We start from the raw sequence: 114,035 nt of genomic DNA on the forward strand, positions 1-114,035 counted from the left end.
ATCGATCGGCGTCGAACGCCGCGTCTATACGGCGGGCGAAAACAAGGTGATCCTCGATCCTTTCCAGCCGGAAAAGGAAAAGGATATCGAGTATCTGAAGAGCCTGCAGCTCGAAATCCATCAGGTCTTCATCTCAATGGTGCGCGAACGTCGCGCCGGCAAGCTGAGGGATGATGCGGCGGTGTTTTCCGGCCTGTTCTGGAGCGGCACGCGCGGCCTCGAACTCGGCCTCATCGATGGCCTCGGCGACATGCGCCAGGAACTGAAGAGGCGCTACGGCCAGAAGACCAAGCTGGAGCTCGTCACCGCCGGCCGCGGCCTGTTCGGCCGCCGGATTCCAGGTGTGTCGCCGGTCTCGCTCGAGGGTGCTGCATCCGGTCTCGCAACGGGGCTTGTCGAAGCGGCGGAAGAGAGAGCATTGTGGAGTCGTTTCGGGCTTTGAAGGGAGCAAGAGAGGGGCATGCCGCAACTAATTACCATCCTGATTCTGGTTTTCTCCGCCTGGTGGCTCTACCGACGCTTCGTCTCCGATGCCCGTAAGCTCGCCGAAAAGTCGCGCCGCGCTGAAAAGGAGCGCCAGACCGGCGCAATCGGCACGCTGGTCAAGGATCCGGCGACGGGAGAATACCGGCTGAAGCGCGAGGGCGAATAAGAGGCGTCGCCACGCACTGCCGCTCACCCGGTTGGTGAGGGGGAGGGGCAGCGCAATTCCTCTTCCCCATCGGCATTCGACGCCTCGTCATCGCTGCAAAAGTCTTGACCCCCGCCGCCCTCCATGGCACCTGTCGCGCCGATAATTCCCAAGCAATCGGTGCCGTTCGATGTCAGCTATTCCAGACCATATGAACCCGAAGCGCTCTTTCCAGGCGCTGATCCTGACCCTGCATAGCTATTGGGCGGACAAGGGTTGCGCGGTGCTGCAGCCCTACGACATGGAAGTCGGCGCCGGCACCTTCCACCCGGCCACGACGCTGCGCGCCCTCGGCCCCAAGCCATGGAAGGCGGCTTACGTTCAGCCGTCCCGCCGCCCGTCCGACGGCCGCTATGGCGAGAACCCGAACCGGCTGCAGCATTACTACCAATACCAGGTCATCCTGAAGCCGAACCCTGCAAATCTGCAGGAGCTCTATCTCGGCTCGCTGGCGGCGATCGGTCTCGATCCGCTGCTGCATGACATCCGTTTCGTCGAGGACGACTGGGAAAGCCCGACGCTCGGCGCCTGGGGCCTCGGCTGGGAATGCTGGTGCGACGGCATGGAAGTCTCGCAGTTCACCTATTTCCAGCAGGTCTGCGGCATCGAATGCTCGCCCGTCGCCGGCGAACTCACCTATGGTCTCGAACGCCTCGCCATGTATGTCCAGGGCGTCGACAATGTCTACAATCTGAACTTCAACGGCCGCGACGGCGACGAGAAGATCAGCTATGGCGACGTCTTCCTGCAGGCCGAGCAGGAATATTCGCGTCATAATTTCGAGTTCGCCAATACCGAGATGCTGCATCGCCATTTCGTCGATGCCGAAAAGGAATGCCGGGCGCTGCTCGATGCCGGCGCGCCGGGCGACAACGCCAACCAGCGCCTGCACAAATGCGTCTTCCCGGCCTATGACCAGTGCATCAAGGCAAGCCATGTCTTCAACCTGCTCGATGCCCGCGGCGTCATTTCGGTCACCGAGCGCCAGAGCTATATCCTACGCGTTCGCACGCTCGCAAAGGCCTGTGGTGAAGCCTTCCTGCTGACCGATGCCGGCGGCGTCAACCTGGGCAAAGAGGCGGCGTAACGCAACAGCCTGCCAGCCGTATTGTCGATATCGACGGCTGGTCGGGCACCCCGAATCGTCGCGGATATCGGCGTTTGACGCCAGCCGGCAAACCCGCGTAGTCTCCGCGCGGACATTACTTCGCTGCGGGGGAATTCGCGATGTTTATTGCGCTTGGCGTCATCGTTCTGGTCGCGCTCTATCTCATCTTCATCTACAACGGCCTGGTTCGCGCGCGGCAGATGGCGGAAGAGGCCTGGTCGGGCATCGACGTCCAGCTCAAGCGCCGCGCCGATCTGATCCCGAACCTGATCGAGACGGTCAAGGGCTATGCCGCCCATGAAAAGTCGACGCTTGAAGAGGTGGTTGAGCTCCGCAACAAGGCGCAGGCCGTGCCATCAGGCGATGTCGCCGGCAGGGCGCAGGCGGAAGGGCTGCTGGGCCAGGCGCTCGGCCGGGTCATCGCGCTCGCCGAGGCCTATCCCGATCTCAAGGCCAATCAGAATTTTGCCGAGCTCCAGGCTTCGCTGGAAACCATGGAAGGCGAGTTACAGATGGCGCGGCGTTACTACAACGGTGCGGCCCGCGACCTGAACGTCAACGTCGAAAGCTTCCCGTCCAATCTCGTTGCCGGCCAGTTCGGATTCTCCAAACGGGAATATTTCGAAATCACCAACGAGGCCGATCGCGCCGTCCCCACCGTGAAATTCTGACGATCCGGCATTTTGCCTTTGCCGGAAAGCGATTAAGAGCAAGGGCAGATTTGCGGCCGGCTAGAGCATTTCGCGCTTTAAGGTCGCCCCATGGACGGAAGAAACAGCATGACACGCACAGCCAAACTCACGATCATCCCGCCTGGCAAGCCGCTTTCCGGCCGCGCCATGCCGCCTGGCTCCAAGTCGATCACCAATCGCGCCCTGCTGCTCGCCGGCCTTGCGAAGGGCACCAGCCGGCTGACCGGGGCGCTGAAGAGCGACGATACGCGTTATATGGCCGAAGCGCTGCGTGCCATGGGTGTCGCGATCGACGAGCCTGACGATACCACCTTCGTCGTCACCGGCAGCGGCAGGCTGCTGCCGCCCAAGGCGCCGCTCTTCCTCGGCAATGCCGGCACGGCGACACGCTTCCTGACAGCGGCTGCGGCTCTGGTCGACGGCACCGTCATCGTCGATGGCGACGAACATATGCGCAAGCGCCCGATCGGCCCGCTGGTCGAGGCGATGCGCACGCTCGGCATCGATGCGACCGCCGAGACCGGCTGCCCGCCGGTCACCGTCAGGGGCACCGGCCGCTTCCAGGCTGACCGCATCCGCATCGATGGCGGCCTGTCCAGCCAGTATGTTTCGGCGCTGCTGATGATGGCGGCCGGCGGCGACCGACCGGTCGATATCGAGCTCGTCGGCGAGGATATCGGCGCGCTCGGCTATATCGATCTGACCACGGCGGCGATGAAGGCCTTCGGCGCCAAGGTCGAGAAGACCAGCCCGGTCACCTGGCGCGTCGAGCCGACCGGCTACCGCGCTGCCGATTTCATCGTCGAGCCCGATGCCTCGGCCGCGACCTATCTCTGGGCTGCCGAAGTCCTCACCGGCGGCGCGATCGATCTCGGTGTTCCCTCCGATACCTTCTCGCAGCCCGATGCGCGCGCCTATGACATCATTGCCAAATTCCCGCATCTGCCGGCAGAGATCGACGGCTCGCAGATGCAGGATGCCGTTCCGACGCTTGCCGTGCTTGCCGCCTTCAACGAGGCGCCGGTTCGCTTCGTCGGCATCGCCAATCTGCGCGTCAAGGAATGCGACCGCATCCGGGCGCTTTCGACCGGCCTCAACCGCATTGTTTCAGGGCTTGCCCACGAAGACGGCGACGATCTGATCGTGCAGTCGGACCCCGCACTTGCCGGCAAGCGTCTGCCGGCGGATATCGACAGCTTCGCCGATCATCGCATCGCCATGAGTTTTGCGCTCGCCGGGCTGAAGATCGACGGCATCACCATTCTCGATCCCGATTGCGTCGGCAAGACCTTCCCCGCCTATTGGCGGACGCTGGCGGCACTCGGCGTGACCTATCAGGACAACGATTGACGAAACGCGCAGCCGAGGCTGCCGGCGGGAGACAGGGATGGGGCGTCGGTTTTTCGGATTTTGCTTTGCACTGCTGTTGATGCTCGCCGCCCCGGCGGCCTTTGCCGCCGAGGTGATCGACAGTTTTGCCTCCGACATCGCGCTCGAAAAAAGTGGCGCGATGACGGTGACGGAAACGATCACCGTCAATGCGGAAGGCAATCAGATCAACCACGGCATCTTCCGTGATTTCCCGCTCTATTTCACCGATGCCGCGGGCCGCCGCCGCAGCGTCGATTTCGATATGGTGTCGGTCCAGCGCGATGGCGATAACGAGCCCTGGCACACCGAATCGATATCAGGCGGCATCCGCATCTATGCCGGTTCTGCCGACGTGACCGTGACGCCGGGCCGTCATCGATACGTCTTCACCTACAGGACCAATCGCCAGATCCGCTATTTCGACGATCACGACGAACTCTATTGGAACGTCACCGGCAATGGCTGGATCTTCCCGATCCGCTTGGCCACCGCGACGGTGAAGCTGCCGCCCGGCGTCGGCGCGACGGAGACGGCCTTCTTCACCGGCCCCCAAGGTGCGACGGAAAAGAATGCCCGCGTCAGCGAAACCGGCGCTGGCCTGGTCTTTTCCACCACCGCGCCGCTTGATGCCCACGAAGGCCTGACCTTCGCGATCCGCTTGCCGAAGGGTTCGATCGATCCGCCGAGCGCGGATATGGAAAGCACCTGGTGGTTGAAGGACAACCGCAATTATTTCATCGGCTTCGGCGGCCTGATCCTCGTTTTCGCCTATTACACGCGCTCCTGGCTGAAGGTCGGCCGCGATCCCGCCCGTGGCGTCGTCGTGCCGCGCTGGGACGCGCCTGATGGTATCTCGCCGGCGCTGGTCAACTATATCGACAATAAGGGCTTCTCCGGCGAGGGCTGGACGGCGCTCTCTGCCACCGCCCTCAATCTTGCCGTCCGCGGCTACGTCAAGCTCGAAGACCTGAAGAATTCGATCGTCATCCAAGGCACCGGCAAACCGCTCGGCAAGGAGAAATTCCAGGCCGGCGAAATCGAACTGCTGAAGGTTGCCGGCGGTGCCGGTTCGACGCTGACGATCGACAAGGCCAATGGCGAGCGGGTGAAGTCTGTCGGCCAAGCCTTCCGCTCGGCGATCGAGAAGGAGCATCGCGGCAAATATTACAATTCCAACCTGGCTTATACCGCAGGCGGCATCGCGCTCAGCGCCGCAGCCCTGGTGATCCTGTTCGTCTTCGGTTCGCTGGCGCCCGACACCATCGCGCTGATGCTGATCCCGAGCGCCATCTCGGTCTTCGTCGCGGTGTTCGCCGCCGGCCTCGTCAGGTCGTTGCATCGCGGCAAATCACTGTTCGGCAAGATCATCGCCATCATCGCCGCCGCCGTCGGAGTTTTCGTCGGCATCAGCATTCTGGCGACCATGGTTCTGGCGCTTGCCTCCTCGCTGGTGGAACTGCACGAAACGCCGATGCTCTTTGCCGTCGGCGGCATCGTGCTTTTGAACATCCTCTATTTCTTCATCATGGGCGCGCCGACCCCCCTCGGCGCCAAGATGATGGATGGCATAGACGGCCTGCGCCAGTATCTGACGCTTGCCGAGAAGGACCGGATGAACACGGCAGGCGCTCCGGAAATGTCGCCGCGGCATTTCGAGACGCTGTTGCCCTATGCGGTGGCGCTCGGCGTCGAAAAGCCTTGGTCGCGCACTTTCGAAACCTGGCTTGCGGCGGCCGCTGCCGGCGCGGCCGCTGCCTATGCGCCCACCTGGTATTCCGGCAACTTCAACAGCGGCAGCTTTTCCGATCGCATCGGCGGCTTTTCCTCGTCCATGGCCTCGACCATCGCGTCGACGATTCCCGCGCCGCCGCCATCGAGTTCCTCCTCCGGTTTTTCCGGCGGCGGCTCGTCGGGAGGCGGCGGCGGAGGCGGCGGAGGCGGGGGCTGGTAAGCTTTCCCGCTTGACCTTTTAGCCCTTGGCCCTTAACCGCCAGACAGAAAAGGAAAGGGTCGCGCATGAAGGTTCTGTTGATCGGATCGGGCGGACGCGAGCATGCGCTCGCCTGGAAGCTGGCGCAATCGCCGTTGATGACGGAATTCTACGCCGCACCCGGCAATCCCGGCATTGCCGAACACGCCGTCCTCGTGCCGGTTGACATCGAGGATCACGAAGCGGTCGCGGCCTTCTGCAAGGACAAGGCGATCGATTTCGTCGTTGTCGGCCCGGAGGCGCCGCTGGTTGCCGGCCTCGCCGACCGGCTGCGCGCCGATGGCCTTGTGGTTTTCGGTCCTTCCGCTGCCGCAGCCCAGCTCGAGGGCTCCAAAGGCTTCACCAAGGATATCTGCGCCCGCTACGACATTCCGACAGGCGCCTACCAGCGTTTCAACAATGGACCGAAGGCCAAAGCCTATATCCGCGCCGAGGGCGCGCCGATCGTCGTCAAGGCCGATGGTCTTGCCGCCGGCAAGGGCGTGACGGTTGCGATGACGCTCGACGAGGCGCTGGCGGCGGTCGACGACTGTTTCGAGGGCGCCTTTGGCGCTGCCGGCGCCGAGGTCGTCGTCGAAGCCTATCTCGATGGCGAGGAAGCGAGCTTCTTCTGCCTCTGCGATGGCAAACATGCGCTGCCGCTTGCAACCGCCCAGGATCACAAGCGGGTGGGCGAGGGCGATACCGGCGTCAATACCGGCGGCATGGGCGCCTATTCGCCGGCGCCTGTCATGACCGCCGAAATGGTTGAGCGGACCATGAAAGAGATCATCGAGCCGACGATGCGTGGCATGGCCGAGAGCGGTCATCCCTTCTCCGGCGTCTTTTTCGCCGGGCTGATGATCACCAAGAAGGGGCCGGAGCTGATCGAATACAATGTCCGCTTCGGCGATCCCGAATGCCAGGTGATGATGATGCGGTTGAAGAGCGATCTCCTGCCGCTGCTGCTCGCCACCGCCAATGGCACGCTCGATCAGGTCAAGGCCGAATGGAACGACGATCCGGCGCTGACGGTGGTCATGGCCTCCAAGGGTTATCCCGGCGCCTACGAGAAGAACACGCCGATCCTCTCCCTGCCTGACGCGGGCGAGGGCGAGAAGGTGTTTCATGCCGGCACGGGTCTGAAAGACGGTGCACTGGTTGCGACTGGCGGCCGCGTCCTGAACGTCACCGCGTCAGGTGGCACGGTCGCCGATGCCAAGAACCGCGCCTACGCGCTGCTCGACAGGGTGAGATGGGAAAACGGCTTCTGCCGGCGCGACATCGGCTGGCGGGCGATCGAACGCGAAACGGGCTCGGAGTGAGTATAAACCGGCCCGTTCTTTAAATTTTTACCCTTTCCCCTGACGGGATGGAAACAAAGCTGCGCTATACCGCTCCCAAGATGAGACGGAGTGGCATTGATGCGTCAGATTTTCCTCGGTGCGGCAATCCTGCTGATGGCAGGCCCCGTGATGGCGTCCTCGATAGAAGTGGTCGGCAAGATTGCGCCGCGCGCTGAAGGCAGCATCGTCACCGAAAGCTGTGCCGATTGCCCGCCGCTCCAGGCCGAACTGACCAAGAAAGACTATACGGTGCCGGAGCTGAAGCCCGGCGCTTTCCAGGCAAGTGAAGTCCGCGACGTCGGCGGCGAAAAGAAGGTCTATCGCACCGAAGGCTGGATGGGCGGCTCGCCCGTCGTCTTCGTCAGCAAGGCGACGCCTGAATCCATGATTGCGGCCGCGCCGCCGGCGGCGCCGGTAGACGGCATCGACATGAATGCAACCACCGCGGCCGTCATTGGCGGCGACGCCAGGCCCGTTGCGGCAGGTATGGCGGAACAACCAGCAGCGATTAACGTTTCCGAGTTTAAGCTGCGTTTCTAAAAAAGTTCCCTGCCCCTGCCTGATCAAGGTTTCGATCGCTTGGGGTTCCACCACCGGTGGACGAATGCACCCTCGATGAGCAGCGGGGGTGCATTCCTGTTTTGAAGTGCAATTATAAGCGGCATCGAGAAGTCGTCGTCGGAAATTACCAAGATCATCGGCGTCATCGACGAGATCGCCTTCCAGACCAATCTGCTGGCGCTGAATGCCGGCGTCGAGGCAGCCCGCGCCGGCGAATCCGGCAAGGGTTTTGCGGTCGTCGCCCAGGAAGTCCGCGAGCTTGCCCAGCGCTCGGCTGTTGCGGCCAAGGAGATCAAGGATCAGATCGCCCGCTCCTCCAGCCAGGTCGACCATGGCGTCCGTCTGGTCGGCGAGGCAGGCGAGGCGCTGAAGCGCATCTCCGACCAGATCAAGGCCGCCAACGAGATCGTCGCCAAGATCGCCCACAGCGCCTCCGAACAGGATACGACGCTGCGCTCGATCTCCTCGTCGATGAACCAGCTCGACGCCGCCACCCAGCAGAACGCCGCCATGGCCGAGGAGACCACGGCATCGGCCGAAACGCTGGCCACCGACACCGACGAGCTGATCGATCTCATCCGCGGCTTCCGTGTCGGTGCGCCACAGCACCGCCAGGCCGAACCGATGCGCCGGGCCAGCTGAGAACTTTAGAAGCAAATGATATGGACCGCCGGATGAAAATCCGGCGGTTTTGCTTTGTAAAGCACCCCTCGATTTTTAGGGAAATGCGCGGTGGGAACAATAAAATTAAAGCTTTTTTATAGGGTGGGCATCAATTGTTACTTACCCGGTCGCAGCATGTTTATTTTAGCAGCGGTAGACGCGTCGTCTAGTTTGGCGCGCTCGCACAGGCGGTAGAAAACCGCACCGGAATGCAGCTATCCATTCCCGTTGCGAGGCGTCATGAAAAATTTGAAGATATCGAAGCAGCTCATATTGCTGGTCGTCGGCCTGATGATCGCCTTTGCGATCGCCACCTCCCTGCAGATCCGATCCTCGGTCGATGCGATCTACAAGGAGCGTTATGACATGCTCCGCGCCGAGGTTCAGTCGGCGGTCTCGGTTCTCAAGCTTTACCAGGCCAAGGTAACCGTGGGCGAAATGACGCTCGAGGATGCCCAGAAGCAGGCCTACGCCACCGTCAACGGGATGAAATACGATCCGGACGGCTATTTCTTCGGTTATAGCTACGACGTCCAGATGGTATTCCACTACGACGCCTCGAAAGTCGGGCAGATCAACAAGGGCCAGCCGGACAGCAAAGGCAAGCTCTATCGCGATGAGCTGGTCAAGCTCGGGCAGCAGGGCGGCGGTCTCGTCGAATATTATTCCACGGTCAAACCGGGCCAGCCGGCCGGCGATTACCGCAAGACGGCCTATGGCCAGGCCTTCGATCCCTGGAAGGTCGTCGTCGTCACCGGTGTCTACATGGACGATCTCGATGCTCAGATAAACAGCACGATCCTCACCGCGCTCTCCGGCAGCATCGTTCTGTTCTTCCTTGCCATGACGGCCGCCTACATCGTCATCCGCGGCATATCGGGACCTCTCAACAACGTCCATGCCGCCCTGAAGGCTGTCGCCGAAGAGGATGTTTCGATCGCCATCCCGCATACCAGCATGAACAACGAAGTCGGCATGATGGCGAAGGCGACGCAGTCGCTGCAGGAAAAGATCAGGGAACGTCATGCGATGTCCGATCGCGAGGCGGCCCAGCAGCTGGCACTGGAAAACGAGCGCGAAAACAATCTGCGCCAGCAGCAGGATGAAGCCACGCTCCAGGCGCGGGTGGTGACGACGATCGGCCAGGCGCTGGAAATGATCGCCCGCGGCGATCTCACCGTCCGCTGCGCCGATCTCGGCCAGAAATACGCCGCCCTTCGCGACAACTTCAACGATGCGCTGTCGCATCTCGAAGCCGCCATGGCCAAGGTCAGCGCCAAGGGCACCGACATCGGCACCAGCAAGGAAGAGATCCGCCGCGCTTCCAACGAGCTGTCGCAGCGCACCGAACGCCAGGCCGCCAGCCTTGAGGAAACCTCGGCCGCGCTCGACGAACTCACGGTCGCCGTCCGCCAGACAGCCGATGGCGCCCATGAAGCCAGCAAGCGTGTCCACGCGGTCAGCACCGAAGCCACCCATAGCGATGCGATCGTCACCCAGGCGATCGAAGCGATGAGCGGCATCGAGAAGTCGTCGTCGGAAATTACCAAGATCATCGGCGTCATCGACGAGATCGCCTTCCAGACCAACCTCTTGGCGCTGAATGCCGGCGTCGAGGCAGCCCGCGCCGGCGAATCCGGCAAGGGTTTTGCGGTTGTCGCCCAAGAAGTCCGCGAACTTGCCCAGCGCTCCGCCGCTGCCGCCAAGGAGATCAAGGACCAGATCGCCCGCTCCTCCAGCCAGGTCGACCACGGCGTCCGTCTGGTCGGCGAGGCAGGCGAGGCGCTGAAGCGCATCTCCGACCAGATCAAGGCCGCCAACGAGATCGTCGCCAAGATCGCCCACAGCGCCTCGGAACAGGATACGACGCTGCGCTCGATCTCCTCGTCGATGAACCAGCTCGACGCCGCCACCCAGCAGAACGCCGCCATGGCCGAGGAGACCACGGCATCGGCCGAAACGCTGGCCAGCGATACTGACGAGTTGATCGACCTCATCCGCGGCTTCCGGGTCAGTGGCGAAAGCGCCGCTCCGGCCATGCATCAAGGTCGCCGCGCCGCTTAAACGGCGCGGGGACAAAAGCGTTTTTATCACCAAATATTTAGCGGCCGTCGGTTCTCCGGCGGCCGTGCCTTTTGAGGCTCATTGCGCGATACGGTCGATCAGTTCCTCGATCTGGTGATCGGAAAACACCTCGACGCCATCAGCTTTCAGCGCCGCCGCCGTCACGCCGTGGCCGGCCTGCTTGCGGCCGGAAAACGTGCCGTCATAAATGAAAGCCGAACCGCAGGAGGGGCTGCCGTCGATGAGCAGCGCATAGCGGCAGCCTGCCTGTCGTGCGAGCGCCACGGCATTTTCCGCCGCCTGCAGGAATTCTTCCGTCACGTCGGCGCCCGTCAGCTCGACAACCCGCGCCGTGCCGGCCAGCACCTCTTCGCCGGTTGCGGCATTTGCGATCTCGGCCGGCGGCCGCGGCACCTTCATGCCTGCCGACATCTCCGGACAGATCGTCACCAGCCGGCCCTCGGCCTGCCATGTCTCGATCACAGGATGAAGCAACGGCTTCGCCCGGCCGTCATAGCGGACGGCCTGGCCCATAAGACAGGCGCTGACAAGAATCTTGCTCTGCATGTCTCTTGAATAACGCGATGACGGCGGCAATGCCAGACCGCCGATGGCGGCCGAATATCACCCCGAGATCTTCGAGAAATCCGCAACCGTTCCGGTCGCTTCGCGGATCAGCCGCAGCAGGGCGAGACGGTTGGCGCGGATGGCGGCGTCCTCGTCATTGACGAGCACGTCTTCGAAGAAGCGGTCGACCGGGCCGCGCAGCTTGGAAAGCGCTTCCATTGCCGAGCGGAAGTCTTCCCCGGCGACGGCGTCCGAGGCATCCTTCGAGGCGCTGGAGATTGCGGCGAACAGTTCCTTCTCAGCATCGAGCTTCAGAAGCGCTTCCGAAACGCCATCGGCGATCACGGTGCCCTTCTTTTCCTCGGCGGCGAGCAGCTGCGTCGCGCGCTTGGTGCCGGCGAGCAGGTTCTTGCCGTCCTCCGAGGTGATGAAGGCCGTCAGCGCTTCGACGCGGCGCGCCACCATCAACAGGTCGTCGGCATCTGAAGTCAGCACGGCGTCGATGAGATCGTGGCGGGCGCCCTGGTCGCGCAGATAGACCTTGAGACGGTCGTGGAAGAAGGAGAGCAGGTCGCCATCCCTTGTCGTTGCCAACAGCGGCAGGCGGATCTTTCGCTCGAGCAGGATCCTGACGACACCGAGTGCTGCCCGCCGCAGCGCAAACGGATCCTTCGATCCCGTCGGCTTTTCATCGATCGCCCAGAAGCCGATCAGCGTATCGAGCTTGTCGGCAAGCGCGATCGTGATCGCCACTCTGTCCTCCGGCACGCGGTCCGACGGACCCTGCGGCTTGTAGTGGTCCTCGATCGCTGCGGCAACGGAGGCATCCTCGCCCTGCAGCGCCGCATATTTGCGGCCCATCAATCCCTGCAGTTCCGGGAATTCGCCGACGGCTTCGGTGCGCAGATCGGCCTTGGCGAGCACGGCGGCGCGATCGACCAGAGCCGCGTCGGCACCGGTGATCTTTGCCAGCTCCTTGGCCAGCGCCTGGATGCGAGCGACGCGCGCGCCCTGTGTGCCGAGCTTGGCATGGAAGGTCACGTCAAGCGCATCGAGCTTGGCCATGCGCTGGTCGAGCGGCTTCTTGATGTCGAGGCCGAACTTTGCCGCCGACGCGGTCAGCGTCTCGAGATCCGGCAGATTGCCCTGGTCGCGTTTCCAGAAATGCAGCGCATCCGAAAGCCGGGCCCGCACCACCTTGCCGTTGCCGTGGACGATTTCCTTGCCGCCGTCGCTTGCCTGGATGTTGGAGACGAGGATGAACTTGTTCGAAAGCGTCTCTTCACCCTGTTTGCGGGTGACAAAACACTTCTGGTTGGTCTTGATTGTCAACCGGATGATCTCGGAGGGGATCGAGAGATAATCCTCCTCGAAACTGCCCATCAGCACCTGCGGCCATTCGACGAGGCCGGAGACTTCCTCCAGCAGGCCTTCGTCTTCCACCAGCTCCAGCCCGTTGGCAAAGGCGATGTCGCGGGCGTCGTGCAGGATGATGTCCTTGCGCCGCTCGGCGTCGAGGATGACCTTGGCCCTTTCCAGGTTCGCCGCATAATCGTCGAAGCGCCGGACGGTGATCGCCTCGGGCGCGTGGAAGCGATGGCCGTAGGTGATGTTGGAAGCGGTAATGCCGTCGATCTCGAAGGGGATGACCGTGGTCTCCTCATGCTCCGGGCCGAAGGTGCAGACGACCGACTGCAGCGGCCGCACCCAGCGCAGCGCGCCGGGCTTGGACGAGGCCTTGCCCCAGCGCATCGATTTCGGCCAGGGAAAATCGCGGATGATGCCGGGCATGACATCGGTGACGATCTCTTCCGTCGCGCGGCCGGGCTTGGAGATGACCGCGACGTAGAAATCGCCCTTCTTCGCATCGCTCACCACCTGCGCCTCGGAGACCGAGGAAAGGCCGGCGCCGCGCAGAAAACCCTCGATCGCCTTCTCGTTGGCGTCGGTGCGCGGCCCCTTGCGTTCCTCGCGCACATCGGCGGAGCGGGCCGTCAGGCCGTGAATGTCGAGCGTAAGCCGCCGCGGCGTCCAGTATTCGCGCGCCCCCTCATAGGACAGACCCGCTTCGACAAGCGCATCGGTGACGAGCTTCTTCAGGTCGCCGGCAGCCTTGCGCTGCATGCGGGCCGGAATCTCTTCGGAGCGGAGTTCGAGAAGAAGGTTTGGCATGTCGAATTTCCTTGCCTCCCGCGACAGGGGAGGGATGGCATGGGCGCCGGGTCAAAACGTTGCTTCTGCTAGCAAAGAATGGCGCATCTGCACAACCGCAAAATCGCCGCCTTTCCGGCATGCTTATCCTGTGGATCGGCGCTTAGCCGTAAACTCCAACATTGCCTTGCCGCTTTTCGCCGCTATGGTCCCGCCACCTCTGACGAAACAGGAAATCCCATGGCCGCAGACCTCCGTTTTCTCGCAGCCCGCATCTCCGCCGAAATCAACGCCCGGCCCGAACAGGCCAAAGCCGCCATCGAGTTGCTCGACGAGGGTGCCACCGTGCCCTTCATCGCCCGCTACCGCAAGGAAGTGACGGGCGGGCTGGACGATACGCAGCTGCGCAATCTCGCCGAGCGGCTGGTCTATCTGCGCGAGCTCGAAGCCCGGCGCGACGCGATCGTCGAATCGATCACCGGCCAGGGCAAGATGACCGACGAGCTGATGACCAAGGTCACTGGGGCCGAAACCAAGGCCGAGCTCGAGGATCTCTATCTGCCCTATAAGCCGAAGCGCCGCACGCGCGCCGAAATCGCCCGTGAACGCGGCCTCGGCCCGCTCGCCGAGACGATCCTCGTCGACCGCGCCAGGGAACCGGCGGTCTTGGCCGAAGGCTTCGTCACAGCTGATGTGCCCGATGTGAAGACGGCGCTCGAAGGCGCGCGCGATATCATCGCCGAAGGCATTGCCGAAAATGCCGACCTGCTCGGCAAGTTGCGCGCCCATATGCGCCAAGCCTCGTTGCTGAAGGCGAAAGTCGTCGACGGCAAGCAGGCGACCGGCGAGAAGTTTTCCGACTATTTCGACCATTCCGAACGCTGGGCGACAGCGCCGGGCCACCGCGCGCTCGCCATGTTGCGCGGCTGGAACGAGGAGGTGCTGACGCTGACGATCGAGGCCGACGCCGAGACCGCCTCTCCGAACAAGCCGGTCGAACGCATGATCGTGGCGGCCTACGAGATCGGTACCAGCCGTCCCGGCGACCGCTGGCTGATGGAGGTCGCAAGCTGGACCTGGCGCGTCAAGCTTTCCATGTCGCTCTCGCTCGACCTGATGCGGGAACTGCGCGAAAGGGCCGAGGAAGAGGCGATCCATGTCTTCGCCCGCAATCTCAAGGACCTGCTTTTGGCAGCGCCCGCCGGCTCGCGCGCGACGATGGGCCTCGATCCCGGCATCCGCACCGGCGTCAAGGTCGCCGTCGTCGACGGCACCGGCAAGGTGGTGGCGACATCGACCGTCTATCCCTTCCAGCCGAGGAACGACGTGCGTGGCGCCCAGGTCGAGCTCGCATCGCTGATCCGCAAGCATAATGTCGAGCTGATCTCGATCGGCAATGGCACCGGCAGCCGCGAAACCGAAAAGCTGGTGGCCGACATGCTGGCCGAGTTGCCGGCGCCGAAGCCGACCAAGGTCATCGTGTCGGAAGCCGGCGCCTCGGTCTATTCCGCCTCGGCAACCGCAGCGGCAGAATTTCCCGATCTCGACGTGTCGCTGCGCGGCGCCGTCTCCATCGCGCGGCGCCTGCAGGATCCACTGGCCGAACTCGTCAAGATCGAGCCGAAGTCGATCGGCGTCGGCCAGTATCAGCACGACGTCGACCAGCAGAAGCTGTCGCGTTCGCTCGATGCCGTGGTGGAAGACGCGGTGAATGCCGTCGGTGTCGATCTCAACACCGCGTCTGCGCCGCTGCTGTCGCGCGTCTCCGGCCTCGGCCCGTCGATCGCCGACGCCATCGTCCGCCACCGCGACAGCGAAGGCCGTTTCGAGACGCGAAAGGATCTCCTGAAGGTCGCCCGCCTCGGCGGCCGCACCTTCGAGCAATGCGCCGGCTTCCTGCGCATTCCCAACGGCAAGGAGCCGCTCGATTCCTCCTCGGTGCACCCGGAGGCCTACGGTGTCGCCAAGAAGATCGTCGCCGCTTGTGGCCGCGAGCTGCGCGCGCTGATGGGCGATAGCGCGGTGTTGAAATCGGTTGATCCGCGCCAGTTCATCGACGAGAAATTCGGTCTGCCGACGGTCAAAGACATCATCGCGGAGTTGGAAAAGCCCGGCCGCGACCCGCGTCCGAGCTTCAAGACCGCGACCTTCGCCGAGGGCGTCAACGAAATTTCCGACCTCCAGCCCGGCATGGTGCTGGAAGGCACGGTGACCAATGTCGCCGCCTTCGGCGCCTTCGTCGATATCGGCGTGCACCAGGATGGTCTGGTGCATGTGTCCCAGCTTGCCGACCGCTTCGTCAAGGATCCCCACGAGGTCGTCAAGGCGGGTGATGTCGTCAAGGTGCGGGTTGTCGAAGTCGATGCCAAGCGCAAGCGCATCGGTCTTTCCATGCGACGCGATGACGGCTCATCAGCGCCGCCGCCGCGTGGTGATTCTCGCCCAAGCCAAGGGTCGCGGCCGCAGAACGAGCGCCGGCCCGCGGCTCAGAAACCGGAGAGCCAGGGCGCATTCGGCGCGGCACTTGCCGAAGCCATGAAGCGAAAATAAGGGTTTAACCGGCATTTCGGCAAAAATGCAACAGTTTGGCAGCGTTCTGAACGGAGTGCTAAATCCGGCGCTTGTAAGGCGAAAGAGAGCTACTAAGTTGATGTGACCATCCTGTCACATTTGCGAGGCGTGCATGGCGTCGGCATTCTTATCGATCGTCCAGCAAATCGTCCGCAAGGGTTCGTTGAAACTTACCCTTGCCAATGGCGAAACCCATACTATCGGCGACGGCACGGGTGAACCCGTTGTCGCCCGCCTTGCCGATCAGGAGGCCGAGGACGCCATCCGGCGCGACCCGACCATGAAGCTCGGCGAAATGTACATGCAGGGCCGGTTCATTCTCGAACAGGGCAACATTTACGATTTCCTGTCGCTGGTGAAACAGAACACCACCAACGAAATCTTCGATTTCAAGATGGCGGCTCTGCTCCTCGGCCGCATTGCCTGGCAGCAGTTGAAGAGCCGCGTGCCGGTCAATCGCAACAAGCATAATGTCGCCCATCATTACGATCTGTCGGCCAAGCTCTTCGATCTTTTCCTCGACGAGGACTGGCAATATTCCTGCGCCTATTTCGAGCCGCCGGGCATTGGTCTAGACGAGGCGCAGCTCGCCAAGAAGCGCCATATCGCCGCCAAGCTTCTGCTCGAGCCGAACCAGCGTATCCTGGAGATCGGCTCCGGCTGGGGCGGCATGGGCATGTATCTGACGGAAGCGACCGACGGTGCAGATTTCACCGGCATCACGCTGAGCGAGGAACAGCTCAAGGTCTCGCGTTTGCGCGCCGAAAAGCGCGGCCTTGCCGACCGTGTGCGATTCGAACTGCAGGACTACCGCACCATGACGGGCAGGAAGTTCGACCGCATCGTCTCGGTCGGCATGTTCGAACATGTCGGTATCGGCAATTACGGCAATTTCTTCCGCAAAGTATCGGATCTGCTCGATGACAACGGAGTCATGGTGCTGCATTCGATTGGCCGTCCGAAGCCAAGCTTCGGCACCAATGCCTTCATCGAGAAGTACATCTTCCCCGGCGGCTACATCCCCTCCGTCGGCGAGGTCGTGCCGCCGCTCGAAAAAGCCGGGCTGCTGGTCAAGGATATCGAAATCCTGCCGATGCATTATGCCTATACGCTGCGCCATTGGCGCGAGCGTTTCGTGGCGCGCAAGGCTGAAGCGGTGGCGCTTTACGACGAGCAATTCTTCCGCATGTGGGAATTCTATCTTGCGGGTTCCGAAATGGGCTTCCGCTGGGACGAGCTCTTCATCCTGCAGATCCAGGTCGCCAAGAACCAGTTTGCCGTTCCCGACAATCGCAATTACATCGCCCGCAACGAAGCCAAGCTGAAGGAGTTCGAGGCGAGGCGCGCACCGTTGGAAAAGGTGACGTTCTTATCCCGCGGAAGGGCCGCTTCCGCTGGCGGTTTTGCCGAGGGACCGCTTCCAATGAAAGGACGTGCCGATGAGCAGTGCGTTTCCCGAGATCTACCTGGTCCGCCACGGTGAAACCGAATGGAGCCTGTCCGGGCGCCATACCGGACGCAGCGATATTCCCCTGACGGCGAACGGCGAGGAGGCCGCCCGCAAACTCGCCGACCGGCTGGCGGGCCCTACCTTCTCCGCCGTCTGGTCGAGCCCGTCTGCGCGGGCCCGCAAGACCTGCACGCTCGCCGGATTCGGATCGGGCGCGGTGATCAAGGACGATCTCGCCGAATGGGACTACGGCGCTTATGAAGGTATCACCACCAAGGCGATCCTTGCCGACCGGCCCGGCTGGCAGCTCTTTCGCGACGGCTGCCCGAATGGCGAGTTCGCCGCCGATGTCGGTGCCCGCGCAGACGCCGTCATCCATGCGCTTCGCGAAACGGGCGGCACCATTTTGATCTTTTCGAGCTCGCATTTCCTGCGGGTCCTTGCCGCCCGCTGGCTCGGCCTGCCGCCGGAAGATGGCTCCCGTTTCGTGCTCGATACGGCCAGCATCAGCGTGCTCGGCTACGAACACGATCTGACCGAACCGGTCATCCGCCGCTGGAACCAGCGTTAGTATACAATCGTCTCCCTCCCCCGCCGTGGTTAACATTGGGGTAACGAGATCGGGATAAATGTAGCGGCCGCCGCCCTCCGCGGCTTTGTTTTTGCGTTTTCTGGAGTGCGGACGTGTCTCATCGATCAGTCGTATCGATCTCTTTGGCTATTGCCCTTTTATCTGCCAGTTCCGCCGCCGCCCAGGAAAGCGGCCAGCACTTCTGGTCCGGCGACTGGTATCTGAGCGTCGGCGTCGCCGGCTTTTCCGCCCCGAAATTTGAGGGCTCGTCGCATAATGAATTCAAGTTCAGCCCGCTGATCTCGGTCGGCCGCCAAGGCGCCGGCCCGCGTTTTTCCTCGCGCAATGACAATCCTTCTTTCGCCCTCATCGACAAGGGCGCCTTCCGTGCCGGCATCGTCGGCAGGTTCGTCCCGTCGCGCGATGACGGCGACGGCAGCGAGCTGAAGGGCTTGAAGAAGGTCAAATGGGGGGCGGAAGTCGGCGGTTTTGTCGAAGTTTACCCGACCGATTTCCTTCGCGCCCGCGCCGAAGTCCGCCAGGGCATCCGCTCGCATGACGGTATCGTTGCCGATCTCGCGGTCGATGCCTTCACCGATATCGCGCCCGACCTGCAACTGTCAGGCGGCCCGCGCGCGACCTTCGCCACCAGCGGCTATTACGACGCCTATTATGGCGTCAACGCCAAGCAGGCGGCGGCAAGCGGCCTTGATCCTTATAAGCCCTCGTCGGGCATCCAGTCCTATGGCGCCGGCACGGCGCTCACCTGGAAGGCGACGGAAAACCTCTCGGCCAGTTCCTTCCTCGAATATAAGCGGCTGGCAGGTCCTGCCGCCGACAGCAGCCTCGTGCGCGAGCGCGGCTCGAAGAACCAGGTCCTGATCGGCGTCTCGGCGACCTACAAGTTCAATTTCTCACTGCAGTGATTGACGGCGCCGCGGGTCCCTTCAGGCGCGCGGCGCTGTAACGCTTTGAATTTACGTATAATTTCATCCTTAAATCGATTTCGATCGAAGGAATGATGCAACTGGCAACACAATGATCGCTTCTTGACCGGATCGGCGGCCCGCCGCTAGATGAGCGGCATGCACGATACTGGCGACTTCAACGATCGCGTCTCCGACGCACCTTCCGATAACTGGGTCTACCGGATCCTGCCGCCATGGCTTTGGCCCTATGCGCAGCTCGCGCGCTGGGATCGCCCGATCGGCTGGCAGCTCTTGATGTGGCCGTGCTTCTGGTCGGCAACCCTTGCCGCCAATGCGGCGATCGGCGAGGGGATCTATTCCGGCAGCCTGCTGGTATCTCACCTGTTCCTCTATTTCATCGGCGCGGTCGCCATGCGCGGCGCCGGCTGCACCTACAATGATCTCGTCGACCACGAGATCGATATGGAAGTGGCGCGCACGCGGTCACGTCCGCTCCCCTCCGGCCGTGTCACCCGCCGTCGGGCGAAGATCTTCATCGGCTTGCAGGCGCTGGTCGGCCTCTTCGTGCTGCTGCAGTTCAACTGGCTCAACGTCTTCCTCGGCGTGCTCTCGCTTGGGATCGTGGCGTTTTATCCTTTTGCCAAACGCTTCACCGACTGGCCGCAATTCTACCTGGGGCTTGCCTTTTCATGGGGCGCGCTGATGGGTTGGGCCGGCATTTTCGGCGGCCTCTCCTTTGCAGCCATCCTGCTCTACGCCGCCTCCGTCGCCTGGACGATCGGTTACGACACGATCTATGCGCATCAGGACAAGGAGGATGACGAGCTGATCGGCGTCCGGTCCACTGCGCGCCTGTTCGGCGACAGGACGCGGCAATGGCTGATCGGCCTTTATGGACTGACGCTGGTGCTGATGTTCATCGCTTTCGCTCTGGCCGGCGCCAATCTCATCGCGTTTCTGGGTCTGCTCGGTGCGGCCGGCATGTTCGCCTGGCAGATCGTCCGGCTCGATATCGATGATGCCGACCAGTGCCTGGCGCTCTTCAAGTCAAACAACCGCGTCGGCCTGATCATCTTCTTCGGCCTCTTCATCTCGCTGTTGTTTGCCATTCCCTGATTGGGACGACGAATGAAACGATAAACCCGGCGCGGGCGCCGGGTTTCAAAATGGTTCCGAAGCGACGTCGCCAAATGGAACTGTCGCGTTTTTGTTCAGTTGCGGGCGATGATTTCCTTACCTTCGATCTTCATCGCGACGCCCAGCCGGCCGGTTGTACGGCGCACGAGGAAGCGCGGACGGCGATTGGCGAAGTAGGAATGACGGCGGCGAGGCTTGAGGTCGCTGGTGCGCAAGGCACCGATATGGTCTTCGAGCGGCCGGGCGACGCCGTCGGCCTCGACCATCAGCATCGGAATGCGGAAGGCTTCGGACCAGCTGCGCCAGTCGGCGGCGATGTCGCTGAGATCATGGGCGACGAGCAGCGGAATGCAGAGCTCCGGATCGGCGTGATGGAGTTCCAGGGTTACGGTGACATCGCCGTCGCCATGGTCGATGGCGCGGGCGGCGACGCCCTTGAAAACGCGCTTCGGCAGCGCAATCGAGAGCGGCAGGCCGCTGGAGGGGAGGACCTTGCGCAGGACCGCACCGCGTTCGTCTATCGTGATATTGACGTCATCCGAACAATCGTGGATGGCGTAGCTGACCTGCTGGGGAAAGCGGGACGGATCGAGGCGTAACGTCGTGCCAGCCCAAGCGGGCTTCATAACGGGATTGTTCATTTCATTCTACCCTTGTCTTACCTGAGAGCCGATTTCCGGTCTTCTCCTTGGGACTTTTCGTCCTCTATGGCCGACAATAGGCAGCCGCCCTTCCGTACAGCTTAAAAATTGCGGTTAAGAAAACTTTGCCTCCTCTGATGGTTATCAAAACCGAATCCGGCAGGGTTTCCGGAAGGTGAACGGCGTGGTGTCCTGAAATGATGCATCCAGAGGTAAGCCTCAGGTAAGTTTTCCATGGCAAAATGTGCTCACCAGCAGTTCGTCGTTCTTTTAGAGATTTTGCCGAAAAGGGCGCTTTTTATGATCACGGCTTCCCTCGCTTACACGATCCTGTCGCGAGATATGACGTCCAGCCTCAACAAGGTTGCGTCGCAAGCGACGGTCAAGAAGGATGCCCAGTATTACGCTGACCATATCAACAAGGTCACGTCAGTCGACGACTTCCTTGGCGACTACAAGCTCTACAGCTATGCGATGAAGGCCTATGGTCTCGAGGACATGACCTACGCCAAGGCCTTCATGAAGAAGGTGCTCGAGAGCGATCTCACCGATCCCAACAGCTACGCCAACAAGCTTTCCGATACGCGCTACCGCGAGTTCGCCGCCGCCTTCAATTTCAACGAGCCGGCCAAGGACGTGCAGACGGACGCGCAGGAGGACGACCTCATCGGCCTCTACAAGCAGTCCTTCATCGATGCCGACAAGGCCGCGACCGCCGAGAGCACCTATTACAGCAACAATATCGATAGCGTGCAGACCGTCGACGACCTGGTCAACAACACCCGGCTGCGCACCTATGTGCTGAAGACCTTCAAGATCGATCCGACCTATGCGTCGAAGGATTTTCTGCGGCAGGTGCTGACGAGCGATCTCAGCGACCCCACGAGCGTCGTCAACACGCAAGGCGGCGACAAGTACAAGGCGCTTGCCGCCCAGTTCAGCTTCAATGCGGATGGCACCGTCAACGGCACGGCGCAGACCGCCGCGCAGAAGGCCTCGGTCATCGAGTCCTACACTCTGAATTCCCAGTCCCTCATCATCGACAATTCGGTCGGTTCGGATGTCTACTACGTCGGCCAGACGGCAGCGGACTACAACAAGGCCTATTACACCGCGAAGATCGGCACGATCACCAATGTCGACGATCTGGTCGCCGACAAGCGGCTGACCTCCTACATCACGACGGCCTATAGCATGGGCGCCGACTTCACCGCGGCAGCGCTGCGCGCGGTGCTGACCGATCCCGGTTATGCCCAGCTGATGGGCTTTACCAATGTCTACAATGCTTTCAACTTCAAGGCTGACGGGTCGACCTCCAGCACGGCGCGCGTCCAGTCGGTCGACCAGGCAAACAGCCTGAAGGCGGCGGCATCGAGCACCAACAACTATTATACCGTCACCTCGCAGTCGACCGGCATCACCAATGTCGACGACCTGCTCGCCGACAGTGTGCTGGCCCGCTACATCAAGGATGCCTATGGTCTCGGCACGAGTTTCAGCAATGCCGACCTGAAGAACATCCTGACCGATTCCGCCTATGCAGCGGCCCAGGGCCATGCCGATCTCAATGCCGACTTCAACTTCCAGGCAGACGGCTCGATCAACGGTTCCGTGATCCAGACCGCGGCGCAGCGGAAGTCGACCACCGACAAGTCGGCGGCGAACGCAGCGCATTTCAACAGCATGATCGGCAATGTCACCAATGTCGATGACATCATGTCCGATGCTGTTGCGGTCAGCTATATCAGAAACAGCATGCAGATCGCCGACAGCGTCTCCGATGCGACGTTGAGGACTTTCCTCGTCGACCGCACGGCTGCCAGCGCCCAGGGCTACAGCGACGTTCACGACCTCTTCAATTTCAAAGCGGACGGTTCGGTCGCGACCCTTTACGCGTCGCAGACGGCAACCCAAAGTGCCAGCACTGCCAGCAAGGCCGACAATGCGGCAGTCTACTACCAGTCGACCATTGCGGGCATCTCAAACGTCGATCAGTTGCTGACGGACCAGAAGCTGAACAATTTTGTGCGCAACGCCTACGGCATCCCGTCGACGATCAGCGACGTCGCTCTTCGCAATATCCTGACCGATCAGAGCGGCACCGGCACCTATGCCGACGTTGCCGCCGCCTTCAACTTCAAGGCGGACGGCACGCTTGAGGACGGTATGGCGGCGCAGACGGCCAGCCAGATCAGCAGCACGAAATTTACTGCCTCAGCGCGGACGGACGACTATTCCGCCCGGATGGCGACGATCGGCAATGTCGATGACCTCATCGCCGATGGCACGATCACCAATTTCCTGAAGAGCACCTACAATCTGCCGTTCGATATCTCGGACGCCGATCTGAGGAGCATCCTGACCGATGCGACGGCGGCTGCCGCAGCCGGCCACGCCGATCTCAACGCCGACTTCAACTTCGCCGCCGACGGATCGCTTCCTGTCGTCAGTTCGGTCCAGACGGCCGACCAGGCGCAGACCACCAACGACAATTACGCGGCGCGTTATGACGACGAACGCGACGAGGCGATCGACGAGGTCGCATCCAACTACCAGAAGCTTATGGCCGACAGCAGCAGCCTGCTGAACTTCTCCGACGTCAAGACCGTCAATGATTTCCTGCGCAGCAATTCGTCCGCCGATTTCAGCAAGGGCAATGACAATCTGCCGGATCTCTACCATGTGGCGCTGCAGGCTTTCGGTCTGACCGACCAGGACGTCCCGCGCTCGATGATGCGCAAGATCTTGACGAGCGATGCCTATGATCCGGATGGCTATATCGCCTCGCTCAAGGATGAACGCATCACCAACCTTGCCCGCGCCTTCAACTTCGGCCCCGACGGGAAGGCGGCATCGCCCTTCCAGGCGCTTCCCGACGCGACCATGGCCAAATACGCCACCGACTATAAATCGCATATCACCATGCTGATGAAGGACGGTCCGGTGAAGGACAAGGCCTCGAAAGATGCGACGGCCGAAGTCGACTATTTCGCCAAGGGCATGGCGAAGGTGAAGTCGCTCGACGATTTCCTGGATGATAGCCGCCTGACCGACCTGGTGCTGAAGGCGAACAACCTTGACCCGAAGGATTACGACAAGGCCACGCTGAAGAAGATCTTCACCTCGGATCCCGACGACAAGAAGAGCTACCTCAACACCAAGGCCGATGCGCGTTTCCAGGATATCGTCGCCGCCTTCAACTTCGACAAGGACGGCAATCTGACCCGCGCCAAGATCGGCACGATCCAGAACAAGGCGGCCGAGGACCACACCCAGGAACTTTACGTCCAGCAGACGATGGAAGCCCAGCAAGGCGAAACCAACGACGGCGTGCGCCTGGCGCTCTATTTCAGCCGCAAGGCCTCGAGCATCACTTCGATCTATTCGATCCTCGGCGACAAGGCGCTTTATCAGGTCATCACCACAGCCTACAGCCTGCCATCGCAGATCTCGGGCATGGATGTCGCCAAGCAGGCCGATCTGATCAACCGCTTCGTCAAGCTCGAGGATCTCCAGGATCCGAAGAAGGTCGACAAGCTGCTGCGCCGGTTTACCGCCATGTACGATGTCCAGAACGCTGCCCAGCAGTCGCCGGCGCTGATGATCCTGACCGGCGGCGGCACGCAGCAAAGCTGATCGCCCCGACCTGCTGCACGCAGCAGGCCTGATCGCTCTGACCGTCGGCCTCAAGGATCGAGGCTGACAACCTTTTCCGGGTTCATGATATTGGCGGGATCGAAGGCGCGCTTGATACGGCGCATCAGCTCGATTTCGATCGCCGGCCGAATCGTCACCAACTCGTCGCGCTTCAGCTGGCCGATGCCGTGCTCGGCCGAGATCGAACCGCCATGCGCCAGCACCAGCCCATGCACGATATGGTTCATTTCGCGCCAGCGGGCGATGAAGGCGGTCTTGTCGGCGCCAACCGGCTGGGAAATATTATAATGAATATTGCCGTCGCCCATATGGCCGAAGGCGCAGATGCGGGCGCCCGGCATCGCCGCCATCACAGCTTCTTCAGCCTCGGCCATGAAATGCGGGATGTTCGATACCGGCACGGAAACATCGTGCTTGATCGACCCGCCTTCCGGCTTCTGAGCATCCGACATGCTCTCGCGCATGTGCCAGATCGCTTTCTGCTGGGCCACGGATGCGGCGATCGCGGCATCCAGCACCAGCCCGGCCTCGAAGCCCTGTTCCAGCACGCCATTCATCATCCGCTCCGCCGTCTCGGCCGAATCCGAGGTCGAAATGTCGATCAGCACGTACCAGGGATAGGCCGCATCCAGCGGATCGCGCACGCCGTCGATGTGGCGGGTGGTGATCTCGACACCGAAACGCGGCATCAGCTCGAAACCGGTGAGCGAGGCGCCGCAGAGGCTGGAGGCCAGGTTGAACAGAGCAAGCGCATCCACCACCGAATTCAGGCCGGCGAAGGCCACCTGATGGCCGAGCGGCTGAGGAAAGAGCTTCAGCACCGCGCCGGTGATGATGCCGAGCGTGCCCTCGGCGCCGATGAAGAGATCGCGCAGATCATAGCCGGTATTGTCCTTCTTCAGGCGGCGTAAGCCGTCCCAGATCTCGCCGGTCGGCAGCACCACTTCGAGGCCGAGGCAGAGCTGGCGCATATTGCCATAGGCAAGCACGGCGGTGCCGCCGGCATTGGTGGAAAGATTGCCGCCGATGCGGCAGGAACCCTCCGAGCCGAGCGACAGCGGAAACAGCCGCCCATGCGCCTCGGCTGCCTTCTGCACCTCGGCCAGGATGGCGCCGCCATCGGCCACCAGCACGTTGGCCACCGGATCGACATCACGGATCTTGTTCATGCGCTCGAGCGACAGGATGATATCGGACTTGCCCTGACGCGGCGTCTGGCCGCCGACGAGACCGGTATTGCCGGTCTGCGGCACGATCGCCGTTCCGGTCTCCGTCGCAAGCTTCATGATATCAGAGACTTCCTCGACCGAGCCGGGTTTCAAGAGGAGAGGGGAGGAGCCGTGATAGAGCCCGCGGTTTTCGATCAGATGCGGCGCAAGATCGGCTTCGCTGCGAAGCGCGTATTTTTCGCCGACGATTGCGGCGAAGCGGTTGAGGAGTTCGGTGGAAATGCTGGAATTGCTCATTCGGACTCGGTCCTCCATCGTCATGCGCAGTCTTTTCAGTCGCGGGGTGCCGCCGCCCGCTGCAGCCGGTCGTTGATCGCTTCGCCCAGCCCCTCCTCGGGAATCGGCGAAAAGGCGATGCTCTGAGCGCCGCTGGCATCGGCCCGCTTCATGTAGTCGAAGAGATTGGCCGCCGCCTCTGCCAGGTCGCCGCGCGGGCTGAGATCAAGCACGATCCGTGCACTGTTTGCGCCGGAGACCGCAGCGCTGCCGAAGGCAATCAGTGCCTCGCCGGGTTCCACCGCCGTCGCATTGAGTCGCACGGAAGCGCCCGGCGCGTAATGCGAGGCGAGCATGCCTGGCGCCTCGATTGCCGCCGATGCCGTTTTCGCCCGCAGCAGCGGTTGGCCTGCGACGCGCTCGATCTCGCGCGCCGCCAGTCCACCCGGCCGAAGCAGCCTCAGGCGGCCGCTCTCTGCCTTGACGATCGTCGATTCGACGCCGACAGCGCTTGGACCCGCATCGAGGATCAATGGGATCCTGGCCCCGAGATCGGCTTCGACATGGGCGGCACTCGTGGCGCTTACCCCGCCCGAGGTGTTGGCGCTGGGGGCTGCGAGCGGCCGTCCGAAGGCGCCGATCAACGCGCCCGCGAAACCCTTCGGCACACGGATGCCGACGCTGTCGAGTCCGGCGGTCGCCAGCGAATGGATCGAACTCTGAGGCTTCAGCGGCAGCACGAGGGTCAGCGGGCCGGGCCAGAAGGCCCTGGCGAGCGCCCGCGAGACCGGGTCGAATTCGGCATGCTTTTCGGCCATGGCGAGGTCGGCCATATGGCAGATCAGCGGGTTGAAGCGCGGCCGCCCCTTTGTCTCGTAGATACGGGTGATGGCTGCGGGATTGGTGGCGTCGGCTGCCAGGCCGTAGACGGTCTCAGTCGGGATAGCGATGGCAAAGCCGTCGGCAAGAGCGGCTGAGGCCGCCTCGAGCGCTGCTTGCCTGTCGGTCCTTATGTCGATCGTGCGTGCCATGTTCTGCCCAGCAATCCAAAGTGCCACAGCGTCCTTTGCGCGTCTGGAAAGACGCACGGCGCTGTAGGTCGGCAGTCATTAGGCTTTCCGCCGCCGGCGATCAATCGCTTTAGAGCTGCCGGATGATTTCGCGCAGCTGTTCGTTGCGGGCGCCGAGCAAGAGGATGTTGCGGATCGCAGCCTGCGGATCATGGGTGCGGAAGAGCAGGCCGTTGCCGCGCACCGACCGGTCGATGGTCATCTTTTCGGCGGAATTCTCGCCGGGTTTGATCGCGACGGCGAAATACATGCGGGAATAACCGACATCGATGCGCTCGAAGAAATTATCGTTCTCGCCGATGTCGGAATAGAAATTGGAGATGTAGAAGGCCCAGCTAACCTCTTCGTAATGGGCAAATTTCGTCCGCGCGGCGGTGACGTGGCAATAACCGAGATGCGGGCTGTCCTCCAGCGTCCGGTGGAAGATCATCTTCGGAAACTGGATCGAGTGGTGAAAGCCGTTGATGTGCTGATGCGTCTTCTCGCCGGCGACCTGCAGCTTGCGGCCGGTCTTTGCCGCGACCTCATCGTGGGTGAAATAGCGTTTTTCCTCGGCCAGCCAGTGCCGCCGCTCGCGGGGGATGCGACCAGTGCGCAAGAATTCGGAATGCGCGGCAATCAGCTGCGGCTCTTGCAGTTTACTTGCTTCTTTCGCGTCGAAATAACGGAGTTTGGCCATGGTTCGCGTTCTTCGGTCGGTCTGAATCAGCAGCAGGATAGGACGGTATGCTTAAGGCGATGTTAAAAAATCGCCATGGCAGCCGGCCGGCTGAAAGGCAAATGCCGGGAGATGTCGCAAACGCGACTGACATCGATACCAGGCAGCCGACCTCTTTGCGCAACGGGTCTTTACGCCATGTCGCAATTGACGATAATTGCCGGGAGAGTCGGGCAATGTCATCGACCGGGATGGGCAGCTTGTGGCTTGCCGCATCCTGTCGTCAATGTCGAAGCCGATGTCGCATTACAACCAAGCGGCAGCCATGCTCGGTGATTAAATGGCGCCATGAACAATTCTCCCGAAGGAGAAGGAAGCGGGCGCGCTTCCGCCGGCCTTCCCACGCGAGGGTGGCAACCGGGTGCACGAGGACATGAAGATGGATATTCGCAGCAACGTTTTGCGTCAGCTCAAGAGCCGCCGTGAGGGCTTCAGCCTCGAACAGCCGTTCTATATCGACGAGGATTATTTCCAGCTCGACATGGAGATGATCTATTATCGCGACTGGCTGTTCATCGGCCATGATTGCGAGCTGCCGAAGCCGGGCGCCTATTTCACCGTCCAGATCGGAAACTATCCCGTCGTCGTCGTCCGCGGCCGCGACAATATCATCCGCGCCTTCCACAACAGCTGTCGCCATCGCGGCTCACGCGTCTGCACCAAGGAGCATGGCTCCTCCGTGCGTCTTGTCTGCCCCTACCATCAGTGGACCTATGATCTCGAAGGCAAGCTCGCCTTTGCCCGCCACATGGGCGATGATTTCGACAAGACCGGCTTCAACCTGAAACCCGTCCATTGCGAAACCGTCGCAGGCTATGTCTTCATCTGCCTTGCCAACGCCGCCCCGGATTTCCAGCCGGTGCGCGACAAGATCGAACCCTATGTCGCGCCGCACCGGATCAGTGAGAGCAAGGTCGCCTTCCAGAGCACGATCATCGAGAAGGGCAACTGGAAGCTTGTCTGGGAAAACAACCGCGAGTGCTATCACTGCGCCGCCAATCACCCCGAACTCTGCCGCACCTATCCCGAAGCCCCGAGTGTCACCGGCACGGATGGCGGCGCCGACGATCCCGAGATCGCCGGCCATTGGGCGCGCTGCGAGGCTGCCGGCCTGCCGAGCAAGTTTCAGATTTCGCCGGACGGTCAGTTCCGCACCGCCCGCATGCCGCTGATCGAAGATGCCGAGAGCTACACCATGTCGGGCAAGCGCGCCGTCCAGCGCCAGCTCTCCGACGATATCTCGATCAGCCATATCGGCACCATGTTGCTCTTCCACTACCCGACGACGTGGAACCATCTGCTTGGTGACCACGCCATCTCCTTCCGCGTGCTGCCGCTCAGCGCCAACGAGACGGCGGTGACGACAAAGTGGCTCGTCCACAAGGATGCCGTCGAAGGCGTGGATTACAATCTCGAGGAACTGACCCACGTCTGGACCGAGACCAACGATCAGGATCGCCGCATCGTCGAGGAAAACGCCTTCGGCATTCACTCACCCGCCTATGAGCCCGGCCCCTATTCCGCCTTGCACGAGGGCGGCGTCATGCAGTTCCTCGAATGGTATTCGAACTTCATGGTGAACCGTCTGCAGGGTGACCAGGCGAAGTTCTCCGTCGTTGCCTGATAGCGCTTTGCCGCACCGGTTAATGTCCGGTTCAGTTCAGCTGATCTAAAAGGGAGAGTAGCCGGCCCCGGCTGCTTTTGGAACCATTCAGGCGAAAAGGCGTTGCTAGGCAGGCGGTGATCGCTGTTGTATGGGAGTTGAAGCAATGATCGGGCTGAGAAACAAGATCGCGACCGCAGTGCTGGCTGCCGCCGTGGTCCTGACGGGCTTTGCGCCGTCGCAGGCAATCCAGATGCCCACCGCCCCGCAGGTGGAAAAATCCTCCGCAGTTGAGAATGTCCAGTACCGCCGCTATTATCGCCCCGGCTATCGTCCGGGCGCCTATTACCGGCCTGGCTATCGTCCCGGCGCCTACTACCGGCCCGGCTATTATGGCGGCTATCGCGGATATTCCTATTACCGCCCGGGCTATCGCCATTATAACGGCTACTGGTATCCGCTTGCCGCCTTCGGCGCCGGCGCAGTGATCGGCGGCGCGATTGTCGCGCAGCCGCGTTACGTCGACCCGGCCCCCCGCATGGGTTCGAGCCACGTCGCCTGGTGCGCAAACCGCTACCGGTCTTATCGCGCCTACGACAACACCTTCCAGCCCTATAACGGCCCGCGTCAGCAGTGCTATTCGCCCTACTGACGTCACCCCAAACCGCGTAGCGGTTTTGGCATGTCGTGATATCGCGCTAAGATAAGAACCAGGCGCCCGGCAGTCATGCCGGGCGTTTCGCGTTCAAAGAATATCCACACGCCTCAGCAGCCACCAGGCAAAGGCGATGGAGGCGACGATGAGGGCGACGGCGTATTCGGTGCCGTAGTCGCCGACGGCGAAGGGCAGGTTTGCCGTGTTCATGCCGAAGAAGCCCGTCACCAGCGTCGGCGGCAGCAGGAAGGCCGTCATGATCGACAGCAGATAAAGGTGGCGGTTGGTTTCGGAGGATTGTTTCGAATCGATTTCTTCGTGCAGCAGGCGTGCCCGGTCCTGCAGCGCATAGATATCGTGGTCGACCGTTTCCAGCCGGCTCGTCAGCCGCCGCGCCACATCGTCGAAGCCGAAGGGCATCTCGTCGTCGTCGGCCGCCGCCGCCCGGCGCATCAGCGCCAGTACGGTGCGCAGGTGCCGATGCAGCCTGACCACGGTGCGCCGGACCGGCGCCAGGCGCCGGCGCTCGTCGCGCTGCGCACTGTCGTAGACGATATCCTCGATCTGGTTCAGCTCTTCGGTGAGTTCGATGACGATTGCGATCAGCGTGCGCTGGAACTCGATCACCAGCAGTTCGAAGAGATCGACCGGCCGCGAGAATTTGCCCGGGTTTTTCTCGATCAGGGCCCGCGCCCGTTCGACGCTGCGCAGCGGCTGCAGCCGGGTGGTGATGAGGAAGCGGTCGGACATGGCGAAATGCAGCCAGCCGAGATTGTTGGTATCCTGGGCAAAATCGCGCTGGCAATCGACGAGCGTCCCATAGAGCATCTGCTCGTCGACGGTGATGGCCGCATGCGTATCGCGCGTCGTCAGCGCCGATTTCGCGTCCTCTGTCAGCCCGTCCAGCGTATCGAGCAGGGCCGGCACGCGGGCGTCGACAAGGTTGAGGTGCAGCCAGTAGAAACAGTTGTCGGCGGTCAGTTCCGCCACCGTCGCACTATTGTTCAGTCGCACCGCGGTCTTTTCTTCAGGCGAAAAGCGATAGGCCCAGACGAAACCGGGTATGTTGACGGGCAATGTATCCATTGTTCGCCGGTCCTTTGCGAAGGCGATGTCTTCCCTTAGAGATTGTTCATGACGTCCATTTGTCCAAAGGTGCAAGAGCAAAGCGCCCTGTCAGGCGATTTATCGCATGGCGGCCGAGGAAATCGAAATTGACGTTTACGTAAAAATCAATTAGCCCTTGCCTCGGAGGGGCTTGCCCAAGTGCAGGCCGGTCTGCGGAGGAAAAACCATGTACAAAGCGCCCGTCGAGGAAATCGCGTTCACGTTGAAGCACGTAGCGGGCATGGACGAGGCGATGTCAAAAGGGCTGCTCGGCGATCTTGGTGAAGACTTGGTCGACGCCATCCTGGCCGAGGCGGGGCGTTTTGCCACAGACGAAGTGGCGCCTCTCGCCGAAATCGGCGACCGCCAGGGCGCCCGCCTGATCGATGGCGAGGTCAGGCTGCCGGATGGTTGGCGCGATCTCTATCGCCATTGGATCGCCGGCGGCTGGAACGGCCTGACGGCGCCGGAGGCCTTCGGCGGCCAGGCCTTGCCGCATATGCTGAATGTCGCGGCGCTTGAAATGTGGAATTCCGGCTCCATGGCCTTCGCGCTTGCCCCGACGCTGACGATGGGCGCCATCGAGGCCGTCAGCACCCATGGCAGTGCCGCGCTGAAAGCGAAATATCTGGAAAAGATGGTTTCCGGCGAATGGACCGGCACCATGAACCTGACCGAGCCGCATGCCGGCTCCGATCTCGGCGTGCTGAAGGCCCGCGCCGAGCGCCGCGACGACGGCAGCTACCGCCTCTTCGGCCAGAAAATCTTCATCACCTGGGGCGAGCATGACGCGGCCGACAATATCATCCATCTGGTGCTGGCCCGCCTGCCGGATGCACCGGCCGGCACCCGCGGCATCTCGCTGTTCCTGGTGCCGAAATTCCTGGTGAACGACGACGGATCGCTTGGGCCCCGCAACGATCTGTTCTGCCACTCGCTGGAGCACAAGCTCGGCATCCATGGTTCGCCGACCTGCACGATGATCTACGGCGACGGAAAATTCGGCGGTGAAAAAGGCGCTGTCGGCTGGCTGGTCGGCGAGGAGAACAAGGGGCTGGCCTGCATGTTCACGATGATGAACAATGCCCGCCTCGCCGTCGGCATGCAGGGCGTGGCGATCGCCGAGGCCGCCACCCAGAAGGCACTCGCCTATGCCAGGGAACGCACCCAGGGCAGGGCGCCGGGCGCAAGCGGCGCGGGCATGAGCCCGATCGTCGAACATCCCGATGTCGCCCGCATGCTCCTCACCATGAAGGCGCTGACCCAAGGGGCGCGCGCCATCTCCTATGCCTGCGCCCATGCGATCGACATGTCGCATCGGGCAGGTGACGCCAGCCGCCAATGGCAGGAGCGCGCCGCTTTGCTGACCCCGATCGCCAAATCCTTTTCGACCGATGCTGGCGTCGACGTCGCCTCGCTCGGTATTCAGGTGCATGGCGGCATGGGCTTCATCGAGGAGACGGGTGCGGCGCGTTATCTCCGCGATGCCCGTATCGCCCCGATCTATGAGGGCACCAATGGTATCCAGGCGATCGACCTCGTCACCCGCAAGCTGCCGCTCTCCGGCGGCGATCAGGTGAAGGGCTTCGTCGCCGAGCTCAGAGAGATCGCCGATGGCGCCCGCCGCTCCAATCTCGACGGTTTCGGCGAAACCGCTGCGAGGCTCGACGCTGCGATCGCCGATCTCGAGCAGGCGACCGCCTGGCTGATGAAGACGCTTGCCGAGAACAGGACCGCCGAGGCGCTCTCGGGTGCCACGCCCTATCAGCGGCTGTTCGGCCTCGTGCTCACCGGCTGTTACCTCGCCAAGGGCGGGCTTGCCGAAAGTGCCGATGGCGCGGCCGAAAACCGTATCGCGCTCTGCCGTTTCGCCGCCGAAAACCTGCTCGCCGAAACAGCAGCCCTTCGCGACCGGGTCGTCAATGGCGCGGCAAGCCTTGCCTCCGCCCGCATCCTGCTTGCCTGAGGAGACCTTATGACCGATTACATCATCGTCGAGCAGCCTTCCGCCTATCCCGGCGTTCAGTCCATCCGCTTCAATCGGCCGGAAAAGAAGAACGCCATCACCCGCGCCATGTACCGGACGATGGCCGATGCGTTGAATGCGGCCAACACAAGCCCCGACATCCGCGCCACCGCTTTGCTCGGCACCGAGGGCTGCTTCTCGGCCGGCAACGACCTGAACGATTTTCTGGCTGCCGCAATGGGCGGCCGCGGCCTGGAGCAGGAGATCCTCGATTTCCTCTATGCGCTGGTGAATGCCGAAAAACCCGTCGTCTCCGGCGTCGACGGTCTGGCGGTCGGCATCGGCACGACGATCCATCTCCATTGCGACCTGACCATCGCCTCCAGCCGCAGCCAGTTCCGCACACCCTTCGTCGATCTGGCGCTGGTGCCGGAGGCGGGTTCCAGCCTCGTCGCGCCGCGCCTGATGGGACATCAGCGCGCCTTCGCCATGCTTGCCGCCGGCGAACCATTCTCTGCGGACGAGGCGAAGGAAGCCGGCCTGGTCTGGAAGGTCGTCGAGCCAGGCGAGGTCGATTCACTGACGCTTGGCCTCGCCGCAAAGCTCGCCGCCAAGCCGCCGGAGGCGCTGCGCATCGCCCGCGACCTCATTCGTGGCGACCGCGGCGAGATCATCGCCCGCATCGACGAGGAGGCCCGCCATTTCTCCGCGCGGCTGAAAAGCGCCGAGGCCCGGGCGGCCTTCGAAGCCTTCATGCGCCGCTGAGCGGCGATCTCGGTCGTTTCCGAAGTATCGATGGCAAGCAGGCCGACACCAACACCAGTCCGGGAGCACACGGATACCGATTAGACCGCCGGCACATTGAATATCTCGCCGGCCCTGAGCGGCCGGAACCGTTCCGGGGGAATATCATGCTCGCTCATTGCGTCTTGCAACGCTCTTGCCGGCGCGTCGACCGCTTCATTCGTCAGTTGGAACGTGGCGAAGTGATGCCCGGCCACATAGGCCGCATTTGCCAACTTCATCCCGATCACCGCCTCCTGGGGATTCTGGTGCTGCCCCTTCATGAACCAGCGCGGCTCATATGCGCCGAAGGGTAAAATGGCCAAACGAAAGCCGCCATGCTTCTGCTGTGCCGCTTTGTAATTGATGCCGTTGTGAAAGCCCGTATCTCCGACGTGATAAATTTTTCCGGCTGGAGTCGACAAAACGAACGACGCCCAGAGTGCCATCCGGCGATCGGCGGTTCCGCGCGCGGACCAATGGTGTGCAGGCTCCGCATCAATGCTTATTCCGGCGTGCGAAATGCGCTCGCCCCAGTCCATCGATGTCGTCTGTATATCGGGCACGGCACGGCGAATGATCGTGTCATTGCCGAGTGGCGTTACGACACGCGGCTGATGCTTCGCGCCCAACCGCCTGAGCGTCGCGATATCGAGATGATCATAATGATTGTGCGATACCAGCACGAGATCAATTGGCGGCAAATCATCGAACGCGATGCCCGGTTGGACGACGCGCTTGGGTCCGGCAAAAGCGAAGGGACTTACGCGCTCCGACCACACCGGGTCGGTGAGGATATTGAGCCCAGCGACCTGCACGAGCATTGTTGCATGACCAACCATGGTCACCCTTAGATCCTCGCCGTCGACGCATGGATCCGGCTTGGCCGCCGGGTATGGACTTGGGACCGACTGCGGCCAGCGCTCACGGCCACCGCCGAATTGCCACCGCAGCAGATCGCGGAAACCAAGGGGCTCAATACCGTCGGGATTGAAGAAATATGTGCCGTCGAAGTGATCGGACACCGGGCCGTGATAATAGGGGTTGCGTCTTTTGGTCTTTCCGACAGGCACGCCTATTTCTCCAGCGTCGCCACCACCTCGACATGCGACGTCCAGAGGAACTGGTCGATCGGCGTCACTTGCGTGATCCGGTAGCCGCCCTCGACGAGGATCGCGAGATCCCGCGCCAGCGTCAGCGGATTGCAGCTGACGGCCACGATCTTCTTCACCGCCGAACGGGCAAGCTCCTGGCACTGGAACTCGGCACCGGCGCGCGGCGGATCGAAGACGACGGCGTCATAGGGCTTGAACTCCTGCGTCATCAAAGGACGGCGAAAGAGATCGCGCTTTTCGACGGTGACCGGCTTCAGCCCTTGCGTGTTGCGGGCGGCATGATCGAGTGCTGCGAGCGCCTTTGCTTCGGCTTCGACGGCGTGCACGCGGCCGATCCGCGCCAGCCGCAGTGAAAACGTGCCGGAGCCGGCAAAGAGATCGGCGATCCGCTTCGCCTTGCCGGCATGGGCAATGACCAGCTCCGCCATCGCCTCTTCCGCCGGCTTGGTCGCCTGGGTGAAACTGCCCGGCGGCGGTGAAACCTGGACGCCGCCGAATTCGACCATCGGCTTCGACGGCTCGACGAGGATTTCGCCGTTCAGCGAAACACGGGCGATGCCGCGCAGGCCAAGCGCGGTCTCGATCGCCTTGCGCCGCTGCGGGTCGGAGAGTTTCTTCACCTCGTCGACGGAGATGTCGAGGCCGGAAAGCGTTTCGAGCACCGCGACGCGGAAGGGTTCGGCGCTGGTCGCCAGCGAAGCGGCAATCGCCCTGATCGCCGGCAGCCGGGCGATAATCCCTGCCGACGAGATCGGACATTCCTCGATGGCGACGATATGGTGGCTTTCGGCCTGGTTGAATCCAACAAGCATGTCCTTCTCGGTCTTGCGCGCCGCAAACACCACGCGCCGCCGCTCGCCCGGCCGGGCCGGAACGATCTCGCCGACCTCGGGTGTCAGCCCCTTCGATTTCAGCGCGTCGATGACCAGCTGGCGCTTGAAGGCGCGGTAGGGCGCGTCTGCCAGATGCTGCAGCGTGCAGCCGCCGCAGGTGCCGTTGACGCCATCCGGGCCGAAATGCCGGCAGCGCGGCTCCTGTCGGTCGGGCGAGGGCGTTGTGATCGACATGATCGTGCCCTGGCTTTTGACCCGGGCAATCGCCACCGTTTCGCCGGGCAGGGAAAAGGGCACATAAACAGGTCCGCCGGCGCTGCTGGCGATGCCGTCGCCCTGGGCGCCGAGCTTCTCGATCGTGACGGTTTCGGTGCTCACGGTTTCAATCCTGCCAGAAGGAATTCCTGATTGCCGTCGCCGCCGGAAATCGGAGAGGGGATGAGGCCGAGGCTTTTCCAGCCCATGTCCTCGATGAACCAGCGCTCCAGTTCCGCAGCAACGGCGGGAGCAGACGAGGGGTCCTTCAGCATCCCGCCCTTGCCGATCGCCTCGCGCCCGGCCTCGAACTGCGGCTTGACCAGCAAGATGGCGACAGCGCCCGGTTCGGCGATCTCAAGAGCCGGCGCGAGCGCCAGCTTCAGCGTGATGAAGGAGACGTCGGAAACGATGAAGGTCGCGGGATGGCCGATATCCTCTGCCGTCAGGTTGCGGGCGTTGAGGCCTTCCCTGTTCGTCACCCGCGGATCGCCTGATATGCGCGGATGCATCTGCCCATGGCCGACATCGATCGCGGTGACATGCTGGGCACCCCGCAGCAGCAGCACCTCGGTGAAGCCGCCGGTTGAGGCGCCGACATCGAGACAGTGATGGCCGGCAGGATCGAGCCGGAAATGGTCGAGGGCTGCGGCAAGCTTCAGCGCGGCGCGCGAGACATAGTCCTGTGCCGGATCGTCGATTTCGATTGCCGCGTCTGCGTTAAACAGCGCGCCGGCCTTCGTGACCACCTGGCCGCCGATCCTGACGGTGCCGCGCTGCACGGCGTCGCGGGCGCGTGAACGGCTGGCAAAGAGGCCGAGGGAGACGAGAAGCTGGTCGAGGCGTTGGGTGTTTTGATCTGACATCGGCTGTGCATGACCGGCAAAGCCGCCGGTTGCAAGCATTTTGTTCCCAAGACCGTCATTGACCCTCAAAAGCTTTCGGCGATAATCCTGCCGCGGCGATCGCGGGGCGGGCCGCAGACACGGGGGTGTTCCATGCTGAAGCTCTTCACTCTGATTGTCGCGGCAGTCATCGCATCGCCCGCGCTCGCGAACGACACCATGGCCGAGGTCAAGACCGGCGGGCTGATCTTTGCCCAATCCGATGATGTCAGCATGGCGGAAGAGGATCTCTTCATCTCCGCTTCGGAAGTGCGCGTCGACTATATCTTCGAGAATAGCTCCGACAAGGATGTCGAAAGCCTGGTCGCCTTTCCGATGCCGGACATCACTGGCCAGGTCGACAACAATTCCGCCATCTCCGATTATGACAGCAACAATTTTCTGCATTTCTCCACCGTGCAGGATGGCAAGCCAATCACCGCCAAGCTGCAGCAACGCGTCGTTTCGCTCGGCATCGACGTGACCGACGAGTTCGCCAAGCTGGGCATTCCCGTCCTGCCCTATAGCCAGAAGACAACCGAGGCGCTTGCCAAGCTTCCCGAAACCGTCCGCAAGGACTGGATCTCCCGCGGCCTCGTCTATCCCATGGGCGCAGGCGATGCCGCCGGGGTCGACCTCGTGCCGCTCTGGACGCTGCGCTCGACCTATTGGTGGCGCACCACCTTCCCGGCAAAGAAAAAGGTCAGCGTCGAGCATCGCTACAAGCCGGCCGTCGGCGGCACCGTCGCCATCAGCTTTCTCGAAGGTGGCGAGCCGAAGGGTGATCGTTTCGAGGAATATTCGCGCAAATATTGCCTCGACGGAGATTTCGTCCGGGTTGCCCAGCAGCGCGCTCGGGAAGCCGAGGCGGGAGGCGCCAACTATACCGAAAACTGGATCTCCTATGTGCTGTCGACCGGCGCCAACTGGGCGGGGCCGATCAAGCGCTTTCAGCTGACGATCGACAAGGGCAAGCCCGGCAGCCTCATCAGCTTCTGCGGCAGCAACGTTCAGAAGATCGGCCCGACGACCTTCCGGATGACATCAGAGGATTTCGATCCCACTAGGGATTTCGACATCCTGATCCTCAACCCTCCCGAAACGGCACAATAATCCGCAGGCTCTGCCGCTGTTGCGGTGCACAAATTTAAACAAATTTAAAGCCTGCCCATATAGGTTCGGCGTGATTGCAGCGGTTCATCTGAACTGCTCGGCGCCATGAAGGCGCAAGCGTTTCCACGCCGATCATGTTCTCAGGTTCAAACATCCCGGCGGTTGCGTCTCGCGCGACCTGCCTCTCGCCGCGTCGACTGTCGTCAGGAGAAATCACCGATGTCCGCCAAAAACATATCCTTGAACGGTAAACTTGCGGCCACGTTCGCAGCCCTCATTCTTATTTTCGTCGCCATATCAGCTTTCGTTTATTCCAAGGCGACGGCGTCCGCGGCCGCTTCTGCCGAGCAGGAAAAGTCCGAGCTGCTCGTCAACCAGATCGACGATGCGCTGCAGGCGATGCTCGAGCAGGCGGTCAACCTGCGTGGCTTCATCCTCTTCCGCAGTGACAGCACCTATGGCGATGTCTTCGCCAACCGCGAGCGCATGTTGAAAGCGATTGCCGCCGCCAAGCAGACGGCCACCGGCGAGCCGCAGCTGGTCGAGATGATCGACGGCATGCAGAAGGCCGCCGACCTCTATTTCCATGAACTTGCCGAGCCGCAGACCAAGGCGCGCAAGGAAACCGACATGCCGATCGAAGAGGTCGTCAAGATCGGCGTCAACGCCACCAAGGGCCAGCTCGACGGGTTCCGCCAGGCCTCTGCCAAGATCAAGGCCACGGCGCGTGAAAAGTCGAACGCGCTTGCCGCCATCCGGGCCGATGCCAACAGCGATCTGAAGACGACGCTGCTTGCCGGCGGCATCCTCGCCTCGCTTGCGGCTGCCGTTCTCGCCTGGCTGATGTCGCGCACCATCGTCCGGCCGGTGGTCGGCATGACTGCGGCCATGGATCGCCTTGCCGGCGGTCAGAACGACATCGAGGTCCCGGCTGTCGAGCGCGGTGACGAAATTGGCCGCATGGCCCAGTCGGTCCTGGTCTTCAAGCAGGCGGCAATCGAGAAGCTGCGTCTTGCCGGCGAGACCGACCGCATGCGCGACGACGCCGAGCGCCAGCGCCGGGCAGGCGACGAGCAGAAAGCGCGCGAGGAAGGCGAGATCCGCTATGCCATCGACGCCTTGGCGGGCGGCCTTGCCGAGCTTGCCAATGGCGATATGGCCGGTCGTATCCAGACGCCGTTCGCCTCGCAATATGACAGCCTGCGCAATGACTTCAACCATGCCGTCGAAAAGCTGCAGGCGGCGCTGCAATCGGTCGGCCGCAACGCCTCGGCGATCAATGCCGGCGCCGGCGAAATCCGCTCGGCCGCCGACGATCTTGCCCACCGCACCGAGCAGCAGGCTGCCGCCGTCGAACAGACCGCCGCAGCGCTCGAAGAGGTGACGACGACCGTCCGCGACAGCGCCAAGCGCGCCGAGGATGTCGGCAATCTCGTCGAGCGCACCCGCCTCGGCGCCGAGAAATCAGGCGAAGTCGTCCGCAAGGCCGTCTCCGCCATGCAGCAGATCGAGAAGTCCTCGGGCGAAATCTCCAACATCATCGGCGTCATCGACGACATCGCCTTCCAGACCAACCTGCTGGCGCTGAACGCAGGCGTCGAAGCGGCGCGTGCCGGCGATGCCGGCAAGGGTTTTGCCGTCGTCGCCCAGGAAGTGCGCGAACTCGCCCAGCGCTCGGCCAAGGCGGCCAAGGAGATCAAGGCGCTGATCACCACCTCGGGCGAACAGGTCGTTGCCGGCGTCGGCCTCGTCGGCGAAACCGGCAAGGCGCTAGAGGTCATCGTCTCCGAGGTGCAGGAGATCAACCACCACGTCAACGCCATCGTCACCGCCACCCGCGAACAGTCGATCGGCCTGCAGGAGATCAACACCGCCGTCAACAACATGGACCAGGGTACGCAGCAGAACGCGGCCATGGTCGAGGAACAGACCGCGGCCAGCCATGCGCTCGCCCAGGAGGCAAACGCCCTCGACGAGCTGCTGCGCCAGTTCAAGCTCGGCCAGGCGGCCCCGGCGCCGCGCGCTGCCGTCGCCGGCACGAGCTCGCGGCCGGTCGCCTCACCGGCCCACGCCCTGACCCGCACCGTCGCCAAGGCCTTCGGCGGAAGACAGGCAGCCGCTACGGCTACCGTTCAGGAAGAGTGGACGGAGTTCTGAGAGGGCCCTTCGCAGGGACGTTAAATGAAGAGGGCGGTGCAGTGATGCGCCGCCCTTTTTTATTGAGCGGCCGTGCTTGGGGGCGGATGAGGGGTCCACACGGCAAGCCCTCACATAATCTTATCCCGCAACCCCAACCGCAACACCGCGTCCCAGAGCCCTGAACACCGTCGAGACGATGCCGGCGCGGTCGAGGCCGGCGTGGGCGTTCATGGCTTCGGGCTTGGCCTGTTCCATCCAGATGTCGGGCATGACGAGCGAGCGCAGCTTCAGCCCGTTGTCGAGCAGGCCTTCGGTGGCGAGGAAATGCATCACATGGCTGCCGAAACCGCCGATCGAGCCTTCCTCGACGGTGATCACCATCTCGTGGTGGCGGGCAAGCTGGCGGATCAGGTCGTGGTCGAGCGGCTTGGCGAAACGTGCATCGGCGACCGTCGTCGAAAGCCCCGCAGCATCGAGATCCTCGGCGGCCAGCAGACAATCGGCAAGCCGGGTGCCGAAGGAGAGCAGCGCCACCTTGGTGCCTTCCTTGACGATGCGGCCCTTGCCGATCTGCAGGATTTCGCCGCGCGCCGGGATGTCGACGCCGACACCTTCGCCGCGCGGATAGCGGAACGATATCGGCCCGCCATCATAGGCAACAGCCGTGCGCACCATATGCTTGAGTTCGGCCTCGTCGGCCGCTGCCATCACCACGAAGCCAGGCAGGGTGGTGAGGAAGGCGGTGTCGAAGGAGCCGGCATGGGTCGGTCCGTCGGCGCCGACGAAGCCGGCACGGTCGATCGGGAAACGCACCGGCAGTCCCTGGATCGCCACGTCATGCACGACCTGGTCGTAGGCGCGCTGCAGGAAGGTGGAATAGAGGGCGGCGAAGGGCTTGTAGCCTTCCGCCGCAAGGCCGGCGGCGAAAGTGACGGCATGCTGTTCGGCAATACCGACGTCGAAACAGCGCGACGGAAAGGCCTCGGCGAGCTTGTCGAGGCCGGTACCATTAGGCATGGCGGCGGTGATGCCGACGATCTTGTCGTCAAGGGCGGCTTCCTGCACCAGCGCTTCGGCAAAGACGCTGGTATAGCTCGGCGCATTCGGCTTGACCCTTGCCTGGGCGCCGGTGATGACGTCGAACTTGTTGACACCGTGATATTTGTCGGCCGCGGCTTCCGCCGGCGGATAGCCCTTGCCCTTCTGGGTGACGACGTGGATCAGCACTGGCCCACGCCCATTGTCGCGCACATTGCGCAACACAGGCAGCAAGTGGTCGAAGGAATGCCCGTCGATCGGGCCGATATGGTAGAAGCCCATCTCCTCGAACATCGTGCCGCCGGTGACGTAGCCGCGCGCATGCTCGACGGCGCGGGTGATCGCCCGGTCGATGTTCTTGCCGAGATAGGCCGTCAGCTTCTTGCCGAAGTCACGGAAGCCCATATAGGTGCGCCCCGAGGCGAGGCGGGCGAGATAGGCGCTCATTGCGCCCGTCGGCGGGGCGATCGACATGTCGTTGTCGTTGAGGATGACGATGAGGCGGGCATCGAGGGCGCCGGCATTGTTCAGCGCTTCATAGGCCATGCCGGCCGACATTGCCCCGTCGCCGATGACGGCGATGACGCGGCGGTCCGATTTGTCGAGGTCGGCGGCAATCGCCATGCCGAGGCCGGCGGAGATCGAGGTCGAGGAATGCGCGGCGCCGAACGGATCGTATTCGCTCTCCGCCCGGCGGGTGAAGCCGGACAGCCCGTCTTCCTGGCGCAGCGTTCGGATGCGGTCACGCCGGCCGGTGAGAATCTTGTGCGGATAACATTGATGGCCGACATCGAAGATCAGCCGATCATCAGGTGTGTCGAAGACGCTGTGGATGGCGATCGTCAATTCGACGACGCCGAGACCGGCGCCCAGATGGCCGCCGGTGCGCGACACTGCATCGATCATTTCGTCCCGGACTTCGCGGGCAAGCTGCGGCAGGTCGCGATCCTCGAGCTTGCGCAGGTCGGCGGGATAGATGACCTGGTCGAGCAGGGGGGTCTTCGGCAGTTGTGTCACGGGCGGGCGCTCTTTCTTGCTTTTCCTTGTTCCGCTTTATTCGATTAGATTGCGGCAAAACAAGTGCATTTCAGGAACCGAAGCTTTTCACCTTAGAGCATGATGCCGAAAAGTGTGAGCGGTTTTCGGGCAACATCATGCTCCCACTATTAAAGCATGGTGCCGGAAAGTGTGAGCGGTTTTAGGCGGATATCCTGGTCTATTTCGTTCATTTCGTGTCGTTCAGCCTTCCGGCAAAGGCACGAATTCCTCTTCGTCACCGGGAACGATATCGAAGCGGCCGGTGCGCCATTCCTCCTTGGCCTGTTCGATCCGCTCCTTCGAGGAGGACACGAAATTCCACCAGATATAACGTTTCGAATTGAGCGCTGCCCCTCCGATGAGCATCAGGTGACAGCCATCGCGGCCGGCTTCCAGCGTGATCGCATCGCCCGGCCGGAAGACCAGCAGCTGGTCGGCAGCGAAACGGTCGCCTGATATGACGACCTCGCCCGACAGCACATAGACGGCGCGCTCCTCGTGGCCCGCGCCGAAGGGAAATTTGGCGCCCGGCTGCAGGTCGAGATCGACATAGAGCGTATCGGAGAAAACACCGACGGGCGATGTCATGCCTTCGAACGAGCCGATGACCACGCGCCCGCGTACGCCTGCCGTTTCGATCAGCGGCATGGCGGATTTTTCCGTGTGGGCGAAGGAAGGATCGATCTCCTCCTTGTCGTCGGGCAGCGCCAGCCAGGTCTGCAGCCCCGACATCAGCAGCGGATGGCCGCGCAGATTGTCGGGCGTGCGCTCGGAATGCACGATGCCGCGGCCGGCCGTCATCAGGTTGATATCGCCGGGACGGATGACCTTTTCGGTGCCGAGGCTGTCGCGATGGCGGATCTCGCCGTCGAACAGATAGGTGACCGTCGACAGCCCGATATGCGGATGCGGCTTGACGTCGAGCGCCTCGTCCGGCTTGAGGATCGCCGGCCCCATGCGGTCGAAGAAGATGAATGGCCCGACCAGCCGTCGCTGCCGGCTGGGAAGCGCGCGGCGCACCTGAAAACCGCCGATATCGCTGGTGCGCGGGATGATCAGGTTCTCGATCGCGTCGCAGGCGAAGGCATCGCCGGGCAGGGGATCTTTACCGGGAAAGAAGGACATCAGGGATCTCCGATCACTACAGTGCCGCGCGTCTTTCAGACGCGCAAAGGATGCTATAGTTTTGAATTGCTGCATAATTTGTCCTTAAATCGATCCCGATTTAAGGAATGAGGCAGTCGCGCATCGACCAGGGATAGCAATTAGCGCGCCGCACGTCCAACGGGACGTGCCAAGGACGCCCTAACTTTGAAGCGCGCCGCACGGATAGCTCAGATTGCGGTGAAGCCATTATCGACGAAGAGATGGGCGCCGTTGACGAAACTCGACTCATCGCTGGCGAGATAAAGGGCGGCTCGCGCGACATCTTCGGGCTCGCCGATCCGCCCCTGCTGCGCGGCAATGGCGGCATCCGAAACGTCGACGCCGAGCGCCTGCAGATCGGCCACCTCGCGCAGGCCATGCGGCGTGCGGATGAAGCCCGGGCAAACGGCATTGCAGCGGATGTTGCGGTCACGGAATTCCACCGCGATGGCGCGGGCGAACATATGCACGGCACCCTTGGTCGTGTCGTAAAGCACTTCCATCGGCGTGGCGGCGACCGCCGAGATCGACGAGGTGCAGACGATCGACCCGCCGCCGCTGGCAATCATCTTCGGCAGCACGGCCTTGGTCATCAGGAACATCGAGCGCACATTGACGGCGTGCAGCCAGTCCCATTCCTGAAGCGTCGTTTCCAGGAAGGGTTTGATGACGATGGTGCCGGCATGGTTGAAAAGCACGGTCACTGCGCCGTAACGTTCTTCGACACCGGCGACGGCGGCAATGACGGCTGCTTCGTCCGAGACGTCGGCCGTCCAGTATTCGGCCTCGCCGCCGGCATCACGGATGGCTTGGACGGTCTCGGCTGCTGCATCACCATTGCGGTCGATGATCGCAACGCGCGCGCCTTCCGCCGCAAAAAGCTTCGAGGCGGCACCGCCCATGCCGGTCGCGCCGCCTGAGATAATGGCGACCTTGCCCTTCAACCTGCCCGTCATTTCCTTGTCCCCTCATCGTTTTGGATGGGGATCATAGATCGGTCTGAAGCCGATAGCCAAGCGCCTTAAAAAGCGAGTTTGCTGCGCCTCAGGCGCCGTCCAGCGGCTCGACGCCCTGCGGCTTGCCGGCGCGGTCGAGCCTGATCTTCTCGATGCGGTTCTCGGCGGCCGAAAGCAGCGTCTCGCAATGTTTCTTCAGCGCTTCGCCGCGCTCGTAGATCTCGATCGATTCATCCAGCGCCACATCGCCGCGTTCCAGCCGGGCGACGATGCTTTCGAGTTCGGCAACCGCCTTTTCGAAGGAAAGGCCGGACACCTCCGGCTTGGCGCTGTCAGTCATTCTCAACCCTTCATCATTCTCAGAATATGCATGCCCGCCGATTCGGCGAGTCCCTCGAGATCATAACCGCCTTCGAGCAGGCTGACGACCCGGTTCTTCGCGTACCGGTCCGCCAGTTCGAGCACGCGCCCGGTCGCCCAGTCGAAATCCTCGCCGGTCAGGTTGATCTGCGCCAGCGGATCGCGGTGATGTGCGTCGAAGCCGGCGGAGATGATGATGAGATCCGGCCGGAAATCGTCAAGCGCGGGCAGCACGCGTGATTTGAACGCCTCGCGGAAGTGGTCGCTGCCGACATTCGGCGAAAGCGGCGCGTTGACGATGGTGTTGTGCGTACCCTTCTCGTCCTTGGCGCCGGTGCCGGGATAAAGCGGCATCTGATGCGTCGAGCAGAACAGCACCGAGGCATCGTCCCAGAAGATATCCTGCGTGCCGTTGCCGTGATGTACGTCCCAATCGACGATGGCGATGCGCTCGGCGCCATGCGTCTTCTGCGCATGCCGGGCGGCGATTGCCGCATTGTTGAAGAAGCAGAAGCCCATCGCCGTCATCTTCTCGGCATGGTGCCCCGGCGGGCGGGCGGCGACGAAGACATTGTCGGCCCGGCCGGTAAAGACGTCGTCGACCGCCGCCATCGCCCCGCCGATGCCGGTCAGCGCCGCCTGCAAGCTCTTGCTGCTGGCATAGGTATCGGCTTCGATCTGGTTGATCTCACCCTCTTCCTCGGGAATCTCCCGCATGACGGCGATGAGATGTTCTTCGGGATGGGCAAGCAGCACCGCATCCTCATTCGCCTGCGGCGCCTGCCGGCGCTCCAGCCGCTCGAAATTCGGATGTTCCAGCGCGACATTGATGGCGCGGATCCTGTCCGATCGCTCCGGATGGCCGGCGGGCGTCACATGTTCCAGGAAGATCGGGTGTTCATAAAGACGGGTGCTCATGAAGACACTCTATCGGTCGCTTATGTCATGTGCCACAGCAGATGGGGCATCATCGGTCGATTTCAACAAGCGCTCTGCCGCCGTCCAACCGTTCGCCTGTCACAACTGTCTCAGTTACGCCGTTTCCGTCGAACAGCTCCATTGCAACGGAGCCGCGCCTTTCCGGTGCGTGAAGGACACTGTAACACTTTGAACTATTGCGTAATTTTATCCTTAAGCCAGTTCCGATATAAGCTATTATGAAGTAGTGTTGCCATGGGAACTCTGTAAGGCAGATCTGTTGATGAGTCAGTCGAAACGTCCTGATGTGGCGGAAATACGTGTGCCGTTTCGCGATGTCGATATGACCGGCCAGATGTTTCTGGCCTCCTATATTTCCTATGCAGAGTCCGTCCTTGCGAGCTTCTGGTCCTCACGGCCCGATGTCGATGACGAACCGGTCTATAGCCCCAGCAAGGTTTCCTGCATGCTGCACCGTCCGCTGCACTACGATGAGCTGGCAACCTTCACCGCCACCGTCGACAAGATCGGCATGCATTCCATCGGCCTCCTCGTTGCGATCGACACCGGGGAGGAGCGTGCCGCCGAGGTCGAGATCATCTGGCAGGCCCGCACCCGCGAGGACCAGTCGCCCGCCTCGCTGCCGGAGGAAACGCGCGACTGGCTTTATCGGTTTTTGGATTAGGGGCAAAGCAGAGCCGATCGACCAGCCAGAATTGCCACTAGGTGCTTTTGCCTCGGAGGAGTGGCTCGCTGAGTATATTGATCTCGACGCTTGGATAAACGCGCTCTTCCAGCAATTTAAGGGATCCAACCTTCACTCCCGTGGGCAATAAGCCTGCGTCGAAGTTGACTGCTGGTAGCCTGTCCTCTGCAAAAAATCTGAACAGTGTTATGTGCGCTATTCGGGGCGGGGTTGGACGCCACTGTTCGAAGCAGATGGCATGTGAAATGGCCGAACGAAGCCTGCGCAATTCCGCCGGCTCCTCTGCCTTTACGAAGACAGCGGCTTCCGAAGCAGCCACCTCATGAAAATGGAGCTCAAATGGCGGGGTCTCTTCGACCAATCTCTCCACGATTTCCTTCCATCTTTCCCCATTCAGCTTCCAGACCTCGTCGTTTGGAATACTGAATTGGGCCGCGGCGTTGACCAGGGTGACGACCGTCATGTGCAGGCTCTTGGCCGGGACGCGTGAGAGCGGCGCGTCGCTGTCTCGCTCGATCCTGTCCTGCAAGTTGCAGAGCTTTGACAGAGCTTCGCCATCGGGAAAAAACTGCAGGTGAAACGCGCAGCACTGCTTAAACCACAGCGTATCGACCTTCGTGCGGATCACAGCAGCAGGTCCTTCTATCCAACACGGGCACGCCGCGCCGTGAGCGTGCAATTCCCATGTCTTGCTATCACATCACGAAACCGCTCGCCAATGATGGCAGGCGCCTGCCAGGCATTCGCGATGGTGATGGAAGTCTTGGAAACATTCGTTAAGATGGCGGCACCTTATCCGCCATCATGGACAGCAAACCAACGCGATCCGGCTTCGACAGCGTCTTCAGGATTCACCTCGCCCTCACAAGCCCAGGCGACAATTCCATACGGACGGACGAGCAGGGCGGTCAGTCCCAGCCGGTCCTTCACCTCACCCCTGACATATTTGACCCGGTCATCCCAACGGCGCGCGATCGACCGGAGCGGTGCGCGGTCGCCGAAGTCGATCAGCAGACCGGTGCCGTCGGCGAGCAGGGCGGCGAGCCTGGTACCGTCAGTCCACTCGAAGTCGGGGGCGCTGCGGCCGGCCAGTGCGTGGCCGTCGCCGAGATCGTAGCGCATCGACGCATTCCAGACCCGGTCGGCGAAATAGGTGGCCCCGTCGCGGGTGGCGATGAGATCGCGGATGATGGATTCCATCGCCCGGGCGTGGGGGCTTGGCCGCATGATCGAGACCTGCGCCCGCGACCAGGCGAGAATCTGTTCACCGATCGGATGCCGTTCGCTGAAATAGCTGTCGAGCAGTCCGTCCGGCGCTTCACCGCGGACGGTGGCGGCCAGTTTCCATCCAAGGTTCATGGCGTCGCCCAGTCCGAGATTGAGCCCTTGCCCGCCGAGCGGCGAATGAATATGGGCCCCGTCACCGGCAAGCAGCACCCGGCCCTTGCGGTATTCTGTCGCCTGCTGGGCGCGGTCGGTCCAACTCGTGGCGACGTGCAGCGCGGTCAGCGTGACATCGGTCTGCGATATCCGCCGCAGCACCGCTTGCACATGCGCAAGCGTGATCGGTCCGGCGCGGTGAGATGCGCCGCCATCAAACTCCACCATGCCGAAATGGCCGGGCTGCGTCTGGAAATACATGCCGGTCGGCGTCAGCTGCCGGCTGAACTTCAGCTTTTCCGGGTCGGCCAGATCGACCTGCACGGAATAGCCGGGTAAACTCCGGATCGGTTCCGACGAAGGAAAAGCCGCCCAGTTTGCGCACCACGCTGCGGCCACCGTCACAGCCGACCAGCCAACGGCCCTCAAAGCTTTGATCTCCAGCTTGGATCGTGACACCGTCCGCTGATTGTGCGAAGCCTTCGACGCACACACCCCGTCTGATCTCGACGCCGATGGACTGCGCGCGGTCGGCAAGGACGGTCTCGACCCGTTCCATTTCTGCCGCCATATTGCTGTCGGCGGGGCTCGGCAGTCGGTAGGCCCACATCGAGGGATTGATCCTGTCATAATCGAAGGGGATGCCGGCGAAGTGTCCGGCCTGCTTGCGCGGTTTTCCCTCTGGCTTTGCCTGACGCCCGGGCGCTTCAAGGGAATCGAGCAGGCCGCGCCGGTAGAACGCTTCAATCGTCGGCAGCGTCAGGCCGCGCATGCCGAAGGGCAGCTTTTTCAACGGCGAGTGCGGGTTTTCCGCCTGCTCCAGCACCAGCACGGAGACCCTCGCAAGCCTGAGCTCGCAGGCCAGCAACAAGCCGACCGGCCCGGCGCCTGCAATCACGACATCGAAGAGAAAAGACGTTGGGTGGCGATTATTCATGAACGGCTCCTTTGGTCGTTCGACCGGAGCAGTTCGTCGTTCTGACAACCACACGGACGAACGGTGGGCGCTTTCAGCGTCCGACGTTCGTCGCGGGGTCTCATGCCTGGGGCAGGGGACAGAGCTTCCGTTTCCAGAAGGACTTGGGCTTACCAAACCAAGTCTGCCTTTTCCGACACCGGCAGCATATCGGCATGCCGTTTGGTCTGCAACGGCTCCGTGACAAGGCAGAAGCACCATTCCCGGTCGAAGTGCGCGCTTGTTCGAAACCGCCCTTGATGCTAGGAAAATTGCATGGACAACACCGTGATCAGCACTTTCGTGATGATGATGCCGCGCTCATAGCGTGGCGGGTTTTGTGCGTCCAGAATGCACCAGCGACCGCCCTCGAGGCGGTCTTTTCATGGGTCGATCCGTCTCGCGGGCATTAACAGCCTTCGAAAGGAAACGCCGATGAACAAGATCTACATCACCACCTCCATCCCCTATGTGAATGCCGCGCCGCATGTAGGCTTCGCCCTCGAGCTTATCCAGGCCGATGCCTATGCCCGCCATTTCCGCCTTCTCGGCCATGACGTGCGCTTCCAATGCGGAACCGACGACAACAGCCTGAAGAATGTCCGGTCGGCAGAAGCCGCGGGACAGGAGGTGAGGGACTTCGTCAATGCCAACGCCGACAGGTTCGAGCGCCTTGGCGGCCTGCTCGATATATCCAACGAGGAATTCGTCCGCACGTCGCGCGATCCGAGGCATATCGCCTGCGTCCACGCCTTGTGGAGGGCATGCGCTGAAAATGGCGACCTCTATCGCAAGGCCTATGAGGGCCTCTATTGCGTCGGTTGCGAGCAATTCTACGAGCCGTCGGAACTCGATGACGGGCGCTGCCCGGAACACGGCATTGCCCTTGAGACCATCCGTGAGGAGAACTGGTTCTTCCGTCTCTCCCGATATGGCGACCGGCTGCTTGAGCTCGTCGAGACCGGCGAGCTTCGGATCGTTCCCGCCCATCGACGCAACGAGGTCCTTGCCCTGCTGCGGCGCGGCTTGAGCGACATCAGCGTGTCGCGCAGCGCCGAACGGGCGCGCGGCTGGGGTGTTCCCGTCCCCGATGGAGATGAGGTCGTCTACGTCTGGTTCGATGCCCTGGCGAACTATCTCACAGGTCTCAGCCACGGGTCCGACCCAACCCTGCTGCAGCACTATTGGAACGGCGGCCAACGCATCCACGTCGTCGGCAAGGGCATTTCCAAGTTCCACGCCATCTACTGGCCGGCTATCTTGCTGTCCGCAGGCCTGCCGCCACCTTCGTCGATCCTGGTGCATGGCTACGTCACGGTGGACGGCCGGAAGATCGGCAAGTCGGCCGGCAACGGCATCGATCCGGAACGCATCATCCAATCCTACGAAACGCCCGACGCACTGCGATATTACCTGCTCCGGCATATACGCTCGGGTGACGATGGCGATTTCTCAGCCGAGCGTCTGGAAGCCGCCTGGTCGGGAGAGTTGGCAGGGCAGCTCGGAAATCTCGCCAACCGGGTCCTTGCCCTTCTGTCGACCTCGTTCAACGGCATCGTTCCGCCAGTGCCAGACAGCGAGCTTGTGGAGGCTGCTGCCCGCCTTCCGGAGAAGGTGGCTCGAGCCTTCGCTGCCTACGAGCTCCATGTCGGCCTCGCGGATATTTTCGAGTTCATCGGTGCGGCGAACAGGCGGTTTGCACAACGCGCGCCATGGGCCGATGCGAAAGCCCTGCTTGCCGATCTCACGCCGGACGATCGGAAGGCGACCGCGACCCGTCTTGGCACTTCCCTGGCCGAGCAGGTCCACGGCCTTGCGATCATCGCCCGCTGCCTCCTGCCGTTCCTGCCAAGCTCGGCCGCAAAGCTGCATTCCAGGCTCGGAATACCGTCTCCTCGCCTCTATCGGGACCCCTTGATCGTGGCTGGAGTCAAAGCCGCCCCGCAAGCCGTCCTCTTTCCGCAAAGAGCGGCGGCTTGAAGGGGAACCAGCCCGAGATGCTCTGCGCTGCAACTAGCCAGCGCAGAGTTTTGACGTGATCCAGAGTGTCATGAAAGTTTCATATTCAGGCTATTTCCGGGAGCGGGAAAATAATCTACTATTTAAGTCAGGAAACAAGATTTCCTGAAACAAACGAAGGAGACTGATTGGAGACATTTCTTGTGGTGACCGTGCTCGTTGGAGGCTTCGCACTGATCTTTGCGCTGATCGCAAGGGCAGAAAGAGGCGCCACCACCCAGACCACCGCAAACACCAAGCGCAGGTGGGGCAATTCGGAAGGCTCCGGCGATGGAGGTGGAGGCTGGTTCGATGCCTCAGGCGACGGCGGCTGTTGGCGGTGGCGGAGATGGCGGAGGAGGAGACTAAATCAAACTGAAATCGATAGAATGCCCGACCGCCTCAAGGCGGTTTTTTGTTGCCCGGATTCCAGGCGGTACCGAGACGGCCATAGAACGGAACGTCGCCCACGCCGGCGCAGCTGTGCGGTCCGGTTCAATCCAAGGGCATCACAAAGGTGAAGCGTGTCTCGTTGTCACCGGAACTGACCGTGATCGCCCCGCCATGGGCGCGGGCGATTTCCGAAGCGATATACAAACCCAGCCCCAATCCTCTTTGACTTGTGCCGGCTTCGCCTTTGAAGAAAGGCTGGAAAAGCCGTGTCATCGCATCGCTGGAAATAGGAGCGCCGCCGTTGGCGATCCAAAGCTCCAGTCTTCCGTCGACGGTTGCCGCAGATAGCCGCACCGGTTCGTCCGGCGTCCCATGGGTCAGGGCATTTCCCAAGAGATTGGACACCAGCTGGCCAATCCGGCTGCTGTCGCAACTTATAGGGCCGTCTAATTCGATGCTCACTTCAATCCTGCGGTCGAGGTGACTATAGCGGAGTTCTTCGATGACCTGCCGCAGGATCGGCTCGACCTCCTCCGCTCGCCTGTCGAGCACGATGCCGCCACCCAATCGTGCACGCGCGAAGTCGAGGACGTTGTCGATCAGGCCAGACATGCGAACGACGCTGCCCTGCATCAAATCGAGAACTTTAGTCGAGCGATCGGTCTGCTCTTCCTTTCGCAACATACGCCCCGCAGCGGCAATCGAGGCAAGCGGGTTGCGCAGGTCATGCCCAAGGATGGCGATGAACTGCTCCCGCAACTCGGCGGTTTGCTGTTCGAAGTCGAGCTGGGATTTGACGATGGCACCGGCCGTGTCCGCCGCCGCGCGCGCTTCGACCAGTTCCCGTTCATAACGGCGACGCTCGGCAGCCTGGAACATCGTCACACGGGTGAAAAGCAGGGCACCGTCTTCTGCACGTCTTTCCATGGCATTGGCGAGCACAGGCAGTTTTCTACCGTCCGCCGCCATAAGATCGAGGGCAACCTCGTTGAAAAACCCTTGCATGCGCAGCAAAGGCGCAAAATGGGTTTCGTAGAATATACGGCCCGAGGTGTTGAGCAGATCGTGAAGTCGTTTGCCGAGGAGTTGCTCGGCAGGGATGCCGATCCAGGTCGACAGCGTTTTGTTCACCTTGGCGATGCGCCCGTCCGGCTGCAGCGAAAGATAGCCGCATGGCGCGTTTTCGTATAAGTCCTCAAGGTCTTCCGCCGGCATGGAGATCTGCGTGTCGGGACCGCTCATCAGACGAACCGCCGGATTGCAGAGATGACCTCGTCGGGAGCGCTGAGGTTAGGGCAGTGGCCACTTGCGTTCAGCACGACCAATTGGCTATTCGGGACCTGCTGATGGACGTATTCGCCGACCTCTTCGGAGGCGATGATATCATCGCGGCATTGAAGGATCAGCGTTCTGGCGGTGACGCGCGGAAGGTCGCGGCGATTGTCTGACGTGAAGGTCACCCGTGCGAATGCCTTGGCGATCTCAGGATCGGTGCGGCAGAAACTGTTTGTCAGCTCTTCGCTAAGTTCCGGTCGATCCGGATTGCCCATGATGGCGGGCGCCATGGCGGCAGACCACCCCAAGTGATTGTCGTCCAACGATGTCAGGAGTTCGTCTATCTCGGTCGCGCTGAAGCCGCCGATATAGTCATCGTCGTTGGTATAGCGCGGCGACGGCCCGACAAGGATCAGGCTTTCAAACAGGTCCGGTGCCTTAAGCGACGCGATGACGCCAATCATCGCGCTGACGGAGTGCCCGACGAAGACTGTTTGCGTCAGGCCAAGCGCGCGGCAAATTTCCACGAGGTCATCGGCATAACCAGACAATGAAGAATACTTTCCGGCATCATAGGCCGTGAGATCGGATCGACCCGCGCCAACATGATCGAACAGCACTGTCTTGAAGTCGCCTTCAAAAGCCGGAGCCACGAAGCGCCACATATTCTGGTCGCACCCGAATCCATGCGAAAAGATCATCGCACGCTGGCCATCGCCCCGGACTTGAACATGATTTCGATCGATGACGGTCATCTCGTCCTCTTCCCTGCTTTCATAGCATGTTCAGCCTGTTTTGGATTGAGGAAAGATTATCCAGGCGCCAGCCGTTTGCTGCATACCTCAGTCCATCACTTTCCGGAGCTTGAAGAAGAACCGCCGAGGGTCGTCGCGAACGCACATCATTCCGGCAATCTCGTCATCGTCAATCCTCCGGAAGTAGTCCACGATCGGCTGTTTGTCGTAGATCATCGCAGCCGTTTCGATGCCGTCGAAGGCCTGAAGCCGTAACGAAGCGGTCGTGCCTCTCGCTCGAAGCATCTTCTGCAGGTATGAGAACCAGCTGCGCGCGACGAATGTCCGGCCAAAGGGCGCTATCTTGATCGCCAGCCTGATGGGTAAGAAGCTTGGCTCGAGCGCCACGAGCCGGCCCGGTCTCCACGTGAAGAGCAGGGCGTCCGCCCTCATGTCGGAATGGAAGCGCTTGCCAAACCAGTTGAGATTCTCGAGCACGCCGTCCAGTGGATGATCCGATGGAATGCCGACGCCGCTCCAGAGGCCGACCATGTCCTTCGGCTGGACAGGATCCAGCGACCGGAACCAGGCAGCCATCTCCTCCTGCTGGTCGCCTCGCATGATTTCTCCTTCAAGGATGTTCGTTGCGACAAATGAAAAGAAGGTTTGGAAGTTCCCGCATTCATCCGGACCGGAAGCGACTTCTGGTGAAGGGCTCTATGTCTTTAAGCGCAACGGCCCCCGAAGGGGCCGTTGGGGTATTCACCAGACAAGGCCGGTCTATGCGTCAGGCGCGCGACGGCAGCAGGGGATAGCCGACCATGACGGCGCGGCCAAGCAGGGCTGCGACGAAGGCCTTGATCACGTCGCCGGGAATGAAGGCCATCGAGCCGATGAAGGCTTTCTGGAAGCCGAAGCCGGCGACGGTCGCGAGATAGGTGATGCCGAAAGCGTAGAGCACGACGATGCCGCCGGCCATGGCGGTGAGAAAGAAGCTCACCGTCTGCACCAGGCCGGATTGCTGTTCGTTGACCAGCCGTTCGCTGAGATAGCCGGTGACGAAGGCGGCAAAGATCCAGCCGATCAGGAAGCCGGCCGTTGGCGACGCGAAGATGGCAAGCCCGCCGCGGCCGCCGGAAAGCACCGGCAGGCCGATCGCGACCAGAACCAGCACGATCAGCACGGCAATCGCGCCGCGCCGGGCGCCGAGCACGACGCCGGCCATCATGACGCCGAGGGATTGGGCGGTGATCGGCACCGGAATGAAGCCGAGCGAGATCGGCGGCAGCAGGCCAAGCGCCACGATGATCGCGGCAAAGAGGGCGGTAAGAACGAGGTCGCGAGTGCTCATCATGAATTCCGTGTTTATCAATCGTTAACTCACATGCCGCCGAATTCCGCGCGCGTCAATCGCCGCGGCGATATTATCCGCATCCTTAAGGGTCAGGATGATCAGCGGCGCAAGCAGCGTCGTCGGCCGGACCTTCAGCCCGCGTGCCTTATGCGCCTCGCGGATCGCCTGATAACGGCCGACGATCTCCGGCACGAAACGCAGCACCAGCCCCAGCGCCAGGCCGATATCGTCGGCCTGCACCCAGCCGGTGCGTTCGAGCGGGCGGGCAAGCGCCGTCACCTCGTCGATGAACTCGGTGATCGACGTCGTCGCCGTCACGGTGGCGGCAAGCAGCATCAACGCCGTCAGCCGCAGCAGGGGCACGAGCGCCTGCTGCCAGGGATTGAAGAAGAGGTTGAAAAGCGCCACGACCGCGATCGTCAGGAAGACCGGCCGCAACCGCCTGAGCCCATCGGCAAACGGCAGGCCGATCATCCGGTAGAGAACCGCCGTCAGCAGCACGGCGATCGAAAGCAGCAGGATGTTGCCGCTGATGAACAGCACGACGCCGAAGACCGTCAGCGACAACAGCTTTACCCGCGGCGAAAGCCGGTGCATCACGCTGTTGCCTTCGACATAGAGCGATTGCATCAGGCGGCGATCTCCTTGTAGCGGGCGATCGCTTCGCCAGCCGGCGCATCGGCGGCAAGCCGCCCTTCATGAAACAGCAGCACCCGCTCGAAACCGGCGATCAGCTCCAGATCATGCGTGATGATGATGGCGCTTTCCGGGAGCCCGGCGATAATCCCTTCGACCAACGCCCGGTTCTTGAGGTCGAGCTGGTTGGTCGGTTCATCGAGGATGAGAATGCCCGGTCCCGTCGCCAGCACCGAGCAGAGGGCCGCCACCTGCAGCTCGCCGCCGGAAAGCTCATGCGCGCGGCGATCGGCCAGCGCCTCAGCGCCGAAGCGGGCCAGCACGCCCTCGACCTTCGCCTCGATTTCCGCCTTGGTTAAGCCGCGCCGCTTCAGCCCGAAGGCGATGTCGTCTTTGACGATCGGCAGGATGATCTGGTTCTGCGGCGACTGGAAGATGAAACCGACATCGGCCACAGCAGCCTTCTCATCGCTCGTGTCGCGGCCGTTGACGGTGACGCGGCCGACCGATGGCTTGGTCAATCCGTTGATCAGCCGCGCGAAAGTGGTCTTGCCCGAACCGTTCAGCCCGATGACGCCGATGCGTTTTCCACTGATGCCAAGCGTCAGCGGCTGCAGCGCCACCCGTGCCCCGAAACTGACCCCGGCGCCTTCGAAACGAATATCCAAACCCATCCCTCGCATCCTCGCGATCCCGCTTCTATACGGGGAATCTCGGGTGATGAAAGAGTAAATCTCCTTGTCGATATCGGGTGGCTAGGAAGATTTTCCGGATTATGATGCAGTCATGACGAATCTGCTTTCCAATTCCGACGCCCGCCGTGTCTTTCTTGCCAAGCAGGGCCTCAGCGCCCCGCCGAACCGCGCCCTGACCAAGGCCGGCCTGTTGCAGCTCATCCATGAACTGGGTTTCGTCCAGGTCGACAGCATCCAGACGGTGGAGCGGGCGCATCATCAGATCCTGTTTTCCCGCAACCAGACCTACAGGCGCGAGCATCTGACCGCGCTGCTCGAAAAGGACGGCGCGCTGTTCGAGCACTGGACGCACGACGCCTCCATCCTGCCGAGCGCCTTCTTCGTCTATTGGAAGCACAAGTTCCGCCATCAGGAAAAGGTGATCGTCGAGCGCTGGCGCAAATGGCGCGGCGAGGGCTTCGAGGCGGCGTTCGCGGAGACCTATGAGCGCGTTGAGCGCGACGGCGCGATCCTGGCGCGCGACATCAAGGCCGACGGCCACGTTTCCGGCGGCTGGTGGAACTGGCATCCGAACAAGACGGCGCTCGAATATTTCTGGCACACCGGCAAGTTCGCCATCGCCGGCCGCTCGAATTTCCAGAAGATCTATGACCTGGCGGAACGCGTCATCCCGGCCGAGTTCCGCGAGCCGGAGGTGAGTCGCGAGGAGTTCGTCGACTGGGCCTGCCGCAGCGCGCTTACCCGGCTCGGCTTCGCCACCCATGGCGAGATATCAGCCTTCTGGAACCTGGTCTCGCCCGATGAGGCCAAGGCCTGGGTATCAGCCCATCGCGACGAACTGATCGAAGTGTTGATCGAACCGGCGCTTGGCGGCAAGGCGCGCCCATCCTGGGCTTTTGCCGATTTCCTGTCGACACTCGACAACTACCCCGGCGCACCGCCACGCATCCGCGTGCTCAGCCCCTTCGATCCGATGATCCGCGACCGCAACCGCACCGAACGCCTGTTCGGCTTCTTCTACCGCATCGAGATCTTCGTGCCCGAGCCGAAGCGCGAATATGGCTATTACGTCTTCCCGCTGCTCGAAGGCGACAGGCTGATCGGCCGCATCGACATGAAGGCGGATCGGAAAAAGTCGACGCTCGATGTCAAGCGGCTCTGGCTGGAGCCGAGCGTCAAGCCGTCAGCCGGGCGGCTGGAGAGACTGGAAGCCGAGCTGGACCGGGTCGCGCGGTTTGCCGGCGTGGAGAAAGTCGTGCTTCTCGAGGGCTGGAGAGGATAATCCCTTCACCCCTCTGGGGAGAAGGGAAAAGCCTTTAGCAGATCTCCGTCGTGCTGATCTTGATGCCGAAACCTTCGAGGCCGACATAGTGGCGCTCGCGGCTGGTGAGCAGTTTGATCGAGCTGACGCCGAGATCCCTGAGGATCTGGGCGCCGAGGCCGATTTCCAGCCACTCGCTGTCGCGCGTCTGGGCTTCGGCATGGGCTTCGCGGCCCTGGTTGCGGGCCTTGCGGCCGTTGTCGTGGTGGCCGACGCCGACCGAGCCTTCGCGCAGATAGACGATGACGCCGCGGCCTTGCTCGGCAATCTTCTGCATGTAGAAATCGACCGGGCTGTTCTTGCCGAAGAGATCATCGGCGACATTCTCCGGATGCAGGCGCACCGGGATGTCGACACCGTCGCGGATGTCGCCGAAGACGACGGCGAGATGCTGCATCGGGTCCCAGGGCAGGGAATAGGTATGGGCCTTGGCTTTGCCGAACGGCGTCTCGATGTCGAAGCTGGTGCCGAGCTCGATCAGCGTTTCCTTGCGCTGGCGATAGGCGATCAGATCGGCGACGGAAACAAGCTTCAGCCCGTGCTGTTCGGCAAAGTCCACCACCTCAGGGCCGCGCGTGACGGTGCCGTCGTCGTTGACGAGTTCTGAGATAACGCCGATCAGCGGCAGGCCGGCGAGCTTGCAGAGGTCGACGGCAGCTTCCGTATGGCCGGAGCGCATCAGCACGCCGCCTTCGCGGGAAACCAGCGGGAAGATGTGGCCGGGACGGACGAAATCGGAAGCGCCGACATTCGGATTGGCGAGGTTGCGCACCGTCAGCGTCCGGTCGTCGGCGGAGATGCCGGTCGTCGTGCCGTGCTTGAAATCGACCGAGACGGTGAAGGCCGTCGTATGGGCCGAATCGTTTTCCGCCACCATGGCGTTGAGGTTGAGGCGTTTGGCCTCTTCCTTCGGCATCGGCGCGCAGACGATGCCGGAGGTGTGGCGCACGATGAAGGCCATCTTCTCAGGTGTGCAATGCACGGCAGCGACGATCAGGTCGCCTTCGTTCTCGCGGTCATTGTCGTCCATGACGACGACGATCTCGCCGGCCTCGAAGGCCCGGATGGCGTCGACGACACGCTTCTGGTCATAAGACATGGGACGAGCGCTCCTATTTCAGACGGCCGGTCTGGCCGCGGTCGCGAAGATAATGATCGGCGACGGCGCAGGCGACCATCGCCTCGCCGATCGGCACGGCGCGGATGCCGACGCAAGGGTCGTGTCGGCCCTTGGTGCGGATATCGACATTCTTGCCCTCCGCATCGATTGACTGGCGTTCGGTCAGGATTGAGGAGGTCGGCTTGACGGCGAAACGCGCCACCACCGGCTGCCCGGTGGAGATGCCGCCGAGAATACCGCCGGCATTGTTGGAAAGGAAGATCGGCGTGCCGTCATTGCCCATGCGCATCTCGTCGGCATTGTCTTCGCCTGACGTTTCGGCGGCGGCAAAACCATTGCCGATTTCGACGCCCTTGACGGCGTTGATCGACATCAGCAGCGAGGCGATATCCTGGTCGAGCTTGGCATAGATCGGCGCGCCGAGGCCGGCCGGCACACCGTCGGCGATCACCTCGATGACTGCGCCGATCGAGGAGCCGTTCTTGCGGATGCCGTCGAGATATTCCTCCCAGACCGGCACGATCGCGGCATCGGGCGAGAAGAACGGGTTCTGATCGACCTGGTCCCAATCCCAGTTGCGGCGGTTGATCTTGTGTTTGCCGATCTGTACCAGCGCGCCGCGCACGGTAACACCTGGCACGACAAGGCGGGCGATGCCGCCGGCGGCAACCCGCGCGGCGGTTTCGCGCGCCGAGGAGCGGCCGCCGCCGCGATAGTCGCGGATGCCGTATTTGAGGTCATAGGTATAATCGGCATGGCCGGGGCGGTATTGTTTGGCGATCTCGCCGTAGTCCTTGGAGCGCTGGTCGGTGTTTTCGATCAGCATGGAGATCGGCGTGCCGGTGGTCGTCATCGTCGCGCCGTCGGCGTCCAGCATGACGCCGGACAGCACCTTCACCAGATCGTCCTCGCGCCGCTGCGTCACGAAGCGGGATTGGCCAGGCTTGCGCTTGTCGAGCCAGACCTGCAGATCCTCGAGCTTGAAGCGCAGCCCCGGAGGGCAGCCGTCGACGACGCAGCCGAGCGCCGGACCATGGCTTTCGCCCCAGGTGGTTACGCGGAAAAGGTGACCGAATGTATTGTGCGACATGTGTTCCCACGGTGGCGCGCCAAAGCCGGTCGCTGCCGGCCGCGCCATTGCTTGAAAAGGCGCGACACTCATAGGCCAAAAACCCGCCGAGGCAAAAGCCTTTCTTTGCGCCAAACCACCAGCTCAGGAAATGCTGTTTCCGTTCGTTGTCGGGGATGGACGGCGCATCCTGCCGCCACTCTCTCTGCGCGGGCGGGGAGGGGTAAGGACGAGGCCGATCGGCAGCCGGCGATCATGATGCCAGCCGCCACCCCGTTCCTGTGGCTTCGTTGGTGAAATCGTCGAAGGAGAGCGGCCGCGAGAAGGCATAGCCTTGCAGGATATCGCAGCCGAGATCGCGCAGCAGTGCGGCATGTGCTGCCGTCTCCACTCCTTCGGCCACCGTCTCGACGCCGAGCGAGCGGGCGATCTCGATGATCGAGCTGACGAGTGCGCGCTCCTGCGAGGCATTGACGATCGGCTGCACCAGCTGCCGGTCGATCTTCAGCCGTTTGGGCTTCAGCTTCAACAGGCTGACGATCGAGGTATGACCGGTGCCGAAATCGTCGATCTCGATATCGATGCCGAGCGCCTTGATGCGCTCGAGATTCTGCGAGACGACGTCCTCGCTCTCGTCGAGGAAGATCGATTCCACCAGTTCGAAGGAGATTTCGCCTGGACGGATATGCAGGTCGGCGAGCGATTCCAGCAGGCTGCCGTCATGCAGCCGCCGGGCCGAAACATTGACCGAGACCTTGGGCACGGCAATGCCGCGAGCGGTCCAGCGCATCTTGTCGTGCAGCGCCGTTTCGAGCACGATCCGGTCGAGCATCTGCACGACATTGATCTCGTCGGCGATGCGCAGGAACTTGTCGGGCGTCAGCAGTCCCTTGGACGGATGCTTCCAGCGCACCAGCGCCTCGACGCCGGTCAGTTCCATCGTCCGGGCGCAGAACTGCGGCTGATACCAGGCGGTGAATTCGCCATTGTCGATGCCGGCGAGGATCTCGTCGGCCGTGCGCTTGGTGTTGATGATATCGGCCTGGAGATTGTGATTGAAGAATTCGAAGCGGTTGCGGCCCATGCTCTTGGCGCGGTAGAGCGCGATGTCGGCATTGATCAGCACCTTGCGCGCATCGACATGGATGCCGTTGGCGAGTGCAATGCCGATCGACACGCCGCAGCGGCAGGAAAAGCCCTGGAAATCGATCGGCTGGCGCATCTCCTCGATGATCCGTGTCGAAAGCTGCGCCATCTCCTTGTCGCCGACGTCGAGGGCGAGGATGACGAATTCGTCGCCGCCGATGCGCGCGACGATATCGCTGCCGCGGACATTCTTGGCGAGCACCTTCGAGGCGTGCACCAGCATCGCATCGCCGGCGGCATGGCCGAGCGTGTCGTTGATGTCCTTGAAGCGGTCGAGATCGATGTGCAGGATCGAGAATTTCTGCCGCTGCTGCCGGCCGTCATGGGTGAGATTTTCGAGTGCGATGTCGAGCTTGCGGCGGTTGGCGAGTGCGGTCAGCGGGTCGTGCAGCGAATTGTGCTCGATCCTGTTCTTGACAAGTTCGAGCTCGATATTCTTGGCGACCGCCTCGTCCTTGGCGGCCTTCAGCCGGATCGTCATCAGCACGTCTTCGGTGGCATCGAAGGCGATGCCCATGATCTTCATCTCGCCGGTCCCCGTCTGGTGGACCTTGCCGACCGAGCGCACATAGCGCACCGAGCCGTCGTCGACGATCACGCGGCAGACGAGGGTGTGCGTATCGCCGTTGCGCTTGAAGTGACGCGCGCTTTCGAGCGCCAGGCTCCGGTCCTCGGGGTGGATGCGGCTAAGCCAGATCTCCTCGGTCATGAAGCCGTTGCGCGGCGCAAGCCCGTAGAGCTCGTGCATCCGCTCGTTCCAGATCGAGCCGCCGAGGCCGGGCCGCGCCTCCCATATTCCGCACTGATAGGAGTTGAGCGCCAGGTCGAGCCGGCTGGAAAGCTCGGCGAGCTGCCCCTCGCGGCTTGAGAGCTCTTCAAGCGCCAGCTCCAGCTCGGCATTCTTGACCTCGCTCATATCCTTGGCCTTGCGCAGCGTGTCGGTGGTCACCGCATCGGCGGTCACGTCCCAGACGATGCCGATCGTCTTGCTGACGCCGCCGGCATCCGTATAGAAGGCGCCGACCGAGCGCAGGTGGCGGATGCCACCGTCGCCAAGCAGGATGCGGTACTGCGCCGTGCAGGCAGCGCCGGCAATGCTGCAGCTGAAGAAATGCACTTCGGCGGTTTCACGATCCTCGGGCAGGATCGACGCCAGCCATTCGTCGAGCGGCCGGCTTCCTTCTGCCGCCGCTTTGCCGTGCAGAGCCGCGGCGCGGGCGTCCCAGAGCAGGCTGCTCGAATGATCCTCCAGCTCCCAGATGCCGATATTGGAGGATTCCAGCGCCAGATTGAGCCGCTGCGACAGTTCCAGCAATTTTGCCTCGCGCCTCTCCAGCGCGGTAATATTGCGATTGCGCTCGCCGAGCAGAAGGGTCGCGAAGAAGATCGGCACGATGATGATGAAGCCGGCGGCAAGGATGATCAGACGCAACTCGGTGCGGTTTTCGGGTATCGCGTTCCAGCCGCTGTTCGGGACCGCGGAAAGCTCCCACTTGCCGCCGGCAAAGCCGATCTTCTGGCGCATCGGATGCTTGTCATCGATATCGGACGAACCGAAGAACGGCGGCGGCAGAGCAGCATTGGTCGCGGCCGCCGCGCCGATATCGCGGATGGCGATCGAAAGATGGTCGAGATGCGGATAGCGTTCCCGGTTCTCGCGGTCGCGTGCCGGCATCAGCCCGGTCGCCTGGTAGAACATCGTCTGGTCGATGGCGACCTCGACTGCCCCCCAGAGCCGCCGCTCGCCGTTCTCCCTGACGAAAACCGGGAAGAAGATGGCAAAGGCGTCGCGGCTATCAATGCTGATCGGGCCGTAGAAGCGCGCCGACTGGTCGCCGGCCGCGCTGGTCATCACCTGGCGGAAGAAGAGAGTTTCGCGCACGTCGCGGCCGATCCGCTCATTGCCGGATTGCGGCGGGTGGATGTCGCGGACGATGAAATCAGGGGCGACGGCGATATGAATGAAGGACGGGTTCTGGATCAGCAGCCAGTTGATCTGGCGCTCCATCTCCTCTCCGTTGGCCGCGCTGAGGGAGATCAGGTTCGTAAGGTCGCGGACGACGCTGAGGTCCAAATTGATCTCGGCCATGACTCGGGCGCGGATCAGATTCGTCTCGTTTTCGGTGCGGATATGAAGTTCGCGCACATAAGACGCAGTATTGGCCCGGTCGAGGCCGAAGCCGACCATGATGACGACGAGGGCGACAAGCGACGATACCAGAAACGAAACGCGAGTATTCTTCAACACGCGCCGCAACTGCTTGCTGTCGCTGAGCCTGGATAGCAAAATGAAACTCCCCTGTTGGCGAGCAACTGTAGGACGCGCGGGTTAATTTACGATTGCCCGCCGGCGATGCCGAAAAATCATGTGAAGGGAAAAACCGCGGGTTAACGCGGTATCTTGATTATATTTAAAATCCTATTCATCAATTGGGCGGGAAAAGCCATTCTTACGGGCAATTTTCGCCATATTCAGGAGCTTATCTGTGGCCAGTCATGTTCTCGTGCAGCGTCTTAAAAGGATTGTCGCCATGCGTTTCGTCGTCGCCACGCTTTTGGCAACAGCAAGCTTCCTGTCACCGATGAGCGGTTTTGCCGAGAGCGCCGATGTCGAGGCGACGATCAAGAAGGTCGACACAACAAACCTCGTGCTGACGCTCGATGACGGCAAGACCTATCAGGCGCCCGAGGAATTCAATTTCGACGGCCTCGAAGCCGGTGTGAAGGTGATCGTCTTCTACACCGAGGTCGACGGCAAACGCGTCATCAACGATCTCGACATCGTCAAATAGGCAGTTCTCTGGAGACTGATCGGGTGAGGTAAGCGCCGATCGCTGCAACCTCCCTGGACCGTACAGGCCAAACAGCTCGTTCGCATCCCAATCCGACCTGTTGAGCGCATCGCTGGCTGGCAATGCCTACAGCCAGACGATCGTCCGCTCCGAGGTTTCGATCCTGATGATCCGGTCCTGCGGGATTGCGCCTTCCGCAGCAGTGCTTTTTGGCAGGTCGGCGATTGTCTGGAAAAGCGTGCGGATGACGCCGCCATGTGTCACGCAAACCGTCGGACGATCGACGGAATTTAGCCATGAGCCGGTCCGCCAGGAGAGAATTTCATAGCTTTCCGCATCATCGCCGGGCGGGATGAAATCCCATTTCGAGGCATTGCGTTCCGCCACCCGCTCACGCTGCGTCGCCTTCAGCTCCTTGATCGTCGAGCCCTCCCAGTCGCCGAAGGAAATTTCTACCAGCCTCGGATCGGTGCGATAGGCAAGCGGTGGCAGGCCCATGGCGGTGCGCATGATCTCCATGGTCGCGCGTGTGCGCCCGAGCGGGCTGGCGACAAAATCGAATTGGTCGATCGTGTCGCCGAGAATCCCGGCAAGCGCGATGCCGTTCTGCCGGGCCTGTTCCAGGCCCGTGGCATTCATCGGGATATCCTTCTGACCCTGCAGGCGGCGCTCGGCATTCCAGGCGGTCTGGCCGTGTCTGATCACGTAGATAAGCACGGTCTCAGCTCCGCTCGAAATGCTCTAGTCCTTGATGACGGAAATGTCGGGCGCGTCGACCGCCTTCATGCCGATGACATGATAGCCGCTGTCGGCATGGTGCACTTCGCCGGTGACGGAGCGCGACAGGTCCGACAGGAGATAGAGGCCGACATCGCCGACTTCCTCGATGGTGACGGTGCGGCGCAGCGGTGCGTTATATTCGTTCCACTTCAGGATGTAGCGGAAATCGCCGATGCCGGAGGCGGCTAGCGTCTTGATCGGTCCGGCCGAGACGGCGTTGACGCGGATGTTCTGCGGTCCGAGGTCGACGGCGAGATACTTGACGCTCGCTTCGAGCGCGGCCTTGGCCACACCCATGACGTTATAGTTTGGCATCACCTTTTCGGCGCCGTAATAGGTCAGCGTCAGCATGGCGCCGCCATCCGTCATCAGCTTCTCGGCGCGGCGTGCGACCGAAGTGAAGGAATAGACGGAGATCTGCATCGTCTTGGCGAAGTTGTCGGCCGAGGTGTCGACATAGCGGCCGGTCAGCTCGTCCTTGTCGGAAAAACCGATCGCATGCACGAGGAAATCGATCTTGCCCCACAGCTTTTCGACGTTCCCGAAAACCTCATCGATGGTGGCTTCGTCGGCGACATCACAGTGGCCGACCAGCGTCGCGCCGATTTCGGCGGCGAGCGGCTCGACACGCTTCTTCAGCGCATCGCCCTGATAGGTGAACGCGACTTCCCCACCCTGCGCATGAATGGCCTTGGCAATACCCCACGCAATCGAACGATTGTTGGCGACACCCATGATGACGCCGCGTTTGCCTGCCATGAGGCCGGATGCTTGAGCCATATTTCGCTCCCTAGGATTCTGATCGATCCTGCCTATGGCATAGGCCGTTAATCGGTTCAAGCTTGGCCGGGATCATCAACTGTTAGGGATCGTAACAAAGGGTGCGAATGTCATAAAAATTTCATAGGAACAGGCCTTCGCGCATGCTCCGCATGAGATCGGTGATTTTATCGTCGGGTTTTTCCCACAAGATAATGCGCAATTCGACAACGAGATCGCCTCTGCCGCCCTCTTCGCGGGGCAATCCCTGACCGGGAATTCTAACCGTCTTGTCCGAGCCGGACCATGCCGGGATCGTCACGTTCAGCGGCCCGCTTGGTCCCTCGATGCGGGCTTCGGTGCCGAGCACGGCATTTTCGATGCTGAGCGGCAGCACGGCGTGCAGATCGAAACCGTCGACCGTGAAGCGCGGATCGGGCGCGATACGAATGTTGATGACAGCATCGCCGCGCTGCAGGCCCGGCAGTTTGAATCCCTGTCCCTTGAGCCTGATCTCGTGACCGTCGGTCGTGCCGGCCGGCAATGCGAAGCCGATTTCGCGGCCCTCCGGCAGGGACGCAGTGATCCAGCCGCTCTTCAACACGTCGTCGATCGTCACCGTCGCCGTCGTCACCTCATCCGGTGCCTTTTCGAGGCCCGTATCCTTGGCACCGGTGAAACGGCGCACCAGTGATGTCAGGATGCTGAGCGGCAGCGACAGGTTGGCGGCGGCATTTGGCCCAGCTTCGCCGGCTTCCTCGTCGCCCTTGGTGTCGGCCTCGGCGGCATCGCCGTCCATGCGCTTGCCGGCGTCGCCCTGGGCGTTTTGTGTCTGCTGATTTTGGGCTTGCTGGTATTGCGTCTGCTGGGCGCGACCCTGCGCTTGGCCACTGGCGGCCGCCCGGGCCTGGGCGCCGAAAATGCGATCCACCATCTCGTCGGCGGCCTCAGCGGAACCTGCCTGTTGCCTGGAGCCGTCGGCGGCAGCCTTCTGGGCGGCGCGCGCCAATTCTTCCATCACGCGTTCGGCATTGGCCTGCGCCGCCTTGGCGCGCACGGCCGCCTCGCGGGCGGCCTGGCGCTGCTGCATGATCGTCTGTTCGTGTTTCTTGGCTTCGGCCATCCGCAGGGCATTGTCGAACAGGCTGCGCTTGCGCGGATCCTTCAGCGTTTCATAGGCGCGGCCGATCTCGGCGAACCGGGCCGTCGCTGTCGGATCGTCCTGATTGTGATCGGGATGGGCTGATTTGGCCATGTTGCGCCAAGCCGCCTTGATCTCGTCTACTGCCGCGTCGCGCTTGACGCCCAGAATTTTATAAGGATCGCGCATGTCAAAACCGCCGGTGTTGCGATGCGGCAAGCCTCGTCCTTGCCCGGCATCCCCGTCCAATAAAACGTGTGTGGCGCCACCCGCCACAAGGCAGGAGGAACCACTCTCAACGCCGATCCTGCGGCGGAGTTGCTAATCACTTGTTATTTCTGTGGAGACATGTGGGGTGTTTCGCGGCGAATGGTTAGCTCTTTGCTAAGCATTGGGCAGAAAGCGGCCGCGCGTTAACCTGTTGGCGACGGCGGCCCGCGTCTTTTCGAACGCGCAAAGGGACGCTGTAATATTTTGAACTACCTTAGGAGGATCAGCTTTCGGGCTGGAAACTCAGAAGCTGCCAGTTGCCGCCGCCGACGAGGCAGGTCTTGCCGTAGAATTTGGCGATGCCGACATAGGAATGCCGGGTCGTGCGGAACTGGCGGCAGACCTGGCCGGACTCGTTGTTCTCGACGATCGTATCGATGACGCCGGCACTGCCCGTCGATGCATTTGCCCAGGGAAGCGGCTGGCCCTCGAGCCTTTGCACATCCGCCGAGGTGACGGCATTGCGCACGGTCATCTCGTCGGAAAGCGTGTCGGTGCTCGGCGGTGTCTGCGGCACGGTGCCGGTTGCCACCGACCGGTCGACCTTGGCGTCACTCAAGAAATCCATACCGCCGCCGACGCAGCCGGAAAGCGATAACATCGCGGTGCTGATGACGAAGAACGCGCGGCTGCGTCGCCGCAGGCCCTTTGTATGGCGAGATGACTTTGTTATGACTTCCACCCTGCATCCTGTCCAGTTATCAAAAGCTGGGCGAGTTTTGAATAATCCGGGGCATTTGAACCAATATGTCGGCAAACGAGTTAACAAGCGGTGACTTTACCGAAAGTGGCGAACCCTTCAAGCTCTTTGCCGAATGGCTGAAAGAAGCCGAGGCGTCCGAGCCCAATGACCCGAATGCGGTGGCGCTGGCAACGGTCGATGAGGATGGTCTTCCCAATGTCCGCATGGTTCTCCTGAAGGGATTCGACGACAACGGTTTCGTCTTTTACACCAATTTCGAGAGCCAGAAAGGCCGCGAAATTCTTGGCCAGAAAAAGGCTGCCATGTGCTTTCACTGGAAAAGCCTGCGCCGCCAGGTGAGGCTGCGCGGCCCCGTCGAGATCGTCACCGATGCCGAAGCGGACGACTATTTCAAGACGCGCGCGCGCGGCAGCCGCATCGGCGCCTGGGCCTCCAAACAATCCCGTCCGCTCGAAAGCCGATTCGCGCTGGAAAAGGCGGTGGCCGAATATACCGCGCGCTATGCCATCGGCGAGATTCCGCGCCCGGCCCACTGGTCGGGCTTCCGCATCCGGCCGACCTCGATCGAATTCTGGAAGGACCAGAAATTCCGCCTGCACGACCGGGTCGAATTCCGCCGGCCATCACCGGAAGGCGAATGGGACAAGGTGCGGATGTATCCGTAACGAGATTAGCGGCTCATCAGCTTCAGCGGTATGCCGGAGGCAAGCGCCGAGACGTAGCGTCGCTTCTGGTAGAAGCCGTTGAGCGAAATGCGCGGGAGATAGCCGGTCAGCTTCGCTGCCGGCCGCCCGGGTTGCGTGGTGACCGCGAGGGTAAAGCCGAGATTGCGGGCGATGCGCGCCTCGCGGGCGGTCGCAGCGTCCGGCGTGCCATAGGGATAGGCGATCGTCTCGGGACGGATACCGGTCACCGCTTCGAGGTAATCGGCCGAAGCCTGCATTTCTATTCGTGCTTCGGCTTCCGGCAGCCGGGCCAGCGCGCGGTGGCTGATCGTATGGGCGCCGAGCGTTGCGAGCGGATGTGCCGCCAGCCATTGCAATTCGCCGGGTCCCATCACCAGTTCGCGGACGATATCCGTCGGCTCGATGCCGTTTTCCCGCGCCAGCAGATCGATGGCGGCGACGGCGCGCGCCTCGTCGGAGCGATGGATATAGGCGGCGAAGCGGTCGAAGGCATGCCATTGCTGCTGCGGGCTGTCGAGCACCAAGCGCTCCATGCCGCGGCCGAAATCGAAGCGGATTTCCGGCACCTGGCGTAAGAGGATCGCCAGCGTCTCCCACCAGATGCTGTGGGAGCCCTCGGCAAAACCCTTGGCGACGAATACCGTGAACGGCGCTTGATGTCGCTCGAATACCGGCAGCGCATGTTCCAGATTATTGCTGTATCCGTCGTCGAGCGTGAAGGCAGCAAACGGCGCTCCGCCCTCGGGCTCCGCCAGCAGCACCGGCACCTCGCCGAGCGGCACGAAACGATAACCCTCCCGCCGCAGCCGCCGCAGCGCCGCGTCGAGAAAGCGCGGGGTGATTTCGAGATGCGCATTCGGCTCGAAGGCCTCTGGCACGTGCGGGCGGACATGATGCAGCGTGAAGACGACGCCGCGCCCGCGCGCTTCGCGCATCAGCCCGGCCGAGGCGAGCAGCCAGGAAACCTCGAGCCCGGCGCCGATCGCTGCGCGTTTTGCCAGTCGCTTGAATTGTCCCGTCATGCGGCGCCCGTCCCTTGCCTTTGCTGGAAACTAGCAAGTGCGACTTAAGCCTTGCTGAATCCCTGTTCGGAACAGGTCTTTGATTTCCTGTTAACCAAGGCAATGAAAAGACTAGAAAAATGATAGGCGTTGCCTCAAAGTCGCGCCAAACTTACGGCTTCTGTCACATTACGGCACAAATGCCGGTCTGACCGAGAGCCTGCATCAAGGGCTGCGCATCAGGGGCCAGCGTATGAGGGGCCAGCGTATGAGGGGAAAGTGCATGAGAAAGCTTTTGGCGGCTGTTTTGACCGTAACGCTTGCCGTTTCGGCGCCTCTTGCGGCCCTTGCCGGCAATGCTTCGCTGATCCTCGATGCCCGCACAGGCAAGGTTCTCGCCGCCGAAAACGCCGATACGCTGAACCATCCGGCCTCGCTGACGAAGATGATGACGCTCTATCTCACCTTTGAGGCGTTGAAACGCGGCAAGATCGCCTGGGACACCCCGATCAGGATTTCGAAATACGCCGCCGCACGGCCGCCGACCAAGCTTGGTGTCAAGGCGGGTGGCACGATCACCGTGCGCGAGGCGGTCTATGGCATGATCGTCAAATCCGCCAATGATGCCGCCTCCGCCATGGGCGAGAAGCTCGCCGGCTCGGAAAGCGGTTTTGCCCGGGTGATGACGGCCAAAGCCCGCCAGCTCGGCATGAGCCGCACCGTCTTCGTCAACGCCTCCGGCCTGCCGGACGGCCGCCAGGTCACGACTGCGCGTGACATGTCGACACTCGCTGTCGCATTGATGAAGAATTATCCGAACGAATACCGGCTGTTTTCAACGGCAAGCTTCAATTTCCGCGGCCGGACCGTGCGCGGCCACAACAATCTCATGTACCGCTACCAGGGCATGGACGGCATCAAGACCGGTTATACCAACGCTTCCGGCTTCAACCTCGTCAGCGCCGTCAGGGATGGCAACCGCCGCGTGGTCGGCGTCGTGCTCGGCGGCCGCACTGCCCGCAGCCGCGACGACAAGATGGCTGGTTTGCTCGACCGCTATCTCGGCCGTGCCTCGTCTTCCGGCGGCGCAAAGCTGGTGGCGAGCGTCGGCGCGAAAGAAACTGTCGAAGTCGCGTCCGCCGCTGACGCGTCCGATGTTCCGGTGCCGCTCAATGCACCGCGCCCGGCCGACGATCTCGCGGCGAAGAGCCTGGCCTATGCCGATGACGCCGTCGTGCCCCTGGATCGTCCCGTCGCGATGGACGAGATCCTGAACGCCGGAAAGACGCCAAAGACAACAGCAGAGAAGGCCAATGGCGACTGGCAGATCCAGATCTCGGCCGCCCCTAGCGCCGATGCGGCGCGCGCGCTTCTCGCCCAGGCGAAGTCGGAAGCCGGCGCGCCGCTCGTTTCTGCCTCGCCTTATACCGAGGCGGTCGGGCAGGGGGCCAACAAGATCTATCGCGCCCGCTTCGTCGGCTTCGCCAGCAAGGATGCCGCCGTCTCGGCCTGCGATGCGCTGAAGCAGCGCTCCTATGACTGCATGCTGCTGCCGGATCGCGGCTGATCGTCGCCCGGCACTCTGGGCAATCCCGTTCTGGACAATTGTTGGGAATCAGCGTCTCCTCCATAAACAAAAGGAGAACGTCCATGCTACGCCGTCTCGCCGATCAATTCGAAACCTCATCCGCGGCCTATGCCGCAGCCAATGGCATCGAGCGTGACCCCGACTGGTTTCTCTTGAAGCTGCAGGAAGAGGTGGGTGAGCTCACCCAGGCCTGGAACCGCCTGACCGGCCGTGGGCGCCGCAGGGACCGGACGCCGGAAGAACTCGACCGCGATCTCGCCGACGAAACCGCCGACCTGCTCGGCCACATCCTGCTCTTTGCCCGCCGCAACGACATCGATCTTGCCGCCGCGATCGAACGGAAGTGGCGGTTTCAGCCGGCGCTGGCGTCGAAGAGCTGATGCAAGGCGCCCCACGTTTACGTGCGGCCGTCAGTCTTCCCAAAGCTTAAGTCAGCCGACCTTATAGCGGTAGAATTTGCTGTCCACCGCCATCAGCGGGAAGGAGCGGGGCAGGGCGCTCTTGGCAATCTCGGTAAAGCCGTTCTTCTCGTAGAAGCGATGCGCGGCGACGAATTTGTCGGTCGTGCCGAGGAAGATATCGGTGAGGCCGGCATCCCTGGCATGGGCAAACAGCCGATCGAGAAGCCGCGCCGCCACGCCATGCTCGCGGCCGCGAACCTCGGCGGCGACGAACATCTTGCGCAGCGCCGCCTGGTTGTTGCCGATATCCTTGAGCCCGACCGTGCCGACGATGGCGCCATCCTTGACGGCGACCCAGAACTGCCCCTTGCCGGACTGATAGAAATCCGGGATGACCCTGAGATCCGGCTGCGCATCCACGGTGATATCGATGCCGAATTCTTCGCGCTGGATCGGCAGGATCACCGAAAGCACGGCATCGGCGTCATCGGCGGTGAAGGTTCTGATTTCGACGTCCGCCATGACGGGTCCTTTCGCCTCAGGTCTGCGTGCCGCCGACCGTCACCTGATCCATGCGCAGGTGCGGCTGGCCGACGCCGACGGGAACCCATTGGCCGGCCTTGCCGCAATTGCCGATGCCGGTATCGAGCTTCATGTCATTGCCGATCATCGACACCCGCTTCATCGCGTCCGGACCGTTGCCGATCAGCATCGCGCCCTTGATCGGCGCGCCGACCTTGCCGTTCTCGATCAGATAGGCCTCGGTGCAGCCGAAGACGAACTTGCCGGAGGTGATATCAACCTGGCCGCCGCCGAAGGAGACGGCATAGATGCCCTTCTTCACCGAGGCGATGATTTCCTCGGGCGTCTTGTCGCCGCCGAGCATATAGGTGTTGGTCATGCGCGGCATCGGCACATGGGAATAGCCCTGGCGGCGGCCGTTGCCGGTGGGCGCCATGCCCATCAGCCGGGCATTCTGCCGATCCTGCATATAGCCGACGAGCTTGCCGTTTTCGATCAGCACGTTATAGGCAGACGGCGTGCCCTCGTCGTCGATGGTGATCGAGCCGCGGCGATTGTCGATCGTGCCGTCATCGACGACGGTGACGCCGGGAGCGGCGACCATCTGGCCGAGAAGGCCGGCAAAAGCCGACGTCTTCTTGCGGTTGAAATCGCCTTCCAGCCCGTGACCAACAGCCTCGTGCAGCATCACGCCCGGCCAGCCGGAGCCGAGCACCACGTCCATCGTGCCCGCCGGCGCATCGATCGCCTCGAGATTGACGAGCGCCTGGCGCAGCGCCTCGTCGGCGCCGTATTGCCAGCTGCCTTCGGCAATGAAATCGCCGAAGCCGATGCGCCCGCCGCTGCCATAGGAGCCGCTCTCCTGCCGATCGCCTTCGCCGACCATGACCGAGATGTTGATGCGCGTCATCGGTCTGATGTCGCGGACGCGGTGTCCGTCGGCACGCAGGATATCGACGACCTGCCAGCTTGCGGCGACCGAGGCCGTCACCTGCCGCACCTTGTCATCCTTGCCCCTGAGATAGGCGTCGATGTCCTGCAGGACCTTGACCTTCTCCTCGAAGCTCGGCTGCCCGATCGGGTTCTCGTCGCTGTAGAATTTCTTGTTGGTGCCCTGGGGCGCTGCCGCATAGGAGCCGGAATAGCCGCGCGTCACCGCGCCGACGGCATCGGCCGCCCGCTTCAACGCCGCCACCGAGAGATCGCCGGCATGGGCATAGCCGACCGCTTCGCCGGCAACGGCGCGCAGGCCGAAACCCTGTTCGGTGTTGAAGCTGCCGCCCTTCAGCCGGCCATTGTCGAAAGTCAGCGCTTCCGCCTGCGCATGCTCGATGAACAGTTCGCCATCATCGGCGCCGGACAGAGCCTCGGCCACGTGCTTGCGCATCGTGGCTTCATCGGCATCGAAAAGCGTCAGGAGATCGGTGGTCATGGTATGGCTCCAAGCATGCGTTCAGGAGTGCACTTACTCCCTAGATAGGGCTCCACATAATAAGGAGTGAAGCCCCGCCGTCGAATTATTCTTTGTTGGGCAGGATGATGTGGCGAGACGGAACGTACCATGCGATGAGCCGGCGGGGAACGGAGAGGGCGCGGCGCAATCTCTTCTCCCCTCGGGGAGAAGGTGCCGGCAGGCGGATGAGGGGGCTGCACGGCAGATCCTTCACGTAAACCCTGTTCCCGGTACGCCAACGATAACGCCGTCTCTCAAGACCCTGAGCACAGTCGAGGCGGTGCCAGCGCGGTCGCAGCTCGCATGGGCTTTGTTCAAAAGACCGGCTTCGCCGGCCCCCTCATCCGCCCTACGGGCACCTTCTCCCCGCTGGGGAGAAGAGGGAATCGAGACGTCGCGACTAGCCTGCGCATCACGGCAGGGCGTCGAAGCCTTCGGCGAAGCCCTTGAGGTCGACGGGGATGCCGATGCCTTCTTCCGGCGTCTGGAAGACGATGAAGGTTGCCTGGGCGCCGCTGCGGAAGGTCTTGAGCAACTCGTCCTCGAGCACGACCTCGGCGTAGCAGCCATCGGCAAAGCAGCGGACGAAATAGGCGCGGCCGATATCCTTGCCGTCGACATTGAGCCCGAGGCCGTTCGGCAGCAGCACGCCGAGTGGCGCCAGCACGCGCAGGATCTTCGACTTGCGGTCGGCCGTCTTCAGGACGACGACGGAAAGCCCGACTTCCGGCCGATCCTCGGCGATGACGTTCTGCATCAGCGCGCATTGTTCGGTCGCAGCCCCGGCCGGCTTGTCGCAGACGACAGACCACGCGCCATGATTGGACTTTACCGTGCCTGGCGCCGGCGGCTGCGTCTGGCCGGGTGTCACCTGTTCGACATTCGGTTTGGCGGCGCTCGGCTGCTGCGGCGCCGGAGCAGGGGTCGGCGCCGGCGCGGCAGCGGGGGGCTTGGCCTGTGACGGCGTGGGTTGCTGCTGTGCGAAAACGGGCGTCGTCGCTGCGGCCGCGATGCTGGCAGTCAGGAGAAGCGACTGCGCGAGGGAACGGAAACCCATGGAAACCTCTGGATATCGAATCATTGCGGCTATTGTTGAAGCTGCCCACCAAAAATGAAAAGCCCCACCCCGTGAAAACCGGGGGACTGCGGCGGAAATTGGACCTTTGCGAAATAATGTGTCGCGCGCGGATTGGCCGGAAAGCCGATTTTTCATATGCTGATGAAAAACTTGGGATGTTTTGCCGTTCTGACCTGCCTATGCTTTGAGCAAAAATGCCGCATAGACAATTGCTCTGACCTGTTGCGGCAAATGCCAAACTGTGGTTTGAAGCGCTGAAGATGGCAAGGATTCTGCGTTCTATTTTGCAGGTCAAGCGCTCGAGGGAGATAATAAGGTGATGAAGAAGGCTTATGCAGCCCTGACCACGCTGGTCTGTCTGCTTTTTGCTTCCGGCACATATGCCGACCAGCCCATGCCGTGGCAGGCAACGCTGCAGCCGGCGGCAACGCCGATCATGCGGGAAATCCATTGGTTCGAACAATATACCCTGTGGTTTATCGTTCCGATCACGCTTTTCGTTCTGGTCCTGCTCATCGTCGTCTGTTTCAAGTTCCGCGCCAGCGCGAACCCGGTTCCCTCGAAGACGAGCCACAACACCCTGATCGAGATTGCCTGGACCGTGGGGCCGGTCCTGGTGCTTCTTCTTCTCGCCATTCCTTCGTTCAACCTGCTGACGGCGCAGCTGACGCTGCCTGAAAACCCCGACGTCACGATCAAGGCGACCGCCACCCAGTGGCAGTGGAACTACGAATATGAAGGTTCGGGCGAAAGCCCGCTGGCTTTCGATTCCTACCTGCTGAAGGATCAGGATCGTGCAGCCGCCGGCAAGGAAGACAAGTCGATCTATCCCAGACTTCTCGCCGTCGATAACGAGCTGGTCCTGCCGGTCAACAAGACGGTCCGCGTTCTCGTGACCTCTGCGCCGACCGACGTCATCCACGCCTTCGCCATGCCTTCCTTCGGCGTCAAGATCGATGCCGTGCCGGGCCGCTTGAACGAGACCTGGTTCAGGGCCGAGCGCGAAGGCCTGTTCTACGGCCAGTGTTCCGAGCTCTGCGGCAAGGACCATGCGTTCATGCCGATCGCCATCCGCGTCGTCTCCGAGGACAAGTACAAGCAGTGGCTGACCGCAGCCGCCAGCGACCTGCCCGGCGCCTACAAGACACTCATGGCTGCAACCGATGGTCCCGCAAAGACCGTCAACGTCGCCGAAGCACAGTAATTAAGGGGATCGGGACAATGGCTGGACCTTCCGCTCACGACGATCATTCTCATGATCACGCCCATCATGACCACGCGCATGATGATCACGATCACCACGATCACGGGCACAAGCCGAGCTTTGCCAATCGCTGGCTGTTCTCGACCAACCACAAGGACATCGGCACGCTCTATCTGATCTTCGCGATCATTGCCGGCATCATCGGCGGCGCGCTGTCGGTTGCCATGCGCATGGAGCTGCAGGAGCCGGGCATCCAGATCTTCCACGGCCTGGCCTCGATGGTCTACGGCTATGAGGGCGATGCCGCAATCGACGGCGCCAAGCAGATGTTCAACATGTTCACGACGGCGCACGCGCTGATCATGATCTTCTTCATGGTCATGCCGGCGATGATCGGCGGTTTCGCCAACTGGATGGTGCCGATCATGATCGGCGCGCCGGATATGGCTTTCCCGCGTCTGAACAACATCTCCTTCTGGCTGATTGTTCCCGCCTTCGCGCTGCTGCTGCTGTCGATGTTCGTCGAAGGCCCGGCAGGCGCCTATGGCACGGGTGGCGGCTGGACGATGTATCCGCCGCTGGCAACGAGCGGCACGCCGGGACCGGCGGTCGATCTGGCGATCTTCGCGCTCCACATTGCCGGCGCCTCGTCGATCCTTGGTGCGATCAACTTCATCACCACGATCCTCAACATGCGCGCTCCCGGCATGACGCTGCACAAGATGCCGCTGTTTGCCTGGTCCGTGCTGATCACCGCCTTCCTGCTGCTGCTGTCGCTGCCGGTTCTGGCAGGCGGCATCACCATGCTGCTTACCGACCGCAACTTCGGCACCTCCTTCTTCTCTCCGGAAGGTGGCGGCGACCCGATCCTTTACCAGCACCTGTTCTGGTTCTTCGGTCACCCCGAGGTCTACATCCTCATCCTGCCGGGCTTCGGCATGGTCAGCCACATCATCTCGACCTTCTCGAAGAAGCCGATCTTCGGCTACCTCGGCATGGCCTACGCCATGGTCGCGATCGGCGCCGTCGGCTTCGTCGTCTGGGCCCACCACATGTACACGGTCGGCCTGTCGCTCGACGCGCAGCGCTACTTCGTCTTCGCGACGATGGTCATCGCCGTTCCGACGGGCGTGAAGATCTTCTCCTGGATTGCGACGATGTGGGGCGGTTCGATCTCGTTCCGCACGCCGATGCTCTGGGCGATCGGCTTCATCTTCCTGTTCACGGTCGGCGGCGTCACCGGCGTCCAGCTTGCCAATGCCGGTCTCGACCGTTCGCTGCATGACACCTATTACGTCGTGGCCCACTTCCACTACGTTCTGTCGCTCGGCGCCGTCTTCGCGATCTTCGCCGGCTGGTACTACTGGTTCCCGAAGATGACCGGCTACATGTACAACGAGCTGGTCGGCAAGCTGCATTTCTGGATCATGTTCATCGGCGTCAACCTGGTGTTCTTCCCGCAGCACTTCCTCGGCCTCGCCGGCATGCCGCGCCGCTACATCGACTATCCGGATGCCTTTGCCGGCTGGAACTATGTTTCCTCGATCGGCTCCTACATCTCGGCCTTCGGTGTGCTGATCTTCCTCTATGGCGTCTTCGAAGCCTTCGCCAAGAAGCGCGTCGCCGGCGACAATCCGTGGGGTGAGGGTGCAACGACGCTCGAATGGCAGCTGCCTTCGCCGCCGCCCTATCACCAGTGGGAACAGCTTCCGCGCATCAAGTAAATTGCGCGGACATCAGGACGCCGCGTTCGATACGGCGTCCTGATGGTAAGACATTCAGGACGGAATGATGACGGTCATCGACAATCACGAGGTGCTTGCAAAGGACGGCGAATTGTCGGAAGCGAGTGCGCGCGATTATTTCGAATTGTTGAAGCCACGGGTCATGTCGCTCGTGGTCTTCACTGCCTTTGCCGGTCTCGTGCTGGCGCCGGGCCACATCCATCCTGTCCTCGGCCTGATCGCCATCCTCTGTATCGCCGTTGGCGCCGGAGCCTCCGGCGCGCTGAACATGTGGTATGACGCCGATATCGATGCGATCATGAGCCGCACGGCCAACCGTCCGATCCCGGCCGGCCGCATCGCACCCTCCGAGGCGCTCGCCTTCGGCCTGGTTCTGTCAGGCTTCTCGGTGGTGATCCTCGGCCTGGCGGTCAACTGGCTCTCGGCCGGCATCCTCGCTTTCACCATCTTCTTCTATGCCGTCGTCTACACCATGTGGCTGAAGCGCTCGACGCCGCAGAACATCGTCATCGGCGGTGCCGCCGGCGCCTTCCCGCCGATGATCGGCTGGGCTTGCGTGACCAACAGCGTGACGATCGAGAGCACGGTTCTCTTCCTCATCATCTTCCTGTGGACGCCGGCGCATTTCTGGGCGCTTGCCCTCTTCAAGATGCGCGATTACGAGGCCGTCGGGGTGCCGATGCTGCCGAACGTCGCCGGCGAACGGGTGACCAAGCATCAGATCGTTGCCTATGCGGTGCTGACCGCCGTCTGCGCGGTGTTGCCGTCCTTCCTCGGTTTCGCGAGCCTCGGTTATGGCCTCGTCGCTGCCGCTCTCGGCGCGATCTTCATATACTGTTCCATCGCCGTCTGGCGCATGCCCGACGGCGATCTGAAGATGATCCCGGCGAAGAAGCTCTTCGGCTTCTCGATCTTCTATCTCTTCGCCGTGTTCTCCGCCTTGATGATCGACCGGCTGGCCTCGCTGCTGGTCTCGCATGCGGGAGGTTGGTTCTGATGGAATTGATCAAGCTCACGGAAGCGCAGCGCAAGTCGCGCCGCAACCGCAACGTCGCCCTCGGGCTGGTGCTCGCCGGCCTCGTTATTCTGTTCTACGCGATCACCATCGTGAAGATCGGCGGGGGAATGGCTGGATGAGCGAAAACGCCGGTACACCGCAGAAGCAGGGCCGCAATAACGGCGCCGTCGTGATGATGTGTCTGAGCTTCGTCTTCGGCATGGGCGCGATGAGCTATGCCGCCGTGCCGCTCTATCGCATCTTCTGCCAGGTGACCGGCTATAACGGCACGACGCAGCGCGTCGACCAGGTGTCGAGCGTCGTGCTTGATCGCACGATGCGCGTCACTTTCGACGCCAATGTCGCGCCCGGCCTGCAATGGGAATTCAAGCCGGTCGAGCGCGAGGTCAATCCGAAGATCGGCGAGACGATCCAGGTCAATTTCACCGCCGAGAATCGTTCGAACGAAACCCAGCGCGGCCAGGCGGTTTTCAACGTCACGCCGGGCGAAGCGGGTGTCTATTTCAACAAGGTGCAATGTTTCTGCTTTACGGAAACGGACCTGAAGCCGGGCGAGAAGCTCGACATGCCTGTCGTGTTCTACATCGATCCCGAAATCGTCAAGGCCGTGGAATCCAAGGATATCCACACGGTCACGCTGTCATATACGTTCTACCCGAAAGAGGGTCCGAAGCCGGTGGCTTCGAATGAGGGTGGAGCGGAGAAGATTGAAAAGAAACTTTGATCAAGGCTCGTTTCCGGCTATGCCGGGAACGGAGTGAAGGAAGACATCCGGGGATAGCTACATGGCCGATGCTCACCAGAAGAATCACGACTATCACATCATCGATCCGAGCCCGTGGCCGATTCTCGCCTCGCTCGGCGCCTTCATCATGGCGATCGGCGGCGTCTGCTACATGCGCTACCTGAACGGCGGTTCCTTCAAGGTTGCCGGCGCGGAACTCGCCAATCCCTGGCTCTTCTACATCGGCTTCGCGCTGGTGCTCTACGTCATGTACGGCTGGTGGGCCGATACGGTGAAGGAAGCCCATGAGGGTTCCCATACCCGCGTCGTCTCGCTGCACCTGCGCTACGGCATGATCATGTTCATCGCTTCGGAAGTGATGTTCTTCGTCGCCTGGTTCTGGGCCTATTTCGACGCCAGCCTCTATCCGAACGAAGCGATCCAGGCCTCGCGCCTGCTCTATACCGGCGGCACCTGGCCGCCGAAGGGCATCGAGGTCCTCGATCCCTGGCACCTGCCGATCTACAACACCGTCATCCTGCTCCTGTCGGGCACGACGGTCACCTGGGCGCACCATGCGCTGCTGCACAACGACCGCAAGGGCCTGATCCAGGGCCTGACGCTGACGGTGCTGCTCGGCGTGTTGTTCTCCAGCGTCCAAGCCTATGAATATGCCCACGCGCCCTTCGCCTTCAAGAATTCGATCTACGGCGCGACCTTCTTCATGGCGACCGGCTTCCACGGTTTCCACGTCCTCGTCGGCACGATCTTCCTGGGTGTCTGCCTGATCCGTGCGCTGCGCGGCGACTTCACCCCAAAGCAGCATTTCGGCTTCGAGGCGGCAGCCTGGTACTGGCATTTCGTCGACGTCGTCTGGTTGTTCCTGTTCTTCTGCATCTACGTCTGGGGCGGCTGGGGCGCACCCCTCGCAGCCGGCTGATCGGGACGGATAAAAATCAAAAAGGCGGGTGCCATTGGCCCCGCCTTTTTTGTTTCAACGCAAACCGGCCAGCCTTTCGAAGGCCGATGGCTCGGGAATGCCGAGATCAAGCTGGTGGCGGATCGCCTCGGCACATTCGAGCGCCGTAAGCACTGACGTATCGACCTCCATGTCATAGATACCGGGACGATGAACCTCGTCCTGCCAGCGCTGCACCGGTTCGGGAACCGATGTCTCCTCGCTGCCGCGCAGGTAGAGGGTCTCGCGCCCTTCCTGTACGACCTCCCGCCGTTGCATGATCGTCTCGATCGGACAGCGCACGCCGACGAACAGCACGGAAAAGTCTTGCAGCCGCCGGGCGCAGTCGCCGAGAATGCCGAGCGGCTGCGAATAGCTATCGTGATGACCGAGATCGGCGACGACATTGAGTCCTAATCCGGCATGGATGGCGATCGATTCATAAAGCGCCGCATAGAGGAACGGCACCAGTTCCTCCAGCTCCCGCCGCTCGCCGCCGGGCCTGAGCCCAATACCGGGCAGGTATCTTTTCGGTGTCATGGCATTGTAGGTGTCGACGCCGAGGTTGATCCAAGGTCCCTCGAATCCTTCCTGAATTGCGCGCGCAATGCTGGATTTGCCGCTTCGCGGCGCGCCGTTCAGGATAATGATCTGTCCGGTATGGCTATCGTTGCTCATCAGTCTTCTTCTTTTGTTTGGCGCGAATCGCTGAGGCGAAACCGCGCAGGCCTTTCCATTCGGGATGCGAATACTTTATGGGAGAGTTAAGGCAGCATTGAAGAAGCCGCGACCGCGAATGCATCTGCGGGAAGGAATGCCATGAACGAGGACAGCGCCCATTTTCCCCCCGTCGATCCGGTGAAGACCGGCATTAAAGGCTGCTGCCCGCGCTGCGGTCAGGGCAAGCTGTTCGATGGCCTGTTGGGCCTCAAGCCGCGCTGCGCCGCCTGCGGCCTCGATTATTCCTTTGCCGATTCCGGTGACGGCCCCGCCGTCTTCGTCATCCTCATCGTCGGCTTTATCGTCATCGGCATGGTGTTGTGGCTGCAGGTGAATTACGGGCCGCCGATCTGGGTGCATATCCTGCTCTTTGCTCCGTTGACGATCGTCCTGTCGCTGCTGACGCTGCGCTGGTTCAAGGGCATCCTGATCGCCATGCAATACCGTCATAATGCCCGCGAAGGACGCCTGAGTGACTGAAATGGTGCATGTAACGCCGCGCCGGCGGCTGCCTGTCTTGACCGGTATCCTGGTGCTGATCGCCCTTGCCATCCTGATTTCGCTCGGCACCTGGCAGGTGGAGCGCCTCCACTGGAAGGAAGGCCTGATCGCCGATATCGCCGCGCGGCAGGCAGCAAGCCCCGTGCCGCTTGCCGACATCGAGGCGATGGCAGCTGCAGGCGGCGACATCGAATACCGCAAGGTCACCGCCACCGGCCGCTATATCAACAACAAGGAGCGGCACTTCTTCGCCACCTGGCGCGGTCAGACCGGCTATTACATCTATACCCCGCTGGAGCTTGCCGACGGGCGCATTCTCTTCGTCAATCGCGGCTTCGTTCCCTTTGACAACAAGGAGCCGGAAATGCGCATCCAGGGCCAACTGACGGATCAGCAGACCGTCACCGGCCTGGCGCGCGAAAAGCTTCCCGGCAAGCCCTCCTGGGTGGTGCCCGACAACGACGTCGCCAAGAACATCTTCTACTGGAAGGATCTCGACGTCATGGCCTCCAGCGTCGGGCTGGAGAAAGCGCGCGTCATTCCCTTCTTCGTCGACGCCGATTCCACCCCCAATCCGGCCGGCCTGCCGATCGGCGGCGTCACCCAGGTGGATCTGCCGAACGACCATCTGCAATATGCTTTCACCTGGTACGGGCTGGCCGCCGTGCTTATCGTCGTCGTGGCGATCTCCTGGTTCCGCAAGGGCGCCAAGACACCTCAGCAATAGTATCACTTCAATTCTCGACCATATTGGGCTAGAGGTCCCTAAATCTCTCAACCCGGAACTGACATGAATATTGCGGCGAAACCTCCTTTGACGATCAGGCTCTGCGGTCCACGCGGCTTCTGCGCCGGCGTCGACCGCGCCATCCAGATCGTCGTGCTGGCGCTGAAATCCTATGGCGCGCCGGTTTATGTGCGCCACGAGATCGTCCACAATCGTTATGTCGTCGAGGGGCTGGAGGCCAAGGGCGCCGTCTTCGTCGAGGAGTTGGACGAAATCCCGGCCGAACATCGCGCCCAGCCGGTGGTCTTCTCCGCCCATGGCGTGCCGAAATCCGTGCCGGAGGATGCGGCAAGCCGTAACCTCTTCTATCTCGACGCCACCTGCCCGCTGGTCTCCAAGGTCCACAAGCAGGCGATGCGCCACAATCGCCTCGGCCGCCATGTCGTCCTTATCGGCCATGCCGGCCATCCCGAAGTGATCGGCACGATGGGGCAACTGCCGGAGGGTTCGGTTTCTCTGATCGAGACGATCGAGGATGCCGACGCCTACGTCCCCGTCGATCCCGATAATCTCGGCTATGTCACCCAGACGACGCTGTCGGTCGACGATACGGCCGGCGTCATCACCCGCCTGCACGAGCGCTTCCCGAACCTGACGGCGCCGGCCGCGGACTCGATCTGTTATGCGACGACCAACCGCCAGGAAGTGGTGAAGCAGGCAGCCCCGGGCTGCGATCTCTTCATCATCGTTGGCGCGCCGAATTCGTCCAATTCCAAGCGCCTCGTCGAAGTGGCGCTCAGGGCAGGGGCGAAGAAATCGATCCTCGTGCAGCGCGCCGCCGAGCTCGACTGGGACGAGATCGGCGCGATTTCGACGCTCGGCCTTTCCGCCGGCGCTTCCGCCCCCGAGGTCATCGTCAACGAGATCATCGAGGCTTTCCGCGCCCGCTTCGACGCCCGCGTCGAACTGGCAGAAACGGTGCAGGAAACCGAAAACTTCCTCGTCAATCGCGAACTGCGCAATATCGAGCTGACGGCGGCCGACATGGCTTTCGTCAACGGCTAGATCGGCCTTTCGGCCTAGCGTCCACTCCGGCAAATCCAATATCAACAAGGCATGAAGGGCGAGACCTCACTTGGCAGTCTATACCGATATCGCCGAAGACGATCTGAAGTGGTTCCTGACGGAATATGACGCAGGCACGCTGCTCTCCTACAAGGGCATTGCCGAAGGCGTCGAAAACTCCAACTTCCTGCTTCACACCTCCAAGGATCCGCTGATCCTGACGCTCTATGAAAAGCGCGTGGAAAAGAGCGATCTGCCTTTCTTCCTCGGCCTGATGCAGCATCTCGCCGCCCGCGGTCTGTCCTGCCCGCTGCCGCTGCCGCGCCGGGATGGCGCGCTGCTCGGCTCACTGTCCGGCCGTCCGGCGGCGCTGATCTCTTTCCTCGAAGGCATGTGGCTGAGAAAGCCGGAGGCCAGGCACTGCCGCGAAGTCGGCAGGGCGCTGGCCGAGATGCATGTGGCCGGCGATGGTTTTGAGCTGAAGCGGGCGAATGCGCTGTCGATCGACGGCTGGCGGGGGCTGTGGGAAAAATCCGAGCCGCGCGCCGGCGAGGTCGAGCCCGGCCTGCAGACCGAGATCCGCAGCGAACTCGACTTCCTCTCCACTGCCTGGCCGAGCGGCCTGCCGGCCGGCGTCATCCACGCCGACCTCTTCCCCGACAACGTCTTTTTCCTCGGCGACCAGCTCTCCGGCCTGATCGATTTCTATTTCGCCTGCAACGATCTGCTCGCCTATGACGTCTCGATCTGCCTGAATGCCTGGTGCTTCGAGAAGGACGGCGCCTACAACATCACCAAGGGCACGGCGATGCTCGAGGGTTACCAGAGCGTCCGGCCGTTGAGCGATGCGGAGATCGCTGCCCTGCCGGTGCTGTCGCGTGGGTCGGCGCTGCGGTTCTTCCTGACCCGGCTCTATGACTGGCTGACGACGCCGGAAGGCGCCATGGTCACCAAGAAGGACCCGCTCGAATATCTCCGCAAGCTGCGGTTCCACCGCCAGATCAAATCGCCCGCCGAATACGGATTGAGCCTATGAAACACGTCGATATCTTCACCGACGGCGCGTGCTCCGGCAATCCCGGCCCTGGCGGCTGGGGCGCGGTGCTGCGTTATGGCGATGTCGAAAAGGAGCTTTGCGGCGGCGAGGCGGATACGACCAACAATCGTATGGAACTGCTGGCGGCGATCTCGGCGCTATCGGCCTTGAAGAGCCCTTGCGAGGTCGATCTCTATACCGACAGCGCCTATGTCAAGGACGGCATCTCCAAGTGGATATTCGGCTGGAAGAAAAACGGCTGGAAGACCGCAGACAAGAAGCCGGTGAAGAATGCCGAGCTCTGGCAGGCGCTGGAGGCGGCCCGCGACCGCCACAAGGTGACGCTGCACTGGGTCAAGGGCCACGCCGGCCACCCGGAAAACGAACGCGCCGATGAACTTGCGCGCCGGGGCATGGAGCCGTTCAAGAAGGGCAAGGCGGTTTCGTTTTAAAGAAGGTGCACATGTCACTCAGCTTTAGGAGTCCGATCTATACCATTGCTATTTTCTGCCTTTTGATTGCGTTTGGCATGTATTGTGGTGCGAGCAGAGCTGTTGCGACCGAAAAACCGGTGCATAAACCCTTCGACGACCGGCCGATGTTGTGTGCCGCTTACTACGGCCATCTCGCTCAGGGATTCAAAGACAAGCGCGAGCCCAAGAAAGCGCAAGCGTATCAAGCCAAGTTTCGCATCTTATACGCGCGCGGCATCAAGAACATGATCGCTAGTGGGAGCACCAGAGATGAGGCACATACCATGACACAGAAATACGCAGATCTGCTTGGCGAACTGGCACTCAAACAGGCTGCCGAGGTCCGTTCAATCGCTTCTATGTGTCAGCGCGAGTTTCCCGTCCCGACCATATGGAACTAGATGCGATTGAGTCCTGCAGCATGTTAGATCCGGGACGAGAGCCGACGACATAGCTTTCGAGAAGGTGCACGTCGGCCAAATTAGTTCCGCGCCGAGCCGAAATTTTTGCAAGCTCCAGCAAAGCACCTCCCGCCAAAAATCTTGGTCGCCTTGAAAGCAGTCGAACTCGTAACCCGGYTCGGTAGCTTTCCAGCTCCTCAAGCCGCCTGCTGCTGCGGCGCCGTTGCGGCGCCCTGGATCAGCCGGTGCAGATATTCGAGTTTTGCCACGACGGGTGAGGACAACACGAAGGGGTAGGAGTCCGGCTGCCCCATGCTGCGCTGGATGGCGTTGATCGCCAGGCTGAGCGGCACCCAGGCGCTGACCAGTTGTTCGGCGCTTCTTGCCCGGTAAGGGATGAAATCCACCTCGCCTGATATTTCCTCATGGCCGCGCGGATCGATGGCGATGCCGAAGGCACGCGCCGTTTCGAGCGTATCAACGATGTGGAGGTAATGCGCGAAGCATTCGGCGAAATCCTCCCAAGGGTGCGACGCCGCATAGGCGCTGATGAAATTGTCCGGCCATCCCAAGGGCGCACCGCCGGCATAATGGTTCTGGAGGGCTGTCGCATAGTCCTGCCGTTCATCGCCGAAGACGGCGCGAAAATCGGCAAGGCCGCCCCGATCGCGCACCAGCTTGTTCCAGATGAAATGGCCGGCCTCGTGGCGGAAATGGCCAAGCAGCGTGCGATAGGGTTCGTTCATCGAGCTGCGCGCCTGTTCGCGCGTCGCATCGTCGGCCTCGGCGGCGCGGATGGTGATCAGGCCTTCCTCATGACCGGTCATGGCCGGCACGATATAACCGTTGCTCTCTATCGAATCCTCGAGAAAATCGAAGACCAGGCCGCCTTGCGGGTCTTGCGCCCGATCGGGATGCGGCAGATTCCAGCGCAGCAGCGAATAAAACAGATGACGCTGGGCCTGGCTGATGCGCCGCCAGCGGTCGATGCCGTCCTGGGTATCGGTGTTCGGAACCAGCCGGTTATGGCGGCAGGCAACGCAGAATTCGCTCTCGCCGTCACCGTCCACCAGCCAGTTGCAGATGTCGAGGCCGGCATTGGCGCAGAAGCGGACGTCGCGATCGGGATTGGAAACGAGCTGCCAGAGTGTCTCGTCGCGCGGCTCCAGCGCATGCATGGCGAGATCGCCGGGCAGGAAGCCGAGGCGATGGTTGCAGCGCACGCATCGACGGTTGTCGAAGTGGACGACCTGATCGCAGTTGTCGCAGGCAAAAAGTTTCATCGTATCTATCTCTGCAGAGCATGAGGGTGACGGATTAAAAATGCCTGCCGCGCGAGGGCGCAGCAGGCATGGTGATAAAGGATGAGCGTCTACTGCGCATTCCTTAAATCGGAAGCACAGCGTCCTTTGCGCGTCTTAGTGCTGTCGCTCAGAGCCGATCGACGGCGCCCTTGAGCTTGTCCTTGACCTTGCCGGTTGCGACTTGTCCCTTGCCCTTGGCTTCCTGGACGGCGCCCTTGGCCTGCATCTCGCGATCGTCCGTCGCCTTGCCGACGGCCTGCTTGGTCTTGCCGGCAATTTCGTTTGCCTTACCGGAAATCTTGTCGCTGGTGCTACCCATAAGTGATGTCTCCTTGGTCGGCATGGGCCTTTTGTCCATGCTTGCCGAAATGAAACGTCACTCTTGGCTATTCGTTCCCGCTGCCGTCAGGCCAGCCTTTCAGGCATGGCCGGCTTCGGCCGAAAGCATCGCAGCGGTCACGCCCATACCGGCGAGCGCCCGCTCGTATTTGTCGTCGAGGCTGCGGTCGAAGATCAGTTCCTCATTGGCCGGGCAGGTGAGCCAGCCATTGTTGACGACCTCGCTTTCGAGCTGGCCGGCCGACCAGGAGGAATAGCCGAGCAGCATCGTCGCCCGCGTCGGCCCATTGCCCTTGGAGATGGCGCGCACGATATCGAGCGTCGCTGTCAGGCAGATGTCGTCGCTGACGGGAATGCTGGAGTCGCTGGAATAATCGTCCGAATGCAGCACGAAACCACGGCCGCTTTCCACCGGGCCGCCGGTCTGGATCGGGAAGTCGCGCGCCCGCTTCGGCAGCACGATCGAATCTTCCTGCTTGATCATGTCGAGATGCAGCAGCACATCGGTGAAGGTGAGGCTCTGTGGCCGGTTGATGACGAAGCCCATGGCCCCGGCATCCGAATGCGCGCAGATGTAGATGACGGTGCGCGCAAAATTGCGGTCTTCCATGCCCGGCATGGCGATGAGGAACTGGCCATCGAAGAAGCCACGTTCCCGTCTGTTCTTCAGCGTCAATAAGGACATCGTTCCTCCTGCTGCTAGACCGCACCAAGGCCTCGACAAAAGAAACATGGGCCAATGTCACACATCAATCAACTGAAAATGAAGATTTATATCGCCGCGACTTCTGGCGGTCTAACAGCACATTCGGTAAACCTTTGTTCCATGATGATTATTTCCTCAGGCCCGCGCAGGCTTTTAATCGCGGTTGTGTCGGTGGCCGCAGCCCTTGTGCCATTTTATTCCGCCCATGCGGAAATGAGCGCCTGGGCGGACAACGAGGGCGGCCGCATGCGCCTCGTGGCGCTCGCGCCCGATGCCGGCGGCAAAATCCGCGCCGCCCTTCAGATCGAGCCGAAACCCGGCTGGATCACCTATTGGAAAGAGCCCGGCGGCAATGGCATTCCGCCCCAGATCACCATCCCGGCGGGCAGTGGCGTCACACTCGATGCCATCGCCTATCCCGTTCCGAAGCATTTTTTCAACGGCACGGTCGAGGATATCGCCTATGACACGCCGGTGACGCTGCCGCTGTCACTGACGGCGGCCGGCAAAGGCCCGGTTACGATCGACGCTGCCGCCTTCATCGGCATCTGCAGGGATATCTGCATTCCCTTCCAGGCGAATTTTCAGCTGAAGCTTGGCCCCGCCATCCAGTCGCACCCGCAAGAGGAGGCGATCCTTCAGGCCGCCGATGCGAAGCTGCCGAAGCCGCCGTCGCAGGATTTCGGCGTGACGGCGCATGCGATGTCGCCCGATAGGAAGACGCTGTCTTTGACACTCGCTCTGCCGGGCGGGGGGGCGGGCGAGGGGAAGAGCGCGCCGGATATCATCGTCACCGGCCCGAGCGGCCATGCCTTCACCAAGCAGATCGGCGGCAAGCGCGACGGCGCCACTTTCAAGGTCGACGTCGCTATCGGCAAACTGCCTGAGAATTACGACATATCCGGCAAGCGCTGGGGCGTACTGGTCATCGACGGCGAAAGGGCGATGGAGACCACTCTTGCCTTTCAATGATGGGCTCCTATAGTCGCCTCGATCCCCTGCTGCGCCCGCCGCCAAGCAGAACCCCCAAAGCCGGAAACCCCCAAGCCAGAACCAAGGAGGTGGCATGAAAGAGGCCGCGGCCGTTGAGAGAACGGATCACTGAGATGCAGATGATGATCGAGGGACAGTCACACTTCCAGCCTTTCGGCTTATCCTATTGGGGTTTCGAAGATCTCAATAAGGGAGTTGGAAGCATGACTGCCTCTTATGAATACCATATCGGGGTCGACTACCACAAATCCTACAGCCACCTGGTGGTTCAGGACAGCAGCGGCAAGACGCTGAGATCCGGCCGGGTGAAGAACGACCGACAGTCGCTCGGCGGGTTTCTCGAACGCTATCGGGAGAACTCGCATGCGGTTGTCGAGGCGACGCGCAACTGGATGGTGATCTACGACTGGCTCGACGACATTTGTGATGATGTCGTTCTCGCCCATCCGCTGAAGGTTAAGGCGATCGCCGACGCCAAGATCAAGACCGACAAGATCGACGCGACGGTGCTGGCACATCTGCTCAGAGCCGATCTGGTACCCGAAGCCTGGGCGCCAAGCGAGAGATCGCGGGACCTTCGCGTCGCGCTGCGCGAGCGGATGTTTTACGTGCGGCTGCGCACGATGACGAAGAACCGGATCGTCACGGTGTTCGACCGCTATCCGGAGCAGACGGCACAGCTGAAGAAGCTCGGTGACCTGTTCGGCAAGGCCGGCCGCGTCCAGCTGGCTCAAGTGAACGTCTCTGAGATCGACCGCATCCAGATTGACCGTGGTCTCGCCTTCATCGGCGACATCGACATGCGGATCAAACAGTCGGAAGCAACGATCCGGGCGATGACCAAGGCCAATGCCAACGTCAAGCTGTTGAAGACGATCCCCGGCATCGGCGAGTTCTTCGCCCGGCTGATCGATGCGGAGATCGACGACATATCGCGGTTCCGCCAACCGAAGAAGCTTGCCGCCTATGCCGGGCTTGTGCCCTCGACCTATTCCTCCGGCGGCAAGACCTTCCACGGCAAGAAGTGGCTGCGCTGGGCCTTCGTCGAGGCGGTAACACCTGCCATCGCCAGCGATCCACAGCTGCGCGCCCAATACGAGCATCTGAAGATCAAAGGAATAAACAAGGCGCGGGTGGCGATTGCGCGCAAGCTTCTGACGATCGCCTTCCAGATCCTGCGTGACCAGCGCGCCTACGAGCCGCGCGGCACCGCCACCATGGAAGGCGCGTCGACGATATCCCGGTTGTCCTGATGGTCGTTTAGCGAGCCCGGCAGAACTGGGCTGCGCTCCTCTAGGAGAATGGGAAACCGGGAGCCGAACGCCACTCTGTGACCGAAGCCCCAGGCATCAGGTCACGCATTGGAGACTGGTTCAAGAACCGAAGGACAGCAAAGCGATCTGTCCGGCGGAAAGAGAGACTTTGCCGATCGGTGCGAATGCCGGTCAAAACTTAACCGAACCCAAGGAAAAGCCGCCAAATGCTGGTGTTCTGCCCCTTGCGTTCTTTCATTGGAGAAGACCATGACCATCGCGATCGGCGACAAGCTTCCTGCCGCCACCTTCAAGGAAAAGACGGCTGACGGCCCGGTTGCAATCACCACCGATCAGCTCTTCGCCGGCAAACGCGTCGTGCTCTTTGCCGTACCGGGCGCCTTTACGCCGACCTGCTCGCTGAACCACCTGCCGGGTTATCTCGAAAACCGCGATACCATCCTTGGCAAGGGCGTCGACGATATCGCCGTCGTATCAGTCAACGACTGGCACGTGATGGGCGCCTGGGCGCAATCATCCGGCGGCATGGGCAAGATCCACTTCCTCGCCGATTGGGATGCCAGCTTCACCAAGGCTGTCGGCCTCGACGCCGACCTCTCCGCCGGCGGCCTCGGCCTGCGCTCCAAGCGCTATTCGATGCTGGTGGAAGACGGCGTGGTGAAAGCCCTCAACGTCGAGGAAAGCCCCGGCCAAGCAACGGTCTCGGGTGCTGCCGCGATGCTGGAACAGCTCTGAGCGTTCATTGCCTGCGTTATGAAGGGGCGGCCGTTCGGTCGCCCCTTTTCAGTTGTGTGGTTGCTCAACGATGGGCCAGGTTATGCCAGGGCGTGCAAAACGGTCTTAGAACCGACCGGCGCGCAAAAATCGACATGCGTCCCTTCGCCTTTCCGAACTATCAATCGTCGAGAAACTCGCTCAGTGCAGCATTGAACGCCGATGCCGACTCCAGGTTGACGATATGCCGCCCAGGCAAGGACAGATGACGGCCCTGCCGCACACGAACGGCGATGCACTCCAAATCGGACGGCGGACATACCGGGTCTTCTTCACCGGAGACGGCAAGCAAGGGGTTGGCGATCCGTGCGATGTCTTGCTGCAAATCAGTGTTGGCCAGCGCCGCGCAGCAGCCAATATAGCCATCAACCCTTGTCGCGGTGAAACGGTCGAGAATGTCGCGCACCATGCCGGGCTGGCTGGCGTTGAACGCCGGGGTGAACCAGCGTTCTGCGGCGGCAGCGGTGAGCCCGCCAAGGCCGTATTCCCGCACGGCCGCCATGCGCGCGCCCCAGCTTTCGGCGGTGCCGATCTTGGCGGACGTCGCACACAAAAGAATTTTGTCCAGACGTTGTCCGGCATGAATGCCCAGCCACTGTCCGGTCAGGCCGCCGATCGACAGACCGCAGAAATGCGTCCGCTCTATCTCCAGCGCATCGAGCAGCGCAAGGACATCATTGCCGAGGTCTGACAGCGCATAGGGCGGCGGCGGGGCCGACGACAGGCCGTGGCCGCGGCGGTCATAACGCAGCACGCGATAGTGCTGCGACAATGCGGCCGCCTGCGCATCCCACATGTGCAGGTCGGTTCCGAGCGAATTGCAGAACATGAGCCACGGTTTGCCGGCCGCACTCCTGTCGCCGTCGATGCGATAGTGCAGGCGGTGGCTTGCGAGATCGAGATAGGGCATGGCTTGACGACTTTCGGTTTTTGAAAATGGCTGGAGGCAATGTCCCGACGATCCGGCCGAACCCTGCTATCCCGATGACGAAGGTCGCCGCAGTCGCGACGCGAAGGCGCCGACGGCCACATCGGGATGGCCATCGGCGGAAGCATGACGCTGACCTGCGGGTATGTTCTGTCCGCCCGCCGGTCAGCGTGCCGACCCTTATGCTGCAGCGAGCAGAACGGCGTCGACGCGGCGGGCGTTGCTGATCGCGAAGACCAGCATGGCGAGCGCCGAGACGGCCGCGGGGATCGCGAAGATCAGGAAGTTCTGCTGCAGCGGCAGCTGTTGGGCCAGAAGCACACCGCCGAGGGTCGGACCGACAATGGCGCCGATACGCCCCACACCGGAAGCCCAGCCCAGCCCCGTCGACCGGACGGAGAGGTTATAGAGCTGCGCGACGCTCGCATAGAGCAGGATCTGCGTGCCGATGGTGGTGGCACCGGCGATGAAGATCGTCAGGAACAGCAGCCCAGCCGGCAGGTTGAAACCAATCAACGCGATCGACAGGGCGGCAGCCACGAAGAAGCCGACGACAACCTTCGGCAGGCCGAACCGGTCGCCCAGCCAACCGCCGGCGATGGCCCCGACCATGCCGCCAAAATTGAGCGAGAACAGGCTCACGAGGCTCGCTCTTTCGGCATAGCCGGCCTCCTGCAGCACTTTCGGCAGCCACGACGACAGCAGATAAACAAGCAGCAGGCAGCAGAAGAACGCCACCCAGAGCATCAGCGTGCGCAACGTGCGCTGGTGGCGGAACAGTTCGGCGACCGATGCGGACGCACCCTTGGATTCGGTGAAGACCAGCATGTCGTCGTTGCCAAGGCGGGCAGACGGATCGATCTTCGCATAGATCCGTCTGGCTTTCTCCTGCTGCCCCTGGCGGATCAGAAAGCCAAGGGATTCGGGCAACTTCCAGAGCACCAGCGGCAGCATCAGCAACGGCAGGGCGGCGATGAAGAACATGGGCTTCCAGCCATATTGCGGGATCATGCCGATGCCGAGCCCGGCGGCAACCATGCCGCCGACCGAGTAGCCGGAGAACATCAGCGCGACGATGGTGCTGCGGAGGCGCTTGGGGGCATATTCGTTCATAAGCGCCACCGCGTTGGGCATCAGTCCGCCGCAGCCGAGACCGGCGATGAAGCGAAAGATTTTGAACTGGTCGGGCGAACTGGCGAAACCGGTCAGAAGGGTGGAAGCAGTGAACAGCACGAAGCTGATCGCAATGCCCTTCTTGCGCCCGATCTTGTCAGCCAGGGAGCCAAAAGCCAGGGCGCCAAACATCATCCCGAACAGCGCCCAGGCCTGCAGCGCGCCGGCCTGCGGTTTGGTCAGGCCCCATTCCGCAATCAGCGTCGGCAGCACGGTGCCGGCGACGAAGACGTCATAACCGTCGACGATCAGCAGCACCGCGCAGAGCGCCACCACCGACCACTGAAACCTTCCGAATGGATTGTTGTCTATCGCTTCATTCACATCGATAGTGCGCATCATGGCTCCTCCCTGAGTTTCTACGCAGTCAGTATTGAGATGTCAGCCGGTATCGCCCCCGGCCACCGGCAGCACGCTGCCGGTGACGTAGGACGCTTCATCCGAGGCGAGGAACAGGATTGGCGCTACCTGTTCCTCGATGGTCCCGTACCGCTTCATGAAACTGGATTGTTTCACCTGGTCGACGACGTCGGTCATCCAGGCCTTCTCCGCGTCCGTATCGCCCGCGACATTGCGCGGAATCCGACGCGGCGGCGCTTCCGTGCCGCCTGGTGCGGTGGCGACCACGCGGATGTTGCGCTCCGCCAGTTCCATGGCAAGCGACTGGGTGATGGCGTTCACGCCGCCCTTGGCTGCCGAATAAGGCACACGATGGATGCCGCGCGTTGCATTCGACGATACGTTGACGATGGTACCGCCGCCGCGCGCGAACAGATGCGGCAGGACGGCGTGGCAGCAATAGAGTGTCGGCATCAGCGAGCGGCGGATCTCCGCGTCGATCTGCTGCGATCCGAATTCCGCAAAGGGGCGCATCCGGATGGCGCCGCCGACATTGTTGATCAGGATGTCGATGCCACCGAAGCGTTGCTCGGCGAAGCGCATCGCCGAAGCCGCCCCTTCATAGCTCTCGAGATCGGCATTGAAGGCGGCGGTTTCGGCGTCCCTGGCTTCGGCTGCAATCTCCGTCACGAAATCGGCTCGGTCGACGAACAGCACCCTGCCACCCTCTGCCGCGGCGCGGATGGCCACGGCGCGGCCGATGCCCTGCGCGGCGCCGGTGACGACCAGCACCTTGCCGTCAAACCGACCGGCGAAGCGCGGCGCGCTCATGCAGCCTCCTTCGCCGCCGCATTGGGCGTGAACTTTTCGTATTGGAAGCTGTTGGGCTTCACGCCGTTGTCGTCGAAATGCTTGCGCACCGCATCGACCATCGGCGGGGGGCCGCAGAGATAGACGTCGACATCGCCGCCATGAAGCAGCTCGGCCGGCATATGTTGCGTAACCCATCCCTTACGCGGATGGCTCGAGGCCTCCTCGGCCACCACCGTGGTGAAGCTGAAGTTGGGCAGGCGCGTGGCATAGGCCGCGATCTCGTCGACGAGAACCAGATCGAGATCGCGCGTCACGCCATAGATCAGATGGATTTTCTGTTCCGATCCAGCGCGGGCAAGAACCTCCAGCATCGAGAGGAACGGTGCAAGGCCGGTGCCTCCGGCTAAAAACAAAAGCGGCCTGCGCACATCCCGCAGATAAAAGCTGCCGAGCGGGCCGGTCAGATTGAGCCTGTCGCCGGCCTGTGCGTCGGCGAGCCAGCTGCTCATCAACCCACCCGGGATCTTCTTGATCAGGAAGCCGATGCGTTGCTCGCCGGGCGCCGTGCTGAACGAATAGGAACGGCTCTGGCCGCTGGCCGGCACATCGATGTTGACATACTGGCCGGCCAGGAACGAGGGAGACGCCCCAGTGTCCACGTCCAGTTCCAATACGATCGCCGCATCGTTGTGCGGCGTCACCTTCGCCACGGTGGCGGCGAATTTCTGCTGCCCGGTTTTGCAGGCCGCCGATGTCGTCGGCACGGCGATGACGCAGTCCGACGTCGGCTTCATCTGGCAGGTCAGCACGAGGCCGCGCTCCGCCTCGTCGGCCGTCAGCGCGTCATCGATATAGTCGTCGCCGAGATCGTAGAAGCCGCTTTCGGCGCGACATTTGCAGGTCCCGCACACGCCGTCGGAGCAATCCATCGGCAGGTTGATCTTGTTGCGGAAGGCGGCATCGAGAACCTTCTCGCCGTCCTTGCATTCGACGAACCGGGTGACCCCGTCCTCGAAGTTCAATGCGATCCTGTAGCTGGCCATGGAGCCCTCCTCATCAATCCCCTGCCGGCCGACGACACCTGTCAAACGTGATAGACGTCGATAACCTGGCGGATGTAGTCGTTCTTCAACACGATCTTCTTGCGCGCGATCAGCAGTGCGTCGTCGTCCTTGCGCAGCGTGGCGAACATGGTGCCGAAGAAGTGGTCGGTCACCTTGTAGCGATGGTTCAACGTGTGGAAGTTGTAGCGCACGTCGACTTCGTCGCCCCGATGCGCCAGCACTTCGAGATTGGTGACATTGTGGCTCGTGCGCGGTTCCGGCGTGGAAGCGCCGGAGCGCTCGGTCTTGATGCGGAATACCCGGTCTTCCAGGCCGTCGCGGTTTGGATAGTAGATCAGCGAAATCTGCGACTGCGGGTCTTCGGTAATCCGGTCGTCGTCATCCCAGGCCGGCATCCAGTAGGTCACGTCGGGTGCATAGCAGGTCAGCCATTCGTCCCACTCGCGATCGTCCAGGAGCCGCGCTTCCCGATAGAAGAACGCGCAGATGGCGTCATAGGAAATGGTCATGCGACAACTCCGTTCTTTTCAGCGGACAGCGCCTGGCGCATCACCTTGGCCCAGTACTCGTGCTGGCGGACGAACAGGCCTTCGTCCTCGCTGCGCTCGCCGGACAGCAGCGGCTCGATGCCCATCTGCTTGGCGTTTTCGTCCGGACCGTCGATCCACAGCGGCGCGCCCCGCGACAGGTCGTTCCAGAGCGCTGCGGTGCCGGCATAGCCGGCCTGGCAGGCGCGGAATTCCTCCAAATCGTCGGCCGTGCCCATGCCGGACACGTTGAAGAAATCTTCATATTGGCGGATACGGAGCTGGCGATCAGCCTCGCTTTCGCCCTTCGGCGCAAAGCAGAAGATGTTGATTTCGGTCTTGTCGACACTGATCGGGCGGGTCACGCGGATCTGCGTGCTGAACTGGTCCATCAGGAATACATTCGGGTAAAGGCAGAGGTTGCGGGTCTGGTTGACGATGAAATTCGCCTTCTCGGCACCGACGCGCGCCGCGATCTCGTCTCGCTGGTCGTAGACCGGACGCACCTCGGGGTTCATGGTGTTGGTCCACAGCAGGATGTGACCGTTCTCGAAACCATAGACACCCGCGACCGAACGGCTCCAGCTGTTGGCGTCGACCGCCTTCGTGCCCTCTTCCTTGCGCCGCCCCATCGTCGCGGCATAGTTCCAGTGGACGGAGCTGACGTGATAGCCGTCGCAGCCGTTTTCCATCTGCAGCTTCCAGTTTCCGTCGTAGATGTAGGACGAATTGCCCCGCAGCACTTCAAGCCCGTTCGGCGCCTGGTCGACGATCTGGTCGATGATAACCTTCGTCTCGCCGAGATAGTCCTCGAGCGTCGCGACCGCATCATTCAGGCTGCCGAACAGAAAGCCCCGATAATTCTCGAACCGGGGAACGCGCTTGAGGTCGTGCGAACCGTTCTGCGCGAACTGAGGCGGATACTGGGTGGTCTTCTCGTCCTTGACCTTGAGCAGCTTGCCGGCGTTGGAAAAGGTCCAGCCGTGGAAGGGGCAGGTGAAGCTGCCCTTGTTGCCGTGCTTGCGGCGGCACAGCATCGCGCCACGGTGGGCACAGGCGTTGATGACCGCGTGCAGTTCACCGTTCTTGTCGCGGGTGATGACGACCGGCTGCCGGCCGATATAGGTCGTGTAATAATCGTTGTTCTCTGGGATTTGACTCTCATGGGCCAGATAAACCCAGTTGCCTTCGAAGATATGCTTTATCTCCAGCTCAAAGAGGTCTTCGTCGGTGAAGATGTCCCGGCGGCAACGGAATAGACCGGCTTCCTTGTCGTCCTGCACGGCAGTGGCGAGCAGATGATCGAGTTCTCTTGCTTTGTCGATGATCGCAGACATGGCTTCTCTCCCGCAAAGTGCGCGGTAACCGGCGCAACCCTTGCAACAGTGTCGATGATGACGATGATATGCGGGCTGGCGGCTATTCAGCCGCCGCCCTTGCCGTTTACGCGGCGGCGCGTTTGCGCTGTTCGTTGATCTGGTTGTCGATGCCATCCACCAGAGCGGTCAGATGGATGTCGAACGTGATCTCGGCGAACGGGCCGCTCAGACCATTGGCCTTGATGCTGGCCTCGTCGCTGCGCTCGATCACGGCCGGAACCAGGCCGTCTCGCGTCGCATAGGCAAAATCATCATTGACCAGCGGATCGCCTTCGATGTTGATCTGGGTCGTCAGCTTGCGATGGCCGTCGGCGCTGATGAAGAGGTGGATATGCGCCGGGCGCTGGCCATGGCGGCCGAGGGCGGAAAGCAACTGTTCCGTCGGGCTGCCCGGTGGCACGCCATATCCGTGCGGCACGATGCTCTGGAATTTGTAACAGCCCTTTTCGTCGGTCACGATCGTGCGGCGCATGTTGAACGGCGCCTGCTTGCCGGTCGGGTCGAAGTGTGAATAGAACCCGCGGGTGTCACAATGCCAGACTTCGACAGTCGCACCCGGCTGCGGCTTGCCGTCAGAACCATACACGGTGCCGTGCATGATCAGTGTGTGACCATTGGCGTCGGTGCCGTCATCGAGACGGGCAAAGCCATGACTGACCGGTGCGCCGGCCACATAGAGCGGCCCCTCGATCGTGCGCGGCGTCGGGTTTTCGATGCCGAGCGCCTCATCGATCGCGTCGAGGCGTTCGTCGAGGAAATGATCGAGACCGAGACCGGGCGAGATCAGGCCGGCCTGGCCGGCGGCGCCGATCTCATTGAGCCAGGCAATGCCGGTCCAGTATTCGTCGGGGGTGATGTCGAGATCATCGATCGCCTTGAACAGGTCGGACATGATCCGATGGACGATGAGTTTGACGCGCGGATTGCCGCCGTCCTTGTCGAGGCCGCTCAGGACGCTCAGAAAATCCTGAATGTCGGGCCTGCCGAAAATCTTCACGCTCATTTTTTCCTCCTCTTGCATTGTTCAGAAAGTCGATGCGGCTCCCGTTCCCGCGCCGAACACGGCGCTAGGTATCGTCCTCGCGGATCGCCGAGGGATGCCGCAGCAGCGGCGTTACTTCGATGTCCATGAACTTGAACAATGGCAGCCCCGACAGGATCTCGTGCAGCTCCGTATTGTCCTTCACGTCGAAGATGCTGTAGTTCGCGTATTCACCGGCGATGCGCCAGATATGCCGCCATTTGCGGCTGCGCTGCAGTTCGTGCGAATAGGCCTTTTCCCGAGCGATGATCTCCGCCGCCTCCGCCGAGGGGAGATCATGGGGAATATTCACATCCATCCTCACATGGAAAAGCATGGTCGCCTCCCTTATCCGGCAATGCTGATCGTCTTGCGCATCCTGCCTCGAACAAAGAACGCCACACGATCCTCGTCCAGTTCGATCCCCAGTCCCGGTCCCTGGGGAACGGTCAGTTCGAAATCGCTGTAATCCAAGGGCGTGGCGAGGATCTCTTCCGTCAGCAGCAGCGGACCAAAGAACTCCGTGCCCCATTGCAGATCCTTCACGCCGGCCATCAACTGCGCGGCAGCGATCGTGCCGATCGGCCCTTCGAGCATGGTGCCGCCATAGACACCGATGCCGGCCGTCTCGGCGATGGCGATGACCTTGGCGGCGGCGAACAGGCCGCCCGCCTGCTCGATCTTGATCGAGAATACGTCGGCTGCGTGCGCCGTCACCGCTTCGAGTGCGCTTTCGGGACCGACAAGCACTTCATCGGCCATCATCGCGATCGGTGACACTCGCGTCAGCCGGGCAAGCGGCGCGACGCCGCCCACCGGCTGCTCGACCAATACGCAACCCGCATCGCTGAGTGCCGCAATCGCATTGCGCGCCTCGCGCTCCCGCCAGGCCATGTTCACGTCGACACGAACCGAGGCCATGTCCGGCAGCGCCTTGCGTATGGCAGCCACGTGGCGGATATCCTCCTTGATCGACTTGACGCCGATCTTCAGTTTGAAGTCCTTGTGGCGACGTCGGTCGAGCAGCGCCTGCGCCTCATCGATGTCCTTTGCGGTATCTCCGGATGCGAGCGTCCAGGCAACCGGCAGTTTCTCACGACGTCGGCCGCCGAGCAGTTCCGACATCGGCACGCCGAGGCGGCGGGCTTGGCAATCCAGCAACGCGGATTCGACGGCGCATTTGGCAAAGTGATTGCCCTTTACCGCCTTCCGGACGCGATCCATCGTCGCCTGTACGCGCGTCGGATCGCAGCCGAGGAGCAGGGGCGCGATATATTCGTCGATCGTGAGTTTCATGCCTTCCGGGCTCTCCGGTCCGTAGGCAAGTCCGCCAATGGTCGTGCCTTCACCCAGGCCTTCGATCCCATCGGAGCAGCGAACACGCACGATCGTCATGCTCTGGCGGTTCATGGTGACCATCGAGAGCGTGTGCGGCCGGATAGTCGGCAGATCGAGTATAGTAGCCTCGATGGAAACGATCCGAATTTCCGCACGCACCGCGCTTCCTCCCTTTATTTGCAGGAAGGTTAGCCCTCGTTTAAGGTAAGGTCCAAGACCATATAAGTCGGAATCTATACCTGGGAGGTATAATAGGAATGGAGCTGCGCCAACTCCGCTACTTCGTGGCGGTCGCCACCGAGCGCAATTTCTCGCGCGCGGCGGAAATTCTCCACATCGCGCAGCCACCGCTCAGCCGGCAAATCCAGCAGCTGGAGGAAGAACTGGGCGTCAACCTGATCGACAGGTCCAAGCGGCCGTTGAGCTTGACGGAGGCGGGACGGTTCTTCTTCGATCAGGCCTCGCAGATCATGGCCCGGCTCGAGCATATCCGTGATCAGACCCAGAGAATAGGAAAGGCCCAGCGCGAACGGTTCGTCATCGGCTGCGTCGGCTCCACCCTCTATGGAGGTATGCCGGATCTCGTCAGGCGCATGCGGCAGCGCTGGCCTGATCTCGATATCGAGATCCGGGAAATGATGTCGACGGAACAGGTGACGGCGCTCAAGGAGCGACGCATCGATCTGGGTTTCGGCAGGGTGCGCTTCAACGACAGGGAAGTCGAACGGCTGACGCTCCGAGAGGAGCGGCTTGTCGTCGCCTTCCCGAAGAGCCATGCCAAATCCATCGCCAAGGAGCCCATAGGGCTTTGCGAGCTGGAGGGGGAATCCCTGATCATCTATCCCTCGACGCCCCGGCCAAGCTTTGCGGACGAGACGCTGAACCTGCTCGGCGAGATCAACGTCAATCCCGGACATGTCGAGGAGGTTCGCGAAATCCAGACGGCGCTGGGCATGGTCGCAGCCGGCGCCGGCCTGTGCATCATTCCCGCGGCCTCGCAGCGCCAGCGACCGGACGATGTCTGCTATCGCATGATTGCCGACGAGAGGGCGACCTCACCCATCATCATGAGCTACCGGCGCAACGAAGCCGGCGGCCGGATCGAATCGATAAAGCAGATTATCCGCGAAATGTATGCCGACAATCCTCCCTGGCTCCAGCTCTCCAATGTCCGTCTGGACGCGCTCGAGAGTTGAGGCAGGCCTGCGCTTCGGCCTGCTGCCATCCACTCACTTCCGGGTGCAGCACTTCGAGCCCCAGGGAGGCGCGCCCGACTGGCATGCCGGACCGAACGATCTGTTGGCAGAAGGCGGCAAACAGTTCCTTGACGCCGTTATGAGGCGCGTCATTTGCCAGCCAGCGTGCGATATCTTCCATTCTGTCCGGCCTCGCTTCGCAAGGTTAAGTTCGGATTTCGAACCAGCCCGCCGTGGCACGAATAATGCTCCAGAGTTTGCCTGGAAGCGCGATCTCCGAAACCGTGAGTGGGCTTAGCGCAATGTCGATTTCATGACTTCTTTGGTTCTGGGCGAGTTCAACCCATTCCGGATTCATCACCAGCCCCTGGCCGACGGCGACGAGCGACAGGCCAAATTCGAGGGCCCTTTCGGCCTCATCGGGTTTTCTGATTTGGCCGGCGGCGATGACGGGTATACGGCCCTCGACGCGCTCGGCAATGAGCTCAGCGATGGAACGGCCGCCGGCATCGTGGATAGGTTTGGCATGAAGCACGCTCGAGAGCGACACGTGCATGTAGTCCACACCGGCGACGACGAGGCGATCAATCAGTTCGTAGGTGTCACTGAGCCGAAGGCCGCCTTCACCAGATTCCTCAGGCGAGATCCGGTAGCCGAGCAGAAAGGGGCGCTTCGCGTGCGTATCGATGATCCGCTTTACCTCTTGAGCGACGGCGAGCGGAAAGCGCATCCGGTTCTCCAGCGAACCGCCCCATTGGTCCTCTCGCTGGTTAGATAGCGGTGAGAAGAAATTCTGAATCAGGAACCCGTGCGCCCCATGCAACTCGATGCCGTCGAAGCCTGCCTCGATTGCGCGGCGTGTGGCCTCGCCGAAAGCAGCCACGACATCCCGGATTTCATCGTGAGTCAGCGCGCGCGCTGTCATGTTGCCATTGTTGAATGCACCCGCAGCAGCCTTGACGGCGCTCGCGCTGACGATCTCGCCCCCTGGAACCAGTTCGGGCACGGCTTTGTTGCCTGCATGGAAGATCTGGAGGATCGCCGGCGCGCCGCCACTCTTGGCCGCCCCTGCCAGCCGGCGCAGGCTCGGCGTGAAGCTATCGTCGCAAGAAGCAAACTCGCCCGTGAAGCCGACGCCATTCGGCATCACGTGGGTGCAACCGGTAATCACCAGGCCGACGTCCTTTGCTCTGCGACGGTAATACGCGACCTCTTCCTCAGAGACCGTTCCGTCCTCATTGCCCGACCATGTCGTCATGGGGGCCATGACAATCCGGTTGCGAAGGGTGATCCCCTTGGCGAAAGCGAACGCGTCGAAGAGTTTCGGTTGTGTCTTGCTCATGATCTCGTCGTCCTCGCACCGCTCCAACAGCATGCGGTGTCGAGCAACTAAATAATGGAGGACAGGCATGCCGATTAGCCGCTATAATCTGCATGAACTTAGAAATGGGGTTTATGAATGAGAAAAGGTGATTTCAGCGAGCTGGCGGCATTCATCACCGTCGTGGAGGAGGGAAGTTTCACGCGCGCGGCCGCGAAGCTTGGCCTCTCTCAGTCCGCACTCAGCTATGCTGTTCGAATGCTCGAGCGACGTCTGGATGTGCGGTTGATTTCACGGACGACGCGCAGCCTTTCGACGACAGAGGCGGGAGAACGGCTGTTTCACAGCCTGCGTCCCGCATTTGATCACATCGACAGCGAGATTGCCGCGCTCACTGCCCTTCGCGACAAGCCCGCAGGCACGATTCGCATCACCACCTTTCGGCATGCCGCCCGGATGGTGCTCTGGCCCGCATTGCTGAAGCTCGCGCCCGAGTATCCGGACATCGTCGTTGAGATCAATGTCGACGAAGGGCTCACGGACATTGTCGCTGGCCGATTTGACGCGGGCATACGGCTCGGCGAACAGGTCGAGAAGGACATGGTCTCGGTGCGGGTGAGCCCCGAGGTTCGAATGGCGGTTGTCGGATCGCCCTCTTATTTTGCCAACCGTAAGCGCCCGGAAACCCCACGTGACCTGAACAGTCACGCTTGCGTAAGCTATCGGCAGAGCAGGGGAGGCGGTCTCTACGCCTGGGAGTTCGAGCGCGACGGCATCGAGCTGGAGGCGCGCGTCAGCGGATCGCTTATTCTCAATGACAATGAGATGCTGGAAAACGCGGCCCTCGATGGACTGGGGCTTGTTTATGTCTTCGAAAGTCAGGTTTCTCACCATGTGGCCGAGGGACGTTTGATCCGAGTTCTGGAAGACTGGTGTCCGCCATTCCCGGGCTATCACCTCTATTATCCAAGCCGGCGGCAACACACCCCGGCCTTCTCCCTCCTGGTCGAGGCACTCCGTTACCGGGGACCGTAACGGCATTCATCAATCCCATTTCTAACCCCATGCAGAAAATGGGGCCTAATCGCTGGTGCTGCGCTGCTTATCTCACCTCACGAGGACGGGCGCAAAATCACTGTGCCGGCGAGGTGATCGAGATCGCCACGGCTCGTCCCTCCTTCGATGAAAAGACGGCTCTGCCGCTAAAGTTCAGGAGACGACCTATGGACAAAAACAAGCCAAATGCGGGTTCCAATGCCAACGAGCATCCGGGTGTTGCTCGCCGCGACTTCTTGATCAACTCGGCGCTCGCCGGGGCAATGTTGACCGTCGCATCGCCGGCCTGGGCCGCTTCGTCGGATCAGCCCCAGGCAACCAAAAGCACTCCCCAGGCAGGACAAGCCCAGATGAAAACCCGGAAACTCGGAACACTGGAAGTCTCGGAAATGGGAGCTGGATGCATGAGCATCAGCGCCAATTATGGGCCGGCCGCCTCGACAGCCCAAGGCATCGAGACCATCCGCGCCGCCCACGAAAAAGGCGTTACATTTTTTGATACCGCCGAAGTCTATGGGCCGTATACGAGCGAAGAGCTTGTTGGGGCGGCGTTGGCACCGATACGCGATCAGGTGAAAATCGCCACCAAGTTCGGCTTCGCAATTGACGGTACGGCCGGGCTGAACAGTCGTCCGGAACGGATCAAGCAGGTGGCGGAGGCTTCGCTCAAACGCCTGAAGACCGATCGCATCGATCTCTTCTATCAGCATCGCGTCGACCCCAACGTACCGATCGAAGATGTGGCTGGTGCGATCAGGGAGCTGATCCAGGAAGGCAAGGTTCTGCACTTCGGTCTCTCCGAGCCGAGCGCCGGGACGATTCGCCGGGCACATGCCATCCAGCCTGTGACGGCGGTCCAGACCGAATACTCCGTGATGGAAAGGAGCCCGGAACGCAATGGCGTTCTCGCTGCATGTGAGGAGCTTGGCATCGGCTTTGTCCCGTGGGGTCCCATGGGAATGGGTTATCTCACAGGGAAAATCGACGCGAGCACAAGGTTCGACCCGAAGACCGATCTCCGCTCGACATTCGATCGCTTCAGCCCTGAAAACCTGGCAGCCAATATGCCGTTCGTCGCGTTGTTGAAGCAGTTCGGCGAAAAGAAGGGGGCAACACCCTCTCAGATTGCCCTGGCGTGGCTGCTGGCGCAGAAGTCGTTCATCGTTCCTATCCCAGGCACGCGCAATATCGATCATCTGAATGAGAACCTGGGTGCACTTCGGGTCGAACTGACGCCTGACGACCTCCGCGCGTTCGGGACTGCCCTCGCGGCACTGACCGTGCATGGCGGACGCATGAACGAAATGCAAATGGGTCTGGTTGACCAAACAACCTAAAGCGCGTCGCGATCTTTCCGACCTCCAGGCGCCGCGCGTTTTTCAGACGCGCGACGCTGCAGCACTTTGAATTGCTGCAGCAATTGCCGGATTAAGAAGCCCGCTTTCTAAGCCCATGCAAATACCACCGCCTAATCTGATCGGCTTCGCCGGACTACGGTGTCGTCGATTGTCTGTGTCAAATCCCGCTCCGGCAAACCAAGGGAATCCTCTATGGCTGACGCCAGATCCAAAAAATCCAATGAACCATTCGCCGCAATCCAACGTCTTGTCGTGACCGTGGCCGCTATCGTCTTCAGCGTCTTCGGCCCATTCAGTTCTTCGGCAATGGCGCAGGCAACCGGAAACCGAGCAACCTTCCCAAAGAATTTCGATGAGTATGTCCACTATGCGACCTACGACCGTGGCTCTTCCAGGGAGGAGGCGTTTGCAACGCGCGAAACTTTGGAGATCGCGAAGTCCGGCCGACCGCTGCCGCCCGGCACGCAATTGGTCCTGGGCATCTGGGCTGACTACAAGCTCACCGGCTATTTCGTCATGGAGAAAGGTGTGGACTGGGGTCTCAGCGTCCCGGAGGAGCAGCGCACCGGAGACTGGCATTTTCAGCAGTTCGATACCAACATGCAGGTCAGTCGGACCGCGTTCGCCGAGCGATGCCAATCGTGCCACGGGTCTCAGGCAGATAATGACTTCATGTTCACGACCGACAGAATGCGGGCTTACGTCCCTTGAAGCCGCTGTTTCTCTTGCGGTTGATCCTCGATGTCTTGGCGGCCGGCCTGTTGCTGGCCGCTCTGGCTTACAACTGGCTCGGCAATGCGGCACACGAGATAATCGGCACAGGCATGTTCCTGCTGCTGATCAGCCACAACATTTTCAATCGCCGTTGGTACGGCATGATCACGCAGGGCTGGCGCGAGCCGCGCGGTATCGTCGCCAGGGTGATCAATCTCTCGCTGCTGATCACCATGCTGACCTTGCTGGTAACCAGCATAATCATCTCACAGACCGTCTTTGGCTTCCTGTCTTTGACCGGCACCTTCACCTTGCGCCAGATCCACGCGTCGGCGGCTTATCTGGCGCTGCTCATGGCTTCCATTCACCTGGGTCTGCACTGGTCGATGATCATCGGCGTGGTGAGCAGCAGGTTCGGCATGACGGCCGAGGGCAGACTGCGGACGCTTGTTTTGCGTGTGGTCGCCATCACCATCGCCGTCTATGGCGTTCAGGGCTTGCTCACGATCGATGTCGGATCAAAATTGTTCATGCAAATGAGCTTCGACTTCTCGGATTTCCAGACTGCGACGCCGGCCTTTTTCCTGCATCACATAGCGATCATTGGGCTTTTCGTGTTTATCACCCACTATGGCCTGAAGCTGATCAGGGGCCGAAAGCGCCGGACGCGTACTGTCGGCCATAAAGCAGTTGAACGCGGGTCTATTTAGAAACCCGCTTTCTAGCTTCATGCAAATTATGCATTCTAATCAAATAGACCGAGCGCATCTATCTTCCTGTCTGTCGAAACAGGGAGTTAAGCGTGAGCAAAGTTTGGTTCATCACAGGCGTGAGCAGCGGCATCGGCGCCGGGGTCGCCAGAGCGGCATTGAAGGCTGGCGACAAGGTCGTTGCCACCTCCAGAAATCTCGACAAGGCCCGTGATGCCTTGCGCGACGTTGCTGGTGACGATCTTGCGTTCATCAAGTTGGACGTGACCAGCGAAGCACAGGTCAAGGCTGCTGCAGAAGACGCCGTCGCGCGGTTCGGACGCATCGACGTCGCGGTCAACAATGCCGGCTATTGCCTGCTCGGCAACTTCGAAGAGCAGAGCCTTCCCCAGATCGAAGCCCAGTTTGCCACCAATTTCTATGGCGTTGTGCATGTCGTGCGCGCCGTGCTTCCGGTCATGCGCAGGCAGCGGTCGGGTCACATCATCAACATCGGCGCCGCAGCCGGCGTCATCGGCCTGAAACACTGCGGTGCCTATTCCGCCACCAAGTTCGCGATCGAGGGTCTGGCGTTTTCCGTCGGGATCGAGGTCGAGCCATTCGGCGTCAAGTTCACGACCGTCGAACCCGGAGCCTTCCGCACGGATCTGCTGGACAGCCAGAATGTTCGTTACGTTCCCCGAAGCGGCATCGAAGACTATGCCGGCGATGCAACATCCGAGGCCACCTGGTCGAGCTTCCATGGCGTGCAACCTGGCGATCCCGACAAGCTCGGCGCGGCCGTCGTCACCGTCGCCGCCATGGAAAATCCGCCGAAGATATTCGTCGCCGGAACGGATGCGATCGCCATGATCGCGCCCGGCATAGAAAGCCGTCTCAGCGACATGCGAACCCATGACGAGCTGTCCAGATCAACGGACGGATCTCTCTGATCATCCTCAACTCAAAAACCAAAGGACCCGACACAATGAAGAAGATCGCTTTCGGTGTGGCTGCCGCCATCGCCTTGACCCTCACCACGACCGCCTTTGCCCAGGATTCGCAGGCCCCCGGCTACATGATTGCGAATTATACGATCAAGGATCAGGCCGGCTACAACAAATATATGGAAGAGGCCGGTCCGCTCGCTCCGAAATTCGGCGGCAAGATCATCGTGTTCAATCTGAATGCGACGGCGGTGGAAGGCGAACCGAAAAAGGTCATGGCCATCGCCGAGTTCCCAAGCGTGGCTGACGCGCAGCGCTTCTACAATTCTCCGCAGTACACGGCCGCGCGGAAATTTCGCGTCGCGTCGACCGAAGGCTCGGTCATCATCACCGAAGGCTTCGTTCCTCCCAAGCAGTGAACGCGGACAGTGGCAGAGGGTGCCGACACCCCTATCCGGTGCCCTCTGCCTCCATTGTCCCGATAACGCAACGTCTCAAGCAAACAGGAGCCTGATATGGCCAAGCAAACTGACACGATCGTTTCACCGGAAGGTGCTTTCAACAGCCGCCGCCAACTTCTGAAAGCCAGTGCGGCACTCGCGACGCTGCCTCTCATGGCAGCGGCCGCGACCAGTGCGCAGGCCGCAGATACCAAGGCGGCGACGGCTGCGACAGCGCCGGATGCAAACTCCGAAGCGTTCATCAACGGCATGGCCGACCTGATGGCGCATTCGACGCGCACACCGGTTCTGCGGTGGCCGAACGAATACGGCATGGATTATGAGGAAATCTTCTTCCCGGCGATGGACGGCATCACGATCGAGGGCTGGTTCATTCCAGCCGCCGGCTCCGACAAGTTGCTCATCATGAACCACCCGATGCCCTGCAATCGCTACGGCTATCCGGGGCATATGGCGCCCTGGCAGGACTTTGGCGGCTTCGAGGTGAACTTCCTGCCGGAATACAAGATCCTGCATGACGCAGGTTACAGCATCATCACCTATGACATGCGCAACCATGGCCGCAGCGGCACCGGAAGCGGTGGCATCAATGCCCATGGTACGCTGGAATATCGTGACGTGATCGGATCGCTGCGTTACGCCAAATCGCGGCCCGACACCAAGGACATGAAGACGGCCCTCTACAGCCGTTGCCTGGGCGCCAACTCTACCATCGTCGGCATGCACAAGCACCCGGAAGAGTTCAGCCACATCAAGGCGATGATTGCGCTGCAGCCGGTAACGCCTGCCGTCTTTGTCCAGACAGCGATGGAAAATCAAAAAATCGCCAACGGTGTCGAGCTGTTTGATGCCGCCTACTACAAGCGGACCGGCTATCATCTCTCAGACGTCTGGCCGATGGAATATGCCAAGTCCGTCACGGTTCCGACATTGGTCGCGCAGGTCCGCGACGACTTCTTGACCAAGCCGTCTAATGTTCAGGAGATCTACGACACGATTTCCTCAAAGGACAAGAAGCTTTTCTGGATAGAAGGCACGGACCAGCGTTTCCAAGGCTACAATTATTTCGCGAAGAACCCGCAACTGGTGCTGGACTGGTTCGCCACTCACATCAACGTCGCCTAGACGCAGACGTCTCCCACTTTAAGCAGGATCCCGTCCTTTGGGACGGGATGGTTCAATCCTCCTTCACAAGGAGGATTGAACACCAGCGGGTTTGATTGGGAGCGGGACGTCAGCATGTCCGTTCTCCCGGCGCATTCATAAAGCTCATTTCTAGGTTCATGCCGATAATACCATCTAATCGTGCCTCGCTAGGCGATCTATCCTCCGGTTCATCAGGAACAGGAGTGAGATATGAGCAAGGTTTGGTTTATCACGGGTGCAGGCAGCGGTATCGGTGCTGCCAGTGCCAAAGCGGCCCTGAGGGCTGGCGACCGCGTCGTCGCGACCGGCCGCAACCTCGACAAGGTACGCAATGCCCTGAGCGACGTCGCAGGCGACCGCCTTCTATTCGTCCAGCTGGACGTCGCCAATGAGGAACAGGCCAGAACTGCGGTAGACGAAGCTGTGAAGGCGTTCGGTCGCATCGACGTTCTGCTCAACAATGCGGGCTACAGCCTGCTCGGCAACTTCGAAGAGTTGGGCACCGCCGAAATCGAAGGGCTGATGTCGACCAATTTCTACGGGGTCATGTATGCGATGCGCGCGGTTCTTCCGGTCATGCGCAAGCAGCGGTCGGGCCGGATCATCAACATCAGTTCGCTTGCCGGGATCGTCGGCTTCAAGCACTGCGGGGCATACAGCGCCTCGAAATTCGCGGTTGAAGGCCTCTCGCAAGCGGTTGCTCAGGAAGTCGAACAATTCGGCATCAAGATCACCGCCGTCGCACCTGGCTTCTTCCGGACAGACCTGCTCGACGCCCAGAATGCGAAGTACGCCGCCAGCACCATCGAGGACTACGCCGCCGAAGGCAGCGCTGAAGACATGTGGTCAGGCTACAATGGCAAACAGGGTGGTGATCCCGCAAAGCTGGCCGACGTCCTTGTAAAGTTCGTCGGCATGGAAAATCCGCCAAAGCAATTTCTGGCTGGAAGCGATGCTCTTGCGGCCTACCAGCCGACCCTCGAAGGACAGCTCGACGCGCTGCGCGCATACGAGCAATTGTCCAAGTCGACAGATGGTTCCTTCTGAGGATAAGAGTGGGGTGGCCGTGGCAAGGAACCATGACGACACTCCGAAAAGACGCGGCGCTATCGTCAGGTGGTCTCGCGGATCCCGCTTTTCATGCCCGCCGATTTCCCCAGAGCGCCGCATGAAATTCACCGCCGCCGTTTCGACAAGCCGAAACTCATCGTCGATCGATCGCAACCATCCAGCTTGAAACAGTGCTTGAAGGAGAACAGGAATGGCAATGGAACGCAACAAAATGGCAATGCGCCGGTTTGTCGAGTTTATAAATACAGCTAGCGAACAACTCGCCGCGGAGTTGATTGCTCCGGAGGCGATTTTCCATGTCCCTGGGCGGCAAGAGCCTCTGCGCGGCCCGGATGGTTACCTCGAGATCATTGGAATGATGCGAGGCGGCTTTCCCGACATCCAATGGACTTTGGAAGAAATCATCGCTGAAGACGATAAGATAGCCGCGCGCTTCACAATGCGCGGCACGCACCAGGGTCCGTTCCTCGGCGTTGAGCCGACTGGTAAGTCGATCACGGTCCAGGCCGTGAACTTCTACCGTCTGGCTGATGGAAAATTTGTCGAAGAGCGTGGTCAACCCGACTTGCTGAGCTTGTTGCAACAAATCGGCGCGGTCGCGGGTTAGTGCGGGGCTGAGCAGCTCTGAGCGCTCATTCCTGAAAGATGAAGGGCGGCCATTCGGTCGCCCTTTTCACGTGTGCGATCGGCTCGCTCCGGTCGGCCAGTTCCAGCGCGATCGTGACGTGCTTTAGTCCCGCATCGGCTCGCCGAGCGTATGCATCAGGCGGTTCGCCCAGCCGAAGATGGCCGATGAGAGGACGAGATCGAGAGCCTCCAACTCGTCGAGCCCGACGTCCGCCAGCGACTGCGCGTCGGCCGCGACCGCCTCGGGCGGCGTCGTCGACAGTCGGGCTGAAAAGTCGAAGATTGCCTGCAGGTGCTCGTCGAGCGTCGCTTCGAGACCATCGGCGAATACGGCTTCGATGACATCGGTGCGTTTTGTCAGATTGTTGAACCGGGAGGCATGGACGGCCGCGCAGTAGACGCAGCGGTTGACGACGGAGGCCGCGACCGCGCCCAGTTCGCGCTCGCTCCCCGCCAGTCCGTCCTTGCCGTACATGATCAGGTTGAACAGCGGCGAGCGGACCGCGAGTGTCTCGGGGTCGTGCGCCAGGGTCAGCACATAGGGCGAGATGCCCTTGTTCGACGGCGTCGTCTGCATCGCTGCATGCTGCTCGTCGGTGGCGGTCGCGAAATCGACCGGAACGACATAGGGCTGCCAGCGCGGCACCGTGGTGGTGAAGGTGTGGACGACCTCGCTCATCGCATTTCTCCCAGCAGCTTCAGGCCGGCGAGAACCCGCACCTGGTAATTGACGAAAGCCGCAAGCTCCGCGAGCCGGACGATGTCGGCGTCGGTGACGCCGACCTGACCCAATGCCTCGACATGGGCACGCGTGGCATCGCGCGGCGCGAGCGTCAGCCGGTCGGCATGACGAACGATCTCCGCAGTCCGTGGGTCCGTCACATTCGTGCCCGGCTCGGCGAGCAAGACTGTCGCCGGTTCGCCGGCGCGGGCAACGAGCGTGTCGTAGTGGCTTGCGAGCGCCGGGCTGCGGTTGTGGCGCGCCATGCGGGCGGCGAGCGCGGCCCTCAGGCCGTGCGACAGTCCGCCGGGATCGCGTGGCAGAAGCACGGCGTCGTGGGCCGCTTCACTGAGGCGCAGGATTTCCGCGCGTTTCCCCATGGCTTCCGCAAGGGCTGAACCCGGGCTCACGGAGGCAAGAGTTTCGATGAGTGTCAAAACAAGCTCCTCAAGACGTCAAAGGACATAAGCCCTAGGTAGGCCTGACGCCTCATTATGTCAAACTGGAATGATAAACAGAATTCGATGTGAATTTTTTATCTACTGCCAGTCGTCAAATGAGAATTGTCATGCTTTACTGACATGAAGGAGAGTGTTTGATGTCCACTATGCATTCTAACTCTTTCGATATAAGGCAACTTGAAGCCTTCGCAGCGGTGATGTCCGCCGGCAGCGTGACCGGGGCGGCAAGGCTGCTGGGACGATCGCAGCCAGCGGTCACGCGGCTGATCCAGGATCTGGAAGCCGATATCGGTTATGCGCTTTTGCACCGAAGCGGTCCGCGCATCAGCCCGACCGTGCGCGGTCTGCTCTTTCATGCCGAGGTGGAACGCCATCTTGCCAGCCTTGCCCACATCCGCGAGCGGGCGAACGCCATCGGTCTCGGCGAGCCGCCGTCGCTGACGATCGCGGCCACGCCTTCACTTGCGGCCGGCGTTCTACCCCAGGCGATCGCAGCCGTCGCGCCGGACCTGATACCGCGTCATCTCCATGTGCAGGCGCTGGCGGCAGAGAACGTCGTGCAGGCGGTGCTCGCCCGCTCGGCGGACTTCGGCATATCAAGCCTGCCGCTGGAACATCCCGGCCTCGACGTGCACTGGATTGCCGAAGCGCCCTGTGTCGTTGCGCTCGCCGCCAACGACCCACTCGCCAGCAATGACGTGGTGCGTCTTTCCGATCTCGCCGAGCGCCGCATCATCACGCTCGCCAATCCCTATCGCCTTCGGCACCGCATCGACGAGGCTTTGGAACGGGCAGGCGTCGCGCTGCAACAGATGATCGACGTCAACGCCTCGCTGACGGCGCTCACCATGGTTCGGGCCGGACTGGGAGCGGCCATCGTCGAGCCGGCAACCGTCTGCGGCGTTCCGCTCGAGGGGATCGTGATGCGCGTCCTTGACCACACCATCCCCTTCCTGTTCGGCGCCATCTCGCCTGCCGCGATGCCGCTGACCCCGACGGTCGCCGCCGTCATCGATGCGGCGCGCGCGGTGGCCCTGGCGATGCCCGGGTGCCGGCTGCATGACGCAGGCGGCGTCGAAGCACTGGCCGACACCGTCTACGGCGGTAACCCGATGACCGAGGAGGTGCCGTCATGAGCGACCTCTCGACGTTTCCGAACAGTCTCGAGGCCCTCGAGGCACGCCTGCGGCAGGACCTTGCCTGGCTGGAACTGCCGGCCAAATCCTGGGTTCCGCCCCGCGTCGTCGATGGCCAAGGGGTCGTCGACGTCGTGATCATCGGTGCGGGCATGGCCGGGCTCGTGGCCTCCGCCATGCTGAAGCGGCTCGGCGTTGCCAACCACGTCGTTCTCGACAAGGCGCCTGCCGGAGGCGAGGGGCCGTGGGTCACCTTCGCCAGGATGCGAACCCTACGCTCTCCCAAGCAACTGACCGGGCCTGCGATGGGCCTGCCGGCGCTGACGTTCCGCGCCTATTACGAGGCGAGTCATGGCCGCGATGCCTGGGTCGCGCTCGACAGGGCGCCGCGTCAGACATGGATGGACTACCTCGTCTGGTACCGGCGCGTGCTTGACCTGCCGGTGCGCAATGGGGTCGCCGTCGAGGCCATTCGTCCGCGCGCCGACGGCCTGCTCGATGTCGTCTGCCGTCACGATGGCCGGACCGAAACGATGATCGCGCGCCATGTGGTGCTGGCGACGGGCCGCGACGGCCTGGGCGGCCCCTTCGTGCCGCCGATGGCCGATGACGTCGATCGCAAGTTCTGGGCTCACACCGCCGACGAAATCGATTTCACCGCATTGCGCGGCAAGCGGGTTGGCGTCGTCGGCGCCGGCGCCTCGGCGATGGACAACGCCGCCACCGCGCTCGAGGCAGGCGCCGCCCGGCTTGACCTGTTCGTGCGCAGGACCGACCTGCCACGGATCAACAAATTCACCGGCATCGGCAGCCAGGGCGTGGTGCACGGCTTCGCCGGCCTGCCGGATGACTGGAAGTGGCGCTTTCTCGACTACGCCATGCGCTCGCAGACGCCGCCGCCGCGTCCGAGCGTCTTGCGTGTCAGCGCATTCCCGCAGGCCCATCTCCATCTCGCAAGCCCGATCAACCGGCTGCAACAGGAAGGCGATCATATCGTCGTGACGACGCCGAAAGGCAGCTATCCCGTCGATTTCCTGATCTTCGGCACCGGCTTCAAGGTCGACCTGACGAACCGGCCGGAACTTGGCCCCGTCGCATCGCATATCCGTCTGTGGCGCGACCGCTTTCCCGTGCCCGCGGACATGCGAAACGACGAGCTTGAAACCTCGCCGGACCTCGGCGACGCGTTCGAGTTCCTCGAGGCTGAGCCGGGCGCCTGCCCGGCGCTGGCCCGCATCCACTGCTTCAATTTCCCCGCCACGCTCAGCCACGGCAAACTCACGGGCGATATTCCCGCGATCAGCGAAGGCGCCGACCGGCTTGCCCGCGGCATCGTCAGGGCGTTGTTCGTCGCCGACCGCGAGCGTCATTTCGCCGATCTCCAGGCGTTCGACACGCCCGAATTGCTCGGAGACGAGTGGAGCGACGACGAGACCACGACGCTTTCCGACCTCTCTGCCGAAAGGACACCGACCCGAAATGCTTGAGCTCAAAGATCTAAAGCTGTCCTACGGCAACACCCAGGTCCTGAACGGCGTCGATCTCTCGGTGAACCGCGGCGACGTGGTGTCGATCATCGGCCCCAGCGGCACCGGCAAGACAACATTGCTGAAGTGCATCAATTATCTGGCCAAGCCGGCTTCCGGCACGATCGCCTTCGATCAGGTCAGGATGGACTACCGGAAGCCGGACAGCACGGCGGTCCAGGCGATCCGGCTGCGGACAGCGATGGTCTTCCAGCAGTTCAACGTCTTCAAGAACATGACCGTCATTCAGAACGTGATGGATCCGCTCGTCGTCGTGCAGCGCAAGTCGAAGGACGAGGCGCGTTCGATCGCCTTGCAGGAGCTTGAGCGAGTGGGCCTTTCGAACAAGATCGACAGCTACCCGTCCCAGCTGTCCGGCGGCCAGCTGCAGCGGACCGGCATTGCGCGTGCGCTGGCCGTGAAGCCTGATGTCATGCTCTTCGACGAACCGACGTCGTCGCTCGACCCCGAACTCGTCGGCGAGGTTTTGAAGGTGATCAGGGACGTCACGTCATCAGGCATCACCTCGCTCCTCGTCACCCACGAGATGCAGTTCGCCAAGAACATCTCGAACCGCATCGTCTTCATGGATCGGGGCGTCGTCGCAGCGCAGGGCAGCCCTGCCGAGATCTTCGACACGCCCTCCAATTCGCGCCTTGCCCAGTTCCTGAATTCCGAACACTCCATCCAGTAAAGAAAGGATGCCTGACATGTCTTCCATCAAGTCGACTTCCCGACGCACCTTCGGCCTCGCTGTCGCCGGCGTTGCCTTTGCCCTCGCAACAGCGGGCCTATCGCATGCCGAGGACATGCGCACCATCAAGATCGCCACCGCTGCCGAATCCAAGCCGCTCTCGTGGGGTGCCATCGGCGTCGAGCCGCAGGGTTACGAACCCGACGTCCTGAAGGCGATCAACGCCAAGCTGCCCCAGTACAAATTTGAGATGGAGGGGGCTGCCGACATCGCTCAGGAGACCGGCCTTGCGACCGGCAAGTACGACATCGCGACCGGCGGCTACTACCGGGCGCCCGCTCGCGAAAAGCAGTTCCTCATTCCCGAGAGCCCGATCGGCGCCAGCCTGATCAAGATCTACAGCCGCAAGGATAGCGGCATCAACGAGATGAAGGATCTGGTCGGCAAGAAGATCGTGCCGGTGACGGCCGGCGGCGGCATCTACAAGTTCGCCACTGCCTGGCAGGAAAAGAACCCCGACTTCAAGATCGAGATCACCGCCTCCAGCGCCGGCATTCCCTATCCGGATCGCCTGAAAGAGGTCGAGAACGGCAAGTACGACGCGCTGGTTCTGCCGTCGAACCTCGGCGAGCAGACGGTCATCGACCAGCAGAAGCTCAACGTTAAGGCAAGCGAGCCGGTCGCGATCAACAACACCTTCGTACTGATCCATCGCTCCGAGGAGAACAAGGCGCTCTCCGCAGACATCGACAAGGCTCTGAAGGAGCTCAAGGCTGACGGCACGCTGGCCAAGCTCTCGCAGAAATGGTTCGGCGAGGACATCACCACCTACATGAAGTAACGCCCAAGGCAGGGCCGACGATCAAGGCTGAATTTGAAACAAGGAGTGTTCCGAAGTGGACCTTTCCATCATGATCCCCGAGCTGCTCAAGGCATTGCCGCTGACGCTTGCGATCACGTTCACGGCCATGATCGCCGGCTTCCTGCTGGCGCTGATTGCGACGACGTTCCGGGTGCGCAGGATACCGGTTCTCAGCCAACTGGCCGACCTCTACGTGTCCTATGCCCGGAGCGTCCCCGTCGTGCTGCAACTGTTCGTCGCCTTCTATGGACTGCCGCTGGTCGTCGCC

General features: G+C 61.8%; 106 protein-coding genes and 3 pseudogenes (1 of these 109 running past the window's edge). 59 read left to right on the forward strand and 50 right to left on the reverse strand.

The genetic code is table 11. From position 1 onward, the window contains the following. The 10 genes and pseudogenes from AC1D2N_RS08420 to AC1D2N_RS08465 all read left to right on the forward strand — a co-directional run. Positions 1–442, forward strand: a 442-nt coding sequence (locus AC1D2N_RS08420) for a S49 family peptidase (RefSeq protein WP_477981094.1), incomplete at its 5' end; no start/stop codon positions are given. Between the two features lie 18 nt (positions 443–460). Beyond that, complete coding sequence (locus AC1D2N_RS08425; RefSeq protein WP_003556931.1) at positions 461–652, forward strand: membrane protein; 192 nt, start codon at positions 461–463, stop codon at positions 650–652. Between the two features lie 169 nt (positions 653–821). Then, on the forward strand, positions 822–1,778 hold the full coding sequence (locus tag AC1D2N_RS08430; protein WP_130651809.1) for a glycine--tRNA ligase subunit alpha: 957 nt from the start codon (positions 822–824) through the stop codon (positions 1,776–1,778). Between the two features lie 140 nt (positions 1,779–1,918). After that, a complete protein-coding gene (locus tag AC1D2N_RS08435; protein ID WP_130651810.1) occupies positions 1,919–2,470 on the forward strand; it encodes a LemA family protein in 552 nt (183 codons plus the stop codon). Between the two features lie 108 nt (positions 2,471–2,578). After that, positions 2,579–3,841: a 3-phosphoshikimate 1-carboxyvinyltransferase gene (locus tag AC1D2N_RS08440; protein WP_130651811.1), complete on the forward strand. Its 1,263-nt coding sequence runs from the start codon at positions 2,579–2,581 to the stop codon at positions 3,839–3,841. A 37-nt stretch (positions 3,842–3,878) separates the two neighbouring features. After that, positions 3,879–5,813 (forward strand): DUF2207 domain-containing protein, encoded by a 1,935-nt coding sequence (locus AC1D2N_RS08445; protein ID WP_130651812.1) that lies wholly within the window; start codon positions 3,879–3,881, stop codon positions 5,811–5,813. Between the two features lie 65 nt (positions 5,814–5,878). Then, positions 5,879–7,156 carry a phosphoribosylamine--glycine ligase gene (purD, locus tag AC1D2N_RS08450; RefSeq protein WP_130651813.1) on the forward strand — a complete coding sequence of 426 codons (1,278 nt, stop codon included), beginning with the start codon at positions 5,879–5,881 and terminating at the stop codon, positions 7,154–7,156. Between the two features lie 99 nt (positions 7,157–7,255). Continuing rightward, complete coding sequence (locus tag AC1D2N_RS08455) at positions 7,256–7,717, forward strand: plant virulence effector HPE1-like domain-containing protein (RefSeq protein WP_026188638.1); 462 nt, start codon at positions 7,256–7,258, stop codon at positions 7,715–7,717. A gap of 114 nt (positions 7,718–7,831) precedes the next feature. Further along, positions 7,832–8,380 (forward strand): annotated as a pseudogene (locus tag AC1D2N_RS08460) (methyl-accepting chemotaxis protein); the annotation flags it as partial. 261 nt (positions 8,381–8,641) lie between these two features. Beyond that, entirely contained in the window at positions 8,642–10,465 is a 1,824-nt protein-coding gene (locus AC1D2N_RS08465) for a methyl-accepting chemotaxis protein (protein ID WP_130651814.1), read from the forward strand. A 78-nt stretch (positions 10,466–10,543) separates the two neighbouring features. Here AC1D2N_RS08465 and AC1D2N_RS08470 read toward each other — a convergent pair whose 3' ends face one another. Together AC1D2N_RS08470 and glyS are read right to left on the reverse strand one after the other, a co-directional pair. After that, positions 10,544–11,032: a 2-thiouracil desulfurase family protein gene (locus AC1D2N_RS08470; protein ID WP_130651815.1), complete on the reverse strand. Its 489-nt coding sequence runs from the start codon at positions 11,030–11,032 to the stop codon at positions 10,544–10,546. A gap of 57 nt (positions 11,033–11,089) precedes the next feature. Next, on the reverse strand, positions 11,090–13,204 hold the full coding sequence (glyS, locus tag AC1D2N_RS08475) for a glycine--tRNA ligase subunit beta (RefSeq protein ID WP_130728907.1): 2,115 nt from the start codon (positions 13,202–13,204) through the stop codon (positions 11,090–11,092). A gap of 219 nt (positions 13,205–13,423) precedes the next feature. On the opposite strand from glyS, the gene AC1D2N_RS08480 reads away from it, so the two are divergent. From AC1D2N_RS08480 to ubiA, 5 genes and pseudogenes are all read left to right on the forward strand, one after another. Then, positions 13,424–15,733: a Tex family protein gene (locus tag AC1D2N_RS08480; protein WP_130651817.1), complete on the forward strand. Its 2,310-nt coding sequence runs from the start codon at positions 13,424–13,426 to the stop codon at positions 15,731–15,733. A gap of 133 nt (positions 15,734–15,866) precedes the next feature. Next, a pseudogene (locus AC1D2N_RS08485) lies at positions 15,867–17,123 on the forward strand (class I SAM-dependent methyltransferase); the annotation flags it as partial. A 70-nt stretch (positions 17,124–17,193) separates the two neighbouring features. Continuing rightward, complete coding sequence (locus AC1D2N_RS08490; protein ID WP_018449342.1) at positions 17,194–17,775, forward strand: histidine phosphatase family protein; 582 nt, start codon at positions 17,194–17,196, stop codon at positions 17,773–17,775. A gap of 113 nt (positions 17,776–17,888) precedes the next feature. Next, complete coding sequence (locus tag AC1D2N_RS08495; protein ID WP_113541709.1) at positions 17,889–18,701, forward strand: MipA/OmpV family protein; 813 nt, start codon at positions 17,889–17,891, stop codon at positions 18,699–18,701. A gap of 159 nt (positions 18,702–18,860) precedes the next feature. Beyond that, positions 18,861–19,820: a 4-hydroxybenzoate octaprenyltransferase gene (gene ubiA / locus AC1D2N_RS08500; protein WP_020493423.1), complete on the forward strand. Its 960-nt coding sequence runs from the start codon at positions 18,861–18,863 to the stop codon at positions 19,818–19,820. Positions 19,821–19,915: 95 nt separating this feature from the next. Here ubiA and AC1D2N_RS08505 read toward each other — a convergent pair whose 3' ends face one another. Then, on the reverse strand, positions 19,916–20,482 hold the full coding sequence (locus tag AC1D2N_RS08505; RefSeq protein ID WP_017990459.1) for a DUF6101 family protein: 567 nt from the start codon (positions 20,480–20,482) through the stop codon (positions 19,916–19,918). A 300-nt stretch (positions 20,483–20,782) separates the two neighbouring features. Here AC1D2N_RS08505 and AC1D2N_RS08510 point away from each other — a divergent pair, with 300 nt between their 5' ends. After that, complete coding sequence (locus tag AC1D2N_RS08510; RefSeq protein ID WP_130651818.1) at positions 20,783–24,118, forward strand: DUF1217 domain-containing protein; 3,336 nt, start codon at positions 20,783–20,785, stop codon at positions 24,116–24,118. Positions 24,119–24,168: 50 nt separating this feature from the next. Here AC1D2N_RS08510 and AC1D2N_RS08515 read toward each other — a convergent pair whose 3' ends face one another. The 3 genes from AC1D2N_RS08515 to AC1D2N_RS08525 all read right to left on the reverse strand — a co-directional run bounded on the left by AC1D2N_RS08515 (position 24,169) and on the right by AC1D2N_RS08525 (position 27,333). After that, a complete protein-coding gene (locus AC1D2N_RS08515; protein WP_130651819.1) occupies positions 24,169–25,605 on the reverse strand; it encodes an FAD-binding oxidoreductase in 1,437 nt (478 codons plus the stop codon). A gap of 35 nt (positions 25,606–25,640) precedes the next feature. After that, complete coding sequence (locus AC1D2N_RS08520; protein WP_130651820.1) at positions 25,641–26,615, reverse strand: L-threonylcarbamoyladenylate synthase; 975 nt, start codon at positions 26,613–26,615, stop codon at positions 25,641–25,643. Between the two features lie 109 nt (positions 26,616–26,724). Then, on the reverse strand, positions 26,725–27,333 hold the full coding sequence (locus AC1D2N_RS08525; protein ID WP_018245042.1) for a DUF6656 family protein: 609 nt from the start codon (positions 27,331–27,333) through the stop codon (positions 26,725–26,727). A gap of 418 nt (positions 27,334–27,751) precedes the next feature. Between AC1D2N_RS08525 and AC1D2N_RS08530 the strand changes: the two genes are divergently transcribed. Further along, entirely contained in the window at positions 27,752–28,996 is a 1,245-nt protein-coding gene (locus tag AC1D2N_RS08530; RefSeq protein ID WP_028734899.1) for an aromatic ring-hydroxylating oxygenase subunit alpha, read from the forward strand. A gap of 145 nt (positions 28,997–29,141) precedes the next feature. Next, positions 29,142–29,627, forward strand: coding sequence for a BA14K family protein (locus AC1D2N_RS08535; protein WP_018245044.1), 486 nt, complete (start codon positions 29,142–29,144; stop codon positions 29,625–29,627). Between the two features lie 93 nt (positions 29,628–29,720). On the opposite strand, the gene AC1D2N_RS08540 is transcribed toward AC1D2N_RS08535, so the two are convergent. After that, on the reverse strand, positions 29,721–30,716 hold the full coding sequence (locus AC1D2N_RS08540) for a transporter (protein WP_003556974.1): 996 nt from the start codon (positions 30,714–30,716) through the stop codon (positions 29,721–29,723). A 208-nt stretch (positions 30,717–30,924) separates the two neighbouring features. On the opposite strand from AC1D2N_RS08540, the gene AC1D2N_RS08545 reads away from it, so the two are divergent. After that, positions 30,925–32,703: an acyl-CoA dehydrogenase family protein gene (locus AC1D2N_RS08545; protein WP_130651821.1), complete on the forward strand. Its 1,779-nt coding sequence runs from the start codon at positions 30,925–30,927 to the stop codon at positions 32,701–32,703. Between the two features lie 9 nt (positions 32,704–32,712). Further along, positions 32,713–33,468, forward strand: a complete 756-nt coding sequence (locus AC1D2N_RS08550) for a crotonase/enoyl-CoA hydratase family protein (RefSeq protein ID WP_130651822.1) — start codon at positions 32,713–32,715, stop codon at positions 33,466–33,468. 80 nt (positions 33,469–33,548) lie between these two features. On the opposite strand, the gene AC1D2N_RS08555 is transcribed toward AC1D2N_RS08550, so the two are convergent. From AC1D2N_RS08555 to AC1D2N_RS08565, 3 genes are read right to left on the reverse strand one after another with little or no spacing between them, the layout of a single operon-like run. Beyond that, on the reverse strand, positions 33,549–34,559 hold the full coding sequence (locus tag AC1D2N_RS08555) for an MBL fold metallo-hydrolase (RefSeq protein WP_130651823.1): 1,011 nt from the start codon (positions 34,557–34,559) through the stop codon (positions 33,549–33,551). Between the two features lie 2 nt (positions 34,560–34,561). Continuing rightward, positions 34,562–35,812, reverse strand: coding sequence for a class I SAM-dependent RNA methyltransferase (locus AC1D2N_RS08560; protein ID WP_130651824.1), 1,251 nt, complete (start codon positions 35,810–35,812; stop codon positions 34,562–34,564). Continuing rightward, positions 35,809–36,594 (reverse strand): TlyA family RNA methyltransferase, encoded by a 786-nt coding sequence (locus AC1D2N_RS08565; RefSeq protein WP_183619561.1) that lies wholly within the window; start codon positions 36,592–36,594, stop codon positions 35,809–35,811. The genes AC1D2N_RS08560 and AC1D2N_RS08565 overlap by 4 nt, the downstream gene beginning before the upstream one ends. A 93-nt stretch (positions 36,595–36,687) precedes the next feature. Between AC1D2N_RS08565 and AC1D2N_RS08570 the strand changes: the two genes are divergently transcribed. Together AC1D2N_RS08570 and AC1D2N_RS08575 are read left to right on the forward strand one after the other, a co-directional pair. Then, positions 36,688–37,686 carry a DUF4424 domain-containing protein gene (locus tag AC1D2N_RS08570; RefSeq protein WP_130651826.1) on the forward strand — a complete coding sequence of 333 codons (999 nt, stop codon included), beginning with the start codon at positions 36,688–36,690 and terminating at the stop codon, positions 37,684–37,686. A 219-nt stretch (positions 37,687–37,905) separates the two neighbouring features. Then, positions 37,906–39,843 carry a methyl-accepting chemotaxis protein gene (locus tag AC1D2N_RS08575; protein WP_028734891.1) on the forward strand — a complete coding sequence of 646 codons (1,938 nt, stop codon included), beginning with the start codon at positions 37,906–37,908 and terminating at the stop codon, positions 39,841–39,843. A gap of 120 nt (positions 39,844–39,963) precedes the next feature. Here AC1D2N_RS08575 and dxs read toward each other — a convergent pair whose 3' ends face one another. The 5 genes from dxs to AC1D2N_RS08600 form a co-directional block, all read right to left on the reverse strand. After that, positions 39,964–41,880 carry a 1-deoxy-D-xylulose-5-phosphate synthase gene (gene dxs, locus AC1D2N_RS08580; RefSeq protein ID WP_130651827.1) on the reverse strand — a complete coding sequence of 639 codons (1,917 nt, stop codon included), beginning with the start codon at positions 41,878–41,880 and terminating at the stop codon, positions 39,964–39,966. 222 nt (positions 41,881–42,102) lie between these two features. Then, on the reverse strand, positions 42,103–43,026 hold the full coding sequence (locus AC1D2N_RS08585) for a pirin family protein (RefSeq protein ID WP_130651828.1): 924 nt from the start codon (positions 43,024–43,026) through the stop codon (positions 42,103–42,105). Between the two features lie 209 nt (positions 43,027–43,235). Continuing rightward, complete coding sequence (locus AC1D2N_RS08590) at positions 43,236–44,003, reverse strand: SDR family NAD(P)-dependent oxidoreductase (protein WP_130651829.1); 768 nt, start codon at positions 44,001–44,003, stop codon at positions 43,236–43,238. A gap of 88 nt (positions 44,004–44,091) precedes the next feature. Then, entirely contained in the window at positions 44,092–44,343 is a 252-nt protein-coding gene (locus AC1D2N_RS08595; RefSeq protein ID WP_003545921.1) for an exodeoxyribonuclease VII small subunit, read from the reverse strand. Positions 44,344–44,345: 2 nt separating this feature from the next. Next, on the reverse strand, positions 44,346–45,281 hold the full coding sequence (locus AC1D2N_RS08600; RefSeq protein WP_033181432.1) for a histone deacetylase family protein: 936 nt from the start codon (positions 45,279–45,281) through the stop codon (positions 44,346–44,348). Positions 45,282–45,564: 283 nt separating this feature from the next. On the opposite strand from AC1D2N_RS08600, the gene AC1D2N_RS08605 reads away from it, so the two are divergent. Then, positions 45,565–45,966, forward strand: a complete 402-nt coding sequence (locus AC1D2N_RS08605; protein WP_018245058.1) for an acyl-CoA thioesterase — start codon at positions 45,565–45,567, stop codon at positions 45,964–45,966. Between the two features lie 37 nt (positions 45,967–46,003). Here the strand turns inward: AC1D2N_RS08605 and AC1D2N_RS08610 are convergent, their stop codons facing one another. Beyond that, on the reverse strand, positions 46,004–46,615 hold the full coding sequence (locus AC1D2N_RS08610; RefSeq protein ID WP_130651830.1) for a 2'-5' RNA ligase family protein: 612 nt from the start codon (positions 46,613–46,615) through the stop codon (positions 46,004–46,006). 164 nt (positions 46,616–46,779) lie between these two features. Then, a pseudogene (locus AC1D2N_RS08615) lies at positions 46,780–48,304 on the reverse strand (FAD-dependent monooxygenase). A gap of 453 nt (positions 48,305–48,757) precedes the next feature. On the opposite strand from AC1D2N_RS08615, the gene AC1D2N_RS08620 reads away from it, so the two are divergent. After that, a complete protein-coding gene (locus tag AC1D2N_RS08620) occupies positions 48,758–50,302 on the forward strand; it encodes a methionine--tRNA ligase (RefSeq protein ID WP_130651831.1) in 1,545 nt (514 codons plus the stop codon). A gap of 513 nt (positions 50,303–50,815) precedes the next feature. Here the strand turns inward: AC1D2N_RS08620 and AC1D2N_RS08625 are convergent. The 6 genes from AC1D2N_RS08625 to AC1D2N_RS08650 all read right to left on the reverse strand — a co-directional run bounded on the left by AC1D2N_RS08625 (position 50,816) and on the right by AC1D2N_RS08650 (position 55,380). After that, the gene (locus tag AC1D2N_RS08625; RefSeq protein WP_130651833.1) at positions 50,816–51,955 is read right to left on the reverse strand and encodes a PAS domain-containing sensor histidine kinase; all 1,140 of its coding nucleotides are present in this window, start codon (positions 51,953–51,955) and stop codon (positions 50,816–50,818) included. Further along, the gene (locus AC1D2N_RS08630) at positions 51,955–52,743 is read right to left on the reverse strand and encodes an alpha/beta fold hydrolase (RefSeq protein ID WP_047622012.1); all 789 of its coding nucleotides are present in this window, start codon (positions 52,741–52,743) and stop codon (positions 51,955–51,957) included. The genes AC1D2N_RS08625 and AC1D2N_RS08630 overlap by 1 nt, the downstream gene beginning before the upstream one ends. An 87-nt stretch (positions 52,744–52,830) precedes the next feature. Then, a complete protein-coding gene (locus tag AC1D2N_RS08635; protein ID WP_026231124.1) occupies positions 52,831–53,343 on the reverse strand; it encodes a GXWXG domain-containing protein in 513 nt (170 codons plus the stop codon). Between the two features lie 166 nt (positions 53,344–53,509). Then, positions 53,510–54,073 (reverse strand): biotin transporter BioY, encoded by a 564-nt coding sequence (locus AC1D2N_RS08640; RefSeq protein ID WP_028734878.1) that lies wholly within the window; start codon positions 54,071–54,073, stop codon positions 53,510–53,512. A gap of 24 nt (positions 54,074–54,097) precedes the next feature. Continuing rightward, positions 54,098–54,706 carry an energy-coupling factor transporter transmembrane component T family protein gene (locus AC1D2N_RS08645; protein WP_113541729.1) on the reverse strand — a complete coding sequence of 203 codons (609 nt, stop codon included), beginning with the start codon at positions 54,704–54,706 and terminating at the stop codon, positions 54,098–54,100. Then, positions 54,706–55,380, reverse strand: a complete 675-nt coding sequence (locus tag AC1D2N_RS08650) for an energy-coupling factor ABC transporter ATP-binding protein (RefSeq protein ID WP_113541772.1) — start codon at positions 55,378–55,380, stop codon at positions 54,706–54,708. Before AC1D2N_RS08650 ends, AC1D2N_RS08645 begins: the two co-directional genes overlap by 1 nt. Positions 55,381–55,498: 118 nt before the next feature. Between AC1D2N_RS08650 and AC1D2N_RS08655 the strand changes: the two genes are divergently transcribed. Further along, positions 55,499–56,689, forward strand: coding sequence for a winged helix-turn-helix domain-containing protein (locus tag AC1D2N_RS08655; protein ID WP_130651834.1), 1,191 nt, complete (start codon positions 55,499–55,501; stop codon positions 56,687–56,689). A 34-nt stretch (positions 56,690–56,723) separates the two neighbouring features. On the opposite strand, the gene ribB is transcribed toward AC1D2N_RS08655, so the two are convergent. The 3 genes from ribB to AC1D2N_RS08670 form a co-directional block, all read right to left on the reverse strand. Next, positions 56,724–57,827, reverse strand: a complete 1,104-nt coding sequence (gene ribB, locus AC1D2N_RS08660; protein WP_018245075.1) for a 3,4-dihydroxy-2-butanone-4-phosphate synthase — start codon at positions 57,825–57,827, stop codon at positions 56,724–56,726. Between the two features lie 13 nt (positions 57,828–57,840). Continuing rightward, on the reverse strand, positions 57,841–58,938 hold the full coding sequence (gene aroC, locus AC1D2N_RS08665; protein ID WP_130651835.1) for a chorismate synthase: 1,098 nt from the start codon (positions 58,936–58,938) through the stop codon (positions 57,841–57,843). A gap of 232 nt (positions 58,939–59,170) precedes the next feature. Then, positions 59,171–62,350 carry a bifunctional diguanylate cyclase/phosphodiesterase gene (locus AC1D2N_RS08670; RefSeq protein WP_047622022.1) on the reverse strand — a complete coding sequence of 1,060 codons (3,180 nt, stop codon included), beginning with the start codon at positions 62,348–62,350 and terminating at the stop codon, positions 59,171–59,173. A 244-nt stretch (positions 62,351–62,594) separates the two neighbouring features. Here AC1D2N_RS08670 and AC1D2N_RS08675 point away from each other — a divergent pair, with 244 nt between their 5' ends. Further along, positions 62,595–62,855: a DUF1344 domain-containing protein gene (locus tag AC1D2N_RS08675; RefSeq protein WP_018449305.1), complete on the forward strand. Its 261-nt coding sequence runs from the start codon at positions 62,595–62,597 to the stop codon at positions 62,853–62,855. Between the two features lie 126 nt (positions 62,856–62,981). Here AC1D2N_RS08675 and AC1D2N_RS08680 read toward each other — a convergent pair whose 3' ends face one another. The 4 genes from AC1D2N_RS08680 to AC1D2N_RS08695 form a co-directional block, all read right to left on the reverse strand. After that, positions 62,982–63,572 carry a histidine phosphatase family protein gene (locus AC1D2N_RS08680; protein ID WP_018245079.1) on the reverse strand — a complete coding sequence of 197 codons (591 nt, stop codon included), beginning with the start codon at positions 63,570–63,572 and terminating at the stop codon, positions 62,982–62,984. A gap of 24 nt (positions 63,573–63,596) precedes the next feature. Then, positions 63,597–64,415: an enoyl-ACP reductase FabI gene (gene fabI / locus AC1D2N_RS08685; protein WP_018245080.1), complete on the reverse strand. Its 819-nt coding sequence runs from the start codon at positions 64,413–64,415 to the stop codon at positions 63,597–63,599. A 121-nt stretch (positions 64,416–64,536) separates the two neighbouring features. Continuing rightward, positions 64,537–65,754: a J domain-containing protein gene (locus tag AC1D2N_RS08690; RefSeq protein ID WP_197728233.1), complete on the reverse strand. Its 1,218-nt coding sequence runs from the start codon at positions 65,752–65,754 to the stop codon at positions 64,537–64,539. 274 nt (positions 65,755–66,028) lie between these two features. Beyond that, positions 66,029–66,487 (reverse strand): RT0821/Lpp0805 family surface protein, encoded by a 459-nt coding sequence (locus AC1D2N_RS08695; protein ID WP_018245082.1) that lies wholly within the window; start codon positions 66,485–66,487, stop codon positions 66,029–66,031. A 65-nt stretch (positions 66,488–66,552) separates the two neighbouring features. Here AC1D2N_RS08695 and pdxH point away from each other — a divergent pair, with 65 nt between their 5' ends. Further along, positions 66,553–67,173, forward strand: a complete 621-nt coding sequence (pdxH, locus tag AC1D2N_RS08700) for a pyridoxamine 5'-phosphate oxidase (RefSeq protein ID WP_018245083.1) — start codon at positions 66,553–66,555, stop codon at positions 67,171–67,173. A 5-nt stretch (positions 67,174–67,178) separates the two neighbouring features. Here the strand turns inward: pdxH and AC1D2N_RS08705 are convergent, their stop codons facing one another. After that, entirely contained in the window at positions 67,179–68,216 is a 1,038-nt protein-coding gene (locus AC1D2N_RS08705; RefSeq protein ID WP_130651837.1) for a polysaccharide deacetylase family protein, read from the reverse strand. A 262-nt stretch (positions 68,217–68,478) separates the two neighbouring features. Here AC1D2N_RS08705 and AC1D2N_RS08710 point away from each other — a divergent pair, with 262 nt between their 5' ends. After that, positions 68,479–69,762: a D-alanyl-D-alanine carboxypeptidase family protein gene (locus AC1D2N_RS08710; RefSeq protein ID WP_130651838.1), complete on the forward strand. Its 1,284-nt coding sequence runs from the start codon at positions 68,479–68,481 to the stop codon at positions 69,760–69,762. An 83-nt stretch (positions 69,763–69,845) separates the two neighbouring features. Continuing rightward, positions 69,846–70,163, forward strand: a complete 318-nt coding sequence (locus AC1D2N_RS08715; protein ID WP_065277966.1) for a nucleoside triphosphate pyrophosphohydrolase family protein — start codon at positions 69,846–69,848, stop codon at positions 70,161–70,163. Positions 70,164–70,214: 51 nt separating this feature from the next. Here AC1D2N_RS08715 and AC1D2N_RS08720 read toward each other — a convergent pair whose 3' ends face one another. The 3 genes from AC1D2N_RS08720 to AC1D2N_RS08730 all read right to left on the reverse strand — a co-directional run bounded on the left by AC1D2N_RS08720 (position 70,215) and on the right by AC1D2N_RS08730 (position 73,240). Beyond that, entirely contained in the window at positions 70,215–70,706 is a 492-nt protein-coding gene (locus AC1D2N_RS08720) for a GNAT family N-acetyltransferase (RefSeq protein ID WP_018245087.1), read from the reverse strand. Between the two features lie 16 nt (positions 70,707–70,722). Continuing rightward, complete coding sequence (gene tldD, locus AC1D2N_RS08725) at positions 70,723–72,138, reverse strand: metalloprotease TldD (protein ID WP_018245088.1); 1,416 nt, start codon at positions 72,136–72,138, stop codon at positions 70,723–70,725. Positions 72,139–72,571: 433 nt separating this feature from the next. Beyond that, positions 72,572–73,240 (reverse strand): invasion associated locus B family protein, encoded by a 669-nt coding sequence (locus AC1D2N_RS08730; protein WP_018245089.1) that lies wholly within the window; start codon positions 73,238–73,240, stop codon positions 72,572–72,574. Between the two features lie 316 nt (positions 73,241–73,556). Here AC1D2N_RS08730 and coxB point away from each other — a divergent pair, with 316 nt between their 5' ends. The 6 genes from coxB to AC1D2N_RS08760 all read left to right on the forward strand — a co-directional run bounded on the left by coxB (position 73,557) and on the right by AC1D2N_RS08760 (position 78,868). Next, on the forward strand, positions 73,557–74,441 hold the full coding sequence (gene coxB / locus AC1D2N_RS08735; RefSeq protein WP_018449294.1) for a cytochrome c oxidase subunit II: 885 nt from the start codon (positions 73,557–73,559) through the stop codon (positions 74,439–74,441). A 17-nt stretch (positions 74,442–74,458) separates the two neighbouring features. Next, a complete protein-coding gene (gene ctaD / locus AC1D2N_RS08740; protein ID WP_018449293.1) occupies positions 74,459–76,165 on the forward strand; it encodes a cytochrome c oxidase subunit I in 1,707 nt (568 codons plus the stop codon). Between the two features lie 67 nt (positions 76,166–76,232). After that, positions 76,233–77,183 carry a heme o synthase gene (locus tag AC1D2N_RS08745; protein ID WP_018449292.1) on the forward strand — a complete coding sequence of 317 codons (951 nt, stop codon included), beginning with the start codon at positions 76,233–76,235 and terminating at the stop codon, positions 77,181–77,183. Further along, positions 77,183–77,323, forward strand: coding sequence for a hypothetical protein (locus AC1D2N_RS08750; protein WP_018245093.1), 141 nt, complete (start codon positions 77,183–77,185; stop codon positions 77,321–77,323). The genes AC1D2N_RS08745 and AC1D2N_RS08750 overlap by 1 nt, the downstream gene beginning before the upstream one ends. Next, the gene (locus AC1D2N_RS08755; protein ID WP_130651839.1) at positions 77,320–77,928 is read left to right on the forward strand and encodes a cytochrome c oxidase assembly protein; all 609 of its coding nucleotides are present in this window, start codon (positions 77,320–77,322) and stop codon (positions 77,926–77,928) included. The genes AC1D2N_RS08750 and AC1D2N_RS08755 overlap by 4 nt, the downstream gene beginning before the upstream one ends. Positions 77,929–77,989: 61 nt before the next feature. Continuing rightward, positions 77,990–78,868, forward strand: coding sequence for a cytochrome c oxidase subunit 3 (locus AC1D2N_RS08760; protein ID WP_018245095.1), 879 nt, complete (start codon positions 77,990–77,992; stop codon positions 78,866–78,868). 54 nt (positions 78,869–78,922) lie between these two features. Here AC1D2N_RS08760 and AC1D2N_RS08765 read toward each other — a convergent pair whose 3' ends face one another. Continuing rightward, positions 78,923–79,564, reverse strand: coding sequence for a chloramphenicol phosphotransferase CPT family protein (locus AC1D2N_RS08765; RefSeq protein WP_130651840.1), 642 nt, complete (start codon positions 79,562–79,564; stop codon positions 78,923–78,925). A 141-nt stretch (positions 79,565–79,705) separates the two neighbouring features. Between AC1D2N_RS08765 and AC1D2N_RS08770 the strand changes: the two genes are divergently transcribed. From AC1D2N_RS08770 to AC1D2N_RS08795, 6 genes are all read left to right on the forward strand, one after another. Beyond that, on the forward strand, positions 79,706–80,086 hold the full coding sequence (locus AC1D2N_RS08770; RefSeq protein ID WP_130651841.1) for a DUF983 domain-containing protein: 381 nt from the start codon (positions 79,706–79,708) through the stop codon (positions 80,084–80,086). 1 nt (position 80,087) lies between these two features. Next, complete coding sequence (locus AC1D2N_RS08775) at positions 80,088–80,834, forward strand: SURF1 family protein (RefSeq protein ID WP_205936613.1); 747 nt, start codon at positions 80,088–80,090, stop codon at positions 80,832–80,834. Positions 80,835–80,897: 63 nt separating this feature from the next. After that, entirely contained in the window at positions 80,898–81,899 is a 1,002-nt protein-coding gene (gene ispH, locus AC1D2N_RS08780; RefSeq protein WP_011650764.1) for a 4-hydroxy-3-methylbut-2-enyl diphosphate reductase, read from the forward strand. A gap of 70 nt (positions 81,900–81,969) precedes the next feature. Next, entirely contained in the window at positions 81,970–82,935 is a 966-nt protein-coding gene (locus tag AC1D2N_RS08785) for a homoserine kinase (protein ID WP_130651843.1), read from the forward strand. Next, positions 82,932–83,387, forward strand: coding sequence for a ribonuclease HI (gene rnhA / locus AC1D2N_RS08790; protein ID WP_003545999.1), 456 nt, complete (start codon positions 82,932–82,934; stop codon positions 83,385–83,387). Before AC1D2N_RS08785 ends, rnhA begins: the two co-directional genes overlap by 4 nt. Positions 83,388–83,398: 11 nt before the next feature. Further along, complete coding sequence (locus tag AC1D2N_RS08795) at positions 83,399–83,809, forward strand: hypothetical protein (protein ID WP_130651844.1); 411 nt, start codon at positions 83,399–83,401, stop codon at positions 83,807–83,809. A 197-nt stretch (positions 83,810–84,006) separates the two neighbouring features. Here AC1D2N_RS08795 and AC1D2N_RS08800 read toward each other — a convergent pair whose 3' ends face one another. The 3 genes from AC1D2N_RS08800 to AC1D2N_RS08810 form a co-directional block, all read right to left on the reverse strand. Further along, positions 84,007–85,092, reverse strand: a complete 1,086-nt coding sequence (locus AC1D2N_RS08800) for a zinc-binding metallopeptidase family protein (RefSeq protein WP_130651845.1) — start codon at positions 85,090–85,092, stop codon at positions 84,007–84,009. 148 nt (positions 85,093–85,240) lie between these two features. Beyond that, entirely contained in the window at positions 85,241–85,432 is a 192-nt protein-coding gene (locus AC1D2N_RS08805) for a CsbD family protein (RefSeq protein ID WP_003546001.1), read from the reverse strand. Positions 85,433–85,531: 99 nt separating this feature from the next. Further along, the gene (locus tag AC1D2N_RS08810; protein WP_018245102.1) at positions 85,532–86,137 is read right to left on the reverse strand and encodes a YqgE/AlgH family protein; all 606 of its coding nucleotides are present in this window, start codon (positions 86,135–86,137) and stop codon (positions 85,532–85,534) included. A 141-nt stretch (positions 86,138–86,278) separates the two neighbouring features. On the opposite strand from AC1D2N_RS08810, the gene AC1D2N_RS08815 reads away from it, so the two are divergent. The 3 genes from AC1D2N_RS08815 (at position 86,279) to AC1D2N_RS08825 (ending at position 89,160) form a co-directional block, all read left to right on the forward strand. Next, complete coding sequence (locus tag AC1D2N_RS08815) at positions 86,279–87,130, forward strand: protein-disulfide reductase DsbD domain-containing protein (protein ID WP_130748760.1); 852 nt, start codon at positions 86,279–86,281, stop codon at positions 87,128–87,130. A 224-nt stretch (positions 87,131–87,354) separates the two neighbouring features. Further along, positions 87,355–88,404 carry an IS110 family RNA-guided transposase gene (locus tag AC1D2N_RS08820; RefSeq protein WP_130651846.1) on the forward strand — a complete coding sequence of 350 codons (1,050 nt, stop codon included), beginning with the start codon at positions 87,355–87,357 and terminating at the stop codon, positions 88,402–88,404. A 270-nt stretch (positions 88,405–88,674) separates the two neighbouring features. Then, positions 88,675–89,160, forward strand: a complete 486-nt coding sequence (locus AC1D2N_RS08825; protein ID WP_130651847.1) for a peroxiredoxin — start codon at positions 88,675–88,677, stop codon at positions 89,158–89,160. A 160-nt stretch (positions 89,161–89,320) separates the two neighbouring features. On the opposite strand, the gene pcaD is transcribed toward AC1D2N_RS08825, so the two are convergent. The 9 genes from pcaD to AC1D2N_RS08870 form a co-directional block, all read right to left on the reverse strand. Beyond that, positions 89,321–90,109, reverse strand: coding sequence for a 3-oxoadipate enol-lactonase (pcaD, locus tag AC1D2N_RS08830; protein ID WP_130651848.1), 789 nt, complete (start codon positions 90,107–90,109; stop codon positions 89,321–89,323). A gap of 198 nt (positions 90,110–90,307) precedes the next feature. After that, entirely contained in the window at positions 90,308–91,642 is a 1,335-nt protein-coding gene (locus tag AC1D2N_RS08835; protein ID WP_130651849.1) for an MFS transporter, read from the reverse strand. 39 nt (positions 91,643–91,681) lie between these two features. Next, positions 91,682–92,470, reverse strand: a complete 789-nt coding sequence (gene benD, locus AC1D2N_RS08840; RefSeq protein WP_130651850.1) for a benzoate diol dehydrogenase BenD — start codon at positions 92,468–92,470, stop codon at positions 91,682–91,684. Continuing rightward, the gene (benC, locus tag AC1D2N_RS08845) at positions 92,467–93,495 is read right to left on the reverse strand and encodes a benzoate 1,2-dioxygenase electron transfer component BenC (protein ID WP_130651851.1); all 1,029 of its coding nucleotides are present in this window, start codon (positions 93,493–93,495) and stop codon (positions 92,467–92,469) included. The genes benD and benC overlap by 4 nt, the downstream gene beginning before the upstream one ends. 41 nt (positions 93,496–93,536) lie before the next feature. After that, positions 93,537–94,025 (reverse strand): benzoate 1,2-dioxygenase small subunit, encoded by a 489-nt coding sequence (gene benB / locus AC1D2N_RS08850; protein WP_130651852.1) that lies wholly within the window; start codon positions 94,023–94,025, stop codon positions 93,537–93,539. Then, positions 94,022–95,380 (reverse strand): Rieske 2Fe-2S domain-containing protein, encoded by a 1,359-nt coding sequence (locus tag AC1D2N_RS08855; protein WP_130651853.1) that lies wholly within the window; start codon positions 95,378–95,380, stop codon positions 94,022–94,024. Before AC1D2N_RS08855 ends, benB begins: the two co-directional genes overlap by 4 nt. 106 nt (positions 95,381–95,486) lie before the next feature. Next, entirely contained in the window at positions 95,487–96,425 is a 939-nt protein-coding gene (gene catA, locus AC1D2N_RS08860) for a catechol 1,2-dioxygenase (RefSeq protein ID WP_018245110.1), read from the reverse strand. 64 nt (positions 96,426–96,489) lie between these two features. Further along, positions 96,490–96,780 (reverse strand): muconolactone Delta-isomerase, encoded by a 291-nt coding sequence (gene catC, locus AC1D2N_RS08865; RefSeq protein WP_018245111.1) that lies wholly within the window; start codon positions 96,778–96,780, stop codon positions 96,490–96,492. An 11-nt stretch (positions 96,781–96,791) separates the two neighbouring features. Then, the gene (locus AC1D2N_RS08870; RefSeq protein WP_130651854.1) at positions 96,792–97,940 is read right to left on the reverse strand and encodes a muconate/chloromuconate family cycloisomerase; all 1,149 of its coding nucleotides are present in this window, start codon (positions 97,938–97,940) and stop codon (positions 96,792–96,794) included. A 98-nt stretch (positions 97,941–98,038) separates the two neighbouring features. On the opposite strand from AC1D2N_RS08870, the gene AC1D2N_RS08875 reads away from it, so the two are divergent. After that, positions 98,039–98,977, forward strand: coding sequence for a LysR family transcriptional regulator (locus AC1D2N_RS08875; RefSeq protein ID WP_018449275.1), 939 nt, complete (start codon positions 98,039–98,041; stop codon positions 98,975–98,977). A 205-nt stretch (positions 98,978–99,182) separates the two neighbouring features. Here AC1D2N_RS08875 and AC1D2N_RS08880 read toward each other — a convergent pair whose 3' ends face one another. Further along, on the reverse strand, positions 99,183–100,319 hold the full coding sequence (locus AC1D2N_RS08880) for an NADH-dependent flavin oxidoreductase (RefSeq protein ID WP_130651856.1): 1,137 nt from the start codon (positions 100,317–100,319) through the stop codon (positions 99,183–99,185). A gap of 117 nt (positions 100,320–100,436) precedes the next feature. On the opposite strand from AC1D2N_RS08880, the gene AC1D2N_RS08885 reads away from it, so the two are divergent. The 9 genes from AC1D2N_RS08885 to AC1D2N_RS08925 all read left to right on the forward strand — a co-directional run bounded on the left by AC1D2N_RS08885 (position 100,437) and on the right by AC1D2N_RS08925 (position 108,347). Next, positions 100,437–101,333 (forward strand): LysR family transcriptional regulator, encoded by an 897-nt coding sequence (locus tag AC1D2N_RS08885; RefSeq protein ID WP_018449273.1) that lies wholly within the window; start codon positions 100,437–100,439, stop codon positions 101,331–101,333. 188 nt (positions 101,334–101,521) lie between these two features. Beyond that, positions 101,522–102,691 (forward strand): aldo/keto reductase, encoded by a 1,170-nt coding sequence (locus tag AC1D2N_RS08890; RefSeq protein ID WP_130651857.1) that lies wholly within the window; start codon positions 101,522–101,524, stop codon positions 102,689–102,691. Between the two features lie 213 nt (positions 102,692–102,904). Then, a complete protein-coding gene (locus tag AC1D2N_RS08895; protein WP_018449271.1) occupies positions 102,905–103,423 on the forward strand; it encodes a cytochrome P460 family protein in 519 nt (172 codons plus the stop codon). Continuing rightward, positions 103,420–104,136: a DUF4405 domain-containing protein gene (locus AC1D2N_RS08900; protein ID WP_130651858.1), complete on the forward strand. Its 717-nt coding sequence runs from the start codon at positions 103,420–103,422 to the stop codon at positions 104,134–104,136. Before AC1D2N_RS08895 ends, AC1D2N_RS08900 begins: the two co-directional genes overlap by 4 nt. 92 nt (positions 104,137–104,228) lie before the next feature. Next, a complete protein-coding gene (locus AC1D2N_RS08905) occupies positions 104,229–105,068 on the forward strand; it encodes an SDR family oxidoreductase (protein WP_130728908.1) in 840 nt (279 codons plus the stop codon). Positions 105,069–105,103: 35 nt separating this feature from the next. Continuing rightward, complete coding sequence (locus tag AC1D2N_RS08910; RefSeq protein ID WP_018245121.1) at positions 105,104–105,481, forward strand: DUF1330 domain-containing protein; 378 nt, start codon at positions 105,104–105,106, stop codon at positions 105,479–105,481. 96 nt (positions 105,482–105,577) lie between these two features. Further along, positions 105,578–106,648, forward strand: coding sequence for an alpha/beta hydrolase family protein (locus AC1D2N_RS08915; protein ID WP_130728909.1), 1,071 nt, complete (start codon positions 105,578–105,580; stop codon positions 106,646–106,648). Positions 106,649–106,879: 231 nt separating this feature from the next. Continuing rightward, positions 106,880–107,716, forward strand: coding sequence for an SDR family NAD(P)-dependent oxidoreductase (locus AC1D2N_RS08920; RefSeq protein ID WP_130651860.1), 837 nt, complete (start codon positions 106,880–106,882; stop codon positions 107,714–107,716). Positions 107,717–107,930: 214 nt separating this feature from the next. Next, positions 107,931–108,347 (forward strand): ester cyclase, encoded by a 417-nt coding sequence (locus tag AC1D2N_RS08925; protein ID WP_018449266.1) that lies wholly within the window; start codon positions 107,931–107,933, stop codon positions 108,345–108,347. A gap of 123 nt (positions 108,348–108,470) precedes the next feature. On the opposite strand, the gene AC1D2N_RS08930 is transcribed toward AC1D2N_RS08925, so the two are convergent. Together AC1D2N_RS08930 and AC1D2N_RS08935 are read right to left on the reverse strand one after the other, a co-directional pair. Then, positions 108,471–109,046: a peroxidase-related enzyme gene (locus tag AC1D2N_RS08930; protein ID WP_018449265.1), complete on the reverse strand. Its 576-nt coding sequence runs from the start codon at positions 109,044–109,046 to the stop codon at positions 108,471–108,473. Continuing rightward, positions 109,043–109,525, reverse strand: coding sequence for a CMD domain-containing protein (locus tag AC1D2N_RS08935; RefSeq protein WP_130651861.1), 483 nt, complete (start codon positions 109,523–109,525; stop codon positions 109,043–109,045). Before AC1D2N_RS08935 ends, AC1D2N_RS08930 begins: the two co-directional genes overlap by 4 nt. Before the next feature lie 161 nt (positions 109,526–109,686). Between AC1D2N_RS08935 and AC1D2N_RS08940 the strand changes: the two genes are divergently transcribed. The 5 genes in view from AC1D2N_RS08940 to AC1D2N_RS08960 are tightly spaced (at most 55 nt apart) and all read left to right on the forward strand, a layout consistent with a single transcriptional unit that may run on beyond the window. Continuing rightward, the gene (locus tag AC1D2N_RS08940; protein ID WP_130651862.1) at positions 109,687–110,685 is read left to right on the forward strand and encodes a LysR family transcriptional regulator; all 999 of its coding nucleotides are present in this window, start codon (positions 109,687–109,689) and stop codon (positions 110,683–110,685) included. After that, on the forward strand, positions 110,682–112,172 hold the full coding sequence (locus AC1D2N_RS08945) for an NAD(P)-binding domain-containing protein (RefSeq protein ID WP_130651863.1): 1,491 nt from the start codon (positions 110,682–110,684) through the stop codon (positions 112,170–112,172). The genes AC1D2N_RS08940 and AC1D2N_RS08945 overlap by 4 nt, the downstream gene beginning before the upstream one ends. Beyond that, positions 112,165–112,905, forward strand: coding sequence for an amino acid ABC transporter ATP-binding protein (locus AC1D2N_RS08950; RefSeq protein ID WP_130651864.1), 741 nt, complete (start codon positions 112,165–112,167; stop codon positions 112,903–112,905). The genes AC1D2N_RS08945 and AC1D2N_RS08950 overlap by 8 nt, the downstream gene beginning before the upstream one ends. Before the next feature lie 16 nt (positions 112,906–112,921). Further along, the gene (locus tag AC1D2N_RS08955) at positions 112,922–113,746 is read left to right on the forward strand and encodes an amino acid ABC transporter substrate-binding protein (RefSeq protein WP_130651865.1); all 825 of its coding nucleotides are present in this window, start codon (positions 112,922–112,924) and stop codon (positions 113,744–113,746) included. 55 nt (positions 113,747–113,801) lie between these two features. Next, a protein-coding gene (locus AC1D2N_RS08960; RefSeq protein WP_018245130.1) for an amino acid ABC transporter permease crosses the window boundary here: on the forward strand, positions 113,802–114,035 show its beginning. The gene runs 474 nt beyond the window's last position; 234 of the gene's 708 nt are visible here — the first part of the coding sequence; its start codon is at positions 113,802–113,804; its stop codon lies beyond the right edge, outside the window.

The sequence above is a fragment of the Rhizobium sp. P1_B8 genome (assembly GCF_056406515.1).

Bases quoted from the DNA above. Each gene is read 5' to 3' on its own strand.
- AC1D2N_RS08440 (WP_130651811.1), top strand. From the start codon at position 2,579: ATGACACGCACAGCCAAACTCACGATCATCCCGCCTGGCAAGCCGCTT.
- AC1D2N_RS08765 (WP_130651840.1), bottom strand. From the start codon at position 79,564: ATGAGCAACGATAGCCATACCGGACAGATCATTATCCTGAACGGCGCG.
- ctaD (WP_018449293.1), top strand. From the start codon at position 74,459: ATGGCTGGACCTTCCGCTCACGACGATCATTCTCATGATCACGCCCAT.
- AC1D2N_RS08530 (WP_028734899.1), top strand. From the start codon at position 27,752: ATGGATATTCGCAGCAACGTTTTGCGTCAGCTCAAGAGCCGCCGTGAG.
- catC (WP_018245111.1), bottom strand. From the start codon at position 96,780: ATGCTTTTCCATGTGAGGATGGATGTGAATATTCCCCATGATCTCCCC.
- AC1D2N_RS08505 (WP_017990459.1), bottom strand. From the start codon at position 20,482: ATGAACAATCCCGTTATGAAGCCCGCTTGGGCTGGCACGACGTTACGC.
- AC1D2N_RS08945 (WP_130651863.1), top strand. From the start codon at position 110,682: ATGAGCGACCTCTCGACGTTTCCGAACAGTCTCGAGGCCCTCGAGGCA.
- AC1D2N_RS08795 (WP_130651844.1), top strand. From the start codon at position 83,399: ATGTCACTCAGCTTTAGGAGTCCGATCTATACCATTGCTATTTTCTGC.
- AC1D2N_RS08855 (WP_130651853.1), bottom strand. From the start codon at position 95,380: ATGTCTGCGATCATCGACAAAGCAAGAGAACTCGATCATCTGCTCGCC.
- AC1D2N_RS08455 (WP_026188638.1), top strand. From the start codon at position 7,256: ATGCGTCAGATTTTCCTCGGTGCGGCAATCCTGCTGATGGCAGGCCCC.
- pdxH (WP_018245083.1), top strand. From the start codon at position 66,553: ATGTCGGCAAACGAGTTAACAAGCGGTGACTTTACCGAAAGTGGCGAA.
- AC1D2N_RS08920 (WP_130651860.1), top strand. From the start codon at position 106,880: ATGAGCAAGGTTTGGTTTATCACGGGTGCAGGCAGCGGTATCGGTGCT.
- AC1D2N_RS08515 (WP_130651819.1), bottom strand. From the start codon at position 25,605: ATGAGCAATTCCAGCATTTCCACCGAACTCCTCAACCGCTTCGCCGCA.
- AC1D2N_RS08595 (WP_003545921.1), bottom strand. From the start codon at position 44,343: ATGACTGACAGCGCCAAGCCGGAGGTGTCCGGCCTTTCCTTCGAAAAG.
- AC1D2N_RS08705 (WP_130651837.1), bottom strand. From the start codon at position 68,216: ATGACGGGACAATTCAAGCGACTGGCAAAACGCGCAGCGATCGGCGCC.
- AC1D2N_RS08755 (WP_130651839.1), top strand. From the start codon at position 77,320: ATGAGCGAAAACGCCGGTACACCGCAGAAGCAGGGCCGCAATAACGGC.
- AC1D2N_RS08890 (WP_130651857.1), top strand. From the start codon at position 101,522: ATGGACAAAAACAAGCCAAATGCGGGTTCCAATGCCAACGAGCATCCG.
- AC1D2N_RS08710 (WP_130651838.1), top strand. From the start codon at position 68,479: ATGAGAAAGCTTTTGGCGGCTGTTTTGACCGTAACGCTTGCCGTTTCG.
- AC1D2N_RS08915 (WP_130728909.1), top strand. From the start codon at position 105,578: ATGGCCAAGCAAACTGACACGATCGTTTCACCGGAAGGTGCTTTCAAC.
- AC1D2N_RS08480 (WP_130651817.1), top strand. From the start codon at position 13,424: ATGGCCGCAGACCTCCGTTTTCTCGCAGCCCGCATCTCCGCCGAAATC.
- AC1D2N_RS08770 (WP_130651841.1), top strand. From the start codon at position 79,706: ATGAACGAGGACAGCGCCCATTTTCCCCCCGTCGATCCGGTGAAGACC.
- AC1D2N_RS08835 (WP_130651849.1), bottom strand. From the start codon at position 91,642: ATGATGCGCACTATCGATGTGAATGAAGCGATAGACAACAATCCATTC.
- AC1D2N_RS08600 (WP_033181432.1), bottom strand. From the start codon at position 45,281: ATGAGCACCCGTCTTTATGAACACCCGATCTTCCTGGAACATGTGACG.
- AC1D2N_RS08510 (WP_130651818.1), top strand. From the start codon at position 20,783: ATGATCACGGCTTCCCTCGCTTACACGATCCTGTCGCGAGATATGACG.
- AC1D2N_RS08805 (WP_003546001.1), bottom strand. From the start codon at position 85,432: ATGGGTAGCACCAGCGACAAGATTTCCGGTAAGGCAAACGAAATTGCC.
- AC1D2N_RS08940 (WP_130651862.1), top strand. From the start codon at position 109,687: ATGTCCACTATGCATTCTAACTCTTTCGATATAAGGCAACTTGAAGCC.
- AC1D2N_RS08950 (WP_130651864.1), top strand. From the start codon at position 112,165: ATGCTTGAGCTCAAAGATCTAAAGCTGTCCTACGGCAACACCCAGGTC.
- pcaD (WP_130651848.1), bottom strand. From the start codon at position 90,109: ATGCCCTATCTCGATCTCGCAAGCCACCGCCTGCACTATCGCATCGAC.
- AC1D2N_RS08425 (WP_003556931.1), top strand. From the start codon at position 461: ATGCCGCAACTAATTACCATCCTGATTCTGGTTTTCTCCGCCTGGTGG.
- benD (WP_130651850.1), bottom strand. From the start codon at position 92,470: ATGAGCGCGCCGCGCTTCGCCGGTCGGTTTGACGGCAAGGTGCTGGTC.
- AC1D2N_RS08590 (WP_130651829.1), bottom strand. From the start codon at position 44,003: ATGACGGGCAGGTTGAAGGGCAAGGTCGCCATTATCTCAGGCGGCGCG.
- AC1D2N_RS08465 (WP_130651814.1), top strand. From the start codon at position 8,642: ATGAAAAATTTGAAGATATCGAAGCAGCTCATATTGCTGGTCGTCGGC.
- AC1D2N_RS08655 (WP_130651834.1), top strand. From the start codon at position 55,499: ATGACGAATCTGCTTTCCAATTCCGACGCCCGCCGTGTCTTTCTTGCC.
- AC1D2N_RS08925 (WP_018449266.1), top strand. From the start codon at position 107,931: ATGGCAATGGAACGCAACAAAATGGCAATGCGCCGGTTTGTCGAGTTT.
- AC1D2N_RS08745 (WP_018449292.1), top strand. From the start codon at position 76,233: ATGACGGTCATCGACAATCACGAGGTGCTTGCAAAGGACGGCGAATTG.
- AC1D2N_RS08720 (WP_018245087.1), bottom strand. From the start codon at position 70,706: ATGGCGGACGTCGAAATCAGAACCTTCACCGCCGATGACGCCGATGCC.
- AC1D2N_RS08550 (WP_130651822.1), top strand. From the start codon at position 32,713: ATGACCGATTACATCATCGTCGAGCAGCCTTCCGCCTATCCCGGCGTT.
- AC1D2N_RS08520 (WP_130651820.1), bottom strand. From the start codon at position 26,615: ATGGCACGCACGATCGACATAAGGACCGACAGGCAAGCAGCGCTCGAG.
- AC1D2N_RS08430 (WP_130651809.1), top strand. From the start codon at position 822: ATGTCAGCTATTCCAGACCATATGAACCCGAAGCGCTCTTTCCAGGCG.
- glyS (WP_130728907.1), bottom strand. From the start codon at position 13,204: ATGCCAAACCTTCTTCTCGAACTCCGCTCCGAAGAGATTCCGGCCCGC.
- AC1D2N_RS08635 (WP_026231124.1), bottom strand. From the start codon at position 53,343: ATGCGAGGCGACCAGCAGGAGGAGATGGCTGCCTGGTTCCGGTCGCTG.
- AC1D2N_RS08955 (WP_130651865.1), top strand. From the start codon at position 112,922: ATGTCTTCCATCAAGTCGACTTCCCGACGCACCTTCGGCCTCGCTGTC.
- AC1D2N_RS08545 (WP_130651821.1), top strand. From the start codon at position 30,925: ATGTACAAAGCGCCCGTCGAGGAAATCGCGTTCACGTTGAAGCACGTA.
- AC1D2N_RS08540 (WP_003556974.1), bottom strand. From the start codon at position 30,716: ATGGATACATTGCCCGTCAACATACCCGGTTTCGTCTGGGCCTATCGC.
- AC1D2N_RS08435 (WP_130651810.1), top strand. From the start codon at position 1,919: ATGTTTATTGCGCTTGGCGTCATCGTTCTGGTCGCGCTCTATCTCATC.
- AC1D2N_RS08570 (WP_130651826.1), top strand. From the start codon at position 36,688: ATGCTGAAGCTCTTCACTCTGATTGTCGCGGCAGTCATCGCATCGCCC.
- catA (WP_018245110.1), bottom strand. From the start codon at position 96,425: ATGAGCGTGAAGATTTTCGGCAGGCCCGACATTCAGGATTTTCTGAGC.
- AC1D2N_RS08730 (WP_018245089.1), bottom strand. From the start codon at position 73,240: ATGATTCGATATCCAGAGGTTTCCATGGGTTTCCGTTCCCTCGCGCAG.
- AC1D2N_RS08815 (WP_130748760.1), top strand. From the start codon at position 86,279: ATGATGATTATTTCCTCAGGCCCGCGCAGGCTTTTAATCGCGGTTGTG.
- AC1D2N_RS08875 (WP_018449275.1), top strand. From the start codon at position 98,039: ATGGAGCTGCGCCAACTCCGCTACTTCGTGGCGGTCGCCACCGAGCGC.
- AC1D2N_RS08445 (WP_130651812.1), top strand. From the start codon at position 3,879: ATGGGGCGTCGGTTTTTCGGATTTTGCTTTGCACTGCTGTTGATGCTC.
- AC1D2N_RS08605 (WP_018245058.1), top strand. From the start codon at position 45,565: ATGAGTCAGTCGAAACGTCCTGATGTGGCGGAAATACGTGTGCCGTTT.
- AC1D2N_RS08620 (WP_130651831.1), top strand. From the start codon at position 48,758: ATGAACAAGATCTACATCACCACCTCCATCCCCTATGTGAATGCCGCG.
- benB (WP_130651852.1), bottom strand. From the start codon at position 94,025: ATGACCATTTCCTATGACGCCATCTGCGCGTTCTTCTATCGGGAAGCG.
- AC1D2N_RS08800 (WP_130651845.1), bottom strand. From the start codon at position 85,092: ATGAAACTTTTTGCCTGCGACAACTGCGATCAGGTCGTCCACTTCGAC.
- AC1D2N_RS08575 (WP_028734891.1), top strand. From the start codon at position 37,906: ATGTCCGCCAAAAACATATCCTTGAACGGTAAACTTGCGGCCACGTTC.
- AC1D2N_RS08810 (WP_018245102.1), bottom strand. From the start codon at position 86,137: ATGTCCTTATTGACGCTGAAGAACAGACGGGAACGTGGCTTCTTCGAT.
- AC1D2N_RS08825 (WP_130651847.1), top strand. From the start codon at position 88,675: ATGACCATCGCGATCGGCGACAAGCTTCCTGCCGCCACCTTCAAGGAA.
- AC1D2N_RS08585 (WP_130651828.1), bottom strand. From the start codon at position 43,026: ATGTCCTTCTTTCCCGGTAAAGATCCCCTGCCCGGCGATGCCTTCGCC.
- AC1D2N_RS08760 (WP_018245095.1), top strand. From the start codon at position 77,990: ATGGCCGATGCTCACCAGAAGAATCACGACTATCACATCATCGATCCG.
- AC1D2N_RS08525 (WP_018245042.1), bottom strand. From the start codon at position 27,333: ATGGCCAAACTCCGTTATTTCGACGCGAAAGAAGCAAGTAAACTGCAA.
- AC1D2N_RS08625 (WP_130651833.1), bottom strand. From the start codon at position 51,955: ATGAGCGGTCCCGACACGCAGATCTCCATGCCGGCGGAAGACCTTGAG.
- AC1D2N_RS08895 (WP_018449271.1), top strand. From the start codon at position 102,905: ATGGCTGACGCCAGATCCAAAAAATCCAATGAACCATTCGCCGCAATC.
- AC1D2N_RS08565 (WP_183619561.1), bottom strand. From the start codon at position 36,594: ATGCTTGCAACCGGCGGCTTTGCCGGTCATGCACAGCCGATGTCAGAT.
- AC1D2N_RS08645 (WP_113541729.1), bottom strand. From the start codon at position 54,706: ATGCAATCGCTCTATGTCGAAGGCAACAGCGTGATGCACCGGCTTTCG.
- tldD (WP_018245088.1), bottom strand. From the start codon at position 72,138: ATGACCACCGATCTCCTGACGCTTTTCGATGCCGATGAAGCCACGATG.
- AC1D2N_RS08490 (WP_018449342.1), top strand. From the start codon at position 17,194: ATGAGCAGTGCGTTTCCCGAGATCTACCTGGTCCGCCACGGTGAAACC.
- AC1D2N_RS08675 (WP_018449305.1), top strand. From the start codon at position 62,595: ATGCGTTTCGTCGTCGCCACGCTTTTGGCAACAGCAAGCTTCCTGTCA.
- AC1D2N_RS08750 (WP_018245093.1), top strand. From the start codon at position 77,183: ATGGAATTGATCAAGCTCACGGAAGCGCAGCGCAAGTCGCGCCGCAAC.
- coxB (WP_018449294.1), top strand. From the start codon at position 73,557: ATGAAGAAGGCTTATGCAGCCCTGACCACGCTGGTCTGTCTGCTTTTT.
- AC1D2N_RS08535 (WP_018245044.1), top strand. From the start codon at position 29,142: ATGATCGGGCTGAGAAACAAGATCGCGACCGCAGTGCTGGCTGCCGCC.
- rnhA (WP_003545999.1), top strand. From the start codon at position 82,932: ATGAAACACGTCGATATCTTCACCGACGGCGCGTGCTCCGGCAATCCC.
- AC1D2N_RS08880 (WP_130651856.1), bottom strand. From the start codon at position 100,319: ATGAGCAAGACACAACCGAAACTCTTCGACGCGTTCGCTTTCGCCAAG.
- AC1D2N_RS08715 (WP_065277966.1), top strand. From the start codon at position 69,846: ATGCTACGCCGTCTCGCCGATCAATTCGAAACCTCATCCGCGGCCTAT.
- AC1D2N_RS08775 (WP_205936613.1), top strand. From the start codon at position 80,088: ATGGTGCATGTAACGCCGCGCCGGCGGCTGCCTGTCTTGACCGGTATC.
- benC (WP_130651851.1), bottom strand. From the start codon at position 93,495: ATGGCCAGCTACAGGATCGCATTGAACTTCGAGGACGGGGTCACCCGG.
- aroC (WP_130651835.1), bottom strand. From the start codon at position 58,938: ATGTCGCACAATACATTCGGTCACCTTTTCCGCGTAACCACCTGGGGC.
- ubiA (WP_020493423.1), top strand. From the start codon at position 18,861: ATGCACGATACTGGCGACTTCAACGATCGCGTCTCCGACGCACCTTCC.
- AC1D2N_RS08470 (WP_130651815.1), bottom strand. From the start codon at position 11,032: ATGCAGAGCAAGATTCTTGTCAGCGCCTGTCTTATGGGCCAGGCCGTC.
- AC1D2N_RS08820 (WP_130651846.1), top strand. From the start codon at position 87,355: ATGACTGCCTCTTATGAATACCATATCGGGGTCGACTACCACAAATCC.
- AC1D2N_RS08640 (WP_028734878.1), bottom strand. From the start codon at position 54,073: ATGAGCACTCGCGACCTCGTTCTTACCGCCCTCTTTGCCGCGATCATC.
- AC1D2N_RS08910 (WP_018245121.1), top strand. From the start codon at position 105,104: ATGAAGAAGATCGCTTTCGGTGTGGCTGCCGCCATCGCCTTGACCCTC.
- AC1D2N_RS08885 (WP_018449273.1), top strand. From the start codon at position 100,437: ATGAGAAAAGGTGATTTCAGCGAGCTGGCGGCATTCATCACCGTCGTG.
- ribB (WP_018245075.1), bottom strand. From the start codon at position 57,827: ATGTCTTATGACCAGAAGCGTGTCGTCGACGCCATCCGGGCCTTCGAG.
- purD (WP_130651813.1), top strand. From the start codon at position 5,879: ATGAAGGTTCTGTTGATCGGATCGGGCGGACGCGAGCATGCGCTCGCC.
- ispH (WP_011650764.1), top strand. From the start codon at position 80,898: ATGAATATTGCGGCGAAACCTCCTTTGACGATCAGGCTCTGCGGTCCA.
- AC1D2N_RS08630 (WP_047622012.1), bottom strand. From the start codon at position 52,743: ATGACCGTCATCGATCGAAATCATGTTCAAGTCCGGGGCGATGGCCAG.
- fabI (WP_018245080.1), bottom strand. From the start codon at position 64,415: ATGGCTCAAGCATCCGGCCTCATGGCAGGCAAACGCGGCGTCATCATG.
- AC1D2N_RS08930 (WP_018449265.1), bottom strand. From the start codon at position 109,046: ATGAGCGAGGTCGTCCACACCTTCACCACCACGGTGCCGCGCTGGCAG.